Source organism: Mesorhizobium sp. dw_380 (genome assembly GCF_018588885.1).
GTDB lineage: Bacteria > Pseudomonadota > Alphaproteobacteria > Rhizobiales > Rhizobiaceae > Mesorhizobium.
This window is the reverse complement of the sequence record NZ_JAFFIW010000023.1, coordinates 1-99,778: the sequence shown is the minus strand read 5'-3', so window position 1 is coordinate 99,778 and position 99,778 is coordinate 1. Positions and strand designations below refer to the sequence as shown.

General features: G+C 61.1%; 80 protein-coding genes, 1 tRNA gene and 3 pseudogenes. 51 read left to right on the top strand and 33 right to left on the bottom strand.

Translation table 11 applies throughout. The features are described from left to right. A pseudogene (locus JT360_RS21480) lies at positions 1 to 264 on the bottom strand (OmpA family protein); the annotation flags it as partial. Positions 265 to 461: 197 nt separating this feature from the next. Here JT360_RS21480 and JT360_RS21475 point away from each other — a divergent pair. Next, entirely contained in the window at positions 462 to 908 is a 447-nt protein-coding gene (locus tag JT360_RS21475; protein WP_214473818.1) for a YcgN family cysteine cluster protein, read from the top strand. A gap of 171 nt (positions 909 to 1,079) precedes the next feature. Further along, entirely contained in the window at positions 1,080 to 1,487 is a 408-nt protein-coding gene (locus tag JT360_RS21470; RefSeq protein WP_214473781.1) for a hypothetical protein, read from the top strand. Between the two features lie 313 nt (positions 1,488 to 1,800). Here JT360_RS21470 and JT360_RS21465 read toward each other — a convergent pair whose 3' ends face one another. Further along, a complete protein-coding gene (locus tag JT360_RS21465) occupies positions 1,801 to 2,511 on the bottom strand; it encodes an SIMPL domain-containing protein (RefSeq protein WP_214473780.1) in 711 nt (236 codons plus the stop codon). A gap of 133 nt (positions 2,512 to 2,644) precedes the next feature. Here JT360_RS21465 and JT360_RS21460 point away from each other — a divergent pair. Then, positions 2,645 to 2,720: transfer RNA gene (locus JT360_RS21460), tRNA-Ile, on the top strand. Positions 2,721 to 2,875: 155 nt separating this feature from the next. Here the strand turns inward: JT360_RS21460 and JT360_RS21455 are convergent. After that, positions 2,876 to 3,637 carry an SDR family NAD(P)-dependent oxidoreductase gene (locus tag JT360_RS21455; protein ID WP_214473815.1) on the bottom strand — a complete coding sequence of 254 codons (762 nt, stop codon included), beginning with the start codon at positions 3,635 to 3,637 and terminating at the stop codon, positions 2,876 to 2,878. A 102-nt stretch (positions 3,638 to 3,739) separates the two neighbouring features. Between JT360_RS21455 and JT360_RS21450 the strand changes: the two genes are divergently transcribed. Both JT360_RS21450 and JT360_RS21445 read left to right on the top strand, forming a co-directional pair. After that, positions 3,740 to 5,023: a class-III pyridoxal-phosphate-dependent aminotransferase gene (locus JT360_RS21450; RefSeq protein ID WP_214473778.1), complete on the top strand. Its 1,284-nt coding sequence runs from the start codon at positions 3,740 to 3,742 to the stop codon at positions 5,021 to 5,023. A gap of 117 nt (positions 5,024 to 5,140) precedes the next feature. Next, on the top strand, positions 5,141 to 6,151 hold the full coding sequence (locus JT360_RS21445) for a phosphotransferase enzyme family protein (RefSeq protein WP_214473777.1): 1,011 nt from the start codon (positions 5,141 to 5,143) through the stop codon (positions 6,149 to 6,151). Between the two features lie 18 nt (positions 6,152 to 6,169). Here the strand turns inward: JT360_RS21445 and fabG are convergent, their stop codons facing one another. The 5 genes from fabG to JT360_RS21420 form a co-directional block, all read right to left on the bottom strand. Then, positions 6,170 to 6,934 (bottom strand): 3-oxoacyl-ACP reductase FabG, encoded by a 765-nt coding sequence (gene fabG, locus JT360_RS21440; RefSeq protein ID WP_214473776.1) that lies wholly within the window; start codon positions 6,932 to 6,934, stop codon positions 6,170 to 6,172. A gap of 170 nt (positions 6,935 to 7,104) precedes the next feature. Continuing rightward, on the bottom strand, positions 7,105 to 8,631 hold the full coding sequence (locus JT360_RS21435; RefSeq protein WP_214473775.1) for an APC family permease: 1,527 nt from the start codon (positions 8,629 to 8,631) through the stop codon (positions 7,105 to 7,107). Positions 8,632 to 8,727: 96 nt separating this feature from the next. Further along, the gene (locus tag JT360_RS21430; protein WP_214473774.1) at positions 8,728 to 9,426 is read right to left on the bottom strand and encodes a cysteine hydrolase family protein; all 699 of its coding nucleotides are present in this window, start codon (positions 9,424 to 9,426) and stop codon (positions 8,728 to 8,730) included. 9 nt (positions 9,427 to 9,435) lie between these two features. Beyond that, positions 9,436 to 9,855 carry a diol dehydratase small subunit gene (locus JT360_RS21425; RefSeq protein ID WP_214473772.1) on the bottom strand — a complete coding sequence of 140 codons (420 nt, stop codon included), beginning with the start codon at positions 9,853 to 9,855 and terminating at the stop codon, positions 9,436 to 9,438. Further along, positions 9,852 to 12,122: a propanediol/glycerol family dehydratase large subunit gene (locus tag JT360_RS21420; protein WP_214473770.1), complete on the bottom strand. Its 2,271-nt coding sequence runs from the start codon at positions 12,120 to 12,122 to the stop codon at positions 9,852 to 9,854. The genes JT360_RS21425 and JT360_RS21420 overlap by 4 nt, the downstream gene beginning before the upstream one ends. A gap of 608 nt (positions 12,123 to 12,730) precedes the next feature. On the opposite strand from JT360_RS21420, the gene JT360_RS21415 reads away from it, so the two are divergent. Next, positions 12,731 to 14,914, top strand: a complete 2,184-nt coding sequence (locus tag JT360_RS21415; protein WP_214473768.1) for an autotransporter family protein — start codon at positions 12,731 to 12,733, stop codon at positions 14,912 to 14,914. A 486-nt stretch (positions 14,915 to 15,400) separates the two neighbouring features. Here the strand turns inward: JT360_RS21415 and JT360_RS21410 are convergent, their stop codons facing one another. Then, positions 15,401 to 16,075 carry a glutathione S-transferase family protein gene (locus JT360_RS21410; RefSeq protein ID WP_214473805.1) on the bottom strand — a complete coding sequence of 225 codons (675 nt, stop codon included), beginning with the start codon at positions 16,073 to 16,075 and terminating at the stop codon, positions 15,401 to 15,403. A 324-nt stretch (positions 16,076 to 16,399) separates the two neighbouring features. Beyond that, positions 16,400 to 17,014 carry an NAD(P)H-dependent oxidoreductase gene (locus JT360_RS21405; protein WP_214473766.1) on the bottom strand — a complete coding sequence of 205 codons (615 nt, stop codon included), beginning with the start codon at positions 17,012 to 17,014 and terminating at the stop codon, positions 16,400 to 16,402. A gap of 288 nt (positions 17,015 to 17,302) precedes the next feature. Between JT360_RS21405 and JT360_RS21400 the strand changes: the two genes are divergently transcribed. The 4 genes from JT360_RS21400 to JT360_RS21385 all read left to right on the top strand — a co-directional run bounded on the left by JT360_RS21400 (position 17,303) and on the right by JT360_RS21385 (position 20,201). Next, a complete protein-coding gene (locus tag JT360_RS21400) occupies positions 17,303 to 18,235 on the top strand; it encodes an alpha/beta hydrolase (RefSeq protein ID WP_214473764.1) in 933 nt (310 codons plus the stop codon). 84 nt (positions 18,236 to 18,319) lie between these two features. Further along, complete coding sequence (locus JT360_RS21395; protein ID WP_214473763.1) at positions 18,320 to 18,505, top strand: DUF1127 domain-containing protein; 186 nt, start codon at positions 18,320 to 18,322, stop codon at positions 18,503 to 18,505. Positions 18,506 to 18,530: 25 nt separating this feature from the next. Beyond that, positions 18,531 to 19,070 carry a dihydrofolate reductase family protein gene (locus tag JT360_RS21390; RefSeq protein WP_214473761.1) on the top strand — a complete coding sequence of 180 codons (540 nt, stop codon included), beginning with the start codon at positions 18,531 to 18,533 and terminating at the stop codon, positions 19,068 to 19,070. Between the two features lie 417 nt (positions 19,071 to 19,487). Then, complete coding sequence (locus JT360_RS21385) at positions 19,488 to 20,201, top strand: SGNH/GDSL hydrolase family protein (protein WP_214473760.1); 714 nt, start codon at positions 19,488 to 19,490, stop codon at positions 20,199 to 20,201. Between the two features lie 681 nt (positions 20,202 to 20,882). Here the strand turns inward: JT360_RS21385 and JT360_RS21380 are convergent. Beyond that, the gene (locus JT360_RS21380) at positions 20,883 to 21,248 is read right to left on the bottom strand and encodes a VOC family protein (RefSeq protein WP_214473759.1); all 366 of its coding nucleotides are present in this window, start codon (positions 21,246 to 21,248) and stop codon (positions 20,883 to 20,885) included. An 85-nt stretch (positions 21,249 to 21,333) separates the two neighbouring features. Here JT360_RS21380 and JT360_RS21375 point away from each other — a divergent pair, with 85 nt between their 5' ends. The 9 genes from JT360_RS21375 to JT360_RS21335 all read left to right on the top strand — a co-directional run bounded on the left by JT360_RS21375 (position 21,334) and on the right by JT360_RS21335 (position 31,551). Next, the gene (locus tag JT360_RS21375) at positions 21,334 to 21,990 is read left to right on the top strand and encodes a TetR/AcrR family transcriptional regulator (protein ID WP_214473758.1); all 657 of its coding nucleotides are present in this window, start codon (positions 21,334 to 21,336) and stop codon (positions 21,988 to 21,990) included. A gap of 936 nt (positions 21,991 to 22,926) precedes the next feature. After that, entirely contained in the window at positions 22,927 to 23,157 is a 231-nt protein-coding gene (locus JT360_RS21370) for a hypothetical protein (protein WP_250888966.1), read from the top strand. Between the two features lie 495 nt (positions 23,158 to 23,652). After that, positions 23,653 to 24,627, top strand: coding sequence for a UDP-glucuronic acid decarboxylase family protein (locus JT360_RS21365; protein ID WP_214473802.1), 975 nt, complete (start codon positions 23,653 to 23,655; stop codon positions 24,625 to 24,627). Further along, positions 24,624 to 25,598, top strand: a complete 975-nt coding sequence (gene galE / locus JT360_RS21360) for a UDP-glucose 4-epimerase GalE (RefSeq protein WP_214473757.1) — start codon at positions 24,624 to 24,626, stop codon at positions 25,596 to 25,598. Before JT360_RS21365 ends, galE begins: the two co-directional genes overlap by 4 nt. Positions 25,599 to 25,925: 327 nt before the next feature. Continuing rightward, on the top strand, positions 25,926 to 26,810 hold the full coding sequence (locus JT360_RS21355; protein ID WP_214473756.1) for a helix-turn-helix domain-containing protein: 885 nt from the start codon (positions 25,926 to 25,928) through the stop codon (positions 26,808 to 26,810). Positions 26,811 to 26,939: 129 nt separating this feature from the next. Next, positions 26,940 to 27,599 (top strand): 2Fe-2S iron-sulfur cluster-binding protein, encoded by a 660-nt coding sequence (locus JT360_RS21350; RefSeq protein WP_214473754.1) that lies wholly within the window; start codon positions 26,940 to 26,942, stop codon positions 27,597 to 27,599. A gap of 4 nt (positions 27,600 to 27,603) precedes the next feature. Beyond that, complete coding sequence (locus tag JT360_RS21345) at positions 27,604 to 28,590, top strand: FAD binding domain-containing protein (protein WP_214473752.1); 987 nt, start codon at positions 27,604 to 27,606, stop codon at positions 28,588 to 28,590. Positions 28,591 to 28,661: 71 nt separating this feature from the next. Further along, entirely contained in the window at positions 28,662 to 29,132 is a 471-nt protein-coding gene (locus JT360_RS21340; protein WP_250888965.1) for a nuclear transport factor 2 family protein, read from the top strand. Positions 29,133 to 29,229: 97 nt separating this feature from the next. After that, positions 29,230 to 31,551: a xanthine dehydrogenase family protein molybdopterin-binding subunit gene (locus tag JT360_RS21335; RefSeq protein WP_250888964.1), complete on the top strand. Its 2,322-nt coding sequence runs from the start codon at positions 29,230 to 29,232 to the stop codon at positions 31,549 to 31,551. Between the two features lie 93 nt (positions 31,552 to 31,644). Here the strand turns inward: JT360_RS21335 and JT360_RS21330 are convergent, their stop codons facing one another. The 5 genes from JT360_RS21330 to JT360_RS21310 are packed head-to-tail and all read right to left on the bottom strand — an operon-like array spanning position 31,645 to position 39,625. Further along, a complete protein-coding gene (locus JT360_RS21330; protein WP_214473750.1) occupies positions 31,645 to 33,465 on the bottom strand; it encodes an ABC transporter ATP-binding protein in 1,821 nt (606 codons plus the stop codon). Further along, positions 33,462 to 34,451, bottom strand: a complete 990-nt coding sequence (locus JT360_RS21325; protein WP_214473748.1) for a glycosyltransferase family 2 protein — start codon at positions 34,449 to 34,451, stop codon at positions 33,462 to 33,464. Before JT360_RS21325 ends, JT360_RS21330 begins: the two co-directional genes overlap by 4 nt. After that, positions 34,448 to 37,498 (bottom strand): trifunctional glycosyltransferase/class I SAM-dependent methyltransferase/polysaccharide deacetylase, encoded by a 3,051-nt coding sequence (locus tag JT360_RS21320; protein ID WP_250888963.1) that lies wholly within the window; start codon positions 37,496 to 37,498, stop codon positions 34,448 to 34,450. The genes JT360_RS21325 and JT360_RS21320 overlap by 4 nt, the downstream gene beginning before the upstream one ends. After that, entirely contained in the window at positions 37,455 to 38,627 is a 1,173-nt protein-coding gene (locus JT360_RS21315; protein ID WP_214473746.1) for a glycosyltransferase family 2 protein, read from the bottom strand. The genes JT360_RS21320 and JT360_RS21315 overlap by 44 nt, the downstream gene beginning before the upstream one ends. Before the next feature lie 2 nt (positions 38,628 to 38,629). Next, positions 38,630 to 39,625 (bottom strand): glycosyltransferase family 2 protein, encoded by a 996-nt coding sequence (locus tag JT360_RS21310; RefSeq protein ID WP_214473744.1) that lies wholly within the window; start codon positions 39,623 to 39,625, stop codon positions 38,630 to 38,632. Between the two features lie 426 nt (positions 39,626 to 40,051). On the opposite strand from JT360_RS21310, the gene JT360_RS21305 reads away from it, so the two are divergent. The 12 genes and pseudogenes from JT360_RS21305 to JT360_RS21250 all read left to right on the top strand — a co-directional run bounded on the left by JT360_RS21305 (position 40,052) and on the right by JT360_RS21250 (position 52,690). Beyond that, complete coding sequence (locus JT360_RS21305) at positions 40,052 to 40,867, top strand: MBL fold metallo-hydrolase (RefSeq protein ID WP_214473742.1); 816 nt, start codon at positions 40,052 to 40,054, stop codon at positions 40,865 to 40,867. A 159-nt stretch (positions 40,868 to 41,026) separates the two neighbouring features. Next, on the top strand, positions 41,027 to 41,953 hold the full coding sequence (locus JT360_RS21300) for an ArsR/SmtB family transcription factor (RefSeq protein ID WP_214473734.1): 927 nt from the start codon (positions 41,027 to 41,029) through the stop codon (positions 41,951 to 41,953). A 182-nt stretch (positions 41,954 to 42,135) separates the two neighbouring features. Continuing rightward, positions 42,136 to 43,647, top strand: a complete 1,512-nt coding sequence (arfA, locus tag JT360_RS21295; RefSeq protein ID WP_214473732.1) for an arabinosylfuranosidase ArfA — start codon at positions 42,136 to 42,138, stop codon at positions 43,645 to 43,647. Positions 43,648 to 43,697: 50 nt separating this feature from the next. Next, positions 43,698 to 44,789, top strand: a complete 1,092-nt coding sequence (locus JT360_RS21290) for an ABC transporter ATP-binding protein (protein ID WP_214473729.1) — start codon at positions 43,698 to 43,700, stop codon at positions 44,787 to 44,789. Positions 44,790 to 44,808: 19 nt separating this feature from the next. Continuing rightward, positions 44,809 to 45,726, top strand: coding sequence for a carbohydrate ABC transporter permease (locus JT360_RS21285; RefSeq protein ID WP_250888971.1), 918 nt, complete (start codon positions 44,809 to 44,811; stop codon positions 45,724 to 45,726). After that, positions 45,723 to 46,565: a carbohydrate ABC transporter permease gene (locus JT360_RS21280; protein WP_214473725.1), complete on the top strand. Its 843-nt coding sequence runs from the start codon at positions 45,723 to 45,725 to the stop codon at positions 46,563 to 46,565. Before JT360_RS21285 ends, JT360_RS21280 begins: the two co-directional genes overlap by 4 nt. Positions 46,566 to 46,658: 93 nt before the next feature. Then, positions 46,659 to 47,978: an ABC transporter substrate-binding protein gene (locus tag JT360_RS21275; RefSeq protein ID WP_250888962.1), complete on the top strand. Its 1,320-nt coding sequence runs from the start codon at positions 46,659 to 46,661 to the stop codon at positions 47,976 to 47,978. Positions 47,979 to 48,193: 215 nt separating this feature from the next. After that, positions 48,194 to 48,475 carry a metal-sensing transcriptional repressor gene (locus JT360_RS21270; RefSeq protein ID WP_214473723.1) on the top strand — a complete coding sequence of 94 codons (282 nt, stop codon included), beginning with the start codon at positions 48,194 to 48,196 and terminating at the stop codon, positions 48,473 to 48,475. Between the two features lie 10 nt (positions 48,476 to 48,485). Continuing rightward, a pseudogene (locus JT360_RS21265) lies at positions 48,486 to 49,454 on the top strand (cation diffusion facilitator family transporter); the annotation flags it as partial. Positions 49,455 to 49,584: 130 nt separating this feature from the next. Then, complete coding sequence (locus JT360_RS21260; RefSeq protein ID WP_214473792.1) at positions 49,585 to 50,856, top strand: MFS transporter; 1,272 nt, start codon at positions 49,585 to 49,587, stop codon at positions 50,854 to 50,856. Positions 50,857 to 51,358: 502 nt separating this feature from the next. Continuing rightward, the gene (locus JT360_RS21255) at positions 51,359 to 52,300 is read left to right on the top strand and encodes a complex I NDUFA9 subunit family protein (protein WP_214473720.1); all 942 of its coding nucleotides are present in this window, start codon (positions 51,359 to 51,361) and stop codon (positions 52,298 to 52,300) included. 75 nt (positions 52,301 to 52,375) lie between these two features. Next, positions 52,376 to 52,690 (top strand): hypothetical protein, encoded by a 315-nt coding sequence (locus JT360_RS21250; protein WP_214473718.1) that lies wholly within the window; start codon positions 52,376 to 52,378, stop codon positions 52,688 to 52,690. 111 nt (positions 52,691 to 52,801) lie between these two features. Here JT360_RS21250 and JT360_RS21245 read toward each other — a convergent pair whose 3' ends face one another. The 5 genes from JT360_RS21245 to JT360_RS21225 all read right to left on the bottom strand — a co-directional run bounded on the left by JT360_RS21245 (position 52,802) and on the right by JT360_RS21225 (position 56,528). Further along, the gene (locus JT360_RS21245) at positions 52,802 to 53,719 is read right to left on the bottom strand and encodes an NADP-dependent oxidoreductase (protein ID WP_214473716.1); all 918 of its coding nucleotides are present in this window, start codon (positions 53,717 to 53,719) and stop codon (positions 52,802 to 52,804) included. A 164-nt stretch (positions 53,720 to 53,883) separates the two neighbouring features. Then, positions 53,884 to 54,240 carry an SPW repeat protein gene (locus tag JT360_RS21240; RefSeq protein WP_214473715.1) on the bottom strand — a complete coding sequence of 119 codons (357 nt, stop codon included), beginning with the start codon at positions 54,238 to 54,240 and terminating at the stop codon, positions 53,884 to 53,886. A gap of 195 nt (positions 54,241 to 54,435) precedes the next feature. Further along, entirely contained in the window at positions 54,436 to 55,347 is a 912-nt protein-coding gene (locus JT360_RS21235) for a hypothetical protein (protein ID WP_214473713.1), read from the bottom strand. A 75-nt stretch (positions 55,348 to 55,422) separates the two neighbouring features. Next, a complete protein-coding gene (locus tag JT360_RS21230) occupies positions 55,423 to 55,851 on the bottom strand; it encodes a CBS domain-containing protein (RefSeq protein WP_214473711.1) in 429 nt (142 codons plus the stop codon). Between the two features lie 176 nt (positions 55,852 to 56,027). Then, positions 56,028 to 56,528, bottom strand: a complete 501-nt coding sequence (locus tag JT360_RS21225) for a DUF6496 domain-containing protein (RefSeq protein WP_214473709.1) — start codon at positions 56,526 to 56,528, stop codon at positions 56,028 to 56,030. A 320-nt stretch (positions 56,529 to 56,848) separates the two neighbouring features. Here JT360_RS21225 and JT360_RS21220 point away from each other — a divergent pair, with 320 nt between their 5' ends. Beyond that, positions 56,849 to 57,541 carry a N5-glutamine methyltransferase family protein gene (locus JT360_RS21220; RefSeq protein ID WP_214473708.1) on the top strand — a complete coding sequence of 231 codons (693 nt, stop codon included), beginning with the start codon at positions 56,849 to 56,851 and terminating at the stop codon, positions 57,539 to 57,541. 23 nt (positions 57,542 to 57,564) lie between these two features. Here JT360_RS21220 and JT360_RS21215 read toward each other — a convergent pair whose 3' ends face one another. From JT360_RS21215 to JT360_RS21195, 5 genes are read right to left on the bottom strand one after another with little or no spacing between them, the layout of a single operon-like run. Next, complete coding sequence (locus JT360_RS21215) at positions 57,565 to 57,843, bottom strand: acyl carrier protein (protein WP_214473701.1); 279 nt, start codon at positions 57,841 to 57,843, stop codon at positions 57,565 to 57,567. A gap of 50 nt (positions 57,844 to 57,893) precedes the next feature. Next, positions 57,894 to 59,447, bottom strand: coding sequence for a class I adenylate-forming enzyme family protein (locus JT360_RS21210; RefSeq protein ID WP_214473700.1), 1,554 nt, complete (start codon positions 59,445 to 59,447; stop codon positions 57,894 to 57,896). Beyond that, positions 59,444 to 61,483, bottom strand: a complete 2,040-nt coding sequence (asnB, locus tag JT360_RS21205; protein ID WP_214473699.1) for an asparagine synthase (glutamine-hydrolyzing) — start codon at positions 61,481 to 61,483, stop codon at positions 59,444 to 59,446. The genes JT360_RS21210 and asnB (JT360_RS21205) overlap by 4 nt, the downstream gene beginning before the upstream one ends. A gap of 5 nt (positions 61,484 to 61,488) precedes the next feature. After that, complete coding sequence (nadE, locus tag JT360_RS21200) at positions 61,489 to 62,478, bottom strand: NAD(+) synthase (RefSeq protein WP_214473698.1); 990 nt, start codon at positions 62,476 to 62,478, stop codon at positions 61,489 to 61,491. Beyond that, complete coding sequence (locus JT360_RS21195) at positions 62,469 to 65,219, bottom strand: non-ribosomal peptide synthetase (protein WP_214473697.1); 2,751 nt, start codon at positions 65,217 to 65,219, stop codon at positions 62,469 to 62,471. The genes nadE and JT360_RS21195 overlap by 10 nt, the downstream gene beginning before the upstream one ends. Before the next feature lie 349 nt (positions 65,220 to 65,568). On the opposite strand from JT360_RS21195, the gene JT360_RS21190 reads away from it, so the two are divergent. Continuing rightward, entirely contained in the window at positions 65,569 to 66,321 is a 753-nt protein-coding gene (locus JT360_RS21190) for an AAA family ATPase (RefSeq protein ID WP_214473696.1), read from the top strand. Here JT360_RS21190 and JT360_RS21185 read toward each other — a convergent pair. From JT360_RS21185 to JT360_RS21170, 4 genes are all read right to left on the bottom strand, one after another. Then, positions 66,318 to 66,566, bottom strand: coding sequence for a DUF768 domain-containing protein (locus JT360_RS21185; protein ID WP_214473695.1), 249 nt, complete (start codon positions 66,564 to 66,566; stop codon positions 66,318 to 66,320). The genes JT360_RS21190 and JT360_RS21185 overlap by 4 nt on opposite strands. Before the next feature lie 105 nt (positions 66,567 to 66,671). Then, a complete protein-coding gene (locus JT360_RS21180) occupies positions 66,672 to 68,225 on the bottom strand; it encodes a M10 family metallopeptidase C-terminal domain-containing protein (protein ID WP_214473694.1) in 1,554 nt (517 codons plus the stop codon). 268 nt (positions 68,226 to 68,493) lie between these two features. Continuing rightward, positions 68,494 to 71,223, bottom strand: a complete 2,730-nt coding sequence (locus JT360_RS21175; RefSeq protein WP_214473692.1) for an AMP-binding protein — start codon at positions 71,221 to 71,223, stop codon at positions 68,494 to 68,496. A 173-nt stretch (positions 71,224 to 71,396) separates the two neighbouring features. Then, a complete protein-coding gene (locus JT360_RS21170; RefSeq protein ID WP_214473691.1) occupies positions 71,397 to 72,149 on the bottom strand; it encodes a class I SAM-dependent methyltransferase in 753 nt (250 codons plus the stop codon). A 274-nt stretch (positions 72,150 to 72,423) separates the two neighbouring features. On the opposite strand from JT360_RS21170, the gene JT360_RS21165 reads away from it, so the two are divergent. From JT360_RS21165 to JT360_RS21135, 7 genes are all read left to right on the top strand, one after another. Continuing rightward, a complete protein-coding gene (locus JT360_RS21165; protein ID WP_214473690.1) occupies positions 72,424 to 73,971 on the top strand; it encodes an oligosaccharide flippase family protein in 1,548 nt (515 codons plus the stop codon). A 57-nt stretch (positions 73,972 to 74,028) separates the two neighbouring features. Next, the gene (locus tag JT360_RS21160; RefSeq protein ID WP_214473689.1) at positions 74,029 to 74,886 is read left to right on the top strand and encodes an AAA family ATPase; all 858 of its coding nucleotides are present in this window, start codon (positions 74,029 to 74,031) and stop codon (positions 74,884 to 74,886) included. Between the two features lie 32 nt (positions 74,887 to 74,918). Next, the gene (locus tag JT360_RS21155; RefSeq protein WP_250888961.1) at positions 74,919 to 76,205 is read left to right on the top strand and encodes an O-antigen ligase family protein; all 1,287 of its coding nucleotides are present in this window, start codon (positions 74,919 to 74,921) and stop codon (positions 76,203 to 76,205) included. Between the two features lie 3 nt (positions 76,206 to 76,208). After that, entirely contained in the window at positions 76,209 to 76,415 is a 207-nt protein-coding gene (locus JT360_RS21150; RefSeq protein WP_214473688.1) for a Trm112 family protein, read from the top strand. 341 nt (positions 76,416 to 76,756) lie between these two features. Beyond that, a complete protein-coding gene (locus tag JT360_RS21145; protein ID WP_214473687.1) occupies positions 76,757 to 77,977 on the top strand; it encodes a glycosyltransferase family 4 protein in 1,221 nt (406 codons plus the stop codon). Between the two features lie 174 nt (positions 77,978 to 78,151). Beyond that, entirely contained in the window at positions 78,152 to 80,149 is a 1,998-nt protein-coding gene (asnB, locus tag JT360_RS21140) for an asparagine synthase (glutamine-hydrolyzing) (protein WP_214473686.1), read from the top strand. Between the two features lies 1 nt (position 80,150). Next, positions 80,151 to 82,367, top strand: coding sequence for a GumC family protein (locus tag JT360_RS21135; protein WP_214473685.1), 2,217 nt, complete (start codon positions 80,151 to 80,153; stop codon positions 82,365 to 82,367). Positions 82,368 to 82,976: 609 nt separating this feature from the next. Here JT360_RS21135 and JT360_RS21130 read toward each other — a convergent pair. Continuing rightward, a complete protein-coding gene (locus JT360_RS21130) occupies positions 82,977 to 83,654 on the bottom strand; it encodes a helix-turn-helix transcriptional regulator (protein WP_214473684.1) in 678 nt (225 codons plus the stop codon). Between the two features lie 290 nt (positions 83,655 to 83,944). Here JT360_RS21130 and JT360_RS21125 point away from each other — a divergent pair, with 290 nt between their 5' ends. Continuing rightward, the gene (locus JT360_RS21125) at positions 83,945 to 85,687 is read left to right on the top strand and encodes a PAS domain S-box protein (RefSeq protein WP_214473683.1); all 1,743 of its coding nucleotides are present in this window, start codon (positions 83,945 to 83,947) and stop codon (positions 85,685 to 85,687) included. A 91-nt stretch (positions 85,688 to 85,778) separates the two neighbouring features. Here JT360_RS21125 and JT360_RS21120 read toward each other — a convergent pair whose 3' ends face one another. Then, entirely contained in the window at positions 85,779 to 86,459 is a 681-nt protein-coding gene (locus tag JT360_RS21120) for a LuxR C-terminal-related transcriptional regulator (protein ID WP_214473682.1), read from the bottom strand. A 452-nt stretch (positions 86,460 to 86,911) separates the two neighbouring features. On the opposite strand from JT360_RS21120, the gene JT360_RS21115 reads away from it, so the two are divergent. The 9 genes from JT360_RS21115 (at position 86,912) to JT360_RS21075 (ending at position 97,554) form a co-directional block, all read left to right on the top strand. Next, the gene (locus JT360_RS21115) at positions 86,912 to 87,634 is read left to right on the top strand and encodes a nucleotidyltransferase family protein (RefSeq protein WP_214473790.1); all 723 of its coding nucleotides are present in this window, start codon (positions 86,912 to 86,914) and stop codon (positions 87,632 to 87,634) included. A gap of 45 nt (positions 87,635 to 87,679) precedes the next feature. Further along, on the top strand, positions 87,680 to 88,816 hold the full coding sequence (locus JT360_RS21110) for a DegT/DnrJ/EryC1/StrS family aminotransferase (protein ID WP_214473681.1): 1,137 nt from the start codon (positions 87,680 to 87,682) through the stop codon (positions 88,814 to 88,816). After that, positions 88,813 to 89,487: a sugar transferase gene (locus JT360_RS21105; protein WP_214473680.1), complete on the top strand. Its 675-nt coding sequence runs from the start codon at positions 88,813 to 88,815 to the stop codon at positions 89,485 to 89,487. Before JT360_RS21110 ends, JT360_RS21105 begins: the two co-directional genes overlap by 4 nt. A 43-nt stretch (positions 89,488 to 89,530) precedes the next feature. Next, positions 89,531 to 90,535 (top strand): NAD-dependent epimerase/dehydratase family protein, encoded by a 1,005-nt coding sequence (locus JT360_RS21100; RefSeq protein WP_214473679.1) that lies wholly within the window; start codon positions 89,531 to 89,533, stop codon positions 90,533 to 90,535. Continuing rightward, positions 90,532 to 91,809, top strand: a complete 1,278-nt coding sequence (locus JT360_RS21095; RefSeq protein ID WP_214473678.1) for a hypothetical protein — start codon at positions 90,532 to 90,534, stop codon at positions 91,807 to 91,809. The genes JT360_RS21100 and JT360_RS21095 overlap by 4 nt, the downstream gene beginning before the upstream one ends. After that, entirely contained in the window at positions 91,796 to 93,055 is a 1,260-nt protein-coding gene (locus JT360_RS21090) for a polysaccharide biosynthesis/export family protein (protein WP_214473677.1), read from the top strand. Before JT360_RS21095 ends, JT360_RS21090 begins: the two co-directional genes overlap by 14 nt. An 83-nt stretch (positions 93,056 to 93,138) precedes the next feature. Continuing rightward, on the top strand, positions 93,139 to 94,056 hold the full coding sequence (locus tag JT360_RS21085; protein ID WP_352127984.1) for a class I SAM-dependent methyltransferase: 918 nt from the start codon (positions 93,139 to 93,141) through the stop codon (positions 94,054 to 94,056). A 364-nt stretch (positions 94,057 to 94,420) separates the two neighbouring features. Next, positions 94,421 to 96,172 carry a type I secretion system permease/ATPase gene (locus JT360_RS21080; RefSeq protein WP_502845481.1) on the top strand — a complete coding sequence of 584 codons (1,752 nt, stop codon included), beginning with the start codon at positions 94,421 to 94,423 and terminating at the stop codon, positions 96,170 to 96,172. An 11-nt stretch (positions 96,173 to 96,183) separates the two neighbouring features. Beyond that, on the top strand, positions 96,184 to 97,554 hold the full coding sequence (locus JT360_RS21075) for an HlyD family type I secretion periplasmic adaptor subunit (protein WP_352127982.1): 1,371 nt from the start codon (positions 96,184 to 96,186) through the stop codon (positions 97,552 to 97,554). A gap of 48 nt (positions 97,555 to 97,602) precedes the next feature. Here the strand turns inward: JT360_RS21075 and JT360_RS21070 are convergent, their stop codons facing one another. Then, entirely contained in the window at positions 97,603 to 99,015 is a 1,413-nt protein-coding gene (locus JT360_RS21070) for a coiled-coil domain-containing protein (protein ID WP_214473676.1), read from the bottom strand. 571 nt (positions 99,016 to 99,586) lie between these two features. On the opposite strand from JT360_RS21070, the pseudogene JT360_RS21065 reads away from it, so the two are divergent. Beyond that, a pseudogene (locus tag JT360_RS21065) lies at positions 99,587 to 99,778 on the top strand (glutamine--fructose-6-phosphate transaminase (isomerizing)); the annotation flags it as partial.

Below are 99,778 nucleotides of genomic sequence, written 5' to 3'. Positions count from 1 at the left end.
CCTGCGTGGCTGCTGTTCCTCGGCCGGCGCCTGCTCGGTCTGCTGTTGCTTCTTGCGCTCGGGCTTCTGCTCGCCCTGCTTCTGCGCGCAGGCTTCGGCCGATTCGCCCTCGGCGCAGGCCGCCTGGGCCAGGATCAACGGCACGGCGCCGCGTTGCATGGGGCCGAACGCGGCACTTCCCTGAAGCGGGGATGCGCCTAACGGCGCGGATGCCATCAGCAGGCCAAGTGCAGTGCCTGCCAGAATCCGTGGTTGGCGTTTCATCGAAATTTCTCCTTGTGGGGTCCCATCCCTGCCCAAACCTTCATCATCCATATTGGTTCCGGTTTGCAGGCATTACCGGCAACGAAGAACGATTGACCGGCGTTTTGAAGGCAACTTCATGTTTTTCCTATGGTCGGGCGGCTTTGGCGGCGATCGCGGTGCTTGACCTCAGCGTCCGCTGGGGCCACATCCCCAAAATGGAAACGCCGTTCTGGAAAACAAAGACGCTGGAAGAGATGAGCCCGGCCGAGTGGGAATCGCTTTGCGACGGCTGCGGCAAATGCTGCCTGTCGAAGCTCGAGGACGAGGATACCGGCGAAATCTACTGGACCAGCGTCGGCTGCCGGCTGTTCGACGCGCAGACGTGCCGCTGCGGCGACTATGCCAACCGGCTGGCGCGCGTTCCCGACTGCGTCGGCCTGACGCCGCAGAACGTGCGCACCATCAGCTGGTTGCCCAGCACCTGCGCCTACCGGCTGGTGGCCGAAGGCCGCGACCTCTACTGGTGGCATCGGCTGGTGTCGGGCAGTGCCGAGACCGTGCACGAGGCCGGCATCTCGATGCGCGGCCGCGTCAAGGCGAGCGAGACCGAGCTGGCCAAGCCGGAAGATTATTTTGACTATATGCTCGACGACGAGCCCTGAGGCTCTTATCGGCGCGCCGGGACGCATTGGTCGAAACCGGCGAAGATTTCCCTTTCGCGCCACATGAACCGCGGATGAACGGCGAGTTCGTAAATGGTTCAGACGGGCTGGTGCATTCTCCCACCATCGGTTCAAAGGACGGGCGCAAGCCCGCAACAAGGAGAGAAGACCATGTTCAACACGGTAAAGACCGCAGCCCTCTCGGCCCTGGTCGGCCTCGGCACGCTGGCAGCCATTCCTGCCCATGCCGACAGCCTCTATCTCGGCTTCGGCAACAACAACGATCCGCGCTTCGGCGTCTATTCCGGCGATGACGGCTATCGCCGCGACTATCGCCATGATGAACGTCGCGACGACTGGCGCGGCGACGACTGGCGCCGCGATGGCTGGCGCCGCGACGGCTGGCGTCGTGGCTGCTCTCCGGACCGCGCGCTCGATAAGGCCGAGCGCATGGGGCTCTACCGTGCCCGCATCGTCGACGTCAGTCGCCGCACGGTCAAGGTCATGGGCCGCCAGGATGGCGACCGCGTCGTCGTCGTGTTCGCCAACGAGCGCGGTTGCCCGGTCATCTATCGCTGAGACAGGCGTGGTCCTCCTGAGAGGATCAACGGCGGCATGATCCTCCGAGAGGATCAGCCGGGAGACACGAACCTCCACGAAGGTCGGCAGCGGCATAATCCTCTGCGAGGATTAGCCGGGAGACACGACCTTTCAGGAAAGTCGGCAGCGGCATAATCCTCTGCGAGGATTAGCCGGGGATAGCGGAGCCCCTTTCCCATCGGACGGGTGCGGCTCGGAAAAAAACCCCGCGGGAGCGATCCCGCGGGGTTTTTCGTGCATTGTATCGACGGCAGCTCATCCGTCGCCGGCAGGCAACGGATAGCTGGATCCGTCACTTCAGCTCGAAGGTGACGGTGACCTGGACGTTGTAGGCGTTTTCACCGGCTTGCGTCGGCACTGAGGCCCGGGCGGCATCGAATGCCTTTGCGTTGATCGCCATCGGCACCGGGGCGATGTTCTGGTCGGAGATTTCCAGCACCCGCCCGATCGTCACGCCGGCGGCTTCCGCGAGAGTCTTGGCCTTGGCGACCGCGTTGGCCACCGCTTTCTTGCGCGCCTCGGTGATGGTGGCATCCGGCTTGTCGTTGGTGAAGGAGATGCCGCCACCCTGGTTGACGCCAAGCGACACGGCCTTGTCGAGGATCTCACCGGTCTTGTCGATGTCGCGCACCCGCACGGCGAGCGTGTTGGTCACCTGATAGGCGACGAGCTCGGCCTCCTGGCTGCCATCGGGCTTGTTGGTGTAGTTGTAGCGCGGGTTGATCTGGATGCCCGCGGTCTGCAGGTCGCGATCCTTGATGCCGGCCGCCTTCATCGCCGCGATCACGGCGGCCATGGCGTCGTTGTTGGCGTCAAGCGCGGCGCGCGCGGTCTTGGCTTCGCGCATGACGCTGAGCGACAGCAATGCCAGGTCGGGAGGGGTGGTCGCTTCGCCTTCACCCGAAACAATGATGCGGGGCGGCGTCGGCAAGTCGGCGGCTCCAGCCATCGCCGGAAAAGCGATTGCAGCGGCGAGCGCGAGCGGCAAAAGATGTCTGGTCATGAAAATCTCCTAGGTCTGCGATCAATCGCAGGCGTCGCGTAGAGCGCAATTATGGGTTGATTTGGGCGTTCTGCGAAAGCCCGCCGGGAAAGCCTTGTGCCGCGATGCGAAAAACATTAATCCAGCCCGCGTGGGGCCTGTAGCTCAATGGTTAGAGCCGGCGGCTCATAACCGCTTGGTTGGGGGTTCGAGTCCCTCCGGGCCCACCATAATATCTATGTAAACAATTGATTTTCTGTAGCTTTCTGGAGATGCCGCGCAATGTGGACGTGAACTCCTCCGATGCGCCGGCTACGGCCTGTTCGGTCATGCGGCATTCTTGTCGATGTTCATTTGGACCCTCCGACCTCCCGAAAGCCCACACCTAGATCACCGTTTCTCCTCCATCGATAACCAGAATCTGGCCCGTCATGTACGAGGACCGGTCGGACACCAGAAACAGCACTGCCTCCGCGATTTCCTCGACGCTTGCCCAACGGCCAAGCGGCACCTTTTCACGGATGTAGGCTTCGATCGCTTCGCGGCCCCCCATCTGGGCGATGAAAGGAGCGTTGAAGGGCGTGTCCACCCAACCGGGGCAAAGCGCGTTGACGCGAATGCCGAAGCGGCCATAGTCGCCCGCCATCTGCTTCGTCATCGCGATCACCGCGTGCTTGGTCGTCGTATAGGCGATCATCTCCCGGTCGTAGAGCACGCCGGAACTCGACGACGTGTTGAGGATGACCCCGCTACCTGCCTTTTTCATGAACGGCAAGACGATGCGGGCGCCGAGGAAGTGAGCCCGCACGTTGAGCGTCCAGGAGGTGTCGAAGCCTTTGACGCTCACGCCGAGCACGTCGCCCTCGACCTGCACGCCGGCGTGATTGTGGAGGATGTCGATCCTGCCTTGAGCGTGGATGAAATCGTGAAAGCCGGCTTCAAGCGCCTGATCATCGGTCAAGTCGAACACAAGCGCCTTTGCCCGGCCACCGGCAGCAACAATCTGCTCGACGGTCGCGTTCGCGCCGTCAGCGCTGCGGTCCGCCACACCGACCACCGCACCCTCGCGCGCAATGATCAGCGCCGCGGCCCTGCCGATGCCCGATCCCGCCCCGGTGACGATCGCGGTCCTGTCCTTCAGGATCATCCCTCTCCACCCTTTCTCCTCGCCTCGTAATCCTGCATCATCCGGCGGGCGGGCCACGCCAGCCTTGTTGCGCCCCGATCAACCTCTGAGGAAAAGACAGGCATGTACGAGTTCGGCCCCTTCAAGTTCGAGTCGAAGCAGGATTTTTTCGACAAGGCAATCCGTTTCTGGAATCCCGACAAGACCAGGTTCTGGCAGAAGGCGGGGATCGATCTGGTGATCGGCAGGCGGGAGGGCTATTTCCTCTACGACATGTCGGGACGCCGCCTGATCGACCTGCATCTCAATGGCGGCACCTACAATCTCGGCCACCGCAATCCGGAGCTGGTCGAGACGCTGAAGAGCGCGCTCGACTATTTCGATATCGGCAACCACTGGTTCCCCTCCGTCGCGCGGACGACGCTGGCCGAATCCCTCGTTAATGTCTCGCCGGGAATGAAATATGCGATCTTCGCGCCGGGCGGCGCCGAGGCGGTGGACATCGCCATCAAGAGCGCTCGCTATGCCACCAAGCGACGCAAGATCGTGTCGATCATCAAGGGCTATCATGGACATTCGGGGCTCGCGGTGGCGACCGGCGACGATCGCTTCACCAAGATCTTTCTCTCCGACCAGCCGGAGACGTTCATCCAGGTTCCCTTCAACGATATCGATGCCATGGCGCAGGCGCTCACGGGCGAAGACGTCGCTGCGCTGATCATGGAGACGATCCCCGCCACTTACGGCTTCCCGATGCCGAAGGACGGCTATCTCGCCGCCTGCAAGGCACTGTGCGAAAAGCATGGCGCGATGTACATCGCCGACGAGGTCCAGACCGGCCTGATGCGGACCGGCAGCATGTGGGGCTGGCAAGCCTATGGCGTCCAGCCGGACATCATGGTGACGGCAAAGGGCCTGTCCGGCGGCCTCTATCCGATCAGCGCGACGCTGGTGAACGACAGGGCCGGCGGCTGGCTCAACGAGGACGGGGCGGCCCACATCTCGACCACCGGCGGGGCCGAGCTCGGGTGTGTCGTCGGCCACAAGGTCATCGAGATGTTGCAGCGGCCTGAACTGGTGGCCAATGTCGGCACCGTGACCGAGTTCATGGCGCAGGGCATGCGTGAGATGCTGGTCCGTCACGGCGACATCTTCACCGGGGTGCGGCAGAAAGGCGTGATCCTCGGTCTGGAGTTCAGCAATCACCCGGAAGGCGCCGTCTTTGTGTCACGTGCACTCTACGAGCAGGGCGTTTGGGCGATTTTCTCGTCACTGGACAAGCGGGTGCTGCAATGGAAGCCCGGCGTGCTTCTGGATCACGAAACCTGCCAGGACATCATGGATCGTTTCGATGCGGCAATGCCCCGTGCGCGAGAGCTGCTGCATCAGGCACGCAAGGCGAGTTGACATGTCCCAAACCTGTTTGAATCTGCCAGGCGTCCAGTTCGAGCTGGCGACCGGGCTTGCAGGGATGGTGCAGGTTCTGGCAGGAGACAAGGGCGCAATGATGGGGCAGGACGGACAGTGACGGATTTCGCAGCGCTTACGCACGACCAGCAACTCGGCATCCTGCACGAGACGGCGGAGGCAGCCACCGCCAACTACGATCTACCGGTGGACGTTTCCGTCGAGATGATCAACCTGTCGGAGAACGCGACCTACAAGATAGCGGCTCGCGACGGCCGGCGCTGGGCGCTCCGCATCCATCGTGACGGCTACCATTCAAGGACGGCCATCCAATCTGAACTGGCCTGGCTGACGGACCTGCGCCAGACCGGGATCGTCCCCACACCCGTGCCGGTCGCGGGCAAGGACGGCGAACAAATCCAGCTCGTCGGCCATGCCAGATTGGCGCAACCGCGCCATGTCGTGTTGTCGCAATGGGAGACCGGTGCGGAGCCGGGCATAGGCGAGGCGCTTGGCGAGCCCTTCGAGGTGCTGGGCGAGGTGACGGCCCGCATGCACATCCATGCCCGGCAGTGGCGGCCCCCTTCCTGGTTCAGCCGCCACGTGTGGGATTTCGAGACAAGCCTCGGTGAGGAAAGACCCCATTGGGGGAGCTGGCGCGACGGCATGGGCGTCGACGCCGCGAAGGCCAAACTCTTTGGCCGTACCGTGGAGCTGATCGGCCGCAGGCTCGATGCCTTCGGCAAGGGCCAGGACCGCTTCGGCCTCATTCATTGCGACCTGCGGCTCGCCAACCTGCTGATCGACGATAAGACGGTGAAGGTCATCGACTTCGACGACTGCGGCTTCGGCTGGTTTATGTACGACGCGGCGACGCCCATCTCTTTCTACGAGCACGAGCCGCAGGCAGCCGATCTGATCCAATCGTGGACGACCGGCTATCGCCGCGTGCTTGACCTGCCCAAGGCGGACGAGGACGAGATCCCGACCTTCGTGATGCTGCGCCGCCTGCTGCTCGTTGCGTGGATAGGCTCCCACGCGGAGACGGACCTCGCCAAGTCGATGGGCCTCCCCTACACCGAGGGAACGATCGGGCTGTGCGAGGCCTATCTGAGCAAGTTTTCGTAGACTAGACGGTCGCCATCATCAGGCTAATGCTTCCAGGCTCTCGGGCAGGATCTGGCCGCCGTCGACGATGATCGTCTGTCCTGTCACGTAGCCGGCCTCCTTCGACGCAAAGTAGAGCGCGGCGTAGCCGATGTCCTCCACGGTTCCGAGCCGCTTGAGCGGGACAGACGCGGCCATGGTCTTCTGGTAGTCATCGCCCAGGCCGGCAAGGCCCTCGGTGAGGATGTTGCCCGGCATGACGGCGTTGACGGTGATGTCGTATTTCGCCAGCTCGATGCAAGCGGTGCGCATGAAGCCGAGCTGCCCGGCCTTGGTGGCGCCGTAGTGTGACCAGCCAGGAAAGCCGGTGACCGGGCCGGTGATCGATGACGTCAGCACGATCCGGCCCTGGTCGGATTTCTTGAGATAGGGTACCGCTGCCTTGACCGCGTGGAAGGTGCCCTTGAGGTTGGTGTCGACAACCTCGTCCCATTGTTGCGAGGTCATGTCTTCGAGCCGCGCCTGCGGGAAAATTCCGGCATTGGCGCACAACACGTCGATTCCACCGTTTCTCGTGGCGGCTGCCGCAAACGCGCTTTCGATGCTGGCGAGTGAAGTGACGTCGCCAATCACGCCGAAGGCGCCGTGGCCAATCTCGGCGGCCGCGGCTTCGGCCTTGTCGAGATGGCGCGCAATGATGGCGACCTTGGCGCCCGAGAGCGCGAACACCCGCGCTATGCCCTTGCCGATGCCTTTCGATCCGCCGGTAACGACGACGGACCGACCCTTCAAAGACTGGGTCATCACTTGAAGCTCCAAAATGAGACGGGGACAGAGTGATACCCAGTCCCCGTTGCCGAAAAGTATTCCAGGACGATGGACGCCCTAGAGCTCTTTATTTTGACGCAATTCCCCAGGCAAAGCGCTACGCGCTTTTGCCGGGAAAACCGTTTCACACTTTTCCTGGAATTGCTCTAGCCTTCGTTCACCATGTGACCGATGTTCTGGTAGGCCTTGGGATTGGCGGACTTCAGCACGAAGCCCCAGATCAGGCCGACGATAAGGATCGCAAGCCCGACATAGGGGATGCTCCTGGCAAAGCCATTGGTGCCGCCCAAGGTGGCGAGATTGGCCACCAGCGTGTAGACGAGGGCCAGCTGGACAACGAGCGAGATCAACGGCGCAATGACAGTCGTCAGCATGCTGCCGCCGCCGTTCTTCTTGAACCACACGTAGATCGCCAGCGAGACAACGGCCTGAAGCACCAGCAGCAGTCCCGTGCCAAGCACCGCAAACAGCGTATAGACACCAAGCCAGGCTTGCCCCGACGGGTCGTCGAAGCCGTAGGCCAAACCGTAGAGCAGCACCCATATCGCCGCCAGCACCGACTGCAGGGCCGAAGCCTTGTGGGGGCTCTTGTGGTGATCATGCGTCTCCGCGATCGCCTGCGGCAGAACGCCCTCGCGCGCCAGCGAGTACAAATAGCGGGAAGCGGTGTTGTGGAAGGCCATGCCGCAGGCGAATGAACTGGTCAGGATGAGAAGCGACATCAGCTGGTAGCCCCAGCCGCCGACAAAAGTCTGAATGGGTGTCAGGAAGAAGTTCACCCCGTCGGAGAATGCCTTGGCCACCATGTCGGCCTCGGTAGGATAGGCTGCGACCGCGCACCAGCTGACGAAGGTGTAGAACAGGCCAAGGCCAATCACCGAAATCAGCAGCGACTGCGGAATGATGCGCTTCGGATCGCGGGATTCCTCGGCATAGTTCGGCGCCATCTCGAAGCCGACCCAGGACCAGAACGCCATGAAGATGCCGACAGCCGCGGCACCCGCGGGTATGGCCACGGTTCCGACTGTCTGCTCGGCGACAGGCGTGAACACCTTGAACACATTCAGCGAGTCGCCGGAAAAGTTCGTCCCGCCATGGGCGAAGAGCACACCCAGCGAGAAGATCGCCAGCATGATCACTTCAAGAATGAGAGCTATCCCGAGCAGCCGCGCCGACACCTTCACGTCGCGGTAGGCGAGTGCTGCGATGACCACGATCATGGCCAGCGCTAGGACAATCCACGGCACGTTGATGCCGAAGTGCTGGGAAATCCACAAATTGCCGAAAAACGCGAACAACCCGGTGAGCGAGGCCTCGAAGAGCGAGTAGCAGGCGAGCGAGCCTATGCCTGCAGACATGCCGACCTCGCGGCCGAGCCCCTGGCTGATGAAGGAGTAGAAGCCGCCGACGGACGATACGCGCGATGCCATTGCGGCATAGCCGACCGAGAAGATGGTCAGCACGATCGTCGCCATCAGGAATGCGGCAGGTGTATATTTGCCGATGCCGTAGCCTGCCGCGAACGGCACGTTGCCCAGCATTGCCGACATTGGCGCCGCGCCGGTGACGGCCAGAAAGAGCACTCCCGCGAGCCCCACGGCCTTCGAGTGCAAAAGGTTGATACTATTACTCTTCGAAACGTCAATCGTCCCGCTTGCGGTTTCTATGGCCATGAAGCCCTCTCCATTCGTGACAGCTGTTTGTTCCCCGCACCTGACGGCCAATGTGTCCCAGCCTGCCAGTGCAGCAATGACACTACGGACGCAGCGTCACTTTGCCAAGGCCATGATTTTGCAAAGCTCGTTGCTCGACATGACGTGACAGTAGATCATGTTGATGATTTCGAGCTCCTTGCGATGAAGCTCCTCGGTCGCCGCCGCGCAGCAATCCTCGATCACGATGACGGCATAGCTCTCATCGGCCAGGCTGCGCACCGTCGAAGACACGCACTGGTCTGTGAAGATGCCGCAACAGATGACATTCCTGATGCCGAGATTGTGAAGGACCAGGCGCAGGTTCGTCCCCGTCAGCGCGGAATCGGTGGTCTTGGTCACCACGATCTCGTCGCCGGCCGGCTGAAGCTCGGCAACGAGCTGCGATGGCGCGTCGTTCTTTGGCAGCAGCAAATTGTTCCAGCCGGGCATTTTCTGGGAGAGCGAGCGATCGCGCCCATCCTTGGTGTGGCAGGCGATCCGGGCAAAGAGGCATTCGATGCCATTTTGCCGTGCGAGCTCTAGCAATCTTGCCGTGGTCGGTATGACGGTCCTGTGCATGCGCTCGTGGAACGGCGTCCACAGATCGTAGCGGTGCTGTTCTTGCGGCGAAAGCGACACGCGATCCGGCCGTTCCAGGTACGTGTTTTGAACGTCGATGACCAGGATGGCGGTCTGTGCCGGCACCAGCACCGGATCATCCGGCTCGGGTGCGTCAAGGTAATAAAGCGAACGGAATCCGGTTTTCCAGCTCATGCGGTCCTTTCAGAAGCGGAACGTGAAAAGGCCGCGCGCCGCATAGGTCTCGGCGGCTTCTTCGATGAAACGGGCGATGCGCTCGGCCTGGTAGGTGTCGCGCATCGTGGCGGCGGCCTCGAGCAATTCTTCCTTGGACTTGGCGCGGCCCGGGCGCAGCAGTTCGTAGACCTGCATGATGAAATCCTGCGGCACTTCGACAAGCTCCGCCCCCCGCTCGAAGTTGAGGGCCAGTGTCGGCCGGCCGACATCGCGCGCCACTCCGGCCTGGGCCCGCAGCGCTTGCGGCGTGATGCGAAGGTCCTCCATCGTCACGTCGCCGGCAAGCACCGCATCCAGCGTTATCTGCGGAAGCGCCTTGCCGTGTTTGCCGGTGACGGCGCCGGGCTGGGTTTCGGCGAGTGGATAGTCGGCGCGGGTATGGGTCACGATTTCGCTCCCGTCAAAGTGACATCGACCGCTTCAGGAGCCGCACCGGCCTCGGTCAGTCCGGTTTCGATGGCGTAGATGAGGGCGACACGGGCATGATACCGAGACCCCATTGCCTCGCCCCGCTGCGGCACCACGATGGGCTCCGGCATTTCGCCTAGCGCGTAAGCCGCCGCATTGGCTCCCAGCGCGCGATAGTGCTCGAGCCTGGTGATCGGTGCATTGGAAAACAGTTCGAGATTGTTGTGCGGCTGGCGGTCGCGCTGATGGATGACAGCTGTGCCCTTGGCCTGGATGCCGATGCCGATGCCGCTGCCGGCAAGTCGCGCTGCGGACAGACCGAGGAAGGAGGTATCGGCCGTATGGCGGAAGCGAACGACGCGCGCCTTGAGCCCGCGCGCGCTGATCGCATCCAGCATGGCGCCAAGGACTTCGGAAAGCCGATGTCCGGCCGTCGTCCGGTAAAGCTTCAGTCCGAAGGCCGGGCTGATGCCAATGACTACATCGTCCTTCGCCGACCCGTTGGCCGCCGGCCCAAGGTTGCGATAGCGGATATGCTTTGCCTCGTCCTTCTCGTGCAGGGCCTCGGAGCGCAGCACTTCCTTCTGATCCAGCACATCGCGGATGTCGTTGAGTTGCAGGCGCCGTTCTTCAGACACGCGATAGCCCGAGCCGGGACCGAGATAGTCGTTCGGGTCGTTGACCGCGCTGACGATCCGCCCGTTGCGGATCATGGCCGATGTCTGGAGATAGTCGCCGGAAAGGCGCAGCTTCACCACGCTCAGGAGGTTCTCGGCCTCTTCGCGGAACCCACGGTTGGCCAACGCCTTGACCACGTCGATCACGGTGATGCCGCGCTCCTTGATGGCCTCGCTGATGAAGGACACGTCGCGCGGCATCAGGCTGCGCGTATCGTCGGAACCGGAGGCATAAACCACACTGGTCTTCATGTCCTCGGTCGGCGTCGACAGGCCGAGCTCCTCGAACACGGCGGCGATCGCCTCCACCGCGCGCTCGCGCAATTCAATCGCGCGTGACTCGGGCAGCGGCGTCAGCCCGCCATCGGCCTCGAAATCCCGCTGCAGCACCAAATAGTCTTCCAGCTCCTCGCCGTTGATCAGCGACGGGTTGAACGAATTGTCGTATTTCAGGATCGATCCCATTCCCGAGCAGATCAGGTCCGAGCCGGCGATCAGGTAGGGAAGGATCTTTGCGCCGACGCGAATTTCCGATTCGGTGGAACGCGCGTCATTGCCCGACGCGCATTCGAGATCGAGCCAGACGGCGATCAGGTTCTCGGCCATCAGTTCGCGGACGCCGCCAGGTATCGTGGCGGTCAAAGGCGCTCCGTCGATGCCGCCATTTTGCGTACCCTGCACCCCCATGCCGCGCTGCAGGCAGAGGCAGCGCGCCTCCAGGTAAAGCAGCGATTTTGCTTCATGGAAACCCATCAGCAACTCGGAACCGGCGCCCGACGTGCAGCGCATCTTGACGCCGCGCGAGGCGTAGGCGGCGGCCAGAAATGCCTTGGACCATGGCGTGTCGTCGCCATCGGTGAACGATTTTTCGGTGCCGTAGACGGAAACGGTCTCGGCGTAGGACGTGAAGCCGGCCATGGCGATGCGCAGTTCTTCCGCTTCCTCGCTGGAGCATTGGAACAGCGTTCCCCAGCGGCCGACCGCACCGCCCACCGCGCACGCCACCGCGTTGGACCAGGCGTTGCGCGAAACGCGCATCGTTGTCTCGATCTCGTCGAAGCCAAAGGCGACGGCGGTCGCGGCATCAGCGGCGAGCTGGAGCGGGTCGTCCTTGGCGTTGGTGACATGCGCCTGGTTGCCCGGCGTCTTGCGTGCCCGCATCTTCGAATAGGCGAAGGCGATCTCCAACGCGTTGAGCTGCGACACTACCTCGGCGAGTTTCGCGGGTGTCATGCCATGCGCGAGCCGCACCAGCTTTTCGCGCGGCACGTTCATGTCGACAAGCCAGCGTGCGACGGTCGCCGAATCCAGCGCCATCGCTTCAGGCGCCACATCCGGATCGATGTGGTGGCGGGCTATGAAGCGGTCGATCATGTCGTAGTCGTGCTCGAGCACTCCATCGAGGGACACGACGCGCCGGCCCTTGATGCCGATGCCAGGTTTGGGATCGGCCGGGCTGGAGAAGGCGGAAAAGCCGTTGGCAGGGTCTTCTGCCGCAAACTTGTCCAGCCGCAACGGCCGCTCGTCCCAGTCGGCGAAGCGCTTCCAGCGGTTCAGTTTCGGCGTCATGCGTGCGTTTCCCAGCTTGGCGGAAAGACTAGTGAATGCCCACTCGTCACACAATGGCCTGGATCGAACGTCGCCGAAGGGCCTGCACGCCGCCCTGTTGATGGCTATGCCCGCTTTGGGCAAGGCAATGCGCATTCAAATGGCGCATTGCTTTAGCCAAACGATATGTAGTGCCTAGCCTCGGCAGGAGGCGTTCAGTTCATGACAGTTGTACGTAAATTATAAATGCGTTGGACAGGTGTTTGCTCAGGCGGCAAGTAGATTGCCTTTGTTCGGAAAATTTATCCTTTCAACCAGAGGTAAAATTCTGTAGCATGTTTGTGTCGACGCGAGGCGGATAGGGATAACCTGATGCGGTATCTGGGTTTTCGGGCGTGACGCGTCCGTAAGCGCAGGTATGCAGCGATACCGTGTACGAGGCGATGCGGCGCAATACAGCTCTTCCGGGGCGTGGCTCCGGAGCGGAATTCTATCGAACAGATCCCGACATTCTTTGGCGACTGCCGAGAACCAGGGCCCGCAGGGCTTTCTTCTGCATCAACCTCCCCGGATCCCAGACCTTTCTTCGAAGGCAGAATGCGGCAAACATCACGCTTGCACCGCAGCGAATGCGCGCGAGTTCAGGAAGCGGCGAACGGCAGCACCACAATGCGCTGGCCGGCGGCATCATCGTCAAGCCGGCGTATGTCGGCGGTAAGCCTGAGCTAATCGACGCCTCCTTCGCCATCTTTGCCGGTCAGGCCGGTACGGTGACGGTGGACGACGGTTTGGGCCAGGTGACGGCCTCCGGCATGCAGTTCATGACCGGCGGCTATATTGTCCAGGGCGACGCGATCGACCTGGCCGGACCATCCAGCAGCATCGTTGTCGGTGACGGCACGGCGGCTGGGGCCGGCATGACGGCAACGATCGCCTCCGATCTTTCGGGCGATGCGCAGCTGGTCAAGTCCGACCGCGGCACGCTGGTCCTGACCGGCACCAACAGCTACACCGGCGGCACCGCGATCAATGGCGGTACGCTGCAGGTTTCCGCCGACGCCAATCTCGGCGATGCCGCCGGCGGGCTCGCCTTCGACGGCGGCACGCTGCGCACGACCGACAGTTTCAGCACCTCGCGTGGGATGAATGTGATGAGCTCCGGCACGGTTTCCACCGCCGCCGCCACGACCTTGACGCTGAATGGCGCGCTGACCGGAGCGGGTGCGTTCACCAAGTCGGGCGAGGGGACCCTTGTCCTGACCGCAGGGGGCTCCGCTTTCGCCGGCCCGACCTCCGTGCAGCAGGGGACCTTGGCGGCGGGTGCCACCAATACGCTGGGCGCGGCATCGGCATATACCGTCGCCTCCGGTGCAACGCTTGATCTGCGCGGCTTCAACCAGACCGTCGCTTCGCTCGGCAATGCCGGGTCGGTGCGATTGGGCACCGCGCCTGGCACGACGCTGACGGTCAATGGCGATTACACCGGCAGCGGCGGAACCATCTTCCTCAATGCCGCGCTCGCTGGCGATGCTTCGACCACCGACAAGGTGGCCATCCATGGCAGCACCTCCAGCACGGGCCTTCTTGCGGTGACCAATGTCGGCGGCGCAGGTGCGCTGACCGTCGAGGGCGTCAAGATCGTCGATGTCGATGGAAGCTCGGCCGGCACCTTCACGTTGAAAGGCGACTATGTCTTCCAGGGCGACCAGGCAGTGGTCGGCGGCGCCTATGCCTATCGGCTCTACAAGGACGGCGTCAGCACGCCGGCCGACGGCGACTGGTATCTGCGCTCGGCGCTGACCAATCCGACCGGTCCGCAGAGACCACTCTATTCGCCGGCCGTGCCGATCTATGAAGCCTATCCCGGCGTCCTGCAGAGCCTCAACGAACTGGGCACGCTGCAGCAGCGCCTCGGCAACCGCTCCTGGGTGGGTGCCGCCCAAGGCGCCGATGAGATCGGCAGCGTTCCGGCACAGAACGCAATCTGGGCCCGCATCGAGGGCGCCCACACGCGGCAGAGCCCCGAGACCGCCACAACCCTCTCGGACTATGACGTGACGACATGGAAGCTGGAGTCGGGCCTCGACGGGCTCCTCTACGAGGATGCCGCCGGCATCCTGCTCGGGGGTGTCTCCTTTCATTATGGCACGGCCTCGTCGGACATCTCCTCGATCTATGGCGTGGGCTCTATCGATGCCACGGGTTATGGCTTCGGCGGCACGCTGACCTGGTACGGAGACAACGGCTTCTACAGCGACGCCCAGGCGGAAGCGACGTGGTATGACAGCGACCTGAAGTCGGCCACGCTGGGCAGGGAGCTCGCCAAGGGCAATAACGGGTTCGGCTACGCGCTCAGCCTCGAAGCCGGCCAGAAGTTCGCTCTGCAGAGCAAATGGACGCTGACGCCGCAGGCCCAGCTCTCCTACTCCTCGGTGCGCTTCGACAGCTTCACCGATCCGTTCGACGCGGCGGTGTCGCCCGACAGCAGCGAGGCGCTCATCGGCCGTGCCGGCCTGTCGCTCGACTATGAGGATGCCTGGACGGGCGCTCAAGGGATGGTGAGCCGTTCCCACCTCTACGGCATCGCCAACCTCTACTACGACTTCCTCGACGGCAACGATGTCGACGTCTCCGGCACCGCGCTGCACGAGCATGACCAGCCGCTGTGGGCCGGGCTGGGCGTCGGTGGGTCGCTGAGCTGGAACGAGGACCGCTACATGGTCTCCGGCGAGGCCTTCGCCAAGTCGAGCCTGAAGGAGTTCGGCGATAGCCGCTCGATCGGGGCCAAGCTCGGCTTCAGCGTCAAGTGGTAGCCGAGATCGATGACCTCATCTGAGGCGATGGAGGGCGAGCCGAAAATGTTTGCGGCGGACTGGCGGGAATTTCGAATCTAAGCTCGGTGGCGGAGCCATACGAAGCCATACGGGAGTATTTTGATTTTGGCTCACGAAAAAGTACATGAAATCAGATATTTGAGTGCTCCCTCCGGGCCCACCATTATGGCTTATCGTTATTTATCAATGGCTTATTGACCGGTTTCACCACGTGGCTCGCCAACAGGTTCGCCAAGGATTGGTTTGCGCGTTAACAGCCGTACGACTCGGTCATGTCGGAGGGAAGAGGTGTGATTGCGCTGTGCGGCAAACTGTGGCCGCGGCCTGTAGATAGGATGCATGTGCTCATCAGATTGGTGTGATTGATGGTGGTAGCGCCAGAGCGCTACATCGCAAGACTCACTATTGAGGGCGCGTTCTTTTGCTATCGTTGGCATGCAGCGTGACTGCAAGCCGGATCGAGCGTCACAAGGTCAATCGCGGTTCGGGCAGTGATGGATTGGGTTCGGCGTTGATTGCCAGTTGAGCGTCGAAGGCGCGCTTGTAGGCGGGCCGCGCTTCGCCACGGGCCACATAGGCGGAGAGGTTCGGATATTCGTCCAGGATACCCGACGCTCTCAACCTGAGCAGCACCGAGACCATCATCAGATCGCCCGCGCTGAACGCACCATCGAGCCAGTTGGCCTTGTCAAGATGTCGGGACAGTTGGCCAAGCCGGTTGCGGATGCGATCCTGGACGAGAGGCAGGCGTTGCGCGGCCCAGGACCTGTCGCCTTCCTTGAACTTGGCGGTTACAAGTTCGAGGATCGGCGGCTCCACCGTGTTGAGCGCGGCGAACATCCAGGTGATGGCGCGCGCCCGGGCGTTGGCATCGTCCGGCAACAGGCCCGGATGGCGTTCCGCGATATGGAACACGATCGCCCCGGTCTCGAACAACCCGAGATCGCCTTCTTCATAGGTCGGAATTTGCCCGAAGGGCTGAAGGGCGAGATGCGCCGGTTCCTTCATCGCCTTGAATGAAACCAGGCGAACCTCGTAAGGTTGGCCCGCTTCCTCCAGCGCCCAGCGGACGCGCGTATCGCGCGCCAGTCCCTTGCCGCCGTCGGGCGACCGTTCAAATGCGGTAATGGTGGGGGTCATCGTTTCTCTCGATATCTTTTGTTTCCATCCCAAGGACGAACGACCGGCGCGTTTCACGACACTGACCTCGGAACTTTGCGGCTCGACCGCTGCGCCAAGCCTCGACGAGCATTTCGTGGTGTATCCTGTTCCAATTCCTTTGGGAGGGCGACTTTGGGGATGACCGCCCATCAACCAGCTAAGACGGACGAAGCCGGCGAAAGGATACGTCGCCGGCATCAGGATCTGCGCCGCGTGCTTGGATGGGCGCGAAGCGGATGGGAGCCGCAATTCGGGCGAGCACGGTCGTGAGAGGATTTGCGGACCGAGCGAACGCATTTGCGTTCAACCTGCCCCGAACATAGTCCGGCATTTGGCAGTGGCTTCATCGAGCCAGTTCTCCCGTTGCTCCTCGGAACTGTCGACAACCGGCCTGAACACATGTCGTTCGTGTTCCAGAACTCCGCAATATGGGAGGACGCATCGTCCCCAGATCAGCCCGAGCGGGTCGCCGAGGTCATTCAACTCTCGCGCCGCATCGGTATCGGACGTATTGAAGACAATGGCTTTCTTGATCGACAGCAGGCCTTCGGGCAACCCATCCGCGGTTTTCAGGCGATAGGCGACACCAGGGACCAGAACACGATCAAGCCAGCCCGCCAGAATTGCAGGCGGCTTGCCCCACCAGTTCGGGTGGACGATCAGCAGACCGTCCGCATCCGCGACTTGCGTCCGGTGCTGGATCAAGACGCGATCCTCGGCCCGCGAAAGCGCTTTTTCCAGCGTGTCGCCGACCGTGTAGGCCTCTTCCGCGGTCAGGCACGGATCGAAGCCTTCGATATAGAGATCGTGATGTTCGATAATGTGGCCGTCGCCGACCAGCGCGTTGCGAACGCGTGCGGAAATCGCGTGGCAAAAGCTGTTGGCACGCGGGTGGGCTATGATGGAGAAGATGCGCATCGTTTACTCCTCGGCTTGAGAGGCGCGGGGACGGGCAACCCGAGCTGCCTCGCCTTGGTTGCCGTGCCGACATTGTCGATACCGCACGAAGAGAACGACAAGGTAAATGCTCATTTGCAGCCAATGACGGCAAGGGTCAAAGGCAGCGCTGCCATTGCCGCTAGGATCGGGTCGGTGCAGATCAACGATCTGCAGGCGACGTATCCTTTCGCTCAGCTCGTCCGTCTTAGCTGTTGATGGGCGCGGTCATCCTGAACGTCGCCCTCCTGGACGAATTGGAGCGTGACAATGAACAGCAAGCAGAGCCTGGCCAACAAGATCCACTACGAAACGCTCGCCGAGGCTTGGCGCAGCGGTCGAGAATCGCCGCAGGAAGCCTCCGAGTGGTCTGTCTTGACGGCAGAACCGGGCGGCGTCGATTACATCGAGACCGAACTCGGCGACAAAACCGCACTGTGGGTTCAGCCAAAAACGGCGGCCAAAGATCGGGTCATGCTTTACCTGCACGGCGGTGGCTATGTCGGCGGATCGATCTGGACCCATCGCAAAATGGTCGGACACCTCGCCAAGGCGATTGGCTGTTACGCTTTGCTCCCCACTTACGACTACGTTTTCCAGAGCAAGTTCCCGCGCCAGATCGAGCAGGCCGTGACCGCGTTCCAGTGGCTGGCCGAGCAGGGTATCGCGCCGAAGCACACCATAGCTGCAGGCGATTCTGCCGGCGCGGGCCTGATCGTTGCGGCGGCGCTGAAACTTCGTGATGCCGGACGGCCGCTGCCGGCCGCAATCCTCAGCATCTCCGGCTGGCATGATTTTTCGGCGAGTGGGCACTCTTACGAAACCAACCGCGAGAAGGACGCCTTTTTCCAGAAGGCGGCCGTAGAGATGCTGGCATCGCAAGTCCTCGACGGGGTCGATGCTCGAGATCCATTCGCCAGCCCGATCTTTGCCGATCTCAAGGGCCTGCCGCCGATCTATCTGCAAGCGGGTGGAGACGAAACCCTGGTCGACGACAGCCGGGCGCTCGCCGACCGGGCGAAGGCCGCCGGCGTCGAAGTGCGCTTGGACGTATTTCCGGGGATGCTGCACTCGTTCCAGATGATGGCCGGCCGCGCTCCCGAAGCCGACGACGCGATAGAGCGGTTTGCGCAATGGGTTCGCCCCAAGCTCGGCCTGGCGGGAGCCGTGGCGACACGCGATGAAACTCAGCAGGTCGCATGACTCGCGAAGGAGCTTGCCATGAACGATCCCTTTGCCTCAGCGCCACATCAGGCATGCACAGGAACGATCGTAAGGTTGTCGGAAATGGCGCCTCGGCGCTACAGCCTGGCGGCCCTGCGAAGCGCCATCGCGACCTGGCGCGAGCAGACACGCTTTCGCTGGGAACTCAAGCGCATATCGAGGGACAATCCGCACCTGATCGACGATATCGGTTTGACGAGACGGCAAGCCGAGGAAGAGATCGCCAAGCTGCCCTTCTGGCAACGATGACACGCTGTGAAAGTCAGGAGGTCGCATGACCCGCAAATTGAAAGTGGGGAGCTTCGTCTCGCTCGACGGCGTGATCGAGAACCCGATCAGGATCGCGGGATCGTGCTTCGATGAAGAAGTGAAGGAATATTCGTTCGAAGCTTTGGCCGATGTCGAGTTCCTACTGCTCGGTCGCGTTACTTACGAAATGTTCGCCTCGCGTCCGGAGACGAGAGGTGACAAATACGCAGATCGCCTCAACGGCATGAAGAAGCTCGTCGCCTCCCGGACGCTCAAGAAGATGGCGTGGAACGCCTCGTTGATAAAGGGCGACGTGGCTGCCGAGCTTGCAAGGATCAAGCAACAGCCGGGCGGCAACATCGTGAAATACGGGATCACCAGCCTCGATCGGACCCTGCTCGCCGCGGACCTTGTCGATGAGTATCAGATTTGGGTGATCCCCAAGGTGGTCGGCGAGGGCAAGCGCGCATTTGAAGATGTTGACAATGATCTCGTCCGCCTGAAGCTTGTCGATACGCATCGCTTCAAGAATGGCGTCATGGTCCTCACTTATGTTCCTCAATGACGCTAAGATGTGGCAGGTGAAGGACATGCCTGGGCGACCGATCGGCCTGTTCGACGCGCGGTATCGAGCCTTCCTCGAGACGGTGTCGGGCGTCCGCGCTCAACTGCATCGCTACTGCGCCCGCATGACCCGGAGACGTGGATCATGAAGGTCGGGGCGATCGACGGAGAGCCTGTCGTGCTCGTGCTCTTCCAGCGAGGCCACCAGTGGCAGGTCGCGTGGCCGGTTCGTGTCCATGTCGCAGGCGGCGTCATCGACCACATCGAAGACTATTATGCCTGCCCGTGGGTCATTGGAGCCGCCTCGGAGTCCGACTTGAAGCTCACGCCTGGGCCAGCCGTTTTGGGAAGAGCATAAGGCGACGATTTCTCACTCTGGCTTGGCGGAGTTACGATGGTGAGTCCTCAACGAAAAATCGTGGCCTGCCTCGGATCGAGCAGCACGGCGGGCAAGGGCCAGGCATTCGATTGGATCGCCGAGCTCCGCCGTCGGCCGCGCAACGGGCAATTTGAGTTCCGGAATTTCGGCGTCGGCGGCGACCTGGCCTATAACGCACTGCAGCGGCTGCCGGACGTGCTCGCCTGTCGTCCCGGCAAGGTCATCGTCTGGGTCGGCGGGAATGACGTTCTCGCGCTCGTGTCACGCAAAGTGCGGCGGTTCTTTACGCTATGGAAGCGCCTGCCTCGCACGCCGTCGCCCGATAGGTTCCACGAGAATCTGGCCGAGATAGCCCGCAGGCTGAAGCGCGAGACGGCGGCCGACATCGGCCTTTGTTCGCTCCCTCCAATAGGAGAAGCACCGGATTCCGACGACCCGTTCCAGAGCGAGCTCAACCGGCGGATCAAGGAATATTCTGCGATCGTGGCGGCCGTCGCGCACGAGGAACGCTGCTACTACATCCCGCTCCATGAGGCGATCATCGAGGCAGTTCGCGCCTCGCCTGGCCGGGCCTACACGGCGTTCAACTTTCTTCCATTCTACCGCGATGCCTTTCGCGTACTGGTGCTGCGGCAGCATCCGGACGATGTCGCCCGCAGAAATGGCTGGCTATTTCACACCGACGGCGTGCACTTGAACAGCCGGGCAGCGCTGATCGTGGCGGATCGCATACAGAAGTTCATTGACGCCTGAGCCCAATGCATGTCGCCCAGAAGTGTGCAGCGGTTCTGGGACAACGACATGCATAAAAACAAAGACTTAAAGCGTGTCACCTGAATCCGTTTCAGCGCGACACGCTTTAAGCGGCAAGGCCGTATCCGATTTGCTCACCTATCTGAATGTCTTATCGCGCAGGCTGGCGGCCGGCCGGTTTATCGACCTAGCAACATCGCCACGCGCGATGCGAGAAGCTTAACGATGAACCCGGGAGGATAGCCCCGGTGGCTCGGCACGTCATCGGGAAGGACAACGCCATGCGGTTTGAACTTCGTGCAAATCCGCAGCTGCAGTGGCAGTAGTTCTCCGTGAAACCGAGCTCTGTATGCCGAGACCCAATGCGGACCTCTATCGAAGTTCATGAACATCGCCGAATTGCAGCACGTGGCGATAACCCTATTCGTGACCGAAACTTCCTTAAGCTTATAACCCTTCAGCGATTCGGCCCCCCTGGAGCACTCGATGCGGTCCTTTCGATAGACGATGTATGCGGTGCCGCCATCGGGATCGCGTATGGCGCCAGCACCTGGCAAAGCTTCGATCTGGTCAGCTCCCTTCTGACGTCGCAGTAGCAGACGCTGCTGACGATCGGCCTGCCAAGCGCTTTGAGTTCGACGCCACCGCAAAAGCATATTGCGGTCATGATAGGTGAGTGCGTCATCTGCTGGTGATCATCATGCGATTGCCCTCGCTGTCCCGAAACTCCGCGATCATGCGCCCCGTTTGCCATGGCGCGGGGCGCGGTTCTGTTATGATCTCGGCGCCTCGCGATTTGAGTCTCTGGACGGTGACTTCGATTTCGTTGTCAACCAGCACGAGGACGGGCCCCTCAGATGGTGTTTCGTCCTTGCGCCTTAGCAAGTGGAGGGTGGTATCGGCGCCTGGAAATCCGAGTTCGATCCATCGCCAGCCATCATCGCCCATTGGCTGATCGGCGACGACGCGGCAATTCAAGTGATCGACGTAGAACGCCTTGGCGCGTTCCTGGTCGAACACCGGCAGCTCCGCGAACTGGATGTGCATCGTCGATCTCCCCATTGCATCTCGGTCCAAATCAAACTAGACGGTCCAGTACTATGAGTCAATCGGCAGCGGACACACCAGGAGCATGACCACGACGCGTTCAGCAGGTGTTTCAGAAGAACTAGAACCGCACGGACGGTCGGCGAAAAAGCGGCGGGCCATCCTCGATGCGGCTACAGAGGTGTTTCTGCAAAAGGGCTATCTGGCCACCAACATGGACGAGATCGCGGCGCTTGCGGCGGTGTCGAAACAGACCGTCTACAAGAATTTTCCGAGCAAGGAGACGCTGTTCGTGGAGATCGTGAGCAGCGTGACCAATCGAGCCAGCGATAGGGTCCATACTGAAATGCCGGACCTCGCCGAGGGCGAAGACGTTGCCGAATATCTTCGGCGCTATGCGTACCGACAGCTTACCACTGTACTCACGCCGCGTGTCATGCAGCTGCGCCGTTTGGTAATCGGCGAGGTCGGCCGTTTCCCGGAACTGGCAAAGGCGCTCTTCGATGGTGGACCCGGGCGCGCAATGGCCGCGATGGCAGTGCTGTTCGATCGCTTGGCCGATCGCGGCCTGCTTGCGATCGGTGATCCAGCAGTCGCCGCTTCCCAGTTCAATTGGTTGATCATGGGCGAGCCATTGAACAGGGCCATGCTGTTGGGGGATGATTCAATTCCGAAACCGGCGGAGCTTCGACGACACGCCGCCGCCGGTGTGCGCGTGTTCCTTGCGTCATACGGCAAGTGAGGCACGCCACGGCGGCGAGCGAATGCCGGGGCAACTGTGCGGACCGCTCGGCCGTGTTTGACGGTCTTTTTCGGCCCCAGCGGGTCGCGGCTTGTTGCGGCGGCCGGCCCTGAGCGGACGTACTCTGAAGCGCGCGTGGTTGCGTCTTATCCAGCGAGGTTTATCACCCCTCGTCAGGGTTTGGCTAAGTTCTCGTCGCACGTTGCCCGGAGGCGTGGTCGCTGTGAGGCGCTTAGTTCGCGACCCGGGTGAGGCTCATCCGAGAGCCGACAATCTGGCGGACGGGCTTACCTAAGCACCCACCAACCGACGGTGACACACAGCAAGAACACGAGCGCGGCACACGCGATCAATATATCTCTTCGCGGTTGCCACCTTGGCGGCGGCTTAGCCGGCACAAGCCTGAACTGCCGGGCATGGTCCGTGGCGATTTTCAGTAGAGCTGCAGCCGTTTCATGGGGCGTCCATCCCTGCGTTTCCGAGGCAGCCACCAGCGCAGCGAATGCGGCTTCCAAGGCGACCTCACAGTTGACATCCCGGTCTGGGCTACCCTTTGGCAATATGGGTGGTTCAACGGTTTGGGACATGCACACAAAGCGGCTGGCGCATGAAAGGTTCCTGCATTTTCCTCACTCACTTTCGAAGATCGGCTTCCAGTCACGATTGGAGAAGGGCAGCATCGAGCCAATGCGGGGACGTCGAGCACCATCCGGTGGACGTGGGTCAGGCAGTCGACTGACAAGCCGGAGCCGATCGCTACCTTCTTGCCCAGCGTGTCTTCAACGAAAAGGAGATTTTCACGTCGTGGCAAGCCTCCGGAGGAAGTGAGCTCGCCGGATTCAGGATGCTATTCCTGATTTCTGCGCCAGTCGTTTGCGATTTCACGCAACCAACTCAGTTTGCCGGCATTAATTGGGGAAGCACCGGAGGAAGCCTATGCTAGGGTATAGCGTGCCTCGGGAATTTGAGATCGGCGACGAAGTCGCGCTGACCGGCACGGTCGTCACGGTTCTTCCCAGCGGCCGCGCCAGAGTAAGCATTCCATCGTATGACCCTCCTTATGCGGTCGATCCGCCACCCAAAACCCGCGCTGGAGACAAAGTTGTTCTTGTTGGGGACATCACCCGCATCGACCGCGAAGCCAACAAAGTTGACGGTGCGGATTGACTGCGGCGGCGTCATCACCGTCGACAAGTCGGCGATCACCAGGGTGAAAAAGCACGGCAGCGCTTCAGCGCGCTGACCTTCACCGCGAAGGCCAGGTGGCGGGAAGCTTCAGACCGAGTTTGACCGGTCACCGGCCGACGACAACAGCATCAACGATGGCGCCAGCAGTTCGAGGAAGCAAGCGCGGCCCATCCCGGCTTTGCCGTCGTGAGCACGGTCCTGCAGGCGGGCGGCACGTTCATAATGAGACCGAAGAACTGCTCCCCGAGTCCGCTTGCCACGCTGTAGCAGCTACTCCGGCATATGAAGTATCGGGGGGACATTGGCGAGGGCGAGGAACCGGGATTCAACCTCCTTCAGTGCCGGGGGACACCACGGGGCGTCGCGTTTTGACAACAATGTCTTGTCGGTAACGAAAATTGAAAGCAGGCCGCTGGTCAATCGGCCTAATCTGGTAACGTATTAGGTTTGGCTAAAATACCTGGAGGCCCCAAAATGCAGCAAGCAAAACGAATCCTGGTGACTGGAGGCGCGGGTTTTCTGGGATCGTTCTTGTGTGAGCGGCTGCTTGGCGAAGGTCACGAGGTTATATGCGTCGACAATTTCTTCACCGGAAGCCGAAGAAACGTCTCGCATTTGCTCGACAACAGATCCTTCGAGATCATTCGCCACGACGTGACGTTTCCGCTCTACGTGGAGGTTGACGAGATTTACAATCTTGCCTGTCCTGCGAGCCCCGTTCACTATCAGGACGATCCGGTCCAGACGACCAAGACCAGCGTCCACGGGGCGATCAACATGCTGGGGCTCGCCAAGCGGGTTCGCGCAAAGATCCTTCAAGCGTCCACGTCCGAGGTTTACGGCGACCCTGAAATTCACCCGCAGACCGAGGACTATTGGGGCAAGGTAAACCCAATAGGACCGCGTGCTTGTTACGACGAAGGCAAGCGATGCGCCGAAACGCTGTTTTTCGACTACTGGCGACAGCACAGGCTGCGGATCAAGGTTGCGCGCATCTTCAACACATATGGCCCGAGGATGCGTCCGGACGATGGCCGCGTTGTCTCCAACTTCATCGTGCAAGCCCTGCAGAACGAGCCGATAACGGTGTACGGCACCGGCCAGCAGACACGTTCGTTTTGCTATGTCGACGACCTCATCGACGGTCTGGTTCGCATGATGCAAACGGCTGACGATGTCACCGGTCCGATCAATCTCGGCAATCCGGTCGAATTCACGATGCTCGAACTCGCCAACCTTGTGATCGAAATTACCGGAAGCCGATCGAGGATCAGTTTTTTGCCTTTGCCCATCGACGACCCAAGGCAGCGACAGCCCGATATCGGAAATGCCTTGCGTGAGCTCAATTGGGAGCCAAGAACCCCGTTGCGCGACGGCCTTGTCAAGACCATTGCCTATTTCGAAGGCTTGGTTTCGTCGGGGTATCTACGGCCCGCCGCTGCCGAATGAAGACCGTCCTTGTCACCGGCGGGGCCGGCTACATCGGATCACACTGCTGCAAGGCATTCGCCGAATCGGGTTGGTCGGTCATCACGTATGACAATCTCTCGCGCGGTTGGCGCGACGCGGTCAAATGGGGGCCGATTGTCGAGGGCGACATTTCCGACGCCGAGGCCGTGTCGGCGGCTCTGCGACAATATCGGCCTGATGTGGTGGCGCATTTCGCCGCCTATGCCTATGTGGGTGAGTCGGTCGAACATCCGGGACTCTACTACCGAAACAACAGTTTCGGGTCGCTGGTCTTGCTCGAGGAAATGTTGAAGGCAGGCATCGGTAAGCTGATCTTTTCCAGCACGTGCGCGTCTTATGGCGTTCCGGTTCGCTCTCCGATTGACGAAACGCATCCGCAGTCGCCCATCAATCCCTATGGATGGTCGAAATTTATCATAGAACGGATGGTGGATAATCTCTCCTATGCCCATGGCCTCGACGCGGTCGTGCTGCGGTATTTCAATGCGGCCGGATGCGATCCCGACGGCGAGGTCGGTGAGCGGCATGAACCGGAAACACACGTCATACCGCTCGCCATCGAGGCGGCTGTCAGGCGGGACCGGATCTTTACCGTCAACGGCATCGACTTCGACACACGCGATGGAACCGCGGTGCGGGACTATGTCCATGTCACCGATCTCGCACGTGCTCACGTACTGGCGGGGGAGAAACTGCTCCGCGACAAGGGTGTCCATGTCTACAATCTCGGGACTGGAACTGGAACGACGGTGAAGGAGCTGGTCGATGCGGTCAGCCGGGCATCGGGATCGCGCCTTCCTGTGGTTTACGGTCCGCGCAGGGCAGGTGACCCGCCAGCGCTCGTAGCCGCGGCCGGAAAGGCGCACCGGGAACTTGGCTGGGTGCCTGAGCAATCCGGAATAGACAGGATCGTCGAGACGGCGCTGGCCTGGTACCGCAGCCGATTGTGACAGGTGCCCCACGCTGCCGACCAGCCTACCTTCCGCTGGCTTGAAAGCTGGGCGCATCAAAATGGCCGTGTGAACAACAAAGTGACCAAACCTGCCGCGGCGAAGCATACCCTCAGGGCTGAGCTCGATACTGAATTGCGTCGCACAGTATAGACTGTGCCTCCGGCAGAATTTTTTGGGCGATCTCACCAATTCTTGGTACGCGGCGCGGTTATGCGGTTGTAAAGGTCCGATGCTTGCCCCACATGCGCAGCGACGGGGGCGGACAGCACACAATGCCCGGGTTGGAGCTGGGCGCGGCTGTCAATGAACCAGCGAGATGCGGCAATGTCATTCAAACCGCTGCTTGGTGATGGACGGATTCGGAGCCAAGAAGAGAGGTCGGAGTCCCTTCAAACCGCGTCATGGGCCGGATCCTCGATCGTTTTTGACAATCGGCGATGGACGTGCCGGGTGGCGGAACTTCGCTGGACAGCCCCTCATCATCTGGTCGTCCTGACCGAGGAAGGCGGAACGTCACAAACGTCAATCCGGCACGAGGCTAAATCCGTGTACGACGGAATGGATCGTCCCGGGGCCCTCACCTTCGTGCCCGCGGGCGCCGAGCGACTCGGCTTCTACCGGAACGTGGACCTCACCTACTCGGCCCTATGGATCGATCCCGACGCCAGCATTCCAGGATGCGAACGCTTAGGGGATTTGCCGATCCTGGTGAACAAGAATGATCAGGTCATCGCCACGCTCGTGGGCTCGCTTCGCGACGAGATTGCGCTCGGCCATAAGCCGGACACCGCCTATGTCGAGCATTTGGTGGGCCTTGTCGGCCTCCGCGTGGCCACCTTGAACCGGGAGCAACGCCCGTCTCTGCGTCACGGTTGCCTCAGCCGTCGGGCGCTTGGTCGCGTTCGGGATTATATCGATGCACACATGAATTCCGACATTTCGCTGAGCGCACTGGCAGCCGTCGCAGACATGGCCGTCGACAGTTTCGGACGTCGCTTCAAGGCGACGACCGGCCTTGCGCCATATGCCTATGTGATCGAGCAACGCGTGCGGCGAGCGGAGACGCTGCTGCGCGAAACGGGTCTGTCGATCAGTATCATTGCCGTTCGGCTCGGCTTTTCAAGCCAGAGCCACTTCACCACGACATTTCGGCGTCTCAGGGGCATGACCCCTCGCGTCTATCGGATGCATTTTTCTCCGGAATCCTGACATTGCCGCCGATTTCCTGAAAGAAAGCCGCCGCACGCGTTTCCATCTCCAGGGTCGATGAGCAACAGCACCTGAGGCGCTCGCCATCGGTTGCCGTCAGCGTTCTTCATTGCGACCGGGAGATCATGCATGGCTGAAACAGGGCACAGGAAAGGGCCGACGCGTCGGACGGTATTGGAGGGCGGGGTCGCGACTGGCTTGCTGCTGGCAACCGGGATGCCGGTTGGCGCCGAGCAGGCGGACACCGTCATGGCAACCCCATCGCCCACGCCGGCACCGACGATGCCGATGTCCTTGCGGATCAACGCGAAGGACCTTGCCGTTGATCTCGACCCGCGCACGACGCTGCTCGACGCTCTGCGCAACCATCTCGGCCTCACCGGCTCGAAGAAAGGCTGCGATCACGGCCAGTGCGGTGCATGCACGGTGCTTGTCGACGGACGCCGGATCAATTCCTGCCTGACGCTTGCCGCAATGCATCAGGGCGACGAGATAACCACTATCGAGGGCCTTGCCGAGGGTGATCGGCTGAACCCGGTCCAGGCCGCCTTCGTCGCACGCGATGGTTTCCAATGCGGCTACTGCACGCCAGGCCAGATCTGTTCCGCGGTCGGCATGCTGGGCGAAGCCAGGGCAGGGTGGCCTAGTCATGCGAGCGCCGACGTGGCAGCGGCTTCCGTCGCTCTCACTGATGCCGAGATCCGTGAGCGGATGAGCGGCAACATCTGCCGTTGCGCCGCTTATCCGAACATCGTCGCCGCGATCCGCGACGCGGCAGGGGAGGCGTGAGCAAATGCAATCTTTCACGTATCAACGTGCGGAAAGTGCCGAGCAGGCGGCCGCTGCGGTCGCGACCCGGCCGAACGCCAGGTTCATCAGCGGCGGCACCAACCTTCTCGACCTGATGAAGCTCGAGATCGAGCGGCCGGCGCATCTCGTCGATATCAGCCGGCTGCCGCTCGATCGGATCGAAGAGACGGATGAGGGCGGACTTCGGATCGGTGCCCAGGTCCGCAACAGCGATCTCGCCGCTGATCCACAGGTGAGGTCACGCTATCCAATGCTCGCGCAAGCGCTGCTGGCGGGCGCGTCCGGCCAGATACGCAACAAGGCGTCCACTGCCGGCAATCTCCTGCAGCGCACGCGCTGCCCCTACTTCTACGACCGCAACATGCCTTGCAACAAGCGCGAGCAAGGTTCCGGATGCGCGGCGCTTCAGGGCTTCAATCGCATGCACGCCGTCCTCGGCGCGAGCCAAGCCTGCATCGCGGTCCATCCTTCCGACATGGCCGTCGCCATGTCGGGGCTGGATGCCAGGATCGAGACCATATCGCCCGAGAGAAAGACCCGCACGATCCCGATCGGCGATCTCCATCGATTGCCCGATACGATGCCTGACATGGAGACCGTGCTCGACCACGGCGAGATGATCGCCGCGGTTACCCTGCCGCCTCCGCCACCCGGTCGGCAGATCTACCGCAAGGTGCGCGACCGGGCTTCCTACGCCTTCGCGCTAGTGTCGGTGGCGGCGATCGTCGAAAAAAGCGGCGGCCGCATCCGAAGCGCCCGGATCGCCATGGGCGGCGTGGCGCCGAAGCCCTGGCGCGCAACGGCAGCCGAGCAAAGGCTCACCGGAGCGACGGCGTCCGACGCCGCCTTTACCGACGCCGCTGAGGCGGCACTCGCGGGAGCAGTCGGGCATGGCGGCAACGATTTCAAGATTCCGCTGGCGAAACGGACAGTGCGGCACACGCTCGCCGCCGCCGTCGAACGCGCATGAGGTGATGCGATGACAGAGATGACGACCCCGAACGGCTGTTCTCAGATGCAGGCGCCGAGCAGGAGATCGGCATGAAACTCACGCGACGCGCCGTTGCCGCCTCGGGTGGCGGGCTTTTCGTCTCTGCCGCCGCAGCCTGGGGCGCCACATCCGATCCGGGAGCTCGTCGCGTGCTTGAGGCGGCCGTTGACGCCTTCTTTGCCGGCTGGGCTTCCGGCGACTGGACGGCATTCCTCGATTGTTGCAATGAGACGATGACCTTCCAATTCCCTGTCGGCGAGCAACGAGGTCGACACGGACCGCCCGAGGGCAAGCGGGCGCTAACAGCCTGGACCGCCGCGCATCAAGCGCAGGGAAACAGGATCACCGAATCGACAGTCGATCTCAAGCTCTTCGCCGCCGACTGGGTCATCGTCTGCGATCGCGGGAGCGGGACAATCGGTGGCGCGCCCTACACTGGCCTGCATGCGATCTTCATGCGAGCCGGCCCGACAGGGAAGCTGGTCGAGTTTCGCGAGTATTTCGGCGAGATCGCCGCATGAGTTCCGGCCACCGCGCGATGAACGTGAAGGTGCGAGGAAAAGGCGTTGTCGCGGCCTCCATGCTTCCGAACGCCAAATGAAAGCTTCCAGGTGACTTATGAACGAGACCAAACCCGGACTGCCTGCCGATTCGACCGGCTCCGCCACCCATTCAAGGGTGAAGCCTCGTCCCGATGCTGGCTTGATCGGCCGGCCAATCGACCGCGTCGATGGACCGCTCAAGGTGACGGGACGGGCCACCTACGCCTATGAGCACACGCTGGACGGCATAGCCTATGGCTACATCCTCGGGGCCGCCATTGCCAAGGGCCGCATCGCCGAGATCGACACGGCCGAAGCCGAGAAGGCGCCTGGCGTGTTCCTCGTCATGACGCACCGCAATGCGCCGGCCCAGCCGGATTTCGGCGCCGCCGTCACGCCAACGGTGCCGGAGGTCTTCACGCGCGCCCGACCAGCACTCAACAGCGACCGGGTGCGGTACTATGACGAGCCAATCGCGCTGGTCGTCGCGCAGACGTTCGAGGCGGCACGTGCCGCGGCGGGCCTCATCAGGGTGCGCTATGACGAGGAGCCGGGCCGCTACGATTTCCGGACGCGTATCGCCGACGCCTATGCGCCAAAGCGGACCAATGCCGGCCTTCAGACAGATAGCTTGATCGGCAGCCTCGAGAGCGCTTCTGCGGCGGCTCCGGTCAAGATCGATGCCACCTACCGAACGCCGTTCGAACATCACAATCCGATGGAGCCTCATGCGACGCTCGCTTCCTGGTCGGGCAACGAACTGACGATCCACACGTCGGCGCAGACCCTGGCGAACTTCCGGGCGGGCGTCGCCAGCACGCTCGGCATTGCGCCGGAGCGTGTGCGCATCGTCAGCCCCTTCGTCGGCGGAGGCTTCGGCTGTAAGCTGATCGCCCATGCCGACACGATCCTGGCCGCCCTCGCGGCGCAGGCCCTGCAACGTCCGGTGAAGATCGCGTTTACGCGACAACAGATGTTCGCCAATGCCGGGCACCGCGCAGAGATGATCCAGCAAGTGCGTCTTGGCGCGGACAATGATGGCCGGCTCGCCGGAATCTCACACGACGTCTGGTCCGCTACATCCAGCTTCGAGGAGTATTGCGAGCAAACGGCAGCCTTTACCCGCTCGCTTTATGCGGCACCGAACCGTACCACGCGCCATCGCCTGGTCCCGCTGGATGTCAACCGTGGTGAATGGATGCGCTCGCCGGGCGAAGCGCCCGGGATGCTTGCTTTCGAATGCGCCATGGATGAACTCGCCGAGCGGGTCGGCCTCGATCCGATCGAACTCAGGATCCGCAATGAACCGGCGCAGGATCCCGAGCGCGGCGTGCCGTTCTCCACTCGCAACCTCGTGGCCTGCATGGAGGAAGGCGCGCGTCGCTTCGGCTGGCAGCGCAGAGACCCGACACCGGGCCGCACCCTGGAGGGCCGCAAGCTCATCGGCCGCGGCATGGCTGCCGCGATCCGCCCGAACTACATCGGCGCGGCGACGGCGCGGGTCGCGATCGACCGGAACGGCCAGGTGACGGCACGGCTCGACATGACCGACATCGGCACCGGCACCTATACGATCCTGACCCAGATCGCCGCGGAGAACCTCGGCCTGCCGATCGCGTCGGTCAAGGTGGAGCTCGGCGACAGCCGCTTCCCGCGCACCGCCGGCTCCGGCGGCTCCTGGGGCGCGGCAAGCGCGGGGTCCGCGCTGTATAACGCGTGCGACGCCCTTAAGCAGCGGATCCTGGAGGCGGCGCGGTCGAGCGAAGCCTCGCCGTTGCGCGGTGCGATGGCCACCGAGACAGGCTTTGCCGATGGTGAGGTCAGGGTCGGCCAAAGGTCGGCAAGCCTGGCGGATCTCATCCGCAGGATCGCGCCCGACGGGTTCGAGGCCGAAGGCTCCGTGGCCGCGGGCGCTACCACCGCGTCATACAAGGCTTACTCGCAGCACTCCTATGGAGCCCATTTCGCCGAGGTTGAAGTCGATTGCGATACAAGCGAGATCCGCATGCGCCGCATGCTGGCTGTAATGGCCGCGGGCCGCATCCTCAACGCCAAGACCGCGCGCTCGCAAATCCTCGGTGGCATGGCCTGGGGCATCGGCGCGGCGCTGATGGAGGAGACCGTGCTCGACCCGCGCTACGGCCACTTCGTCAATCACGATCTTGCCGAGTACCATGTCCCGGTCAACGGCGACATTGCAGAGATGGAGGTCGTGTTTCTCGAAGAACAGGACGACAAGGCCAACCCGCTCGGCGCAAAGGGCCTCGGCGAACTCGGCGTTTGCGGTGCGGGAGCTGCCGTCGCCAACGCTGTCTACAACGCAACCGGGGTGCGGGTGCGCGAATTTCCCATCACCCTGGACAAAGTGCTGCCTGCCTTGCCGTTGATTGCCATTTGATGCTGAAAAGCCGTTCTCGCCATGTGGTTGTGCCGACGTCGGCGCCGCCGCCGGGTTTCGGCATTGGGGCCAATTGAAGAAAATAGAATAGGGTCACCGTCCTTTATCCTCAGCATCGGAGGCACTTACGATTTCGTGCTGGCGACGTTGATATTGAGCAACGACGAGGGACGCAGGTCCTTGGCTCTTGATCATGCCGTTCTCTATCCAAATGACATTGGCGGCATCACGCGCCGTTTCTATGCGGTGCGTGATCAGCAAAATTGTCCTTTTGCCAAGCTGCCTGTCAATCGCGCGCCGCACCTGGTCCTCGAGCGCCGTATCGAGTGCGTTCATGGCTTCGTCCAGGATCAGGAAGTCCGGATTGCGCAACACAGCGCGTGCCAGGCCAATGCGCTGCCGCTGGCCGCCGGAAAATCGCAGCCCCTCCTGCCCGATCCAGGTATCGTAGCGATCGGGGAGGTCTTCGACGAATGCCGCGACTCCAGCACTGCCGGCAGCGACAATGATCTCATCTTCGGTCGCATCGGCTTTGGCCATTCGGATATTGTCTGTCACCGTGCCCTCGACGAGGTCGACGTCCTGACCTGTTACCGCGATCTTGGACAGCCAGTCATCCCGCCTGATATCTTGCAGCCGGGTACCGCCAATCTTGATGTCGCCAGAGGTCGGTTCGTATAGCCGCAGGAGGAGGTTCACGATCGTCGTCTTGCCAGCCCCACTTGCGCCGATCAGCGCCGTGGTTTCTCCGGCTGGAATGTCGAACGACAGGTCAGTGAGCACCGGCGTATTCTGATCATACCCAAAACTTACGTGCTCGAACACGATACTCGCGTTCAAACTTCCGAGTGCGATGGTGCCCTGCGATGGATATTCCTTGTCCCCGGACTGTACCATTTCCAACACTGAGCGCAGTTGCGGCTGCAACTGCGCCAGAAACAGCAGGTTGCTCTCGAACTCCTGCGTATGCGGCTGCAGCCGGTAAAGGAGGGCCACAGCGGCCAGCGTCACCTCGAAGCTGATATGCCACCACCCGGAGACCAGGACGATGGAGCCCAACATTCCGAGGTAGCCGATCTCGGTCGTTGGGCCGATCCATGACGAAAGTCGAATCATGGACAGCGATGCGTTGCGCGCGGCCGCCGACGATTGCACGAAGCGGCGCTGGTGAAGCGCCTCCTGTCCATAGGCGCGGATGGTGCGCAACGCCTGGAGGGTCATAAGCATGTGCTCGCCGAGCGATTGATGGATTTTCTTCACCCGATGTCCCAGGTCCCGCGCGGGTCGCGAAAAGATGCGCAAGATCGCCGAGATCGCTATTGAACCAAGGGCTGCGATCAGCAGGATCTTCCAGGAGATCGTGAGCAGAAAGACGGCGAACACGAAGATAGAGCAGCTGTTGATGATGAGCCGGGTCACCGCACCATAGGCTTGCGCCACCAGCCACGATTCGGTCCCGAGCACCTCCATGAGTTGCGATTGCTCGTGCTGTTGGATGGATCCGAACGCGACCGTGAGATATTGTTGGTGGACGAGGTTGCGCACGCGCTCGCTGATCCGTTCGCCGATATTGGAGCTTATCAACGAATACAGCAGCGCCAGTGCTCCGCGCGCGAAGATCAGCAGGAGGATCGCGAAGGCGAGCCGGGTAGGACTGCCGAACCAGCCGACGGCCAGGCTCAGGATTCGACCCTGAAGGCCATTTCCGGCCTCCGTGATCCGGCTGGACACCAAATAAAGGAACAGCAGGATCAGGGTGATGCCGAGCGTCTCGGCCAAGGACGACAGAAAGCCAAGCGCGAGCAGCACGGGTGTCGCCCAGCGCGGCTTGCCAACGATGCGAAGCAAGTGCGAAAGATCGCGCAACGAAGCACGGACCGCACCGCGGCGTATGGCCCCTTTCCCTTCGCTCATTTCAGTTCCCCAGTGGGGAAGCGTACGATCACCCGCGGGTGGACAGGCAGCCGACCGCGCACCAGCTTCATTGCGGCGCGCTTGGCCAAATGCGCTCCAGTCCGGGGCAAATCCACGGCGATTATTCGCATGGCGATCGCGGGATGACGGCGAAGCAGCAATGACAGGATCGGCAACACGTAGCGGGGGTGCCTCTGGCGCAACGTCCGCTCCAGGAGCCATGCCGAATAGAAATGCAGACCTTTGCGCAGCGTAGATGCCGCATCGGGGTGGCGGCCGAGCATCTCGTCCACCACGAGCATCCAGGACCGCAGCATGCGGGTCATGTTGCTCGACATATTCCCCGGTAGATAGCGATACCCCACCAGCGGCTCTTCGACGACTTCGAAGTGGTACGTTTCCGCGACGCGACAGTAGAAGAGGATATCTTCACAACCCTGCGCGCCGGCCTCGCGCAGCCCACCCTCGAAGCCGTTCGCGTCGATCAGCGCCTGCCGGCGTACCAAGGCGGCGCTGCCATTGCCGACGAAGTTGCCGTGGAAAAGGCGTTCAAGCACATCGCCTCGCCAGTTCGGCCGATGCTGATTATCCGTTACCGTGCTCTGCGCATCGATGACCCGATACCAGCAGTAGACGAGCCCCACTTTCTCGTCTGCCCGATCGAACACAGCCAGTTGCCGCTCTATCTTGGTCGGCGCCCAGAGATCGTCGGCATCGACGAATGCAATCAGATCGGACCGCGCCGCTTGCCAACCCGTATTGCGGGCTGCGGCCACGCCGGCATTTTCCTGCTCGATCAGCCGCACACGCGGGTCGGTCTCTATGTGACGTCGGGCGATGGCGACAGTCTGGTCGCTTGAACCATCGTCGACGACAATAATTTCGAGCGCGCGGTGGGACTGCGAGCGAACGCTGCGGAGCGTCTCGTCGATTGTATCTTGCGCGTTGTAAGCGGGGATAATGACACTGACGAGTTCGCCGTTCATTCGAGCACGGCCTCTATAATGGCAACAAAGTCATCGAGCGAACGATCCCCGCGCACCTCGATGCGGGGAAGGTCGATCGGATCGCAATCGAGATCCGCCGGCCCCGGTCTGCCGCCGAAGCCGATTCGATAGCCGCATTCCTTGGCCAGCCGGCCAAGCCGTCGGTCGGTGACGGAGAAAGGCGCCGCGAACGCCGTCGTTGCCCGCCCGGTCCACCGCTCGACGAACATACGCGAGCGCAGCAGCTCAGCGGCCAGCTCGGAGCTCGAAAGACCATCGATGGCGTGATGCGTTGCCAGATGGCTGCCGAAGAATGCACCTTCGGCGGCAAGGCGTCGCACGGTTCCGGCGTCCATGAGTGGTGCCGGGGGACCGCTGTCGGCATCCCACTGCGCGCTCCCCACCAGGTCCGTCACCAGGAACACTTCCGCGGTCAGGTCGTTGGCGCGCAAGATTGGCCAGGCATGGTCGGCAAAGTTCTGCAAGCCGTCATCGAACGTGATGAGCACCGGGCGGCCCACGAAAGGGTGACGGTTGGCGATGAACCATTCGAGCTGCTCTGACATGATCGCGTGAAAGCCATTGGCGCGCAGCCATGCCATCTGACTGTCGAACGCGGCGGGGGTGAAGCGATAGCGGGCTAGGGCGGCCGGACCATCATCGGAGACGCCGTGGTACATGAGAACAGGGATGCGCTGCCGCCGCTCGCTGCGCGCAACGTCACGGCGCAGCGCCCGTGCCCCGCCCCAGACGATGTTTCGCGCGACCTCCGTCTCGATGGGCGCGCGGATCAGGACGTGGTCGAACGTCGGTTCCGCGGCAAGCTCTTCCGGGGACAGGCGGCGGAAGCGGTCTATGCGATAGAGATCGGTCTGGATCGATCGCTCAAGGACGAGCCCTTCGGTCGCTGCCAGCGTCTGGGAGATTACCTGCGCGCCGAATTTCTGGTCCCAATCGAAGCCTGTCCGTTCCATATCGTCACGAAGCACGAAGGCGTGCGCGCTGATGAAACTGCCGCCGGGCGCCAACGCCTCAACGATTTTTGAGGCGACACGCCGCAACTCGTCGAGGTTGTCCAGGAAATAGAGCACTTCCGAGCAGATGATCAGGTCCATCCCGCCTGGCAGTGCATCCGCGCAGAAATCTAGTACCCTGAATTCGACGTTCAGCTGGTCCCCGCATCGCGTGCGCGCCCGCTCGACGGCAATGGCGGAGATATCGGTCGCGATCAAATGACCCACTCGTGGCGCCAGTTGCCGGGTGAAATGGCCCTCCGCACAGGCCAATTCAAGCGCCCGCTTTATGGGGCGTGCCGGCAAAATTTCGAGCTGCCGCTCATATTTTTCCTGCTCGTAGGGCGAACCGTAGTTCCAGGGATCCTCGATCGCGAAATAGCGATCCCAGAACGACTTGCGATTGTTGTCGCGCCCACCGTCCGCCTGTACACGGCGCGGCGATGCGGGAGGCTCTGTCGCTTCGGCGCTCGACCGCACCAACCGTTGCGCTTCCGCTGCCAACCGCGCAAGTCTGCCGTAGTGGCTGTCCCGTTCAGACCGGCGTCCGGCTATCCGCAGCAACGCCTCTGCCGCGGACATATTTGTCTTGTCGGCTACGGCACCCCGTTGCAGGGGGGGCGAAGGCGATCGGCTTGCAAGTCGCGCGGCACCCCTCCAGAAGCGGAATGCCATGCGCCTAAATCCGGAGAGTCGGGAAGGCATGACATTCAGGATCAATTCAACCCAGTGACGCTTTGTCACCGTCCCGAGCACGCCGAACTGCGCGAGCGCCGCGATCTGATCATCCAACATCAGGTAGGCATAGATTTGATCGATCCCTTCCGGCAGTTCGGTCGAGGTCGGGTTTCGGGCATCGACGCGAATCCCGAGTGTGCGGGCCAGCCTGCGCGGAGCGGCGAGGTTATCGAAGTCGAGAAGCATTTGCTCGAGATGATATTGTACGCGACGAGCCGCAACCGGATCGCTCCAGATCTTGCCGAGCTCAACGATCAACTCGGTGAGGGGGCCACAGAACCTGTCCCATCTCGCGGCCAATTGCTGTGGCACCGATAGACTTCCTACCATCAGTCCGTCGAAGACCACCTTGGCGATGTCGGGCGCCCATTCATATCTGGCCGGGAGAGCGCGCAGGATGTGCGGGTGGATCGGGCCGCCGCCGCTGCCGCAATCCGATGCGGCGTTCCACAAGGCGAACCACGCGAGTGCTTCGGAAGCGGCGCGGCCGTCCGCCGAATTCGCTCCGTTGGCGTGCGCGGACGCCGGGCGTTTCACCCGGGGGTCGGCGGAAAAGCCGCGGGCAATCACGATTTCGGCGTCTGCCAGCATCTGCGTCGAATTGCGGGTGAGCGAGTTGGGGCTAGCCCGATAGAAGGCGAGCGGCTCGTCGACCATCACCCAATTTTTGCCGAGACGCGCGACGCGCTGCCACAAATCCCAGTCCTCACAGGTGCGCAGCGTCACATCGAAGGCGCCTAACTCGACGATCGTCGCCCGGTCGATCAGCAGCGCGTGAGTGCGGATGGCACAGCGTCGCGCGAATGTGTCGAACGGTTGGATCGCAACCTCGGGGGCGATGCTCGATGGGGTGAGTTCGCCATCGGGCATCACTCGCCGAGAACCGCAATAGGCAGCCACCGAATCGGGCGCGGTTTCCAGTGCGGCCAGCATTTTCGCGAGGAAGCTGGCGTCCACCCAATCGTCGGCGTCCAGGAACATGAGCCAGCGGCCGCGCGCTAACGAAACCCCCCGATTGCGCGCGCCGGCGGCGCCATGGGCAGAGGAACTCACCGTGCGAAATCGAGCATCGCGCCCAACATAACTGGCGATGATTGCGGCAGTACCATCATCCGAGCCATCGTCGACGATGATCGCCTCCCAATCGGCAATGTCCTGACCGACGAGACAATCGAGTGCTTGTGCCAGCGTCAGCTCCGCGTTACGCGCAGGCACCACGATTGAAACCGAGGGATTGTCCGCCACGTCGCCCTTACCCGCGCTTGGTTCGGAGGTAGAACAGGATTCCCGAAGCATAGCCGGCGATTTCCTGCCAAAGGAAACGATCCTCAGTGGTCCTGCGTCCGAGCAGCCTTCTGCGAACTCTGCCCAGGTACCAAAGTGGCTTCCATTTGAAAGCCTGTTTCAAATTCGCCTTCACGCCAGTCCGTTCATGCTGGACGAGCAATGCGGCCGAGTGACCGCGCATGTAGAAATAAACTTGCTTGGCCAGGCCCTCCATCGTCCGCCTGTGGAAATGGAACGCGACGGAGGTTGGCTGGTAACGGCAATCATATCCATTGGCGAGCAGCCGATACCAATATTCGGAGTCGCCCGAACATCCAGCCTGGCCGACGTCGAGGCGCTCATCGAACAAGCCAGCGCGGTCAAACACGTCACGCCGGAAGGCCATGCTTGCACCGGCACCGATTTTCCAGGCCGGGAATACCTCGTGCTTATTGGCGGCAAAGTCGGCCGCGCGGAATACTTTCGGCCTGTAGCCCTGTCCGAAGCTCCAGAACGTCTCGAAATAGCGCTGCGCTTCGGTAGCAATTTCGGCTGGCAGTACAAGGCCTGTCACTGCGCCGATCGAAGGTCTGTCGAATGCTGTGATCAGTTGCTCGAGCCATTGCGGATGAAGCAGGACATCATCGTCAGTGTAAGCGACGATTTCCGAGGATGCACGCTCGGCGCCCCGATTGCGGGCAATATCCAAACCAGGTCGATCCTCGCGGACGTATATTGCGCCGGCAGCGACCGCTACCTCGCGCGTTTCGCTGCCTGTCGACGCGTTGTCGACCACGATGACCTCTGCCGGAGGGACGCTTTGCTGTGGAAGCGAAGAGAGGCAACGGCGCAACTCGTTCGGCCTGTCGCGTGTGCATATGACCACGCTGGCGCTCGGCAGGTTCAGAACGGGTGGGGCAAGCCTTGGATCTGGAGCCGCCACGGTTGGGGTGGTGTGGCACTCACCGTCGCTCCCTCTGAGCAAATGGCCGACTGGAAGCCCGCCGCGCCACAGCACGATCATGCCAGAATCGCAATTTTCAGGAGCGACTTGGGTGTCTAAATCCACATGGCGGATACCTTCGCAGCCATCCGGGCCAAACAGCTTGTGCAGTTCTGCATTCAACAAATTTGCGCGCCGGTTCGGCGTGTCGGACATCTTCACCAGCTCATTTCGCTATAAAGGGGCCGAAATTCGCTCTTGTCGTTTCGCATTCGTCTGACACCCATCTTGAGCCATCGAGGAACCAGTCGGGCCCTGCAATACTCTTCCAGCATATTGGGCAGGCGAGAGATCGCAACGCCCGGTTCCGTTACAAAGAGCCTCTTGAGCAGTTCGCCGGCCGCGAAAAATCGTCCCTCAATCAAAGCTCTTGTGGCAAGCCAATGGATCATGTCGAACAAATGGGCATCAAAATCGCTCCCGAATGACGGATATTTTTCACGAAATTCGGCAAGGACAATTTCACAGGAACGAAGCATCTGCATGACATCGCTCGACATGTTGACGTTCGTCATCCGGTAACCGACAAGGTACTGAGGCACGACGCGGAACTCGTAACTTTCCGCCATTCTGAGGCACATCAGAAGATCCTCGCAGCCTTGTGCGTTCCTGGCTCGCAAGGACGGATCGAATTGCCCCACTCGCTCGAATGCAGAGCGACGCAAGAGCATCGAGCTACCGTTGCCGACCAGGTTTTGTCTGCACATGCGCTGGAATACGTGACCTTCGGCGTCAGGCTGATGGCGCAACGAGAATACCCGACCATCCTGGTCGATATGCGCAAACCAGCAATAGGCCAAGCCCGCCGAAGGACCACCTTCCTGCAAGGCGCGCAATTGCAGTGCGATTTTCGAAGGGGCCCAAAGATCATCTGCGTCGACAAACGCCAGAAATTCCGCGTCCGTGGAAGCCGCGCCGCGGTTGCGAGCGTGCGCAACGCCGCCATTCGACTGTTCTATGAGGCGTATGCGCCGATCTTTTTCGGCATAGGAGGCCACGATCGATGCGGACTCGTCCGTCGAACCATCGTCGACCACGATAATGTCCAATGCCTGGTAGTTCTGCCGGCAGATGCTGGTCAGGGTAGAGCGAATGGTTCTCTCAGCATTGAACATCGGGACCACGACGCCAACCGTGGTTTTGTGCTGAATCATTGGCGACTTCGTTTTCTCCCCTTCGGTAAAAACGGCTATGCTGCCATGGTGTCAGTCTGCTCTCAATGATCAGGCGAATTCGCGGCAAAATTACTCGGGCGTTCCCTTCCATCCGACCAAGGGGATTGCGATCGCGACCAAATCACATCGAATCCAGGTAAAGAGGCGCGAGATCCGTCGCGTCTCAGAAACGGCTATTTCATTAGCTTCTCCTGAATAATAATGTCAACCAGCGGGCACGATGGCCCATGCATCGTATCCAGTTGCCGCGAATGGGGTATGCGCTGATTGCTCCCGTTTTTGTTTCGAGATCGGATGCTTTCCGGATAAATCTTCACCGGCTCCCCACGCCTAGCGTGGAGGATGCAAAGAGCCAATGGTGACAATCGAACCTACTCTCCATTTTCGTTTGCGGCAGGTGGCCTTATGATCGTGACATCGCAAAGCGACAACGTCCTCGGCGGCACGTCGGGAAGGTGGCGCGTCTGGTCGCTCTCGGACGGTTACATCGAGATGCCAGCGGACCTTCTGCGGGATCCGCAGGACAATCCGGTGCCGCAAGCCGCGCAGGCAGGGGCGCTTCGCCTGTCTGTCAATTGCTTTGCCCTCGCAGGTCCAGGCGTTCTGATCGACAGCGGAGGAGGGGGCTGGGTCTCGACAGTGGGGCGTCTCGAGCAGGCCATGGCGGAAGCCAAGATCGCCCCGGCTTCGATCACGGTCCTGGCGCTCACCCACACCCACCAGGATCATGTGCACGGACTTTTGACCCCCGACGGCCGAGCGCTCTTTCCAAACTTGAAGGCGATCGTCATTCCCGAGGCGGCTGTGGAGAGCTTTTTCGCTTACGCGCACCTTGCGCAGTTCCGGCCCCTGCTGAGGCCCATCCAGAATGGCGACCAGGTGGCTGAGCGATTGAGGGCGGTCGCCCTGCCCGGTCATGCTGCCGGTCATACCGGCTACGCGTTCGACACGGACGAGGACCGTTTCCTATTCTTCGGGGACGTCGTTCATGTGCCGGCCTTGCAGTTCGGCAATCCCGCGTTCAGTTGGGGCTATGACGACGATCAGCTGACCGCATGCGCAACCCGCCTAAGGGTTTTCCACGACGCGGCCGAGGCGGGGACGTGGATCGCCGGCGCGCACCTTGGCAGGCCGGGCATTGGTCGCGTGGTGCGTAAGGGCGAAGCATACGGCTATGAGCCGGCAGAAGGACGAGTGACCGGACAGGCGGCCCGGGGCTGATCGGTTCTGCCGCTCTCTACCCGAGGCATGCGCGTGGTCCGCACGCCGAACGCTGCGCGGTTCCGGCCCAATAAAGGGCGATGGGTTCGGTCAGCGCATTGATTAAATCAGATTCCCAGATATACAAGGCAACTTCGGGTATGGATAGACTGGCCATTCATGAGTCGCAATTTTCTGGTGATCGAACCCGAGGAGGGCATTGCCGTGCTCAAGGGGCTTGCCTCCTTGGCGCGCATTTCCATGCTGAAACTGCTGCATGAAAAAGGGCCGATGAATGTCAACGACATCGCCGCTGTGTTGTCGCTGCCGCAATCGACAGTCTCGACCAATATCCAGGTGCTTGAGGATGCGGGCCTGATTCGCACCGAGAACCAGAAGGCGAAGAAGGGCAGCCAGAAGATTTGCTATCCGACCGCCGAAGAAGTGCTCGTGGTCTTCAAGAGCGAATATCGTGCCGTCAAGAATGACGCGATCGAAGTGTCGATGCCGATCGGACTTTACACCGGCTTCGAGGTGACGGCGCCCTGCGGCCTGTGCTCGCCGGACGGCATCATCGGTCTGCTCGACGTGCCGAACACATTCCTCGATCCGGACCGTATGAAGGCGGGCCTATTGTGGTTCACGCGCGGCTTTGTCGAATACCAGTTCCCCAACAATGCCAAGCTCGCCAATGCCGAGATCACTGGGCTCGAAGTGTTGGCGGAACTGTCCTCGGAGGTGCCGGGCACCAGCGCCGACTGGCCCTCCGACATCACATTGGCGATCAATGGCGTCGATGTCGGCACCTGGACGTCACCCGGTGATTTTGGCGACAAGCGCGGCGTGTTCACACCTTCCTGGTGGAAGCTCAAGGGCTCGCAATATGGCAAGCTCAAGAACTGGCGAATTTCCACTGATGGCACCTATGTCGACGGCGTCAGGATTTCCGAAGTCAGCCTCGCCGCACTCGACCTCAAGGCCCATCATTCGATCCGCGTCCGTATCGGCGTCAAAGACGATGCCAAGCGGCCGGGCGGGGTCAACATTTTCGGCAAGGGGTTTGGAAATTACGACCAGGACATCTTGCTTCGGATCAAAACCAGTTGATATCACAAAACCGGGTTTTAAAGAAAGCGGAGCAATTTCAGCCTGTTGCCTTCATCTGCAGGCAAAATCTCTAGTCAATTATCAGACTTTTGACTGTTTTGACTTGACGAGCGGTCGCCGGTCGCCTTTGATATCGGATAAGATGATTTAAATCATCATTTGTGATATCGTGGGAGGAATGCATGAAGGCAGCCGTTATGGCGCATCCGCGTTATGTTGTCTCGGAAATCGATCCGAGGCTCTACGGATCCTTCATCGAGCATCTGGGGCGCGCGGTTTACACCGGCATCTATGAGCCCGGCCATTCGACCGCGGACGCCAATGGTATGCGCCAGGACGTCATCGATCTCGTCAGGGAACTCAACGTTCCGATCGTCCGCTATCCCGGCGGCAATTTTGTATCCGCTTACAATTGGGAAGACGGCGTTGGCCCTAAGGAAGAGCGCCCGGTGCGTCTCGACCTCGCCTGGCACACGTCGGAAAGCAACGAAGTCGGCCTGCATGAGTTCGCCGATTGGTGCACCTCCGCCAACACCGAGATGATGCTCGCCGTCAATCTCGGCTCGCGTGGGCTCGATGAAGCCCGCAACTTTCTGGAATACACCAATCATCCAGGTGGCAGTGAGTGGAGCGACAAGCGTATCGCCAACGGCCGCAAGGAGCCCTTCGACGTCAAGCTTTGGTGCCTCGGCAACGAAATGGACGGGCCCTGGCAGATCGGCCACAAGACCGCTGATGAGTACGGCCGCCTGGCGCATGAGACCGCCAAGGCGATGCGCGCCTTTTCCAAGTCGCTCGAACTCGTCGTCTGCGGCTCTTCGAATGCCAAGATGCCGACCTATCCAGAATGGGAAGCGACCGTTCTCGACCACACCTACAACGAGATCGATTACATCTCGCTGCACATGTATTTCGACAATGAAGCCAATGACGCGCCGAACTATCTGGCGATGAACAAGAAGCTCGACGACTACATCGCCTCGGTCGCCGGCGTCATCGCCTATGTCAAGGCCAAGAAGCGCTCCAGCAAGCAGGTCTACATCTCATTCGACGAATGGAACGTCTGGTACCATTCCAAGGAAAGGGACAAGAAGATCCTCGGTGGCAATGATGGCTGGCCCTTCGCCCCGCCGTTGCTCGAAGACATCTACAATTTCGAGGATGTGCTACAGGTCGGCTTGATCCTCAACACCTTCATCCGCCGTTCCGACGTCGTCAAGATCGCCTGCCTGGCCCAACTGGTCAACGTTATCGCGCCGATCATGACCGTTCCGAATGGCCCGGCCTGGCGCCAGACGACCTTCTATCCCTATCTCTTTGCCTCGCTCTACGGGCGCGGCAATGCGCTGGATCTCAAGGTGGAAAGCCCGACCTACAAGTCCGCTGTCGCCGGCGACGTTTCCTATGTCGATGTCACCGGCGTGCATGACACGAAAACCGGCCATGTCACCTTCTTTGCCGTCAACCGCCATTCGAGCGAGGCAATCGAAACCGTGATCGATATCGCCGGCTTCGGCGCGGCTGACATTGCAGATCACCAGATGATGACGCACGCGGATCTGAAAGCCGTCAATTCGGCCGAGAGTCCCGGCAATGTCATTCCCAGGAACGGGTCAGGCGCCTCAGTGACAGGCGGCAAGCTGACCCTGTCGCTGCCAGCCTATTCCTATCAGATGATCCGCCTCAAGGTCTGACTTCAGGCGCGCATTATCGGAAAGTGCATGCGCTGAGGAGGAGCGTCGACGTGACGGCCGATATCGAAATCAGGAATGTGAGCAAGCAGTTCGGTGCCATGTCGGTGCTGGAGGATTTGTCGCTGTCCATCAAGGCACGCGAATTCATCGTGTTCCTTGGACCGTCCGGCTGTGGGAAATCGACGCTTCTGCGAATGATCGCTGGCCTCGAAACCGTCGATAGCGGCGAGATCGCCATCAACGATCAGCGTATCGATCATCTGCCGCCGGGCAAGCGCGGCATTGCCATGGTGTTCCAGTCCTATGCGCTTTATCCGCATATGACCGTGCGCGACAACATGGCCTTCGGGCTTGAGAATATCGGCGTATCACGGCAGATCATCGACGCGCGGATCAACGAAGCCTCCCGCATCCTCGAAATGCCACACTTGCTTGAGCGCAAGCCAGGCCAGCTCTCCGGCGGCCAGCGCCAGCGCGTTGCCATCGGCCGTGCGATCGTCAAGGAGCCGAAGGCCTTCCTGTTCGACGAGCCGCTCTCCAATCTCGATGCGGCTTTGCGCACCCGCACCCGCATCGAACTTGCCCAGCTTCATCAACGCCTGCAATCGACAATGATCTTCGTCACCCACGACCAGGTCGAGGCAATGACGCTCGCCGACCGCATCGTCGTCATGAACAATCGCAAAATCGAACAGATCGGCTCTCCCATGGAGATCTACGATCGCCCGGCAACCAAATTCGTCGCGGGCTTCGTCGGTGCGCCGGCGATGAACTTTGTCGATGCGACACTCGACAGATCGGGCGGCAATGCCAAGGTCAAATTCGCCGACGGCATAGCGGTCCAGACCGAGATCGCGTCCAATCTGTTGGCCGATGGCAATTACAGCTTCGGCATCCGTTCGGAAGACGTTCGCATCGTTCCCGCCGGGCAGGGCGATGCCGATGGCGTGGTCGATGTGCTCGAGCGGCTCGGTGAACGCACCTTGATCTACGCAAGGCTGGGCGATGGCCTGCAGATCGTCGGCTCGGATGTCGGCAACAGCCGCGTCGCGGTCGGCCACAAGGTCGGGCTCGCCTTCGACGGCAAGAAGTCGCATCTGTTCAGCGAGGCTGGCCGCGCCTGGCACGCAGGGGAGGCCTGACATGGCTGACCAATTGGCGATGCCGCACACCGCGACGCCGGCCGCGAGCGTCAGAACCCCAAGCGCCGATATCTACGCGCCGCAATGGCGAAACATCATTTTCGTCGCGCCGTTCCTGTTCTTCTTCACGACGCTGCTGCTCTTCCCGCTGCTGTGGGGGATCTGGCTGAGCTTCCACAAGGCCGACACGTTCTCGTCCGGAAATTTTGTCGGTCTCGGCAACTACGTCAGGCTCTATAACGACAAGGTCTTCCTGCAATCGATCTGGAACACCTTCTATTTCGTGCTTCTGACAGTGCCGACGCTGGCGCTGATCGGCCTTTTTCTGGCACTTTGCCTCAACCGCCGCACGCGCACCGCCGCGGTGCTGCGGACGCTGTTCTTTTCTTCCTCGGTGCTGTCAGTCACCATCGTCACGCTGATCTGGCGCATCGTCTTCATTCCGAATGTCGGCCTGTTGTCGACGATCTACGGATGGTTCGGCGCGACCGCCCCAGCTTTCATTTCCAATCCCAGCCTTGCGATGATCGGCATCGCCATTGCCACCATCTGGTGGTGCATCGGCCTGCCGATGATGCTCTTTCTCTCGGCGCTGCAGCAGATCCCGCGCGATATTTACGAAGCGGCAGCCCTGGACAATGCCAATCGCTGGCAGACGTTACGCTCGATCACGCTGCCGTCGATCAAACGCACTTTCATCCTGGTGATCATCATCCAGATCGTGCTGCAGTTCCAGTTGTTCGGGCAGGCCTGGCTGATGACGCGCGGCGGTCCGAACAACCTGACCAAGCCGATCGTTCTTTACATCTATGACACCGCATTCCGTCGCTGGGATCTGGGCATGGGCGCCGCGGCATCGGAAATCCTGTTCATCCTCATCCTTGTCGCGGCCATGGCCCAGTACCTCGTCGCACGCAACAAGGGAGACCGGGCATGAGCATTCCAGCCATCAAGGGAAGGGCATTTAGCGATCGCGTCCTGCTGGTCCTCGTCATCCTGCTGTCGATCGTCATGATCGCGCCGGTTCTGTGGGTCGTTGGCCTGTCGCTCAAGGACAATGCCGAGCTGATGGCCGATCCCAATTCCGTGTTTCACGCGCCCTATACGCTGAAGAACTACATCAACACCGTCGGCACCTCGTCGGTGTTCATCTGGGTGCGCAACAGCATCATCGTCTCGGGCGGGTTGACACTCGGGACGCTGATCCTGTCGTCGCTCGCCGGTTACGGCTTTGCACGGCTGAACTTCCCCGGCCGACACATCCTGTTCGTCATCGTGCTTTTCGGTTTGGCGGTTCCCGAACAGGCCGTGCTTGTCGCCCGACACCAGATCTTCAGCATCCTGAAGTTCCACAACACTTATCCTGGACTCATTCTCCCGGGCCTGTCGGCTTCGTTCGGCGTCTTCCTGATGACCCAGTATTTCAAGGCCATCCCGAAGGAGCTGGACGAAGCCGCCATGCTGGACAATGCGAGCCGGTTCAGGATTTTCTGGAAAGTGCTTTTGCCACTCACGGTGCCTGCACAAGCAACCCTCGGTATCTTCACGTTCCTCGGCGCATGGAACGACTATTTGTGGCCGCTGATCTCGGCAACAAACAAGGATATGTACACGCTGACCGTCGGCATGGCCTCGACACAGACCAATTTCGCCCAGTCCGAAGGCATCGGCTTCCTGATGGCGCAGGCCGTGTTCGCCGGTGCGCCAATCCTGATCGTCTACCTCTTTTTCCAGAAATACATCGTCACGGCCGTCTCTGGCGCCGCGGTGAGATAACGAAAATTGCCCAGTGGCGGGGGAGCGCGCCGCAGCGATTGAAGCATAGCCAGTCCAGGGTGGAGTGGCCGAAACTCAGGAGGAGGAACTGACATGACAATGAGGAAAATGCTGTTTGCAGCAGTCTCTGCTGGCGCAATGGCGCTCGCAAGCCCAAGCCTTGCAGCGACGGAACTGACCGTACAGCGCTTTTTCGGTGCTTGCGATGCCGATTTCGGCACCAACACCGATGTCGGCAAGGCCGTCGGCGAATGCGGCATTATCACCTCGCTGATCAACAAGTTCAACGCCGACAATCCCGATGTGCACGTCAGCGTCACCACCGTGGAATGGCCGGGCTATGACCAGCTGACCGCGCAGTTCGCTTCCGGCGACGCTCCGGATATCGTCACGATCCATGAATCCGCGCTTTCGGACTACCAGTCCAAGGGACTGTTGATGCCGCTCGACGATCTCTTGAAGTCCGTCGGCGTGACACCCGATGCCTTCACGGACGCGGCGCGCAACGGCGCCACCAAGGACGGCAAGATCTACGGCCTGCCGATCGACAGCTGGACGATGCTCTATCACATCAACATGGATCTCTTCAAACAAGCCGACCTCGTCAATGCCGACGGGACACCGATCCTTCCGAAGTCGCCGGAGGAACTGCTCGCCCAGGCCGAACAGTTCAAGCAGAAGACCGGCAAGCCTTATTTCGTTCAGAATCTGGCCAATGAGACCGCACTCTACACGCGCAACCTCTACACCTATCTCTTCCAGCAGAACTCCGACTTCTTTGCCGATCCAAAGCATGTGAAGCTGAATACGCCGGAAGCCAAGAAGGTCGTCGAGATGTACAAGGCGATCTTCGACAAGGGGTACACCACCAAGGATCTCGACTACGGCGGCGCGATCAATGCCTTCCTTGCTGGTCAAGGCGGCGTCCAGCTTAATGGCACGTGGGTCGTCGGTGACAATAACGCTCAGTCTCAAACCAAAGGTACCGCGCTCAATAAAGGCGGCTATGCGGTCTACCCGTATCCGCAACTGTTTGGCGGTACCCACGCGCAATATGCAGACGGCCACACCTGGGCAGTCTCGCAGAAGGACCGCACGCCTGAACAGACCGCGGCCATCGGCAAGTTCCTGAAGTTCTTCGCCGACAACGACTTCGATTGGTCGCGCACCGGTCACCTGCCGGCATACAAGGCCATCATTACCTCGGAGGCTTTCAAGGCTCTGCCGCATCGCAACACGATCGCCGCGGTCGCCGACCTCGGCAAGCCGTTGCCGTCCGCCGTACAGCGCCAGTTTGCGATCCAGGACATTATCGGCGAAGAGATGAGCGCTGCAATCACTGGCCAGAAGGATGTCGATGCCGCACTTTCCGACATGGAAAGCCGCGTCAACGAATTGCTTGCCAACATCTGACCACAGATTCCCGAAGTTCTCCCGAAGCCCCGCGCTGGAAACAGTCGCGGGGCTTTTCTGTCGGACGATGGCGTGAGGCCGTCGATCGCATCCTGGTGATAGACATGGCGCTTAGGCGCAACCAGCTGTGATTGCCGTCGAAAGCGTCCTAGATGCCGAGGGCGACCGAGCATCCGATGTTGACGGTATCCCCTCCTGAAGGATAGTATCTTGGGATGAACGAGCGTCCCCACATTCACGAGACCCATCCCGACATCATCAAACGGCTGAAGCGGGCCGACGGTCATCTGAGGGGCGTCATAGAGATGATCGAAGCAGGCCGGCCCTGCCTTGACATCGCCCAGCAGCTTCATGCGGTCGAGAAGGCCGTTTCCCAAGCCAAGAAGACGCTCATCCAGGATCATCTCAATCACTGCCTGGAAGATGTCGTGGGGCCGCTGCCGCGCGAGCAGCGCCGCTCGATCGACGAGTTCAAGGACATCACCAAGTACCTGTGAGACATGCGCCATGATGAGCGGCATTCGCGACTGGTTCGGCTTCGGCCCGGCAACCCAGGGCTTTGGCAGGCATGGCCATGACCATGGCGAGGGTGGGCACGGCCACACGCATGGCGTGGTCGATCCCACCATCGCGACGACAACACGCGGCATCTGGGCGATCAAATGGTCGTTCGCCGTGCTGGCGATCACAGCGGCGCTGCAACTGATCATCGTGTTCTTGTCGGGCAGCGTGGCGCTGCTTGCCGATACCATCCACAATGTCGGTGACGCGGTCACTGCCATTCCGCTGTGGATCGCCTTCATGCTGGCGAGGCGCAAGCCGAGCAAGACCTTCACCTACGGCCTTGGCCGGGTCGAGGACCTGGCCGGCATTGTTATCGTGCTGATCATCCTGTTCAGCGCCATCGTGGCCGGCTATGAGGCAATCGACAGACTGATCCATCCCCAAGCCATCAGCTTCCTCGACTGGGTTGCCGTCGCCGGCTTCGTCGGTTTCCTCGGCAATGAGGCGGTCGCGGTATTCCGCATCCGCGTCGGCCGCGAGATCAACAGCGCCGCGCTGATCGCCGACGGCTATCACGCTCGCACCGACGGCTTCACCAGCCTTGCGGTGGTGCTTGGCGCGGTCGGCGTCTGGCTCGGCTTTCCGCTTGCCGATCCGATTATCGGCCTTTTGATCACGGTGGCGATCTTCGCCATCGTCTGGCAGTCGTCGAAGGCGGTGCTGACGCGCATGCTGGATGGCGTCGAGCCAGGCATCGTCGACGAAATCCACCATGCGGCCGAACATGTGCGGGGCGTCGAACGGGTCGCCCAGGTGCAGGCGCGCTGGATCGGCCACAGGCTGCATGCCGATATCGCCATCAAGGTGGCCGAAACCGCGAGCGCGAAGGATGTGGTCGGCATCACCGAGGCTCTGAGAGGGGAGCTGTTCGACCACCTGCCGGCGCTGTCGGAGGCGAACATCCGCCTGGAACGCAAGGGCAAGGGCGCTTATTGACAAGTGCGACTGGAAATACAAGCATCAGGCAGGGGTTCAGTCGCGACGACCCCGTGAGGCGTCAGCCCAATGTTCGCGTCCAGGCTCTCTGTTTGAGGTGGACGCCATGCAGTCATACTTTGCTGGCCAGGAATCGACCCATATCCGCGAGCTGAAGCGCAAACTTGCGCTCCTGCCTTCCGGTGCCGGCCCGACGGCTTCCTATTTGCTGGTATCCAGGGGATTGCGGGCGTTTGGCGACGGCCTCGTCAGTCTTCTGCTTCCCGCCTATCTGGCGGCGCTCGGCTTCAACGCTTTCGAGATCGGGATCTTCGCCACGGCAACGCTTGCGGGATCGGCGGCGCTCACGCTGGGCGTCGGAGCCATCGCGCACCGTTTCTCGCGCCGCTCGCTGCTCATCGCGGCAGCGGGCCTGATGATTCTCACAGGATTTGCCTTCGCGCTCGTCCACGACTTCTGGCCGCTGCTCGTGGTCGCGTTCGTCGGAACGTTGAACCCATCCTCCGGCGACGTGAGCGTGTTTCTGCCACTCGAACATGCGGAACTGGCGCACAGTGTCACCGATCGGGACCGTACCGCACTGTTTGCCCGCTACAGCGTTGTCGGGTCCCTCGTCGGAGCTGTCGGTGCTCTGGCGGCCGGCGCCCCTGACCTCCTGCGACACCTTATCGGCATGGAGATCAAACAGGCCCTGCAGCTTGCCTTCCTGCTCTATGCCCTCCTCGGGGTCGGGTCGCTAATCCTGTATCGGCGGCTGCCGGTCGAATCGATCGACGCGAATGCTGCGCCGGCGGAACCCTTGCGCAAGTCTCGAACCATCGTCTTCACGCTGGCCGCGCTCTTCAGCCTGGACGCCTTTGCGGGCGGCCTTGTGGTTCAGTCCCTGCTGGCACTGTGGCTTTATCAAACCTTTGGCCTGTCCCTCGCAACCACGGGCGCAATTTTCTTCTGCATGGGCATGCTTTCTGCCGTGTCATATCTGGTGGCTGTCCAAATCTCCAGGCGGATCGGGCTGGTCAACACGATGGTGTTCACGCATCTGCCGTCGAGCCTTTGCCTCTTGCTCATCCCGTTCATGCACAGCCTCGCTCTGGTGATCGTCCTTCTGCTGATCCGGAGTGCGCTATCGCAAATGGACGTGCCGACCCGCACCTCTTACGTGATGGCGGTGGTGACGCCGGGCGAGCGTGCCGCGGCAGCGAGTGTCACCGCCGTTCCACGCAGCCTCGCATCGGCGGCGAGTCCGGCCCTGGCCGGCTCGCTGCTAGCCGTTTCCGGCTTCGGCTGGCCGCTCCTCATCGCTGGAGCCTTGAAGATCGTCTACGATATTCTTCTTCTCATGACGTTCCGCAAAATTCGGCCGCCGGAGGAACGCTAGCACGGTTCGCCAACTCCGTCGGAATCGGCGATGCGATGCTTCAAACCGAGCCGCGAGACGGCTGGTTGGTCCGGGCGGCAGCGTTTCCGGCATCGATGCGTCAGCCGAGATGATCGAGAGAGCGCGTGCCAAGGCCATCCGCGCCGGCTACGCGCAACGGCGAACAAAGCCCTGCCTGCCTGATCAACGGCGACTGACCGGGGCAGGCAATGCCATCATTGCAATTCCATCGTTGACGAGCGATCCTGACCGGGTCTCATTTTTTGGCCTGCTCACGCCGCCATCTTCCTGTGCGCTTTCCGAGGACCGTCGGTCGATTTGCAGCGCAAAATGGGAGGCATGAACTGAAGCGAACGGCCGTTTCAGTTGAGGAGAAACCGATCTGCTGGCGGCTTCCCGCAGTGGCCGGGACAAGTGCAACGTTGCGAAGCCTTACCGCCAAAGCGAACATTATGCCGCGCTGTTCGTTTCCAGGAGAGTCCAAACACGGAAAGGACTGGAAATGGCGACAGGGTCAAGTGGAGACGGTCGAGGCGCAGGGCGCATCGTCACCATATTCGGCGGGACGGGCTTCCTGGGGCGCAGGATCGTCAAGCGGCTTGCCGAGCAAGGTTTCACCGTCCGCGCCGTATCGCGCCATCCCGGCCGCGTGCGCGACGCCGTTTCCTCGAGAGCCGGAGTGGAGCCGATCAAGGCAGATGTTCTGGATCCACGCCAGGTCGCAGCAGTGGTCTCCGGATGCCATGCGGTCGTGAACGCAGTCAGTCTTTATGCCGAGCATGGGGAGCGGACGTTCGAGCGCACGCACGTCAAAGCAGCGGGCGATCTGGCCGCCGCCTCGCGCGACGCCGGGGTCGAACAGTTCGTGCTGATCTCTGGTGTCGGCTCCGATGCCGGGTCGGGATCGAAGTATATCCGCGCCCGTGGCCGTGGTGAAGACGCGGTTGAAAGCGCATTTGCGGGCGCTTTGATCGTGCGCCCCTGCGTCATGGCGGGGCCGGACGACGCTTTCCTCACAACCATCGTCAAGTTGATACGCCTGCTGCCGGTCTATCCGTTGTTTGGGCAGGGAGGAACACGGCTTCAGCCGGTCTATGTCGAAGACGTGGCGGAAGGCGTGAGCCGTCTGATTGCCGACGGAGGCCACAACGGTTCTCGAATTTTCGAGTTCGGTGGTCCGCGCGTCTACAGCTACAGGGAGCTGCTCCAGGAGATCGCCTTTCAGCTCCAGGTGCGGGTTACGCTGGCGCCGATGCCATTCGCGATGTGGGACATCCTGGCAGCCGTGGCGGAATTTCTGCCCGCCGCTCCGTTCAACCGCAGTCAGATCGATCTCATGCGACAGGACAATGTGACGGCGATCGGGGTACCCGGTCTCGAGACGCTGGGCATCGCGCCGCGCAACATTGATGAAATCGTTTGGATGATTGCCCGGAGCCGCTGATGGGCAATGCGAATCCGGAAATTGGAACTCGGATATCGCTGAGATGTTTATCCATCACGCAATTGGAGAGATGTCATGACCGAGAACGAAACCCGCTATGAAACCGGGGCGAGGAAGTATCCGGCCAAGACCGAGGCTGATGCTTCGGATGAATTCTCCCAGGACGCGGCCGGCAACAAGAAGCCTGCCGGCGGAATGGGGCTCACCCGCCGGCAGGGCGAAGTGGAAGACCGGACCCGCCAGTCGGAGGGACAAAACCCGCCAAGGCAAGCCACGCCGAGTGCCGCGACGGAAAAGATGGCAGGCGCCGGTCCGGCGGTCGCCGAGCGTTCAAAGGACGCCAAGGCTCCGAAGAGCGGCCGGCAGCCAGGGGCTTACGCCAAGAAGTGATCGCCGGGTAACGATGACGAAAGTCTATCTCTTTGTTTTGACGCAATTCCCCAGGCAAAGCGCTACGCGCTTTTGCCGGGAAAACCGTTTCACACTTTTCCTGGAATTGCTCTAAGCGGCCACCTCAAGCACGATCTTGCCGCGCACATGTTCGTTTTCCAGCCGTTCTTCGGCCCTGGCGACCTCTGCGAGAGGGTAGGTGGCCTGCACGAAGGGGGTGACCTTGCCGGTGTCGATAAGGCGGCCGATTTCCGCGAGCTGCGCCGCATTCGGCTCGGCCAAATAGGAGACGCCACGCGCCCGATGCAAGTTTGCCTTTTCCTGCGAAGGTTGGGAAAGCGTGGAAACGAGTGTCCCGCCTGGCCTGAGCACATCCCAGGAGCGGTCCTGCGTTTCGCCCGCGACCAGATCGAACACCAGGTCGACCTCATCGACGACCTCTTCGAAACGCTGATTCTTGTAGTCGACCGTCTGATCGGCGCCAAGCTCACGGACGAAAACGACGTCCTCGGCCGAAACGGTTGTCGCGACGAACGCACCCGCGGCCTTTGCCAGTTGGATCGCCAGGTGGCCGACGCCGCCGGCGCCGCCATGGATGAGAACCCTTTGCCCGGATTTGAGGCTGCCATGGTCGAACAGGCCCTGCCACGCGGTGATGCCTGCAAGCGGCACCGCCGCAGCTTCGATGTGGCTTAGACGATCCGGTTTTGCAGCCGCCTCCGTCGCTTTGACCACGACATATTCGGCATTGCCGCCCCGGTCCTGGCCAAGCATGGCAAATAGCGCGTCGCCCTTCTTCAACGTATGCGCCCGCGTGCCGCATATTTCCACCGCACCGGACACGTCACGCCCGAGCGTGACCGGCAGGGCCTGGCTCGTCGAACCTTCGCGGATCTTGTAGTCGACCGGATTGACGCTTGCTGCGCGAACCCTGAGCACAACCTCGTCGTCGAGTGGCTGAGGCAAAGGGACCTGATCGATCGAAAGAACCTCAGGTCCGCCAAAAGCATGGATACGGACTGCTTTCATGTCGACATATCTCCTTTTCGTTCGTTGGCGCCATCTTCGTTTGACTGTCAGCGCCGGCAGCAACGCATTCATGCGGCGTTGCCGCGTGCCCATTTGCCCGCGGACGTCACCCCGAGACAGGCTCCAGTCCTGCCAGGCTCCAATCCTGCTAGCCCACAGTCTTGCTAGGCGGCAGACTGTGTTGGAGGATTCTGATACATCATCCAGAGCTCGATCGCGGCCAGGACCGCGACCAGAACGCCGATTACAACATGGACGCCCATGGCCGTGGTTGCCTGGAATCCAAGCACCCAGGGCGACACGAGCACCCAAAGGCCCACAACGAGGTTCAGCCACTCCTCCCAAACAGCAAAGGCCGAGAGAGCGGCGATCGAGAGTACGAAAATCACGATTCCGCTGCCCATGGCATTCTGGGACTGCGTTCCCGCTGCGAAGGCGAATAGCCAGGGAGAGAAGAAGAGAATTGCTCCAAGGATAAGATTTGCTACGTCGCATAGCTTGGCGTTTGACCACTGGTTCATGATTTTTCTCCATTAAGCGCGCTTTCGGCGCTTGCGAAGCTCAGCCCGGCTGGCCTTGAAACCGCCGGTCACATGGCGGGAAGGCTACAACCAGGCTTCCTGGCGTTCTAACTGGATTGCAGGCCATTGGTTCCAATCAACAAATCTGGAGCACGAGCGGCTGAGTGCCGGGGATTCCTCCCGGGGCCGGCGCATTCAGCCATTCTTGATCCGTTCGCGAGATACAAACGCACCGGGAAGGTGCGAAGTGCAGGCCATCACCCATGTGATCGCCTCTCGGTCATAGGCGTCACCGGAGCGCCAGTCCTCGAAGAAGGCGTTCAACGTGCCGACACGCTCGGGCCAGACGTCGCTGGCCTGCAGCCCCAGTGACACTCCGAAATTGGTGAAGGCGAACTTCGTGTCGCGCAGCCAGGGCACGCGGCTGAAATAACCTGGCGGGTCGACCCACATCGTTTCCAGGGTTCCAAGCGATCGTCTCGTCTGGGCCTCAGCCCACGGTTCCGCGGGAAAGAAGTGGGCGAGCCACAGCATCATGCCGAGGCCGAGATCCTGTTCGATATCGAGGACTTGCCAATCGCGCTCGATCAGGTCGTGCATCTGCGCGATCTCAGGCGCCAGTTCGTCTTCGTCAAGCATCCGGTAAGAGACGTAGCCATCATAGGCATCCATGCTGCCGAGACCGTAGCCGGGATAAGGCTTGCTCAAGTCCTCCTGCATTTTCCAGATCACACCGCGGCCGGGAATCACAAAGGCCGGATGAATGGCACGCGCCAGCGCGATACCGCGCGTGCGATATTCCGGTTTCAGATCGCCGAGACGCGCCAAGGCAAACAGCCACATCGCCAGGTAATGGAAATACTGTCCGTCACGATCCGCCGCTTCCCCGATCCTCAGTCCGCGCCGACGGCCGAGCACACGCTCGACATCGGCCACAAGCCGCTCAGCCTCGTCCAGCCAGCGCGCCTGGCCGGTTTCCGTGTAGAGCGAGACGTAGAGCACGACCCCAAACGCATCGGTCCAGAGATAGCGCAGGCCGTTGGGCCAGATGCCTTCGGCGCGCATCCAGTCGAGTTTTCGCAGGACGTAGTCAACGTCACGCAGCATTGGCCCTAAAGCCCGAACGGATAAGTTTTCGAACGCCGATGGCTATCTTCCGCCGACCTGGCCAAGGCAGCGGCCTCAATGCATCTGCGAATGCAGTCCGCCTTGCTGCGAGATGCCGCTCAACGCCTCACCCGCCGACTCGCCGTTCATGGCGAGGTCACCCAGCGAAACGATACCGATCAGCCGCTTGTCGCGGTTAAGCACCGGCAGGCGCCTTACCTGAAGCTCAGCCATTTTGTGAAGGACATCTTCCGCGTCTTCGTCACCGAAACAATATTCGATGCCAGCGCTCATCACCTCGCGAATTTTGGCGTCGGGTCCTTTACCCCTAGCAATGCCGCGGATTGCGATATCCCGGTCCGTTATCATGCCGACAAGCCGGTCATTCTCGCCCACCGGCATGGCGCCGGCGTCGAGACGGCCCATGGTTTGGGCGGCATAGCGTATGGTTTGATCCGGATTGGCGATCTGAACGTCCTTTGTCATACAATCGGCAATTCTCATCGTAACCTCCTTGAATTACGCAGGCGCACGCCAGCGCCTGTCGTTTGAATGAGCGTCCATGCAAAACGTTCCGTGCTGTCTGCGCGAACCAAATCGCTTGCCGTCGGCCGACTGGAACTCGCCATCGGTCGTTCAGTCCCTGTTGGTGCCTTCTCGTAGCGAACTGCCGTGTTGACCTACGCGTGGTGTGCTCGCGTTCTGGCCGCCTTCTGCGCCGCCGCCTTCCTTCCGCGGGCGCCTTTCGTCTGCGCTGCCTTCTCGGCAGCGGCCGAGCGTTCCTCGGCCGTCCGGCGCGAAGCCGCGCGCTTGGCCTGCTGCGAGAGCGCCTCGTGCGATGCCGTGTTCTTCGGCTCGTGCTCGAGCACCTTGGAGACGGCTTTCGAGACCCGCGGGCGGCGTTTCGGCTTGCGTTCGCCCTGGCCGGCCTCATAGGCGTATTCGGCGCTCTTGCGCGTACTCTCCTTCACCTTGCCCTTCTTGGGCGGCGGCAAGTCCACGCCTGCTCGTCTCGCCTCGGAAAGCCCGATGGCGATGGCCTGCTGGGTCGAGCGCGCGCCATGCTCCCCTTTGCGGATCTTGTCGATTTCCTCGTGTACGAACTCGCCGGCTTGCGTGCTCGGCGACTTGCCCTCGCGCTTGTCCTTCCGGGCCTTCTCGATGGTTTTCTTGTCAGGCATTGTCATCTCTCCCTATACGGGTTGCCGTTCGCGCTGCGGATGCGCGTTGTCTCCGGAGATCAACGCGTCGAGGATGCAAATGATCCCAATCCTGTCATCTCATCCGTGGCCAGTCTTTCGATGAACTCCCGACGCCTGGAAATCGGGCAGGCGGACTCAAGTGATGATCAGTCGGCAGGCTGACTCGCAATGGCGCAAGGGTTGCGCCGGGGGACACCATAAAGGTAACATTCAGGAGCCTGCCCAAAGCGCGGCAGTGCAGGTCGACCACAGCCGGGTCGCCGGCAAGCCTGAATGCTTTTGATGTCGAGAGAACGGTCATGAGCGAAGAGATCAGCGTCGCTGACGCTTATCGAAAAGGCAGCATCATCTTCATGGGGATGGAGATTCTGGTCGCCCAAGGCGCACTGGTGCCACGTCCCGAAACAGAGCTACTCGGCAATACAGCCGTCGATGTTCTGCGTGCAATGGACGTGTCGGCTCCGCGGATCATCGACATGTGCTGCGGCGCCGGCAATCTGGCGTGCGCTATCGCCAGCCAGGTCCCGTCAGCGCGAGTTTGGGCCAGCGATCTTACCGATGGCTGCATCGATGCAACGCGGCGAAACGTCGTCCATCATGGTTTGGCTGACCGGGTGTCAGTGTATCAAGGCGACTTGTTCGACGTGTTGTCCAACTCGAAACTCGACGGTACGATCGACGTCATCGTCTGCAATCCTCCTTACATTTCCGAGAAGCGGCTCGAAGGCGATCGCTCCGATCTGATCACGCTCGAGCCACGGGAGGCATTCGCTGCCGGTCCCTATGGCCTGAGCCTCCATATGCGGGTCGTGAAAGACGCCCTGCGCTACCTTCGACCAGGCGGCATCCTGCTGTTCGAGGTAGGGCTTGGCCAGGACCGCCAAGTCATACGCCTTCTGGAACGCGGCAAGGGCTACACGAACATACGCACCGTCACCAACCATGTTGGCGAAGTGCGGGTGGTCTTGGCAGAGGCCAAACCGGCGGCGTGATGCGACCGCCTGTGCCGCAAACGTCAGCTTCCTCTTTTTCGGACGATGAACCGCGCAATTGCCTGGATCGAATCCAGATTATCCGGCAGGAGCTCACTGTCTTCAACGATGATGCCGAAGGTCTCTTCCAGGAAACCGATGACCTCGAGTACTCCGGTCGAATCGACGATCCCCTCGTCGAGCAGCGATGTCGTGTCGGAGAGTGCCTTGACGTCCGCGATGTAGAAATTCGAAGCCAGGAAGCTGCGAACCTGTGCGCCGTAGATACCGCCGCTTTCTTCAGTCGACGCTCTTGAATCCATCTAATCGATCCTCCAGTGAAGCCAAGGCTCTTGCAATCGCTGCGTCCGAATTACGACAACGCAGCTTTCTTGAGTTTTCCGGTATCGGTCATGGGCAGGCTGGGCACGATGACGATGGTCTTTGGCACCATGAAACTCTCTAGCCGTTTCTGGCACTCCATCCGAAGCTGCCCTTCACCGATGGTTCTTCCTTGCTCGATCACGACAAATGCCTTCACCGCCTGCCCGAGAAGTTCGTCGGCAACACCGATGACCGCGGCTTCTTTCACCCCGGGAATGTTCATCAGCACGGTTTCTACTTCCTTCGGAGCGACCTTCTCGCCGCGTGATTTTATGATCTCGTCGCCACGGCCAACGAAATACAGATAGCCTTCGGCGTCCATCCGGCAGTAGTCGCCCGTATAGAGGACCTGCTCCCCCGGCAGGGGGCCGGGCTTTAGCTTCCTTGAGGTCGCCTCGGGTTTGCCCCAATAGCCTTTCATCACTGTTGCGCCGCGGATGACGAGTTGGCCAACTTCGCCTGGACCGACCCGCTTGCCACGCTCGTCGACAATCCACATTTCAGTGTTGGGAATGGCAATGCCGACGCTCAGGGGTTTCCGCTCGATATCTTGTGGGGGCAGATAGCTACAGCGCTTGCATTCAGTGAGACCGTACATCGAATAGATGCGCGCGCCTGAAAACAACTCCCGGAGCATGATGATATGCTTCAGCGGCAACGCGGCCGCCGTGTTGGTGACATAGCGGATACTCGAGAAATCGTGATCCTTCAGGGATCTGAGTTCCGAAAGCGCGGCGAAGATGGTGGGAACACCCGGAAACCCGGTGATCCGCTCGTCCTTGATGAGCTGAAGGATCTGCGCCGGAAAAGCGAAGGAGCGTTCGAGGACGAGCCGTGCACCGGCGCGAAAAGCCATGATCATCTGATACAGGCCGTAGTCGAAGGCGAGGGGCAGGACGTTCAGGATGACGTCGTCTTCGCGCAGCTCCAGATAAGAAGCTATCGATGTGCAGGCGGCCGTCATGTTGCCGTGCGTCAGCATGACCCCCTTGGGTTCGCCTGTGGATCCGGAGGTGTAGATGATGGCGGCCAGATCCATGTCGATGCATCTGCGTACCGGCGCTACGGAAGGCCTCTCGACCGCTGTGTCCCAATGCACGGCATGCGGCAATCGGCTGAGCTCGCCCTGATCGATCGTGCCTGAGACGATGACTGCCCGCAGCCAATGACAGTCATGTACCGGTTGACCAAATATCGCGTGCAAATGGCCGTCGGTGATCAGCGCCGCCGGCCGGCAATCGTTGAGAAGGTAGTTGAGCTTCTCGCTTTTGGTGAGCGGGTTGACCATGCAGACAACGGCGTTGGCCTTGAGCACCGCCCAGAAGCTGACAACGGTTTCGATGGTGTTGTCGGCGAATATCACCACGCGGTCGCCGCGTTCGACGCCCGCGGCCGCCAGAAAATGCGCGAGCCTGTCGGAGCGCTCATGGAGCTCCCCATAGGTGACACGTTGCTTGCCGCACACCAGCGCGACCTTGCCGCCAACCTCGCTGGCGGAGTGAAGGAGATAATCATGCAGAAGTGGCACCGCACCGTGGATCATGCCAAGATCCTTTCCCGTCGCTCGTGATCGTCTCGTCGCTCATGATCGACGTCGATCCTGAGTTCCGTTTTGTTCAAACCGCATGGGCGGTTCGCGATGAATTGCTGATGCAGGAGTTGTGTCGACAACACGCCGACCAGCGCCATATTGTCGGCGTTGGACAGATCGCCGTCGCCAGCCTGGGACCGGCACTTTCCAAGCAGGATCGCAACCGATTTCGGATCGAAGACATTTGCCGCGCGCAACGCCGTCTCCGACAGCACTTCGCGAATGTAGGCCGGTGCATCCTGGCCGACGAAACTAAGCGCGTTTGGCGCCCGGTAGGGCTGCTTCTTTCGGGCAACAACCTGCGGCGGCACGATCGGCTCCGCCACTCGCTTAAGCACGTGCTTTTCATCCAGGACGCGAAGCTTGTAGGCATCCGGAAGCGAATTTGCGAGCGCGACTACGTTGTCGTCGAGGTAAGGGAATCGCCCCTCGACCGAATGCGCCATAAGCATCCTGTCGCCTTGCGAGGAGAGCAAATAACCCGACATCAGCGTTCGAATCTCGACATACTGGTCCTGTGCAAGGAAGCTCCATCGCGAGAATTCGGCAGGCAGGCCGCCGAGCAGTTCGGAGACAGCCGCGCAGTGCTCCGAGGCGGCGCGCATGTCGCGGCAGAACAGGCGCTTGACGGCGGAGGTGGTGCGCCAGCGCGTGTCGTGTGCAAACCCCGGCACTTGGTGGTCCTGAAGGTTGCGGCCGAAAAACTGCCGCGCCATGGCCTGCTGGCGAACCGGTGAGCGCGACAGGTAGGGATAGAGCCGCTCAAGCAACCGGGCACGCCGGCTTGAAGTCGGCTGGCGCCCCCAGAACCGGCGCACCTTGGCTTCGCGGAATAGGTCGTAGCCGCCAAACATCTCGTCGGCCCCTTCGCCCGTCAGCACGACCTTGATGCCGTGTTCGCGCACCAGTTTGGACAAAAGGAAGAGCGGTGCCGGGGCTGTCCTCAGGATTGGCCGCTCCGCGTGGTAGATCACCTCGGGAAACACTGCCGCGATGTCGCCGCGTGAAATCATGACCTCGTGATGCTCGCTCGCAGTCGCGGCGGCGACCAGCTGCTGATAGTAGGTCTCGTCATACTCGGCATCGGCAAAGCGCAGGGAGAAGGTTTGGAAGCGTTCGCCCGCGAAGCGTGTCCCAAGCGCCGCGACAAGAGAACTGTCGAGCCCACCTGACAAATAGCAACCCACCGGCACGTCGGCCTGCACCATCCGCAGCGCCGTCGCAGCTTCAAGCGCATTGCGGACTTTCTCGACCGCTTCGCCGCACGAGCCGGTGAATCGGTCACGGTCCGAACCGGACATTTCCGGATAATGCGGCTGCCAGAAGGCCGTTTCACGCACCGCGCCATTCTCATAGAGCCGGACATGTCCAGGCCGGAGTTCATTGATGCCTTGGAAGACGCTTTGCGGCGCAATCACCGTCCAGAAAGTGAACGTCTGGTCGATCCCTGCCGAATCAAAGGCTCGCGCAATCGCCATCTCTGCCGCAAAAATCGCTTTGACTTCGCTTGCAAAGAACAGGCGGCCGCCGTGCTCGCAAAAATACAGCGGACAGATGCCATAGCGATCGCGCGACAGTACCAGCCGACAGGCGGCCGCATCCCAGATCGCGACTGCCCATTGCCCGTTCATCCGCTCAAAGGCGGCCTGGCCCCAGACCTGGTAAGCCTGGAGGACCACTTCCGTGTCGCTATGGGTGCTGAAGCGGCGGCCTAGCGCAATCAACTTATCGCGCAATTCGACGTAGTTGAAGATTTCGCCGTTGAACACGATCCATGTCGGACCACTCGTGTCGGCGAGAGGCTGCTGACCGTGCAGCAGATCGACCACAGCCAGACGGGCATGCGCCAGCCCCGCACGTCGGTCGCGGTACAGCCCTCGCTCGTCGGGTCCGCGGTGTGCGAGCGTTGTCACCATGCGCAACAGCGCTTCTCGCGAAGGAGACGGGGCGGTGGCACTCAGCGCCACTATTCCGGCGATTCCACACACCCGCTTCAATCCACAGTCATTGGGACTGAAGGCAAAGGCTGGGCGTGCAGATAGCGTGCTGCCCGCCGCTTGGCCGCGAGATCCTTGAAGACCTTCTCGACTTCATGTCCGGTGAGTCCCGCGACGTCCGCAACCTCGTCGGCGCGGACGCCATTGTTCACGGCGTAAAGGCATAGATCCGTCAAGTGATAGGGCAGGGCGAAGTAGAATTCCTCCTGGCTCTGCGCCATGGAGAAGGTGTCGGTGGTCGGTGGCCTGCGCCGGATCTCCTCGTCCACGCCGAGATATTCGGCCAGCTGATAGACCTGCGTCTTGTAGAGGTGAACGATCGGCATCAGGTCAGCAACTCCGTCGCCTTGCTTGACGAAAAAGCCCTGGTCATATTCGAGCCGGTTCGGCGTGCCAGCCACCGCGTAGCCGAGACGATCCGCGTGATAGTATTCGGTCATCTTGCGAATGCGCTGCTTATAGTTGGTTGCCGCCACTATCTGCAGATAGGCTGTTATCGGCAGGCGAACCGTATCGACCTTCCCCTCGGGATCTTGGAAGGTCAAACGGGTGATGTTGAGGCCTTTGCTCTCCAGCACCGAATTCAGCACCAGCTTGCATTTCCAACCTTCGCTGTAGTCCGGAACGACGGTTCGAATGGCCTCCATCTGCCGGCGGTATGCACCGATGGCCTCCAGTGCCGGCGCTATGTCTTCCAGTACGCTGTCAATGCCAAGCTGCGCCGCGACACGACGGCCAAGTCTCAGGGAGTCGCCGGAGGAATCTCGCTCCGGCATGAATAGTCCCAAGACCTTGTCCTTCCCGAACGCGCGCGTGCACAAGGTCGCGACGACCGAGCTGTCGATGCCGCCGGAAAGGCCGACAACCACGCCGCGACGACGGAGCGTGCCAAGAACCTGCTTGCGCAAGGTGTCAACGATGCGGTCGACCTCAGCACGAGCATCGAGCACCAGCACGTCCCTGCTGAACCCCGAAATCACGTCCATGACAGATCCTCCCTTTTGCGAGACTCGGCCGGGGAGTAGGTTTGCACGACGGCCTTCTCGATGAGGGGACGGTTGGTGGCAAGATGAGGCTCTATGACAAGGTCGATGTGGTTGCCCATGACCGGAACCACGTCCAGATGTGCCAAAACAACATCCCAGCCCAATGCCCGAGCCATTCCCTCCCGACGACATCGAAACAGGGTGCCGCCGATTGGCAGAACAGGCTTCGGCCCCGCCAGCCACTGGAAGAAAGACCGCGCCCGCAGGACCTCCTGCAGTTCCAGTTTGATTCTAAAGCTCGTCGGGTTGAACTGTCCCTGGGCAGACCGGTCGAGAATCCTGGTGAGATAGGCTTCGCGGCCCACTGCAACGGTAATTTTCGCAAGGGCGCGGCAAGCCATTCTGAGCGCGGATATGCGATTGGTCCGAATGCGATGGAATGTGCGGGTAAGCGTCTCCCAATGGTCGCTCGGCTCGTCCAGAAGGCTCGTGTCGAGGATACCCAGGAACCTTACCGTTCGCCCGGCGGCCAGAAGCCGTGCCGCGACCTCGAAGGCAACCGCCCCGCCGAGCGAATGCCCAAGCAGTCGCACGGGACCGGCAGGTTGGACCCGGCTGATCTGCTCGACTGCGGCCACGGTCATGGCGGAGAGAGTGTTTTGTCCGTTCAATATGGCGGCGAGGCCAGGATACCGGATGGGGCTCACCCGGGCGACTTTGCTCATGCCGGCCGCGAACGCAGCCAGGCTTGGGCCATAGCCGACAGATCCTGGAAACAGGAAAAGCACTGGAGGATGGTGCTTCTGCGCGCGCTGTTCGCCCGCCTGATTGGACACGACCGCCTTCACCATCTCGTCGAAGCTCATTCCGACGGTGAAGGCCTCAAGGTCCATTTCTTGCCCGGTAGCGCTTTCGATCGCCATGACGCAATGCAGCAGCTGCAGCGAATCTCCTCCCGCGTCATCCCAGCGTCCCGCGGCAACGCCCGTATTCAGAACCCGCATCCATGCGTGCTGCACTATTTGCCGGGTATTCAGTTCGCCTCCTGCGGGCGGCGGTCGGACAGTGGACAGCTGAACGGCCGGCGCCGTCTTTCGCTCTGAAACATCCATCTGCGCGAGTGCCGCCATATCGACCTTCCCTCCCGACAGCCGCGGGATTGAGGCGATGGCGTGCAAACGCAAAGGATGCAGTGGCGGCGGCAACGTGGTTCTGACGAGCTGGCGGAGCTCGTCAGCAAAGGCAGCCCCGGCAGTGCGCTGGGGAACAGCGAATGCGATGAGCTCCTTCGCTGCCGTCACGATTGCCACGGCATCCGCCACCGAAGGCGCGCAACGCAGGACCCGTTCGAGCTCGGCGGGCTCGACGCGTCGACCATTGATCTTGATCTGCCGCCCTTTGCGGCCGACGACCCGCAACAGGCCATCATTGTCCAGCCGAACCAGGTCACCCGTCGCGAAAACCCGAATCCCGGGATCATCCGGGTCCGGTCGCGCGGGAATGACAACACCGTTCTCCCAATGACCAAGCAGCACATAGGGGCTTTTGATCAGAAGCTCTCCAGTTTCGCCTGTCGCAACACTGCGTCCCGCTTCGTCGACAATGGCGAATGCAATCCCGGGAAGCAGCCTGCCAACGGGGACCGACGCGTCTTGCTCCGGCCAGTCCCGGGGCAAGAACCATTGCGAACCGGTGGTCTCTGTCGACGAGTAGCCGATCTGGATCAGGCACTCGTCCGAAACTGTTTTGCGCAGCAAAGCGATGTCCGTCCACGACACCTTCTCACCGCCGATCCGGGCCACTCTGAGTGACCGGAAGGCGTCAGCGGGGTCCTCAGTCAGGAGCGCCCGAAGCAGCGCCGGCACCAGATAGGTGACCGTCACACCTTCGGCTTGCACCCGAGCGCGAACAGCGCGCAGGCCGACCGCCTCCACCTCGAGAAGATGCAACGTGGCGCCCGTCAGCAGCGCGGTAAAAATCTCCCGGCAACCGGCAATCGTGGCGGGCCCGGTCAGCGGCAGGAAAACGTCATCCGCGTTGATATGGCACGCGTCCACATATTGCCGGACCCGCCAGAGCAGGCTGCGTTGGCTGTTGACGATACCATTGGGACGACCGGTGCTACCTGAGGTGTAAAGCACGATGGCGGGCGCATCGACGGAAACTGGCTGCAGTGGCGGGAGTACCCGTTGATCGTCCGGCCCAATGCCGGTGGTCACATCGATCCACAGGACTTCCTGCCCCAAACCGACGGGCCGAACGTTTCCGGCGCCTATGATGGCCGTGAGCCGCGCGGCAGCCACGATCTCGATAATGCGCGGGTCGGGATCTCTCGTGTTGAGCGGGACCGAAGGCCGCCCCGCCGCCATGCTCGCCAGTATCGCCACAGTGTACCAGGCCGAGTTGGGCTGAAAGATCCCGATCGTCTGTCCTTCGGGGACGACAACGGTGATGCGCTGGGACAGTGTCTCGACCGCCCGCAAAAGCTCAGAGTAAGTCAGGCGATTGGCGCCGTCGCTAATCGCGAGCTTGTCGGGATATCGCCTCGCGATGTTTCCAAGGTGATCGAAGACGGGAATGTCCGCAAAATCGGAGCCCATCTGCTGATAGTGGCGCCGGACGGGACCGCCCTCGTCAAGGGCGTATTCGGGGACGTTGGACCACCTGCGGGATGTCGCTGGTTGACGATCCGCTAGTAGATCTTGATCCTCCGCCTCTGAGTGCAAATACGCTGGAGACATACGGGGGCCCGCCGACATGAATGTCGACCATCGCCCGCAGCTGGAATCTTTTCATCAATCATTCGGATGATGCCCTCGATCTTGACCAGACATCGCTTCCCGCCCCGCCCTTCCTGAGGTTCAATAGTCCCTCTCCAGCAACGGCCGGTTCGCTCCCAAGGTCTCTCCCCAGGCTATCCCGCGTGCCGCGGCAGCAGGTATAGCACCCGTCGGGTGAGCCGCCGTATTTCTCGACGGTTCGCGGATCTGAACAGTCATTCAAATGAACGTTGGTGCGGTTAGTGTTTTGGCTAAGCTCTGATCCGCAAGCAAATGACAGCTTGCTCGGAGACGTCTGGGGCATTGCGCCATGATCATCGAGTTATTTGGGCCGCCTAGTGCAGGCAAAACCACACTTCTTCGCGCCCTCTGCCGGGAGATGGCGAAACACGGCGTCAATGTCAAAACAGTGAACGGGTATCGCCTGATTGAACATGGTTCGGCCCACGATGACAGCCCGGAGGAGCGCCATGCCATTGGGCGCATTGGCAGAAAGATCGCCACCTCCGGTCCTGTCTTGCTGTCGACCTTGCCAAAGGACGGTGTCGCGGCGCGGCTTCTGGCATCAATCCCTCTGCGAAGCCGCACATGGTCATGGCGCATGAAGGTGGACGTCGCTCTACTGTGCGAGGCCTGGCAGAAGGCGCGCGAATCGAAAGGCTACTTCATTTTTGAAGAAGGCCTGATCCAGACTTTGTGTGCGCTGGTTTTGCTGGCGCGAAACCCAAGCCGTGACATGGTTCGTGATTGCCTGGCGTTCCTGCCGCGACCGGACATCCTTGTCCAGCTCGATGCGCCGGAGGAAACCTTGCGCCGCCGTCTTACGGATCGGTATGCGCGGCAGCCGTTGCTTGAGGTCCTCCTGTTCGAAGTCGGCGTGGACAGGGGCTTGAAGCAGGCAGATATTTCGAGGGAGATCGGCGAGTGCTTGCGCCAGGATGGATGGCCCTTGATACAAGTCAACGGCGCCGACCCTCACAATTTCGATAAGGTCATCACGCGAATCTTGGGAGAGCATGTCAATAGGAGGGTCCCTGGGCTGACCATGGCTGGCAAACCTTAGGGTTCTCCCGTTGTCGGCGTGGTCGGGGCGGGGACATTCAGTGTCGCGTGATCGAGGACTTCAAGCATGGTCGTCAACATGCTTCCGACTTCTTCCGAGATTTCCTCAGGGCGAATTCCCGCCTTGATGGCATCCGCCGTCGCTTGCTCGGCGAGTTTCGCCGCAAGCGCGGGATCGCCCCTCGCATAGAGGGGCACGTTGTCCTCAACCCATTTCTGCAGGAAATCGATGCCGCGGGCGCTCATGACGAACTAATGTTCGTCAGAGCGATTTCGTTCCGCTGACATTCTGGAAAGATAGCATTCGAGAAGACGTCCGGCCCTTGATGTGGGCCGGACGTCTCCCAAAGCTTACGTCACGATGAACGAAGATGCCGACAAGGACAGATGCGGAGCAAGAGTGGCGAACTGGATCTGATGTGCGCCACCCGCGCCGTCGCTGTCGAAGGAGAGCGCGCCGGTCGAACTGTTGTAGATAACGTGGTCGGTGGCAGCATGCGCACCCCTTCCGGTGTGGAACGCGTCAGAGGCAAGGGCACCCGTTTGAAGACCGGCAAAGACGCTGTGGTCGAGCTGGATCTTGTCCTGGGCCACATTGAAGTCGGTGATCTTGTCGACATTGCCGGCCTTGAGGGCGGAATGGAAAACGAAGACATCGTTGCCTGCATTTCCCGTCAGGACATCTCGCCCGCCCCCGCCATCGATGACGTTGTTGCCGGCATTGCCCTGGATGGATTGAGAGAACTCATTTCCCGTGAGATTGATGGCGGCGGTGCCGTTCCGGCTCGTGGTGTAGAGATGCTCGACGTCCGAGCCGGCCGAAAGCGCATAGCTCACCGATGCCGTTACGGTATCGTTGCCACCGCGAGGCAGTTCCACCACCTTGTCGCTGGTATTGTCGACATAATAGGTGTCGTTGCCGCCATAGCCGATCATCGTGTGGCCACCGGTTCCGTGAAACACATCGGCGCCGCTGGTGCCGTACAACGTATGATCGGTGGTCGACGGCGCGGTGCTGGTGGGCGGCACAGTGCTGGCCGGCGGAACGGTGCTGGCGCTCGCCGGCGGAACGGTGCTGGCGCTGGCCGGCGGAACGGTGCTGGCGCTGGTCGGCGGAACGGCGCTGGGCGGCGTGACATCGGCGGTTGGAGGCACGCTGGCGGCGCTGTGGTTGTGCTGAAGGAAGAGGGCTTGCAGCTCCGGCGAGTTTCCAAGCGCCGTGTCGCCCTGTTGAGAACCCCACGCATAGGCGTAGTCGAAGGCAGGCGAGGGAGCCACCTTGCTCCAGTGGTCCATCATGGTCTGTTCCTGGGCGACGGTGGGGAGGACATATTTGCCGCCCGTATCGGTTGCGAAGTTGCCGCCCCCAAACGTCTGATAGACCGGAACGATCTGGCTGAGCGGGACGCCCGACGCCACGGCGGCAGCCACACTCCTGTCGATCATGTCGTAGTCGACCGTGCTTGTCCCGGTGCGCACCGGATAGGGGTCCACTCCGTAATAGTCGATATGCGTGTTGGCGGGATTGAAAGTGTTCGAGAAATCGGGATTCGCTGAAGACCCCATGTTCATCATGGTGATGAAGGTCTTGGCGCCCGGCAGGTTGTTGTGGATCCAGTCGGATTCCGCCTTTAGATTCGCGGCGCTGGCGTAGGTCCCCCATTGGCCGGTGGGGTCCGGCTCATCAACAAGGAAGAATCCAAACGCCTTGGGATTGCCAATGAAGGGCGTCACTTTCTGGATAAAGGACGACGTCGCCCCATTGGCTTCATCGAGCCAGACCAGACCTTTCGTGCCCTCCGGCAGCGCGTTGAGTTCGTCCACGGATGAAACGTCGACAAGATTGAATCCGGCGTTCGCGACCTCGGAGGCCGATCCACCCGAGGCGTAATGGAGTGTTGTCATGCAAATATCCTTCGTCCGATTCGGTAGGTGCCCGGTGCCTGCCTATTGGAAAGGCTATATTAGAGCCAAATCACATACCGGCGCCCTTTGATAGAATCTTTGATCACCGCCAGGAAAATACCACGCGACGGAGCGGCTAGTTTGGGGCCGGGGCTATTGATTATTTAGGGATATTTTCAGCGCGGCGACGCAAGACCAGACTGTGCTTGGCTCATCAGCGCTGCAGGATTTATTGTGGATTTCTCGGGACGATGCGCGGTCTTCCTGCTCATTCAGCGGCTTTGGCGGATGTGAGCAGCGGTCGTCCATCCGCTGCGCCGCTGGCCAGAAAGGCTCGTTCTATCAAGGGACGGTTGTGGGTGAGGTAGGGTTCTACGAGCATATCGAGGTGCCCTCCCACGATCGGCACTATGCTCAGACCGGCAAAGAACGCACTCCAGCCAAGATCCGTCGGAATACCTTTACGCCTGCACCGAAATAGGGTGGCGGTAATCGGCAGCGCGGTCTTCGGTTGCGCGAGCCACTGGGCAAATGCGCGCATCCGCAGGATTTCCTCAAGCTCGAGGCGCAAAATGAATCGGATCCTGGCGAGCGCTGTCCATTTCAGCCGGTCGATGCCCCGCGCCAGCAAAGCCTCGGCGCCAAATCTGGCGCATGCTTTTGCGAGAGCCCGCAAGAGCATGCGATCCACCGTCACCCTGTGCGAGCGGATGCGCTGGGCGGTGCGTGCAAGGGTTTCACGGTAGTTGTGCTGCCCTGGCCCGATATTGGTGTCGAGGATACCCAGGAACGTGACCGACCTACCCGCGGCAACAAGTTTGGCGGCAACCTCGAACGCGACGCCGCCGCCAAGCGAATAGCCGATCAGATTCACATTGCCGTCGGGCTGGGCCTGGTTGATCTGGTCGACAGCCGCATCCACCATCCGCGGTATTGTGCCCTGTCCCCTCAGCAGATCGTTCAGATCCCCGTAGCGCACGGCGACAACCCTGGCGACACGGCTCATCTCGATACCGAAGGCAGCCAGGCTTGGGCCGTAGCCGATCGATCCCGGCACGATGAACAAAGTGGGCCTCGGGTCGGGGGCCTCGGCAAGCGAGCTGCCTGCGTCTTGCTCTGGAGACGCTGCCTTGACGACATCGGCAAAGCTCATCCCGACAGTGAAGGCCTCCAGGTTGAGTTCCCGCCCCAGAGCCGTCTCAAATTCCATGACGAATTGCAGCAGTTTCAGCGAATCGCCGCCGGCATCGTCCCAGCGGCTGCCGGCCGCCTTTTTGCCTGGGAGAATCCTCTCCCATACGGCCGCCGCGGTGCCTTCGATATCAAGCGGGTCCGCCACCTCCTGGACATCCGGTGTGTTGCGGGCCTCTTGCGTGTTCAGCACGCGGTCCAGTTCCCGCAACCTGACGCCGTCGACTTTGCCGCCCTTGAGCTGCGGTATCTCGGCAATGCCGTGCAGCCGCGTTGGATGAACCGCCGGCGGCAGCGCCGTCCTGATCAGGTCCCGCAATTCAGCAATGAGTTCGCTTCCGCCGGTTTCGGCGGGAACCACAAAGGCAACCAGTTCGTTCGCGTCCGTCACCACCGCAACGGCATCATTCACCTGCGGCGCCCGCCGCAGGACGAGTTCCAGTTCGGCCGGCTCTACCCGTCTGCCGTTGATTTTTATCTGGCGTCCCTTTCGTCCGACGATCCACATCATTCCGGTGTCGTCGACCTTGACCAGATCGCCTGTCGCGAAGATCCGAAGCTGGGGATTGGTGGAACTCGCACGAAGAGGAACGTTTTCCCCGTCCGCCCAATAGCCAAGCGTGGTGTAGTTGCCTCTGATCAGCAGCTCTCCTTCATCCCCCGGGGCGACCTCGCACCCGTTCTCATCGATGACGGCGTATTCAATGCCTGGAAGGACGAAGCCAACCGGGACCGTCGCGCCTCGCTCCGTGTAGTATCTCGGCAGGAACCACTGCGTGCCGGGCGTTTCCGTCGACGAATAGCTGATCTGGATAAAACAGGACTCGGGAACGTTGTCGCGGAGCCGGTCGATGTCGGACCACAGGACTTTTTCGCCGCCGACCCGCACGATCCGCAGGGACGAGAATGTTTCGCGCGCGGAACCATTCATCAACACACGCACCAGCGCCGGCACGAGATAGACGACGGTCACCTGCCATTTGTGGAAATTGTCGCGTGCGGCGCGGATGCCGGCGGTCTCGATGTCCAAAAGGTACAACGTGGCGCCGCACAGCATCGGCGTCATCATCTCGCGGCATCCCGCGATCGTAGCCGGGCCGGCCAGCGGCATGAACACATCGTCGGGACCGATGTGGCAGGCATCAACATATTGCTGAACCCGCAGCAGGATCGCCCGCTGGCTGTTCACGACGCCCTTCGGCGTTCCGGTGCTGCCTGACGTGTAGAGAACGATTGCCGGGGAATCGATCGAAACGTCGGGCGGCAGCGCTGGCAGGGTGTCCTGCCGCGCCAGGCAACTCGCCGCATCGATCCATTTCAGGGACGATGCATCCGGCCAGCCTGCCGGCTTGCCCGGGCCCGGCCTGACGATCGCAGCCAGCCGCGCGCTGTCGGCGATCGCGGCGAGGCGCTGAAAGGGATCTCGGGGATTTAACGGCACGGCGGGCCTGCCGGCGAGCATGCTGGCGAGCATGGCCACCGGGTACCAGAGCGTATTTCCAATCAGAAGCCCGACAGCTTCGCCCGGTGGAACCGAACCGACAATTGCATCGGCGAGCTTATGGACCGCGCTCAGCAATTCCAGAAAGCTGAGCGATGTCGAACCGTCGCTGATGGCCATCTTGTCGGGATATTTTCCGACAACTTGCTCCAGGTGCCAGAACGCCGATTTTTCGGAGAACCCGTCGCCCATCCGTTGGAAGGGACGGCTGGTCGGTCCGTCCATGTCCAGAGGGCGGGCTGATGCCTGCTTCCAGTTGAAATCGTCCGAAGGGTCATTGCGCGCTGTCGCAATATCCTGCTGCATTGCCATTCCGCGAGTGGACGGCAAGGCGCGCTGAAAGGAGCTTTCTGAACGCTGGCGCCCGAGTGCTTCCAACGAAGCCCCCTTCTTTCTGATTTTTGTCGACCGGGTTTTGCAGTGTCGTAGGGGACCTCGTTGCTCGTGGCATCGTTAGAACGAATGATTCGCGACGGAGGTCATGCCTTTATCTTCTCGAGGACGAACAGCCGCTCGCAGGATAGGAATGGGAGAATGCTGAAGGAGTCTGTGAGGTTGAGCCCGACTTCTTCGAAATCCTGTCGCGCGACGTCGAATTTGACGGGATGGGGTGCGGAGATTCCTCCGGTTATCATCTTTCGCAGCTTTAGCCGTATTCGCTGGAAGCGAGTCGTCAGGCCGTAGGACACGATCAGCCGACAGCTGGCAATGCGTGCCAGTTCATTGATGATGTCGCGTCTGAGAGAGGGCGGGATGAGATGGATGAGCCGGAGACAGACGACCGTGTCAAAGCTTTCGTCGGCGAACGGAAGCTGGGTCACATCGCAGCGGATGAATCCTCGAAAACCCGGCTGACCTTCATAGGCGGCCTTTGCCAAAATCATCATTTCCATCGAGATGTCCGCGGCGAGAACCTCGCGACCGTGCCGGCTCAGCACTTCAGCCAGCTTCCCGGTGCCGCAAGGGACATCGAGCAGCCGGGATGGAGCCGGGCTGCATCTCTCCAGCGCCTTGGCGATGCAGCGCTGCTCCCTTCGGGCGATGATGTACGATGCAAGGCTGGAGAGCTTCAGGCGCCCCGCATACCCCCTCAGATACCGCCTCGCGATGCCTGGATCCTGGTACTTCTGCTTGGTTGCAAGCTCATAGCTCGCGACCTCGTCGTCATAGTTGACAGGTTTGGTGGCCGGCGCCCTCGATGCGGCCTGAGCCATCTTCAAATCCTCGGTCATCGGCCCGCTTTCGCTTTTTCTTCTCTGGTCCGCGTCGTAACCGCTCAGCCGAGGTCCAATGACCGTCGGCTCGCGATGCGCCCGATTGGGCGGGCACGGAAGTTCAGCAGCCCGAAGCCGTAGTGCGGAAGCGAAGCTTCCAGAAGGCGCAATGTTTCGCATCCGTCGAATGGATGAAGACTTACCCTGAGTTGGCGTTACCGTGTTCGCCTCACAGTTGCACTGCGGGGAGCTCCCGATCGGCCTTGTCGGAAGCTGGAGGAACGGAAAGCGGATGGAGGAAGAACCCAGGAGATCGGTGGAGGAAACGATGCGGTTGGAACGCCAGCACGCGACCTCGACAATGTCCGTTTTCAGCGATTTGGCCACTGACGGCTTCGAGCTGAACGGCGATAGCTTCAAGACGGGTTTTGAGTCACCTGGCCAGCAATTGAGCGCCAAAAAAGGCGCCGGCAGCCATGGTTTGACCCGACATCTCTCTCACGCAAGCGTCTGGGCCTTGTTCATTTACGCGGCGGGTGCGGGATTGACCTTCGTCACCCAGATTGTCATCGCTCGTCTGGTGGGCGTGGCGAGCTTTGGAACCTACACCTACGTGTTCGCCTGGATCACACTCTTGTCTTATGGTTCGGCTCTCGGTTTCCACGTGGCCGTCTTGCGGTTCGTGCCGGCGTACGAGGCAACAAACCAATTTCCGATGGCGCTCGGCTTCATCCATTTTGGAGCCAAAGCCTGCATGACGGTGGCCATTCTGATCGCGTCGGTTGGTGCGCTGATCGTGGCAGAGTGGCCTAACCTTCTGGAGCCGGAACTTGCCATCAGTGCGTTGATCGGCTTGGCGACGCTTCCGCTGATCACGATCTATCTCACCGGCGCAGGCCTCGTGCGCGCCTTTGGAGGCGTTATTTCCGCGCTCCTTCCCGAGCGCATTGTCCGTGACGGATTTATGCTCGTCCTCCTCGCCCTGGCAGCTTTCTTCATGCCATGGCGGTTGGACGCGACGGCTGTGATGTGGATGCTGCTGGTCAGTTCGGCCGTCGCAGCCTTCATGACGGGTGTCGCCATCTGGCGCCAGTGGCCCGCTGGCCTGAGCGGCGCGCCGCCGACCTATGCCTTCCAGGATTGGTGGCCTTCGCTTCTTCCGATCATGATCATGACGTTCGTGGACGTGTTGATGAACCGCACGGCTGTGGTGCTGCTCGGAAAGGTCGGATTCATAAAAGGGGCCGGGATATTCGCGGTCGGGTCGAACATCGCCTTGCTCCTCACTTTGCCGCGGGTTGCCGTGAGCACCTCTTTCGCCCCGGCCATCTCGCGCCTGTTCGCGCGCAAGGACCTGACAGGGCTCCAGGCATTGTTCGCAAGAGCCACCATATTGTCTTCCGCGGGGGGCGTGGCGCTGGCGCTTCCGCTGCTCGTGTTCACCGAACCGGTGTTGCATGCGTTTGGCGGTGAATTCACTTCCGGCGCGCTCATCGCCCGGATTCTGATAGTCGGACAGCTGTTTGCCGCCGCAGTCGGGCCGCAGCAGCAAATTCTGACAATGACAGGCCATGAGCGCGCCGCCGCTATACTGATGTCTGTCGCGGCAATCATTAATGTCCCGGGCTGCATCGTGGGTATCGTGTGGCATGGAGCGGTTGGGGCAGCCATCGTCACCACCGCGACGCTGGTTTTCCTGAGCGTTTGTCAAGCGGTCTACATCCATGTCCGGTTAGGGATTCAACCCGGATTGATCTGGGCGATCAGACATGTGCGCGAAGCCGTCCTGGCGGGTCAGCTCGACAGCAAAGACCTTATCCGAACTGACGGGGTCGACTAGCGTGAGCCGTGTGATGCAGTTCGTGTTGAAAGTCTGTCTCTTGAGTTGGGTTCAACAATGATCCTCGAGTTATTTGGGCCTTCTGCTGCCGGCAAGACGACCCTGGCGTCCGAATTGGTGCGCGTTCTGCAAAATCAGGGGCACACCGTCGTGTTACAGACCGGCGATCGTCGGCATCCTATTAGAAGGGCCGCCTTCAAATTATTTTCCACTTTGCATTTGAGGTGGATCAGAAAGCGCTCCCTGGCCGCGGACATGCTTGATGTTCTCCCGCCCAGGAGAGAATTGTGGGCCATTCGTCTGAAGTGGCATCTCGAAGTTCTTATCCGGGCCTGGAACAAAGCCCTGGCTTCCGATGACGTCATATCGATTTTCGACCAGGGGATGGTTCAATCCGTCTCCTCACTCGTTTTGCTCAGCGGCATAACCGATCGCGAGAGCTTGGCACGCGCGCTTGACCTGGTGCCTAAACCGGACCTGCTCATCCGGTTGCAGGCGCCGAGAGAAATTCTGGAGGCGCGCCTTCGGGAACGCCGGCGTAACCTTGGCATCATTCAACAGCTCCTCGAAGTCGATCTGCAGAGCAGTCTCGATCACATCGACCATGTCAATCTCGTGGTCGAACAGCTCAAATCATCCCGAGTTCCCACGATTTGCGTCGAAAGCCTGGATGCAAGCAGCCTCGCAACCGCCGCCGAAGCAATAGCACGGCAAGTGCGCGAAAGACGGCACGTGGCGCCGGCAAGATCCCTCGTCACTGGTCCTGAAATGGACGCGGATTTCAATGAAACGGCGCACACTATCATGTCCGACATCGGCGACATTGAACCGCTCACTTGCAAAAGGCGGACCGCCGCGAAACTGGTTGCATCCTATGACCTTGCCTCGCCTTCGCGTGGACGCCGCAGATGGTAATCCGGAATGTGCTCCTGGCCAGCGGCGTCGTGATGTCCTACGCGACGCAACTCACTGTGCCCGTATTGCAGTCTGGTTACGGCGAAACCTTCCTCGTGCTTTGGATACTGCTCTCCACCGGACGTATCGTTGCCGGCGGCCGCATGGAAGCCTCGCCCGTCTTCGTCAAGTTCGCGGGCTTCTGGGCATTTATGGCACTTGCTTTGGGCCTTGGCACTATCGTTGGGCATCTCACCGGCGTCCTGTATCTGTCTCCGTTGCTGCACGATTTGGCAGCCTACCTGTTGCTGGCCAGTGTCACTTGCCTGGCCGCTGCCGAGCCCGATGCCGGTCGCCATCTTCGCGATTGCGCCTGGTGGGTGGTCGCGATCGCCAATGTTGGCCTTGCCATTCAAGTGGGACTTGGCTGGGGGTGGATCAGTCAGTCCGGTGTCAATCCGTGGTACTGGGATCGCTTCTGCGGCTGGTCCGACAATCCAAACCAGCTTGCGCTTTACTGCGCGCTGTTTGGACCTCTTGCCTTGCATCTTGCAACGACCGCCACCAAGCCGTGGGGAAAGTTCTTGGGGCTCTGCGGCCTGATCCTGCCCTTCTATGTCGGCAGGCTGACGAAGAGCGATACTTATCTGTACACCACGATCCTGACGGGTCTGATGTTCCTGGGGTTGCGGGTGCGGACCTGGCTCAAGACCGGCGATGGAACTCCAAGTCTTTCCCGCCAAATCGGTCTTCTCTTCATCATCGGTTTGCTGCCCCTGGCAGTGACGGTGACTCCCTATATCCTTCCCGAGTTCAGCAGTGCCGAAGCGTTTGCCAAGAGCCTTACGAAGGACAAGGGCGGTCAAGCAACCGAGGACACTATGGAACTTCGCCTTTTCCTCTGGGGCGAGGCAGTGGACAAGGGCCTGAGATCGGGATCGTTGGGGATGGGTCCAGGCCCGCACATGAAGCGCCCCGCTGTCACCAACCAGCAATTTCTGCCACGCCCGTTCGAGGCGCACAGCACATTTCTTGATCTGTACAGCCAAGGCGGAATGATTGCAGTGCTGGCGCTGATGTGGATCATCGTTTCTTCCGCCATATCCGCCTGGCGCGCGAAATATGACGCGCTGCTGGCCCTTTTGGGTTCGATCGTCATCTTCAGCACGCCGCACTTGATCATACGCCATCCGATCGTGTGGTTCGCGCTCATGCTTTGCCTGTTTGCCGGGAGTCAACGCACTACAGCCGCAACGCGAATCCCGAGCGATGGCTTGTATGTCGCGAAGCGCGCTTCGCACCGGAGTCGGCTATTGGTATCTTGGCCAGGAAAGGGATAGCAGATGGGTGCCGACAGACGGGAGGAAGAGAATACCTCGTTCAATCCCAGGCTGTTGGACTGGCTGGTATGCCCAATCACCAGGGGTTTGCTTGCCTGGGATCGAGATGACGGTGAACTCGTATCGAAAGCCGCGGGACTTGCCTACCCGATACGCAATGGCATTCCGATCATGCTGGCGTCGGAGGCGCGAGCGATCACCTGCGAGTGATCAAATCCAGTGCGCCGGGCCGGAGAACTTAGGCGGCAGTCCGACGAGAACAATGTGCCTCAGAATAGCGAACCGTCTCTCGACGGGCCGCTCCGCGCCTGGCCACTCGGGCAGTGCGTACCACTTTGACACGGTCGTAGCTGTCTGAACTGGTTCGCCACGGCGGCTCGTTGCCAGAACACAATTTGCTTCATTTAAACAGACGAGGACAGTGGGCAGGGCTCCTCCTAGCGTGGACTTCGCGTCATGCGCGAAGGAGTTGAAACCGAACCCATGAAAGAGGACCCAAAAACCAGCAACATTGCGCGACGCAGATGCCGCGCATGTTCGGGAAGGGCGGTATGAACCCGCACCTGGTTTGCGTGGGAGGTGAGGATCATCTCCTGAGAACTCCCTTCCTGCTGTCGCTGCGCGAGAGGGGCTTCCGGGTCACCGCGGTTTCGAGCGGTGATGGTGCCGCCTTCGCGCCTCACGGCATTGCACATCACCGATTGAATTTCGATCGTTTTGCCAGCGGCAGCGCGGAGTGGGGCACTTTGCGCGCGGTGCGCAAATTGCTGTTGGAAATCCGGCCGGACATCGTCCAGAGTTTCGACACCAAGCCGAACCTCCTGACACCTCTTGCGGTACGAGGGCAGGTACCGGTCATCCGCACCATCAATGGGCTTGGCTGGACATTCTCCTCGCTCGAGCCGAGGGCGTTGGCTCTGCGTCCGATTTTTTGCTGTCTTCAGGGACTGGCCTCATTCTGGACAGCCGCGACCATCTTCCAAAATCGGGACGACCAGGCTTTCTTCGAGCGCTACCGGCTGGTCGGACGCGGCAAGGGGCGGCTGATCCGCAGTTCTGGAATCGACGCGGATGCGTTTGCCACGGCGCGGGATCGCGGTCCTTCGGCGACGGCGATGCGCGAAGAACTTGGGCTCCAGTCCGCCGAGATTGTGATCTTTGTCGGTAGACTGACCCGCCAGAAGGGAATCCCGTCTCTCCTTGAAGCGGTGCCTCGCGTCCTGCGCGAGAGGCCGAACGCTCGTTTCGTGCTCGTCGGCCCGTGGCAATCCGAGGGCCCGTTTGCCGTCGACAAAGCGGATATTGACCGATACGCGCCCCATGTAATCGCGCTCGGACCGAGGCGGGATGTTCCAGCACTCCTTGGCATGGCCGACTTGTTCGCCTTTCCCACCCAGTATCGCGAGGGCGTCCCGCGCGTGCTTCTGGAGGCCGGCTTGGCCGGATTGCCGATCGTGGCCTCAAGGATGCCCGGCTGCAACGACGTGGTCGAAGACGGCTGGAACGGTTATCTCGTTCCGCCGCGCGATGTGGAAGCCCTCTCATCCAGAATAATCGAAGTTCTGTCCGATCGCCCCCGCGCAAAACTCATGGGCGGACGCTCGATCGGGTTGGTTCGGGAGCAATTCGCGCTGTCGCGCGTCGTCGACCAGTATTGCGACCTGTACGAGAGTGTTCTTGACGGCCGAACGCGCGGCAATCCTTCACGTTCGGCACCCGCTGTCTTGATGATGCAGGACAAAGGAAGCCGGCGGCTGGAGGCGCGGCAATGACCCGCCACGCTATATCGGCGCTCGCCGCCGCGATGTCCCATGCGACGCAACCCGCCGGTCAGGCATTGCCAACAGGCCACGCCGAATTGTTCCCGACGCGCCGGATCGCCCTGTCGATCAGGCGAATTCCAGCCCGGGCGATTGCGGCCGCCGTCCGCCAGCGAGGGGTCTAGCATGTGCGGGATCACTGGAATTCTCCTTGCTCCCAACGCCGGCGATACGGGGTCGCTCAGGGCAATAGGGCAGATGACCTCCGCTCTTCGGCACCGGGGGCCGGATGGCCAGGCGATCTGGACAAGCCGTGAAGCCGGTATCGCTTTCGGTCACCGGCGGCTGGCCATCGTCGACCTGACGGAGGCGGGCCGCCAGCCCATGCAATCGGCGAGCGGCCGATATGTCATCACTTTCAATGGCGAGATCTACAATTTCCAGGAGCTGCGCCGCGAATTGGAAGGCGAGGGACACTGCTTCCGCGGAACCGGTGACACGGAAGTCATGCTGTGCGCGATCGAGAGCTGGGGTCTCGACGCGGCACTCACGCGCTTCGCCGGCATGTTCGCTTTCGGTCTGTGGGATCTGAAGAAACGGATCCTCCATCTCGCCCGCGACCGAATGGGCAAAAAGCCGCTCTATGTCGCTTCGACACGAGAAGCGCTGCTGTTCGCCTCGGAGCTGAAGGCAATCAATTGTTTCCCGGGCTTCACCCCGGAACTCGATGCCGATGCGGCGGCGATGATGCTTTCAAAAGGGTGGGTGCCTGACAACCGTTGCATCTGGGACGGCGTGTTCAAGCTGCCGCCCGGTTCCGTCCTGTCCGTGACGGCAGCGGATTTGGCCAATGCCCGCGGCGCCGGCGCGCTCGCGCATCGCATTCGGCGCTGGTGGTCCCTGGCCGATGTCGCCTGCAAGGCGCAGCGGGAACCGATCGCCGGCAGCGACCAGGAACTCGCGACCGAGCTTGACAGCCTGCTTCGCCTTGCCGTGCGCGAACGAATGGTCGCGGACGTGCCGCTTGGCGCGTTTCTGTCGGGCGGAATAGACAGCTCGTCCGTCGTCGCCCTGATGCAGGCGCAGTCCAGCAGGCCCGTGCGCACCTTCACAATCGCGTTCAGCGAGGCAGGCTTTGACGAAGCGCCTCATGCCGCGGCGGTTGCGCGGCTTCTGGGCACCGACCACACCGAGCTTCACCTTTCACCAACCGAAGCGCGCGACGTCATTCCGGAGCTGCCGCGCGTGTGGGACGAGCCGTTCGCTGATGAATCGCAGATTCCGACGCTGCTGGTGGCACGGCTCGCCCGCCAGCACGTTACGGTGGCGCTGTCGGGTGATGGCGGCGACGAATGCTTCGCTGGCTATTCCCGGCACTTCCTCGCAGCCCGCCTGAGAAAGTTGCAAGGGCTTTCAGCACCATTTCGTCGGATGGTGGCGGCGGGAACCGGTTTGCTGGCTCGAGCCTCGCTGCACGATTTCGCCGGCAGCTTGCCGCTTTCGGCAAATGCACGGCACGCTTTGCGAAGCGACCGCTTGAATCGCCTTAGCCAACTGCTCGATGCGGCAGGTGAGGATGATCTGCTTCGGCGGCTGACCGGGACCTCGACCCAGAACCTGCTTCATCACCAGCCACCGGCGTCGCGCTCCGGCCTGCCGCAACTCGACGACTTGCTGTCCCGTCTCCTGTTCGACGACATGACCGGTTACCTGCCGGGCGACATATTGGTGAAGCTCGATCGGGCGACCATGGCCAACAGTCTCGAAGGTCGTTGCCCAATTCTCGACCATCGCGTCGTCGAATTCTCCTGGCGGCTGCCGAACCACGCCAAGGTTCGAAACGGCAAGGGCAAGTGGATCCTTCGCCAATTGCTGGGCCGCTATTTGCCGCAACGGCTGATCGATCGGCCGAAACAAGGTTTTGACGTTCCGATCGGAGGCTGGCTCAGGGGGCCTCTGCGCGTCTGGGCGTCGGACCTCATCGCAGGAATACGTCTGTCGGGCGACGGGATGCTCGACTCCGCAAAGGTCGATGCTTGCTGGCATGCCCACATCAATGGAGAACGGGATCATGCTCGCGATTTGTGGCCGGTGCTGATGTTCCAGGCCTGGCACAACGAGGCCATGCGGCCATCGAGTCCAGCAAACTGTGTTTCTTACGAGATCGAACTCCCAGGGGCATGACATGGAAGGTTCCGTAGCCACACGCGCCAAACTGCCGCGCATCACGCAAGACGCTGTACCCACGCTCGAAAACAACGCGGGCATGAGGCGACCGCAACATCTGCACGCGGAGGCGTTAACCCCCTTCCATCAACTCGTCATCTTGATCGCGAGACGGAAGTGGTTCGTGCTCGCCATCGCTCTTCTGGGCGGCATGCTGGGCGGACTTGCGGGGCTTGCTCGTCCTGTGTTGTACGAGGCGACCACGCAGATAATCATCGATGCGCCAGCCAGAAATACTTCTGCTGGCAACATGGATTCTGCTCAAGACCTGGTGGATTCCAGCGTCGATGACCATCTGACGATGCTCTCGTCCCAAGTCCATCTGCGTCGAGTTCTGGAGGCCTTGCACAAAGCGGAGGCAGCCAACGCTGCTGGGAAAACCGGCTCAGACGCCGTTCCGGGCGGTCAGCGCAACACGGGTTCGTTCTTGGGCGGTCTCATGAGCCGGGTGCTGTCGCTGGGCAAGCCCGCAGCGGGAGGTCCCGAAGCAGCGGATGCCGCCGAACTGAAGACGCTAAGGGGCGGAATGAGCGTTGGACAAGAGCTGCGCTCGCGGGTCATCACCATCGGCTTCAGCGATCCCAATCCGACGCGTGCCGCTCTGGTCGCGAACACTTTCGCTCGGGTCTATATCGACACTCTCATACAGGGGCGCCGCGAAGCGGATCAGGTCCAACTGCAATCGGTGGTCGCCAGCCTGCCGCAAGTGCAAGGCGATCTGGTCGATGCAACTGATCGTCTGGAGACATATCGGCTGACCCATGGGGCCGTCGATCAAAGCGCGGCGAACAATGCGGCCAATGAAGCCGCCGAGCTCAACCGGCAGATTTCCCTGTCGAAAGCGGGCCTCTCAACCGCCGAAGCGCGCCTTCACCGCATCCAGGACCTGCGAATGACAGATGCGCCGCTTTCGGCGGTCGCAGCTGAAATTCAGTCGCCGATCCTCGCCGACCTGATGGCCCGTCAGTCCAATGCCGGCGCGGACAAGGGACTGAGCAATTCGATCGATCAGGAGATCGAGCAGGGTGTCGCCCGGCAGGACGCCGAGGCAAGCATCTATCGCGCCCAGGTTGCGGCGCTGGAGGAGCGCAAGAAGGTGCTCGATGCGGTTGTCACCGACACCGCCAGCCGCCTTTCCGGCTTGCGCGCGCTCGAGCCGCAAGTGGCCATCGTAACGCAACGCTACAACGACCTTCTCAGCCGGCAACAGGATTTGATCCGGCGCATCGCAGCTCCCTCTCCCGGCGTCTCGCTCTTTTCCGTGGCATGGCCGCCGGCGAGCCCCAAGACCCTGCCATGGGTTTTCCTGGTTCCTCCTGGAATGGTCGTGTTCGCTCTCCTTACCGCCGCCTTCGTCCTGATACGCAACCATTTCAACCAGACCTTGCGCAGCGAGGCCGAAGCCGAGGCCGAGCTTGGCATTCCCTGCGTGGGACTGGTTCCCAAGGTCTCGGGACCTCACGCGAAACAGCTGCGGCATCTGGTTCTGGCCCAGCAGAACTCGCCGTTCAGTCGCGCCGTGACCTCCGTTCTTGTCACTGCGGCGCCAACTCAGGGGAGGGGCCAGCCACCGCATATCATTCTCGTAACGTCCAGCGTCCAGAACGAAGGCAAGACAGAGTTGGCATGGAGCCTGGCGCTGGCGGCCACGCGACTGGGGGGACGGGTGCTCTTGCTCAACCTCGATGGCAAGGACGTGCGGCTCACCAACGAGTTTCGCGGCGAATCCAGCTCCCTCAAGGCCCGCAACTCCTTTGGGGATTATGTGAGTGACCGCTGTGCCATGCAGGATGCGATCACGAGAATGCCGGAAATCGGCGTGGATCTCATGGCCGCTCCAGCGCCCTCGGATGACCTGCTGACGCTTCTGTCCACGGTGGACAGGTCGCGGTTCACCGACGAGCTGCTCTCGGTTTACGACGTCGTCATCATAAACGGGCCCCTGGGCCTCGGCGGACCAGAAACCAGGCTTCTCAAGCGCTGGGCGCATGCGGTGCTTTTTGCCGTTCGTTGGGCCAGCACGCGGCGCGGCATTGCCCGCGGCGTCCTTGGGTCACTTCAGGCGGGTGGGTCAGCCACCATTCCCGTAGGGGCTGTGCTCACCCAGGTAAACCTGAAAAAGCAGGCCGGCTATCGGCTCGGGGACAGCGCCGACCTCCTGCTGGCGAAGGTCTGATTGGGACCTTCGCTCCGCCCCTACTGTGCTGCAGGAATCCGACCGCGGTTCAAGGAGCGGGCCCGGCCCAGAACGATCATTGTGGTTTTCGGAGCGCCAGGATCCGGTAGAACGACGTTGGCGCGCGGGGGGCTTTTCAGTTGTCGCAACCGGTCGGCGCGGGTCTCCAGAACGTCGCCAGGGGGCAAGGGCACGTTGACCCGAAGGACGCGGCGGCCAAGGGCGGTCTCGATGATCGCGATCAGCCGGTTGATCTCTTCGGGCCGGTCGTTGCCGATGTTGTAGATCCGATACGGCGCCGAACTGGTGGCCGGATCAGCCGCGTGACCGTCCCAACTCGGATCCGCACGTGGCGTCCGATGAAGCCGGCAGCGCCGGTGACGAAGACCGGCCCGGCCCGTGCGAGTTCCAATACGGCAGCGTCAGACCGCTTCACGTTGGGCGCCATGCATCAGCGCTGTCGGTGTTCGGCAGCGCCGAAAGGGCCGAGATTGCGCCATCAGTCCCAAGATCAAGGGAACGCGGCGGCGCGGAAATGCCGCCGCGTTGCAATGGATTTCCGATCGCATGGATTTCGACGGATGTCGGCATCCGGCGAAATCGCCTGTCCTATGGCAAGACCGAAATGCGTCCCAGAAGAGCCACCAATTCCGCTTGGCGCTTTGTCTCGGTCTTTGCAAAAAGCGAGGCGAGCTGGGAACGGATCGTCGTGCGGCTGAGGTGCCAACTGCGGGCGATCTCGAGCGGCGCATCGCCTTGCGCCAGCCGTAACGCCAGCTGCGTTTCCGCGCTGGTCAAACCGAACATTTTTTGCAAGGTCTGAGGGTTGGCCGCCGACGTGTTCTCACGGTCCACCAATGCGATGATGCTGGTCCCATCGGGTGCGATGACGCCCGTCTCATTCAGGATCACCGGCCTGTCGCCTCTGCTGCGGATGACCACCCAGGACAGTGAGCCTGGCTGGAAATGGGCGGGAACATTCGCGACCAGCCGCCTTAATCCGGCAGAAAGCTCGCTGGCCGTATCGGCCGCTTCGCCCTGCCGCTCAAGCGTGTCTTGGGCGGCTTCGTTCCATTCGACTACTTTCTTCTGGCGGTCCAGCACCAGATAGCCGCAGCCGATGCGGTCAAGCATACCTGTTATGGATTCCAAGCTGCGTCGCCGCCGTATGCCGAATTTGGTGTCGGATCGATCCGGGAAGTGTGTCAGGCCCGCGTGGCGCGCCTGCCTCAGTACAATGTATTGGTTGCTCGCAACCGTATCGTTGTGCCTGTCAATTAGAGTCATCGCTTCTATCCCAACCATAGTTGCTTCCGACCTAAGTAAATTTCCAGCGATTTACTTTCCGTCGCACACCATTTTTGACCAGACCGTGCTCCTTTGCCCTGAAATTCGACATAGCTGGAGAAATCCGCGGCGCGTCTGCGCCGCAGCATTCGTTGAAACACGCGTTCTGATGAGCCCTTCCGACCATGATTCTATGCGCCGGCAAAGGCAAGGCAATCGAGCAGTGGTATTAGGTTGCCCTCCATCGGCCTAGTCTCGACGGGCTAGACAGAAGGTTGTAGATTGGGCGCATGGGTTCGTATCTGCGTGGGCTGAAATCGAACGTGTCAGGCACCCCGTTAGCTCACATAGCTTCCCTGTCGGTGCTGGCGGTCTCAATAATATTCGAAACGACAAATCCAATACATATTGGGCAGGATGCGGCGTTTATCGCTTTAATTCCCGCTATACTCGTTATTGTATATTTGGAAGGCCGTGTGGCCGCGATCGCTGCGACGCTCCTCATGGCCGCCGTCGGCTTGGGGGCACGCCGCGCCCTGGACGCCCAGCTATCCGCTGAAGATTGGACGCGCGCCATCTTCCTTCTTGTCTCGGGTAACTTGATCGCCTTTATGTTTCACCGCCTGCGACAAGACTTGCGCGGGGCACTTGAAGTCGCAGAAACGAGGCTCGCCGCCATCGATGCAACGGAGACCCGTTATCGTTGGGCTTTCGAACGCGCAGCTATGGGTTTTGCAAACACCAATCGACATGGCGAAATGCTGCAGTCGAACAGGCGCCTTTGTGAGATGACAGGCTACGGAGAACAGGAGCTTGTCCAGCTGAGGCTAGAGGATCTCGTTCATCCCGATGATCGAGATTCCGTGCTGGAGGCGCTGGGAACCCTGGGCAATCGTACCGCTTCCTCCCCTGCGGAGGTCCGGCTGTTGAGACAGGATGGCACGTCGTTCTGGGCTCGCCTGACCCTGTCGTCGTCCCAGCCTGATGAGGTATCCGCCGAGAGCGTGTTCGTGGTGGTCGACGATATTTCCGAACGACGGATGGCACGCGAGGCGCTACGGGCCCAGAAGGAATGGCTTGATCTTGCTTTGTCCGCAGGGCGCTTGGGCACGTGGCGCATCGATCTCAAGGACGGGACAGTCACCGGCTCCGGTAAGTTCTGGGATATTTTCGGGCTGCCCCCGGCTCCCAGCCGCCGCCTGGAAGAGCTTTCGGCCGTGGTTCATCCGGCCGATTGGCCGAAGCTGGCTGCATCCGCGAAATCATCGTCGGCTGTGAACTACGACATCGAGATTCGTGTCCGGCGGTCGGATGGCCATGTGCGCTGGATTGCTCTGCGCGGACGGCAGGAAAAGCACGGCGATGGTTCGTGGCGCATCGGGGTGGCCGCCGATCTGACCGAGCGTCGGCAAACCACGCTCCTGCGCGTCGCCGTGAAGAAGCGCGAGCGCGTCATGCGTGAGGAGCGCCATCGGTTCAGCAACCTGTTCCCTGTGATTACGGCCCTGGTGAACATGATCAGCACGCCAGAGAACGACGTAGCCAAATACAAGGAAATGCTGATCGACCGGATACGCACGCTGCAAGCGACGCACCTGCTGCTGTCTAGCCATGCCGGCATGTCGGGGATGCTCCACGAACTGGTGGCCCAGGAGTTGCAGCCCTTCAAGGAGACACGCGACATAAAGGTCAGCGGCCCCTCCATCACAGTGCCAAGTGGCGTCGCCGAGAGCTTTGCGATGCTTCTGCACGAACTGACGACCAATTCCGTGAAATACGGTGCGCTGAGTGATCCCCGAGGCAGGGTCGAAGTGAATTGGCAGTTCGCGTCCGACGGCGCAGGTGACGACGTCGTGTTCGATTGGGTGGAATCGGGGCGGCGGAAGAACTCAGGCGTCGGACGCCACGGTTTCGGTTCCATGATAATCGGGGTGGACGGCACGCCGATTGTGGGCCATTCCCCGAAATTGCAAATATCGGAGCGCGGACTGCGATATTCGTTGCGATTGTCGCGGAAGGAACTTGAATTCTGAAGCGCGTCGTCTTTGAAATGGCCTCTCGTGATGCCCTTCAGAGATTTGTCATTGTGCCCTGTTCCAAGCCGCCCAGCTTGGAGGCCATGCATCAGCCCACATTTTTCGACAGCCAGCTTTGCAGCAAAACGGCTGCCTCGGTGCGGTTTCGCACCCCGAGTTCGCGCATTATGGCAGCAGCATGGATTTTCGTCGTCGCTTCGGCGATATCCAGATTACGGGCGATCTCCTTGTTCGAGTATCCCTCCGCCATCAGCTTGAGAACGTCCTTCTGCCTCGATGTCAGTCTGGCGAGATCGCTGGCACCCACGCGCCGTCTGGCCAGGTACCTTTGAGGAGGCGGAGATACGTGGTGGTGTCCCTGTCCCGCAGACGTCCGCGACAGAAGCGCTGGAACATAGATGCGGCCGGCGAGGATCTCGTTCACGGCGAGCAGGACTTCCTCGTCCTTTTGTGACTTTACGATGTAGCCGTGAAGCCCGATCGAAAGTGCCTTGAGGATCTCTGCGCGTGAATCATCGGCGGAAACGATCGCGAAGCGCGTGTCAGGATAGGCAGACAGAACGTCGCCCAGCACTTCCTGATCGAACAGGCCCGGCATGTTCAGGTCCAAAATCGCGAGATCGATCGATGCTTGCTGTTCCAGAAGACTGACCACGGCATCGAAGCACGCAGCGTCGAATATTTCGACGCCTGGAATGCCTGCCGTCAGTGCCAACCGCAAACCGTAACGATACAAGCCGTGATCGTCGGCGATGACGATCCGATACATTGAACTACCCCAACGCTCACTCTGTGTCTGGTAAGCGGGCCCGTACCAGCCCGCTGAAACTCCATTACCTGAGATGCGCGGAACCGTGGTGGGCTTAAATTCGTGGCCAACCACTGGTCGTTACATCAGCAAAGTCCGCAGGATCCCCGCCCTCAAACATCACATATGGCTAATATATCCTAAATAGCGAGCGGGTTCAGTTATTTTTTTTAAACCTTTCGTGAAATGCCTGCCGGACCAGAACCGGTGTGCCGCACAGTCAGATCTTGATCGCCTTTAATACCGCAAACGGTTTGAATCGTTACCATTCGAATGCACGACGACACTTATCCGGAGTGCCCATACCATTCACGATACGATGTTCGGATTGGCCTGAGGGGCCACTCTCCGAACACCATTCGACAGCTCGCCTGTGACGATGCCGTCCGGGCTGAATGAACTGGGAGGATCGGATGAAAGCGGTGATTCAATGTGGTGGAATGGGGACACGCCTTCGGCCCTTCACTTCGGTCTTGCCGAAGCCCCTGATGCCGATCGGGGCTCGGCCCGTTCTCGAGTTGCTTCTGAAGTGGCTGCGGCGCAACGGCATAGAAGAGGTCTATATCACGACCGGCTATCTCGGCCATTTGATCCGCAGCGTCTGCGGCGACGGATCGCAGTGGAATCTGAAGATCCGATACACACAGGAGATGGAGCCGCTCGGCACCATCGGGCCTCTCTCGCTGATCAGGGATGAACTGAACGATACGTTTGTCGTGCTCAACGGCGATGTTCTCACCGATCTGAGCCTCAGCCGCTTTGTGGCCGCGCACCGCATGCATAAGGATCCGGTTACGATCGCCACTGCCTGCCGGCTGATCAAGATGGACTTCGGCGTCATCGACGAGGTCAACAATGCGGTTCAGCTGTTCCGGGAAAAGCCGACATTATCCCATCTCGTCAGCATGGGAATTTACTGCATGAACCCGGATGTCCTGCGGTTCATACCTTCCGGCATCCCCTTTGGGTTCGATGACCTGATGCTGCAGATGATGCAGGGCGGCACGACCGTGCATGTGTACAAGCACGATGGGCTCTGGCTCGACATCGGTCGCGTGGATGACTTCCAGAATGCACAGGCGATTTCCTGGGAGGAGCAGTCGACCTCAATCGAGGTCGCCGCCGCGGCCGCATGATCCAGATGTAGAGGCCGCCCGCGTATACTGATTCAGGAGGTCAAGATGCTCTTGGTGAGCGCCCCGATATTAGGCGTGCCGGAGAAGCTAGCTCTATCAAAGGTGATTGATAGCGGCTGGCTGACCATGGGAGAGCGGGTACGAGCTTTCGAAGAGGCCTTTGCCGACATCCATGGCGCGGAGGATTGCGTTGCGGTCGGTTCCTGCACCGCGGCACTTCATCTCATCCTGCACGCATTGGGAATTGGCCCCGGCGACGAGGTGCTGGTTCCCTCACTGACCTTCGTGGCGACAGCCAATGCGGTGCTCTACGTCGGGGCGACTCCGGTCTTTGTCGATATCGAATCGGCCGACGTGCCATTGATGTCGATCGCGGAAGCTGAAGCGCGGTGCACGCCGCGCACGAAGGCGGTTATTCTCGTTCACTTCGCGGGCTATCTCGCCAATCGGGAACAATGGCAGCGGTTCGCCCGTGCCCGGGGGCTGCATATCATCGAGGATGCCGCGCATGCGCCAGGCTTGAGGGAAGTGGGCACATTCGGCGCCGCCGCGGCCTTCAGCTTCTATGGCAACAAGAACATGACAACGGCGGAAGGGGGCGCCGTGATTGCTCGTGACCCGGATCTGCTCGACAGGATACGCCAGGCCCGCGGGCACGGGATGACCACCGGGACACATCAGCGGCTGAACAGCCGTACGCCGCAATATGACGTCACCATGCTTGGGTTCAACTACCGCATGGATGAGCTGCGGGCGGCGATTGGACTGGTTCAGCTGGAAAACCTGCAGGAGTGGAACGAAATCAGGCGTATCCTGGCCGTCCTCTACCGCCGCCTCATCAATGAGCGTTGCCCGGCTGTGACAATTCCATTCAGCGAGCCCCGGACGTCGGCCCACCACATCATGCCGATCCTGCTGCCGCGCTACGCAACGCGGCAGGCCGTCATCGATGAACTGCGGACGCAGGGAATCCAGACCACGATCCACTATCCGCCCGTGCACCAGATGACGTTCTATCGCGGGCTTTTTCCCGGCACCAATTTGCCGCGCACCGAGGACTTTGCGCAGCGAGAGCTGACCATTCCACTGCACCCCCAGATCACATCCCCTGTAGCCGAAGCGGTTGTGACTGCTCTCGCAACCGCGCTCGACAGCTGCGCACGAGCAGGAACCGCGGCATGAATGCGTCGGATCTATCCCTTCACAGGCATTCTGTTTCAAATTCCACGCATGGCTTTGCCAGACGCGCGATCGACCTCGCGGTCGCCAGCGTCGCGAGCCTGATATTGTCACCGCTGATGCTGGCGATCGCCGTGGCGCTTCTGTTGGAGGGCGGCCGCCCCGTCCTGTTCGTACAGACCCGCATGGGAGCCGGCGGCCGACCTTTCCACATGTATAAATTCCGCAAGTTCGGTGTCGACTGCTCCCCCCATGGCCCCGCGCTGACCATGGTGGGCGACAGCCGCATGACGACGGTCGGCCGGTTCCTCGCCGCCACCAAGTTCGACGAGCTGCCGCAGTTGCTGAATGTCCTCAAAGGCGAAATGGCGATCATCGGTCCGCGACCCGAGAGCCTGGCTTTCGCCGATTGTTTCCACGGCGGCCTCGAGGCCGTTCTAGAATACAAGCCCGGCCTGCTAGGCCCCACCCAGGTTTTTTTCCGCCACGAGGCGCGTTTCTTTCCGCGATCCGTGGATCCGATCCTGTTCTACCGGGAGGTCATATTCCCCGCCAAGGCCAGACTCGACCTTTCCTATTATCCGCGGCGCACCATCGCCTCGGACATCGTGTGGATGGCGCGCGGTTTTCTGGCGGTTGCCGGCTGGGCTCCATCGCCGCCGATTGACGTATGAAACCCACACGGGAGCGCCCCAGTCAGCCAAGGAACGCGCAGTCATGAGCTACAACGGCAAGAAAGTTCTGGTGACGGGCGCGGACGGATTTATCGGCTCGCATCTCACCGAAGCGCTCGTCCGAAACGGGGCGGATGTCACGGCTCTGGCGCTCTACAATTCCTTCGACAGCCATGGCTGGCTGGACGATTTGCCGGACAATATTCGAAGCCGGCTGAAGCTTGTCCGCGGTGACGTCCGCGACAACGCGTTCCTGAACCGTGTCATGCGTGGGCAGGCGGTCGTGTTTCATCTGGCCGCGCTGATTGCGATTCCGTATTCCTACGCGGCTGCCCAGTCCTATGTGGAGACCAACATCCTGGGCACGGTGAACGTCCTTGAAGCGGCACGTCAATGGGAGACGGAGCGGGTGGTGCATACCTCCACGAGCGAGGTCTATGGAACCGCCCTGACCATGCCCATCCGCGAAACGCATCCACTGCAGGGACAGTCGCCCTATTCGGCATCCAAGATTGGCGCCGACATGATGGCGGAGTCTTACGCCAGGTCGTTTGATGTCCCAGTCGTCATCATGCGGCCCTTCAACACATATGGTCCGCGCCAGAGTGAGCGTGCCATCGTGCCGACCATCATCCGGCAGGCTCTCGACCGGAATTGCCCGGCGATCATGGTCGGCGACACGAGCCCGGTCCGCGATCTGACCTTTGTCGAGGACACCGCGGCCGCGTTCCTGACCGCGGGTCTGGCCGGACTGGAATTCGGCCACGCCTACAATGCCGGCAGCCAACGCGCCGTGACCATCTCTGATGTGTTGGACCTCGTCCTCGAATTGAGCGGTTCCAAAAAACCGATCCATCGCGACGAAAGCCGTTTGCGGCCGCAAAATTCGGAGGTTCGTGCCTTGCTCGCGGATTCCTCGCGCTTTGAGAGCGAAACCGGATGGCGGGCGCAGACAAGCTTGCGCGACGGGCTTGAGCGAACGATCGCATGGTGGCGGGCGCGCCTTAGCGAAGGCCGGGTACGCCGCGAAATGGGCTACATGACATGACCCGGTTCCGCCGTCATGTGTTGGCGTTGCTGCTGATTGCCGGCGCCATGTCGCTTAACGCCTACATGGCCGGCGGCCGCGAAAGCAGCCCGTTGGAGCAGTCGGCCATATCGGCCGCGAAAAACCTGCCGGACTATCTGCGCGCCACAAAGGATCCGGCGTCTGGCACTATTTTCGTGCGGATCACCAAACCCGGAATCCTCGGCCCAGGGATCGTATGCAGCAAGAAATATTGCAGCCACCGTTATTCAAGCGCCCAGGCGTGGAATGCGGACCAGAGCCTTCTTCTTATCGCCAATGGCTGTGGCGGAATGTGCTTCCTCGACGGGCGCACCTACGTCCCATTGTTCCACCGTGATCGCTCGACAGAATGCGAATGGCACCCCAAGGACCCCAACCTGATGATTTGTGTTGGCGGTCGCCAGATTTCCACTTGGGCGCCACGCACCAATCATGAAGATGTCTTGTTCGTCGCGGCAGCCTATCGCGATCTTCAGTTCGGACCGTACAAGGGCAATCCGAGCCGCGACGGCAACCGCATCGCGGTGCGTGCAACGCGCAATGACGGCAAAGCCGTGGTCTTTGGCTACGACCTCAAGCTGCAGCGGAAGTTCCCGGATATCGATCTTGCCCAACTTCCGGGGACCACCAACTCCTGCTCCATCTCTCCGCTTGGGACCAGCATTCTGTGCTTCCAGGAATTGCCGGACGGCAATGAACCGAGCTTCATCTTTTCCATTGATGGGACCTTGCGCCAGAAGTGGACGGAGCATCATCGCCCCGGTCACGGCGACATGACGGTCGATGCCGATGGCAGCGAAATCTATGTAGGAATCAGCAAATCGGATCCGGACAAGTATCAGGTCATCAAGCGCAAATTGTCCGACGGCAAGGTCACCTCGCTGATGAAATATGGCGAAGCCCAGCATGTGTCGCTCAGGTCCCTGGACAGGCCCGGCTGGGTGTTTGTGAGCTATGCCGGGACGCCCGCCGAAGTATCGAAGCACCAGGATTGGGCGCCATACGCGCAGCAGGTCATTGCGCTGCGCACGGACGGCAGCGGCGAGGTGCGCCGCATCGTCGACACGCACGATGCTCCGTTCGACTACTGGAGCGAGACGCATGCCTCGCCGTCTCCAGACGGCACGCAGATAGTTTGGTCGAGCAATTGGGGCGTTCCCGGCGGTCAGGTCTACGATTTCGTAGCCCGTGTCGAATGGCCCCGTGAACTGGTATCGACGCAGAAGGAGTTTGTCGCAGATGGCCTTCGTTAAACGAACCGTTCTTGCCTCGGCTGCCGTCATGTCCCTGACATCGATGGCTGTCGCGGGCGATACCGAGCCTTATAAACTGTCACCTGGCGATACCGTCGAGATCGGGATTGCGTCGATCGCGGATCGAACGCAGCGAGCCGTGGTCCAGATGGATGGCAATATCGCGCTTCCCGAAGTCGGGATGGTCATGGTCGCGGGCCTCACCGGGGCCGAATTGCAGACGCGCATGCAAGCGCTTTTGCCGACCAAGATCTTTCATGTGCGCCTGCCCGATGGCAGGGAGCAAATGGTCGTCATCAAGCCAGACGATGTGACCGCCATCATCGCCGATTACCGTCCGATCTATGTGATGGGCGATGTGCTTACCCCGGGACAACAGGCCTACCGTCCGCTCATGACCGTGCGGCAGGCGCTCGCCGTCTCCGGCGGCTTCAGCCTGTTGCGGTCACGGCCAGGCCAGACCGGGCCCGATCCGGTCGATCTCCGGCGCGACTACGAGACATTGTGGGGCGACTACACCAAAGACTATTTTCACGCCGCCCGCGTCCAGGCCGAACTGCAGGGCCAGGCGGATTTCGACACGCACATACCGCAAGGATCACCTCTGTCGCCCAGTGTCGGAACCGCGATCGCCCAAGCCGAAATGGACGCGCTGAAGATCGCGCTGAGCGATTTCCAGCAGGAGCAGGCTTTTCTCGAGAAGGGCGAGAAGGACGCAGCGGATCAAATCGAGGTGCTGCAGAAGCGCGAAAAGGTCGAGGCCGAGGGCGTGAAAGCCGATCAGGAGGACCTGGCGCGCGTAACCAAGGTGTTTGAGTCAGGCAACCTGACCAACAACCGGCTCGCCGATGTCCGGCGCGCCTTGCTTCTCTCTTCTAGCGGGGCGCTTCAAACATCGGTCGAGCTCATGAGGGCGCGACGCCAGCAGGAGGACTATGTCAGGCAGCACGAGCGCAATGAGAATCAGAGGAAGATCGGCTTGCTGACCGATCTGAAGGACACCAACGCGCGGCTTGCCGACGTCACCGCCAAACTCCACGCCGCCAGCCAGAAGCTGCAACCGACCGGGGCATCCGCCCAGCCATTGCCGATTGCCGGCGAAACAATCCGGGCGCAAGTCACGATCGTGCGCAGGATAGGCGAGGAGTGGCGCACATTGTCGGCCGACGAAGATACGATCGTGATGCCGGGGGACACCGTCGAAGCCAAGTTCAGCAGCGATCCACTGAGCGCGGCAATCCAATAGGCCGCCTCGGTTCGACCGATAGAAAAGGTTTGGGGAACTCACTGTTCGATCGCGCGATCGAACACCAACGAACGGGAGGTCCCGTGAGACCCAATTCCAAGCAAGGGATGAAGCCGATGCCGTCGACGAACGCGGCTCAAATGTCTCAATCGGCAAGTCATGCTTCCGATACGCCTTCAGCGGCGCGAATTCCGCTGGCCGATTCCCAGACCGGTGATTCCAGAATTTGGCAAGAGCCGACGCCGAAGCAGAACGTCCGTCCGCAAGGCGACCGGCTGTCGGAAGGCTACAGGACCAGCCATTGCGCGCCGGGCTACGGTGCGCATTACAACAAAACGCACGAGTCCGGCTATTATGGCGCGCTTTGGGAGAAAGTCGAAAAGCCCCTGATCCTGGGCGTTCTTTGCCCAATGGGCGGAGCCGATCGAAAGTGCCTCGATTTCGCATGCGGAACAGGTCGCATCACCAATGTGGCAGCCGGGCTCTTCGGCGAGGTGGTTGGCGTCGACATTTCCAAATCCATGCTTGGCTGCGCGCAAGTTCCGCCCAATGTGAGACTGCGTCACACTGATATGACGACGGAACCTCTCGGCGAAGCCTTTGACGTCGTAACGGCCTTTCGCTTCTTTCTGAATGCCGAGGATCGGCTAAAGTCTGAAGCGCTGAAGGCGATAAATGAGCATCTCAAAGCCGACGGGCGGCTTGTGTGCAACATTCACATGAATGCGACGTCCCCCATCGGCCTGATTTGCCGGCTGCTTAATCGGTTGTTTGGACGCACAGTCCGCAACACGCTGAGCGCAGCGAGGTTCAAGGAACTCTTGACCGCGTCCGGGTTCCTGGTCGAGGAGATAATACCTTACGGCTATCTACCTCGGCCGGGACACCTCTTGCCAGGGGCCTGCGAAGCATTGATGGAGCCTGTCGAGAAGGCGTCCAGAACCCTTCGCGTTCCTGGACAACTGGCGCAGCATTTCCTGGTTGTTGCAAAAAAGCGCTAGAAGATGGGAACCGCGCACTCAAATGTCCCCGTGAAACGGCTGCGAGCCGTCCAGCCGGCGCTTGCGTCAGGGGACGAATCGCGCCCGAAAAGAATGGTGCAGTGTCGGCGTGATTGCCTGGCGTCACCCGTCCGCTCAACCCGAAAATGGCGGTTTCCCCAGGTTTTCCCCCGATTTGATGCGTCGATTCCCAGTTTCTCGGGCCAGCGTCACGATTTCGCTACATTTGGACAAGAGGGCACGTAAGTTAGCGGGGCGTAATATGATACAGTGAAGAGGGAACGCCCCTGAAAACCGAAAATCTGTGCGTGGCCGGCAAGGCCACCGAAGTTGCGCGACGATTTCTCACCGGAAGTCACGCGCTATGAACCCCGTCGGAAGACTTTCGCCCGATCTGCGTGCCGCTATGCTCGGCTGTGCGCCCGCACTGGTAGGCGTTGGCGCGTTCTCGGCGGTCATAAACATTCTCGCGCTGACCGGCTCCGTCTATATGCTGCAAATCTACGATCGCGTTTTGCCTTCGCAGAGCGTTCCGACGCTTGTTGGTTTTACGATCGGGATGCTGGGCCTCTATGCCGTCTATGGATTGCTCGACTTCGTGCGGCTTCGCCTGCTGGTTCGCATCGGCAATCGCCTCCATAAGACGCTGCAGCAAAAAGTCTTCGCTCTCTCGCTCTCCCTGCCGCTCATCGGCGGGCAGAATGCGAGCCGGGTACAGCCGCTTCGCGATCTTGATCAGTTGCGCGGCTTCCTTTCAGGGTTGGGGCCGACTGTCGTCTTCGACGCGCCCTGGATGCCATTCTATCTGCTGGTCATCTATCTGCTGCATCCGTCGCTCGGTCTGCTGGCAACGGGCGGTGCGATTGTTGTCGTGCTGCTCACCGTGATCGCGGAGATCCTTGGCCGCGGACCGGCCGCGCGGGCGTCCGAGACACTCGTGTCGCAACGCAACCTGGCCGATTCCGGCCGCCGCAATGCGGAGGTCGTGCGCGCCATGGGGCTTTCCGGGCGGCTCGCCCGGCGCTGGAGTGAGATTAATCACGCCTATCTTGGGCATCAGGAGCGGCTCTCCGACATTGTCGGCGCCACCGGTTCGCTGTCGAGGGCGCTTCGTATGGCCTTGCAGTCTTCCGTTCTGGGACTGGGTGCCTATCTCGTGATCGGGGGTGAGGCTTCGCCAGGTGTGATCATAGCATCGTCCATCTTGCTCGGCCGCTCGTTGGCCCCGGTCGATGCGGCGCTTGCCAACTGGAGAGGGTTTGTCGCGTTCCGGCAGAGCTATTCCCAACTGGCGGTGGCGCTTGCCGCCTTTGGCAGCCACGGCGAGCTCATGGAACTGCCACGCCCGCAGGCGATGCTGGCGGTCGAGGATCTGACGATAGCGCCGCCAAGCCAGCAAAAACCGACCGTGACCAATGTCAGCTTTCAGCTATCCAGCGGGGCGGGCATGGCCATTGTCGGCCCAAGCGGCTCCGGAAAGACCACGCTCGTGCGCGCCCTGGTGGGCGTGTGGCAGCCGCTGCGCGGCATGGTGAGGCTGGACGAAGCCTCGCTCGATCAATGGGGCCAGGAACAGCTTGGCGCCCATATCGGCTACCTGCCGCAGGATGTCGAACTGTTCGACGGAACCGTTGCCGACAACATTTCGCGCTTTGGCGGCGGCGGCGACGCCAAGGGTGTGCTGGCGGCCGCCAGGGCCGCTGGCGTCGACAAGATGATCATGCGTTTGCCGGATGGTTTCCAAACACGCGTAGGCGAGGGAGGCGCAGCCCTGTCGGCCGGACAGAGGCAACTCGTCGGACTTGCCAGGGCTCTTTATGGCGATCCATTCCTTGTCGTCCTCGACGAGCCCAATTCGAACCTGGACGTCGACGGTGATGCTGCCCTGGCCGGAGCGATCCTGGCGGTGCGCCGGCGTGGCGGCATCGTCATCATTGTCGCGCACCGTCCTTCCGCTCTCACCAATATCGACAGCGTACTCGTCATGGCGAACGGGACGCTTCATTCCTTCGGCTCGCGCGAGGAGGTCCTGGCGAACGTTATCCGGCCATTCCCCCCGGCAGCCCGGCCGGCGTCGGCTGTCTCGATGCAAAAAGGCGTGAGCGGTCATGCGTGAGGTATTTTCCTATGTCTGATGTGACCATGTCGACATTCGCTGCGATTGGCCCTGCGATTGGCGATGCGAACCGAAGGCCCGGGACGCATGCGGCCGATGCACGGGACGATATCCGGGCCAATCTCATTCTTGGCCTGGTGGTCACCGCTCTGCTGATTGCCGGCGGAGGGCTTTGGCTGGGTTTGACCAAAATCGCCGGCGCGGTGATTGCGCCCGCCACCGTGGTGGTCGAAAGCAACATAAAGAAAGTCCAGCATCTGACCGGCGGCACGGTCGGAGGCATCTTCGCGCAAGACGGGGACCATGTGCGGGCCGGCGACGTGGTGGCCAGGCTGGACGACACGCTGACGCGGGCCAATCTGCAGATCATCAGTGAGGATCTCGATCGCACGACCGTTCGTCTTGCCCGGCTGGAAGCCGAGCGGCAAGGCCTGCCGGAAATGCAGCTTCCGCCTGGCCTTCAGACGCGCATGGGCGATCCGCAAATCGCAGCGCTGGTCAGCGGCGAGCGCACCCTGTTCGAAAGCCGTGCAGCGGCGCTGACCGGACAGAAGGCGCAGCTGCAAAGCCGCTCGAAGCAACTCGAACGTCAGATCGACGGCCTCAAGGCGCAACAGACGGCCGAAGACCAGTCCGTGGTCCTGCTGGACGGGGATCTCACCGATGTCGAGGCGCTGTTCTCAAAGAAATTGGTGTCCAAGGAGAGACTGAGCAACGTCAAGCTGGATGCCACCCGGGCGCACGGAGAATCAGGACGCCTCGCGGCGGCCGTCGCCGAGGCGCAGGGCCGGATCAGCGAGACCGAATTGCAGATTCTTCAGCTCGATGAGCAAAGGCGCAGTGAGGTGACCAGTGAACTTCGCGAAACCGAAGCCAAGCAGACCGAACTCAGCGAGCGCCAGGTTGTGGCGCAAGACGAGTTGAGCAAAACGACCATCCGCGCTCCGCAATCTGGAACGGTGCAGGAATCCTCCATCCACACGGTCGGCGGCGTGATCGCTCCCGGAGAAGTGCTCATGATGATCGTGCCCGACGCCGACAACCTCGTCGTCGATGCGCTGATCCCGCCATCGCGCATAGATGACATTCGTCCCGGTCAGCGGGTCTCGATCCGGTTCCCGGCTTTCGATGCCGGCACGACGCCGGCTTGCCAAGGATCGATCAAGCGCATTTCGGCGGACCTGATCAAGGATCAACAACACCAGCTCTCGTATTTTTCGGCGCGCATCAACGTCGAGAACAAGGCAGCCTGCCTGACCGATGCCAAGGTGCTGAAACCGGGTATGCCGGCCGAGGTCCATATCAGTACCGACGAACGCTCCGTCTGGTCCTATCTGCTGAAGCCTCTCACCGATCAGATGTCCCGGGCCTTCCGCCAGTGAGGCGGCGAACGGTTGGAAGCGAGCGCAGTTTTCGAGCAGCTCTTGTTCTTACGACGCGGTGAACGCCCTGCGGCGAACGCGGCGGGCGGCACGCGCCGTCCGCTCCGCCGCCACGGGGATCTTGGTCACGACGCTCTCCTGCGGCAAGACGCTGGCGGCCTTGTGGAGCCTCTCATAGGGGAGGAGTTCGCGGATCCGGGCGTTGACCAATGCGATTTCGGCCCGCAGGTCTTCGCATTCCTGCCGGCGGACATCGAGTTGGATCTGATCGGATGCCTGCTGCAGCGAAAGCTGTGAAAAATTGGCGGTTATCCTGGAAAGGTTCAGCCTGTCCGTCTCGGCCTCCTTGGTCAGAGCAGCCAACCTTTCATCGGCGACCTGCTTTTCCGCCACCGCGTCGCTCCATTGAAGCTTGAGCTTGGCGATCTCACTTGAGGTCTCGCTGTTTGTCTTTGATGTAAGCTCCAGTCGCGACTGGAGGCTCTGGATTTCAGAACGCAATCCTCGGATCTCGACGCGGCAGCGTTCGATCTCCGCATCCTTGTCCCCCTCCATGATGCGGGCGGCTTCCGTCACCTCCGACAGTCTGGCCTGGGTGACCTCGAGCGCCGTGTGCAGCCGTGTCGCCTCCTTTTCGCTTCTTCCGAGCGCGCCCAGCATTTCGGAATTTCGCGCCGCTTCGTTGGCGTGGATCGTGGAGAAGGAGTCCAGCCTGTGCCGCGCCTCGTCCTCCCGCTTCAACGCCTTTTCGAGGTCGATCGACACGCTGACATTCTTTTCGCGCAGCAGCTTGTTCTCGCGCGCGCGTCTGTCGGCCTCGACGGTCACGGCGGCAAGCGTGTTCGTTAGGTCGCCAAATTCGGCTTCTTTTTTTGCGTTCGTATTCGCCGCCTCGACCAGTTCCAGCCTTGCCGCGGCCAATGCGCCGCGAAGCGCTTCGCTGTCCTGAACCAGGCTTGCCTCGCGCTGCTGCAACGCCTCCACGACAGTTTCACGCTCATGCTGTCTTCGGCTCAGATCGTTGAGCTTGTCCGACAGGTCTCTTTGCCCAGCATTCAGGTTTAGATTCGCCAGCTCCAATTCGTTGGCGCGAAGGATGTCGGCGTGCAGGATGTGGAAGAATTCGCGGGTCAGGTGATGCGTGCTCGCGAGCTCCGACAGTTTCGCGTTGATCTCTTCGAAGTGCACCTTCGCATCGCGAAACAGCCCGTCGAAGGAACTCAAGGCAGCCATGCGGCTTTGCGTATGGGAGGTCAGCCGTCGCGCGGTTTCAGGAATGTCCGCATCGTCGTCGGCTTGCGCGACGTTATCCTGTTCCATGACCGTCTCGCCCGGAACAGGGTCGTTTTCGAGCTCCAGCAAATCAAGGCACTCGTCGACGGCATTGGCCAAGTCAGCTTCGAGTTCCTCGAATGACTTGTCCGCATTGTCGGTGCGTCTGATCAGATCCTTGAACTTCATGCCTACTCCCCCTTCATGCCTGAACCGAGCAAGGCACGCTTGGACTGAGATTGCTTTTGTATCGAGAGATCAGGTCAGCGTCTTCGTGCAATCAAACGATGCCCAGCGCCAACGATCCGGCGTCGGCGACCTTCTTGCGTTACCGAAATTCAGCGCCTGTACAGCAGTCGAATGTTCGCTCTGCTGGCATGCGCGGCAGTCCCCACGGCCTTCGCGTGGGAAGTTCCCCGAGGAAGATCAAGCGGCCCGACAGCCTCTTGGAGGGGGGCATCAGGCGGCCGGGCCTAACCGGCTGATGTGTTGTGTTGCCGGCTGAACCAACATGCGCCTCGGCTCGCGGGCGCGCATCATTCAAACGAACACTCCTCGTCAGGGCGGGCGTCCCTTAGCGATTGCGCAGGCCCGCCGCCTGGACCCGCGCCCTCTCGGCCACTTCGATTTCAAGCGCGGCATTTCAGGTCCGATTAAGCCGGCAGGCTCCTTCAAATGAACGATCAGTTCACGATCAAGGAGAGGTAATGTGGTTTTCGGCAATAAGGGCGGGATTCTGCAGGCTGTTGGGGACAAAGCCATGTGCGGTATCGTTGGAATCGTCAGCCATTCGCAGGTTGCGCCGCTGATCCTCTCCACGCTGAAGCGGCTCGAGTATCGCGGCTATGACTCGGCCGGCGTCGCCACTGTCTTGAAGGGTGAGCTTGGCCGCCGCCGCGCCGAGGGCAAGCTGGTCAATCTGGAGCGCCGGCTCAGGGACGAGCCGCTCGAA

Bases quoted from the DNA above. Each gene is read 5' to 3' on its own strand.
- JT360_RS21315 (WP_214473746.1), bottom strand. From the start codon at position 38,627: ATGTCCGACACGCCGAACCGGCGCGCAAATTTGTTGAATGCAGAACTG.
- JT360_RS21250 (WP_214473718.1), top strand. From the start codon at position 52,376: ATGACCGAGAACGAAACCCGCTATGAAACCGGGGCGAGGAAGTATCCG.
- JT360_RS21300 (WP_214473734.1), top strand. From the start codon at position 41,027: ATGAGTCGCAATTTTCTGGTGATCGAACCCGAGGAGGGCATTGCCGTG.
- JT360_RS21070 (WP_214473676.1), bottom strand. From the start codon at position 99,015: ATGAAGTTCAAGGATCTGATCAGACGCACCGACAATGCGGACAAGTCA.
- JT360_RS21120 (WP_214473682.1), bottom strand. From the start codon at position 86,459: ATGTATCGGATCGTCATCGCCGACGATCACGGCTTGTATCGTTACGGT.
- JT360_RS21340 (WP_250888965.1), top strand. From the start codon at position 28,662: ATGAAACTCACGCGACGCGCCGTTGCCGCCTCGGGTGGCGGGCTTTTC.
- JT360_RS21420 (WP_214473770.1), bottom strand. From the start codon at position 12,122: ATGACGCCGAAACTGAACCGCTGGAAGCGCTTCGCCGACTGGGACGAG.
- JT360_RS21390 (WP_214473761.1), top strand. From the start codon at position 18,531: ATGACCCGCAAATTGAAAGTGGGGAGCTTCGTCTCGCTCGACGGCGTG.
- JT360_RS21115 (WP_214473790.1), top strand. From the start codon at position 86,912: ATGAAAGCGGTGATTCAATGTGGTGGAATGGGGACACGCCTTCGGCCC.
- JT360_RS21240 (WP_214473715.1), bottom strand. From the start codon at position 54,240: ATGAACCAGTGGTCAAACGCCAAGCTATGCGACGTAGCAAATCTTATC.
- JT360_RS21355 (WP_214473756.1), top strand. From the start codon at position 25,926: ATGTCATTCAAACCGCTGCTTGGTGATGGACGGATTCGGAGCCAAGAA.
- JT360_RS21255 (WP_214473720.1), top strand. From the start codon at position 51,359: ATGGCGACAGGGTCAAGTGGAGACGGTCGAGGCGCAGGGCGCATCGTC.
- JT360_RS21400 (WP_214473764.1), top strand. From the start codon at position 17,303: ATGAACAGCAAGCAGAGCCTGGCCAACAAGATCCACTACGAAACGCTC.
- JT360_RS21335 (WP_250888964.1), top strand. From the start codon at position 29,230: ATGAACGAGACCAAACCCGGACTGCCTGCCGATTCGACCGGCTCCGCC.
- JT360_RS21175 (WP_214473692.1), bottom strand. From the start codon at position 71,223: ATGCAGCAGGATATTGCGACAGCGCGCAATGACCCTTCGGACGATTTC.
- JT360_RS21180 (WP_214473694.1), bottom strand. From the start codon at position 68,225: ATGACAACACTCCATTACGCCTCGGGTGGATCGGCCTCCGAGGTCGCG.
- JT360_RS21285 (WP_250888971.1), top strand. From the start codon at position 44,809: ATGCCGCACACCGCGACGCCGGCCGCGAGCGTCAGAACCCCAAGCGCC.
- asnB (WP_214473686.1), top strand. From the start codon at position 78,152: ATGTGCGGGATCACTGGAATTCTCCTTGCTCCCAACGCCGGCGATACG.
- JT360_RS21245 (WP_214473716.1), bottom strand. From the start codon at position 53,719: ATGAAAGCAGTCCGTATCCATGCTTTTGGCGGACCTGAGGTTCTTTCG.
- JT360_RS21365 (WP_214473802.1), top strand. From the start codon at position 23,653: ATGCAGCAAGCAAAACGAATCCTGGTGACTGGAGGCGCGGGTTTTCTG.
- JT360_RS21165 (WP_214473690.1), top strand. From the start codon at position 72,424: ATGGAGGAAGAACCCAGGAGATCGGTGGAGGAAACGATGCGGTTGGAA.
- JT360_RS21450 (WP_214473778.1), top strand. From the start codon at position 3,740: ATGTACGAGTTCGGCCCCTTCAAGTTCGAGTCGAAGCAGGATTTTTTC.
- JT360_RS21470 (WP_214473781.1), top strand. From the start codon at position 1,080: ATGTTCAACACGGTAAAGACCGCAGCCCTCTCGGCCCTGGTCGGCCTC.
- JT360_RS21410 (WP_214473805.1), bottom strand. From the start codon at position 16,075: ATGACCCCCACCATTACCGCATTTGAACGGTCGCCCGACGGCGGCAAG.
- JT360_RS21190 (WP_214473696.1), top strand. From the start codon at position 65,569: ATGATCATCGAGTTATTTGGGCCGCCTAGTGCAGGCAAAACCACACTT.
- JT360_RS21475 (WP_214473818.1), top strand. From the start codon at position 462: ATGGAAACGCCGTTCTGGAAAACAAAGACGCTGGAAGAGATGAGCCCG.
- fabG (WP_214473776.1), bottom strand. From the start codon at position 6,934: ATGACCCAGTCTTTGAAGGGTCGGTCCGTCGTCGTTACCGGCGGATCG.
- JT360_RS21345 (WP_214473752.1), top strand. From the start codon at position 27,604: ATGCAATCTTTCACGTATCAACGTGCGGAAAGTGCCGAGCAGGCGGCC.
- JT360_RS21170 (WP_214473691.1), bottom strand. From the start codon at position 72,149: ATGACCGAGGATTTGAAGATGGCTCAGGCCGCATCGAGGGCGCCGGCC.
- JT360_RS21135 (WP_214473685.1), top strand. From the start codon at position 80,151: ATGGAAGGTTCCGTAGCCACACGCGCCAAACTGCCGCGCATCACGCAA.
- JT360_RS21275 (WP_250888962.1), top strand. From the start codon at position 46,659: ATGACAATGAGGAAAATGCTGTTTGCAGCAGTCTCTGCTGGCGCAATG.
- JT360_RS21270 (WP_214473723.1), top strand. From the start codon at position 48,194: ATGAACGAGCGTCCCCACATTCACGAGACCCATCCCGACATCATCAAA.
- JT360_RS21215 (WP_214473701.1), bottom strand. From the start codon at position 57,843: ATGGATTCAAGAGCGTCGACTGAAGAAAGCGGCGGTATCTACGGCGCA.
- JT360_RS21465 (WP_214473780.1), bottom strand. From the start codon at position 2,511: ATGACCAGACATCTTTTGCCGCTCGCGCTCGCCGCTGCAATCGCTTTT.
- JT360_RS21080 (WP_502845481.1), top strand. From the start codon at position 94,421: ATGAACCCCGTCGGAAGACTTTCGCCCGATCTGCGTGCCGCTATGCTC.
- JT360_RS21100 (WP_214473679.1), top strand. From the start codon at position 89,531: ATGAGCTACAACGGCAAGAAAGTTCTGGTGACGGGCGCGGACGGATTT.
- JT360_RS21320 (WP_250888963.1), bottom strand. From the start codon at position 37,498: ATGCTTCGGGAATCCTGTTCTACCTCCGAACCAAGCGCGGGTAAGGGC.
- JT360_RS21225 (WP_214473709.1), bottom strand. From the start codon at position 56,528: ATGCCTGACAAGAAAACCATCGAGAAGGCCCGGAAGGACAAGCGCGAG.
- JT360_RS21310 (WP_214473744.1), bottom strand. From the start codon at position 39,625: ATGATTCAGCACAAAACCACGGTTGGCGTCGTGGTCCCGATGTTCAAT.
- JT360_RS21405 (WP_214473766.1), bottom strand. From the start codon at position 17,014: ATGCGCATCTTCTCCATCATAGCCCACCCGCGTGCCAACAGCTTTTGC.
- JT360_RS21185 (WP_214473695.1), bottom strand. From the start codon at position 66,566: ATGAGCGCCCGCGGCATCGATTTCCTGCAGAAATGGGTTGAGGACAAC.
- JT360_RS21380 (WP_214473759.1), bottom strand. From the start codon at position 21,248: ATGCACATCCAGTTCGCGGAGCTGCCGGTGTTCGACCAGGAACGCGCC.
- JT360_RS21330 (WP_214473750.1), bottom strand. From the start codon at position 33,465: ATGAGCGAAGGGAAAGGGGCCATACGCCGCGGTGCGGTCCGTGCTTCG.
- JT360_RS21220 (WP_214473708.1), top strand. From the start codon at position 56,849: ATGAGCGAAGAGATCAGCGTCGCTGACGCTTATCGAAAAGGCAGCATC.
- JT360_RS21350 (WP_214473754.1), top strand. From the start codon at position 26,940: ATGGCTGAAACAGGGCACAGGAAAGGGCCGACGCGTCGGACGGTATTG.
- JT360_RS21415 (WP_214473768.1), top strand. From the start codon at position 12,731: ATGCGCGCGAGTTCAGGAAGCGGCGAACGGCAGCACCACAATGCGCTG.
- JT360_RS21150 (WP_214473688.1), top strand. From the start codon at position 76,209: ATGGGTGCCGACAGACGGGAGGAAGAGAATACCTCGTTCAATCCCAGG.
- galE (WP_214473757.1), top strand. From the start codon at position 24,624: ATGAAGACCGTCCTTGTCACCGGCGGGGCCGGCTACATCGGATCACAC.
- JT360_RS21395 (WP_214473763.1), top strand. From the start codon at position 18,320: ATGGCGCCTCGGCGCTACAGCCTGGCGGCCCTGCGAAGCGCCATCGCG.
- JT360_RS21195 (WP_214473697.1), bottom strand. From the start codon at position 65,219: ATGTCTCCAGCGTATTTGCACTCAGAGGCGGAGGATCAAGATCTACTA.
- JT360_RS21125 (WP_214473683.1), top strand. From the start codon at position 83,945: ATGGGTTCGTATCTGCGTGGGCTGAAATCGAACGTGTCAGGCACCCCG.
- JT360_RS21075 (WP_352127982.1), top strand. From the start codon at position 96,184: ATGTCTGATGTGACCATGTCGACATTCGCTGCGATTGGCCCTGCGATT.
- JT360_RS21210 (WP_214473700.1), bottom strand. From the start codon at position 59,447: ATGATCCACGGTGCGGTGCCACTTCTGCATGATTATCTCCTTCACTCC.
- JT360_RS21455 (WP_214473815.1), bottom strand. From the start codon at position 3,637: ATGATCCTGAAGGACAGGACCGCGATCGTCACCGGGGCGGGATCGGGC.
- JT360_RS21280 (WP_214473725.1), top strand. From the start codon at position 45,723: ATGAGCATTCCAGCCATCAAGGGAAGGGCATTTAGCGATCGCGTCCTG.
- JT360_RS21090 (WP_214473677.1), top strand. From the start codon at position 91,796: ATGGCCTTCGTTAAACGAACCGTTCTTGCCTCGGCTGCCGTCATGTCC.
- JT360_RS21110 (WP_214473681.1), top strand. From the start codon at position 87,680: ATGCTCTTGGTGAGCGCCCCGATATTAGGCGTGCCGGAGAAGCTAGCT.
- JT360_RS21370 (WP_250888966.1), top strand. From the start codon at position 22,927: ATGCTAGGGTATAGCGTGCCTCGGGAATTTGAGATCGGCGACGAAGTC.
- JT360_RS21095 (WP_214473678.1), top strand. From the start codon at position 90,532: ATGACCCGGTTCCGCCGTCATGTGTTGGCGTTGCTGCTGATTGCCGGC.
- JT360_RS21305 (WP_214473742.1), top strand. From the start codon at position 40,052: ATGATCGTGACATCGCAAAGCGACAACGTCCTCGGCGGCACGTCGGGA.
- JT360_RS21375 (WP_214473758.1), top strand. From the start codon at position 21,334: ATGACCACGACGCGTTCAGCAGGTGTTTCAGAAGAACTAGAACCGCAC.
- JT360_RS21230 (WP_214473711.1), bottom strand. From the start codon at position 55,851: ATGAGAATTGCCGATTGTATGACAAAGGACGTTCAGATCGCCAATCCG.
- JT360_RS21160 (WP_214473689.1), top strand. From the start codon at position 74,029: ATGATCCTCGAGTTATTTGGGCCTTCTGCTGCCGGCAAGACGACCCTG.
- nadE (WP_214473698.1), bottom strand. From the start codon at position 62,478: ATGGACGTGATTTCGGGGTTCAGCAGGGACGTGCTGGTGCTCGATGCT.
- JT360_RS21105 (WP_214473680.1), top strand. From the start codon at position 88,813: ATGAATGCGTCGGATCTATCCCTTCACAGGCATTCTGTTTCAAATTCC.
- JT360_RS21130 (WP_214473684.1), bottom strand. From the start codon at position 83,654: ATGACTCTAATTGACAGGCACAACGATACGGTTGCGAGCAACCAATAC.
- JT360_RS21435 (WP_214473775.1), bottom strand. From the start codon at position 8,631: ATGGCCATAGAAACCGCAAGCGGGACGATTGACGTTTCGAAGAGTAAT.
- arfA (WP_214473732.1), top strand. From the start codon at position 42,136: ATGAAGGCAGCCGTTATGGCGCATCCGCGTTATGTTGTCTCGGAAATC.
- JT360_RS21235 (WP_214473713.1), bottom strand. From the start codon at position 55,347: ATGCTGCGTGACGTTGACTACGTCCTGCGAAAACTCGACTGGATGCGC.
- JT360_RS21260 (WP_214473792.1), top strand. From the start codon at position 49,585: ATGCAGTCATACTTTGCTGGCCAGGAATCGACCCATATCCGCGAGCTG.
- JT360_RS21145 (WP_214473687.1), top strand. From the start codon at position 76,757: ATGAACCCGCACCTGGTTTGCGTGGGAGGTGAGGATCATCTCCTGAGA.
- JT360_RS21155 (WP_250888961.1), top strand. From the start codon at position 74,919: ATGTCCTACGCGACGCAACTCACTGTGCCCGTATTGCAGTCTGGTTAC.
- JT360_RS21430 (WP_214473774.1), bottom strand. From the start codon at position 9,426: ATGAGCTGGAAAACCGGATTCCGTTCGCTTTATTACCTTGACGCACCC.
- JT360_RS21325 (WP_214473748.1), bottom strand. From the start codon at position 34,451: ATGAACGGCGAACTCGTCAGTGTCATTATCCCCGCTTACAACGCGCAA.